Source organism: Glycomyces halotolerans, assembly GCF_054779575.1.
The window spans coordinates 57,672-160,465 of sequence record NZ_BAAGXZ010000008.1 but is presented as its reverse complement, the minus strand read 5'-3'; the positions used below and the strand labels follow the sequence as shown (position 1 = coordinate 160,465).

At 69.0% G+C, this 102,794-nt stretch carries 95 protein-coding genes, 1 tRNA gene, 1 other RNA gene and 5 pseudogenes (1 of these 102 only partly in view); 48 read left to right on the top strand and 54 right to left on the bottom strand.

The window, feature by feature from the left end; genetic code table 11:
* Positions 1–264: 264 nt before the first annotated feature.
* Positions 265–756, bottom strand: a complete 492-nt coding sequence (locus ACYVL2_RS09620; RefSeq protein ID WP_460542608.1) for a tetratricopeptide repeat protein — start codon at positions 754–756, stop codon at positions 265–267.
* 118 nt (positions 757–874) lie between these two features.
* Positions 875–1,714 carry a helix-turn-helix transcriptional regulator gene (locus ACYVL2_RS09615; RefSeq protein WP_460542606.1) on the bottom strand — a complete coding sequence of 280 codons (840 nt, stop codon included), beginning with the start codon at positions 1,712–1,714 and terminating at the stop codon, positions 875–877.
* A gap of 102 nt (positions 1,715–1,816) precedes the next feature.
* On the opposite strand from ACYVL2_RS09615, the gene ACYVL2_RS09610 reads away from it, so the two are divergent.
* Positions 1,817–2,566 (top strand): SDR family oxidoreductase, encoded by a 750-nt coding sequence (locus ACYVL2_RS09610; protein WP_460542604.1) that lies wholly within the window; start codon positions 1,817–1,819, stop codon positions 2,564–2,566.
* Positions 2,567–2,661: 95 nt separating this feature from the next.
* On the opposite strand, the gene ACYVL2_RS09605 is transcribed toward ACYVL2_RS09610, so the two are convergent.
* Positions 2,662–3,768 (bottom strand): epoxide hydrolase family protein, encoded by a 1,107-nt coding sequence (locus ACYVL2_RS09605; protein ID WP_460542602.1) that lies wholly within the window; start codon positions 3,766–3,768, stop codon positions 2,662–2,664.
* Between the two features lie 112 nt (positions 3,769–3,880).
* Here ACYVL2_RS09605 and ACYVL2_RS09600 point away from each other — a divergent pair, with 112 nt between their 5' ends.
* Entirely contained in the window at positions 3,881–4,327 is a 447-nt protein-coding gene (locus tag ACYVL2_RS09600) for a MarR family winged helix-turn-helix transcriptional regulator (RefSeq protein WP_460542600.1), read from the top strand.
* Positions 4,328–5,027: 700 nt separating this feature from the next.
* Entirely contained in the window at positions 5,028–5,570 is a 543-nt protein-coding gene (locus ACYVL2_RS09595) for a DoxX family protein (RefSeq protein WP_460542598.1), read from the top strand.
* A gap of 8 nt (positions 5,571–5,578) precedes the next feature.
* On the opposite strand, the gene ligD (ACYVL2_RS09590) is transcribed toward ACYVL2_RS09595, so the two are convergent.
* The 3 genes from ligD (ACYVL2_RS09590) to ACYVL2_RS09580 are packed head-to-tail and all read right to left on the bottom strand — an operon-like array spanning position 5,579 to position 8,011.
* Positions 5,579–6,493 (bottom strand): DNA polymerase domain-containing protein, encoded by a 915-nt coding sequence (gene ligD / locus ACYVL2_RS09590; RefSeq protein WP_460542596.1) that lies wholly within the window; start codon positions 6,491–6,493, stop codon positions 5,579–5,581.
* A gap of 1 nt (position 6,494) precedes the next feature.
* Positions 6,495–7,436: an ATP-dependent DNA ligase gene (gene ligD / locus ACYVL2_RS09585; RefSeq protein ID WP_460542594.1), complete on the bottom strand. Its 942-nt coding sequence runs from the start codon at positions 7,434–7,436 to the stop codon at positions 6,495–6,497.
* On the bottom strand, positions 7,433–8,011 hold the full coding sequence (locus ACYVL2_RS09580) for a DNA polymerase ligase N-terminal domain-containing protein (protein ID WP_460542592.1): 579 nt from the start codon (positions 8,009–8,011) through the stop codon (positions 7,433–7,435). Before ACYVL2_RS09580 ends, ligD (ACYVL2_RS09585) begins: the two co-directional genes overlap by 4 nt.
* 160 nt (positions 8,012–8,171) lie before the next feature.
* Between ACYVL2_RS09580 and ku the strand changes: the two genes are divergently transcribed.
* Both ku and ACYVL2_RS09570 read left to right on the top strand, forming a co-directional pair.
* Positions 8,172–9,068 carry a non-homologous end joining protein Ku gene (ku, locus tag ACYVL2_RS09575; RefSeq protein WP_460542590.1) on the top strand — a complete coding sequence of 299 codons (897 nt, stop codon included), beginning with the start codon at positions 8,172–8,174 and terminating at the stop codon, positions 9,066–9,068.
* 309 nt (positions 9,069–9,377) lie between these two features.
* Complete coding sequence (locus ACYVL2_RS09570) at positions 9,378–10,373, top strand: hypothetical protein (RefSeq protein ID WP_460542588.1); 996 nt, start codon at positions 9,378–9,380, stop codon at positions 10,371–10,373.
* Positions 10,374–10,389: 16 nt separating this feature from the next.
* Here ACYVL2_RS09570 and ACYVL2_RS09565 read toward each other — a convergent pair whose 3' ends face one another.
* The 3 genes from ACYVL2_RS09565 to ACYVL2_RS09555 all read right to left on the bottom strand — a co-directional run bounded on the left by ACYVL2_RS09565 (position 10,390) and on the right by ACYVL2_RS09555 (position 12,527).
* Positions 10,390–11,121 (bottom strand): hypothetical protein, encoded by a 732-nt coding sequence (locus ACYVL2_RS09565; protein ID WP_460542586.1) that lies wholly within the window; start codon positions 11,119–11,121, stop codon positions 10,390–10,392.
* A gap of 38 nt (positions 11,122–11,159) precedes the next feature.
* Entirely contained in the window at positions 11,160–11,804 is a 645-nt protein-coding gene (locus ACYVL2_RS09560) for a VOC family protein (RefSeq protein ID WP_460542584.1), read from the bottom strand.
* 243 nt (positions 11,805–12,047) lie between these two features.
* The gene (locus ACYVL2_RS09555) at positions 12,048–12,527 is read right to left on the bottom strand and encodes a MarR family winged helix-turn-helix transcriptional regulator (RefSeq protein WP_460542582.1); all 480 of its coding nucleotides are present in this window, start codon (positions 12,525–12,527) and stop codon (positions 12,048–12,050) included.
* 78 nt (positions 12,528–12,605) lie between these two features.
* On the opposite strand from ACYVL2_RS09555, the gene ACYVL2_RS09550 reads away from it, so the two are divergent.
* A complete protein-coding gene (locus ACYVL2_RS09550; RefSeq protein WP_460542580.1) occupies positions 12,606–13,073 on the top strand; it encodes a nuclear transport factor 2 family protein in 468 nt (155 codons plus the stop codon).
* A gap of 68 nt (positions 13,074–13,141) precedes the next feature.
* On the opposite strand, the gene ACYVL2_RS09545 is transcribed toward ACYVL2_RS09550, so the two are convergent.
* Positions 13,142–13,393 carry a hypothetical protein gene (locus ACYVL2_RS09545; RefSeq protein ID WP_460542578.1) on the bottom strand — a complete coding sequence of 84 codons (252 nt, stop codon included), beginning with the start codon at positions 13,391–13,393 and terminating at the stop codon, positions 13,142–13,144.
* 88 nt (positions 13,394–13,481) lie between these two features.
* On the bottom strand, positions 13,482–14,606 hold the full coding sequence (locus tag ACYVL2_RS09540) for a cysteine desulfurase family protein (RefSeq protein WP_460542617.1): 1,125 nt from the start codon (positions 14,604–14,606) through the stop codon (positions 13,482–13,484).
* 141 nt (positions 14,607–14,747) lie between these two features.
* Between ACYVL2_RS09540 and ctaC the strand changes: the two genes are divergently transcribed.
* Both ctaC and ACYVL2_RS09530 read left to right on the top strand, forming a co-directional pair.
* A complete protein-coding gene (ctaC, locus tag ACYVL2_RS09535; protein WP_460542576.1) occupies positions 14,748–15,686 on the top strand; it encodes a cytochrome c oxidase subunit II in 939 nt (312 codons plus the stop codon).
* Positions 15,687–15,698: 12 nt separating this feature from the next.
* Positions 15,699–16,145, top strand: coding sequence for a cytochrome c oxidase subunit 4 (locus tag ACYVL2_RS09530; protein ID WP_460542574.1), 447 nt, complete (start codon positions 15,699–15,701; stop codon positions 16,143–16,145).
* A gap of 45 nt (positions 16,146–16,190) precedes the next feature.
* Here ACYVL2_RS09530 and ACYVL2_RS09525 read toward each other — a convergent pair whose 3' ends face one another.
* From ACYVL2_RS09525 to rnpB, 3 genes are all read right to left on the bottom strand, one after another.
* Complete coding sequence (locus ACYVL2_RS09525) at positions 16,191–16,625, bottom strand: NUDIX domain-containing protein (RefSeq protein WP_460542615.1); 435 nt, start codon at positions 16,623–16,625, stop codon at positions 16,191–16,193.
* A 77-nt stretch (positions 16,626–16,702) separates the two neighbouring features.
* On the bottom strand, positions 16,703–16,957 hold the full coding sequence (locus tag ACYVL2_RS09520) for a hypothetical protein (protein WP_460542572.1): 255 nt from the start codon (positions 16,955–16,957) through the stop codon (positions 16,703–16,705).
* A gap of 292 nt (positions 16,958–17,249) precedes the next feature.
* An RNA gene (gene rnpB / locus ACYVL2_RS09515) (RNase P RNA component class A) lies at positions 17,250–17,637 on the bottom strand.
* Between the two features lie 31 nt (positions 17,638–17,668).
* Between rnpB and ACYVL2_RS09510 the strand changes: the two genes are divergently transcribed.
* The 4 genes from ACYVL2_RS09510 (at position 17,669) to ACYVL2_RS09495 (ending at position 21,926) form a co-directional block, all read left to right on the top strand.
* Complete coding sequence (locus tag ACYVL2_RS09510) at positions 17,669–18,421, top strand: sulfite exporter TauE/SafE family protein (protein ID WP_460542570.1); 753 nt, start codon at positions 17,669–17,671, stop codon at positions 18,419–18,421.
* 32 nt (positions 18,422–18,453) lie between these two features.
* Positions 18,454–20,187 carry an NAD(+) synthetase gene (locus ACYVL2_RS09505; protein WP_460542568.1) on the top strand — a complete coding sequence of 578 codons (1,734 nt, stop codon included), beginning with the start codon at positions 18,454–18,456 and terminating at the stop codon, positions 20,185–20,187.
* Between the two features lie 143 nt (positions 20,188–20,330).
* Complete coding sequence (panB, locus tag ACYVL2_RS09500; protein ID WP_460542566.1) at positions 20,331–21,182, top strand: 3-methyl-2-oxobutanoate hydroxymethyltransferase; 852 nt, start codon at positions 20,331–20,333, stop codon at positions 21,180–21,182.
* 54 nt (positions 21,183–21,236) lie between these two features.
* A complete protein-coding gene (locus tag ACYVL2_RS09495; RefSeq protein ID WP_460542563.1) occupies positions 21,237–21,926 on the top strand; it encodes an HAD family hydrolase in 690 nt (229 codons plus the stop codon).
* Positions 21,927–22,054: 128 nt separating this feature from the next.
* Here the strand turns inward: ACYVL2_RS09495 and ACYVL2_RS09490 are convergent, their stop codons facing one another.
* Positions 22,055–22,756 (bottom strand): MOSC domain-containing protein, encoded by a 702-nt coding sequence (locus ACYVL2_RS09490; RefSeq protein WP_460542561.1) that lies wholly within the window; start codon positions 22,754–22,756, stop codon positions 22,055–22,057.
* Between the two features lie 103 nt (positions 22,757–22,859).
* Here ACYVL2_RS09490 and glnA point away from each other — a divergent pair, with 103 nt between their 5' ends.
* From glnA to ACYVL2_RS09470, 4 genes are all read left to right on the top strand, one after another.
* Positions 22,860–24,209: a glutamine synthetase family protein gene (glnA, locus tag ACYVL2_RS09485; protein ID WP_460542559.1), complete on the top strand. Its 1,350-nt coding sequence runs from the start codon at positions 22,860–22,862 to the stop codon at positions 24,207–24,209.
* Between the two features lie 50 nt (positions 24,210–24,259).
* On the top strand, positions 24,260–24,943 hold the full coding sequence (locus tag ACYVL2_RS09480; RefSeq protein ID WP_460542557.1) for a type 1 glutamine amidotransferase: 684 nt from the start codon (positions 24,260–24,262) through the stop codon (positions 24,941–24,943).
* Positions 24,936–27,533 carry a bifunctional [glutamine synthetase] adenylyltransferase/[glutamine synthetase]-adenylyl-L-tyrosine phosphorylase gene (locus ACYVL2_RS09475; RefSeq protein ID WP_460542555.1) on the top strand — a complete coding sequence of 866 codons (2,598 nt, stop codon included), beginning with the start codon at positions 24,936–24,938 and terminating at the stop codon, positions 27,531–27,533. Before ACYVL2_RS09480 ends, ACYVL2_RS09475 begins: the two co-directional genes overlap by 8 nt.
* Before the next feature lie 233 nt (positions 27,534–27,766).
* The gene (locus ACYVL2_RS09470; protein WP_460542613.1) at positions 27,767–29,395 is read left to right on the top strand and encodes a glycosyl hydrolase family 18 protein; all 1,629 of its coding nucleotides are present in this window, start codon (positions 27,767–27,769) and stop codon (positions 29,393–29,395) included.
* A gap of 111 nt (positions 29,396–29,506) precedes the next feature.
* On the opposite strand, the gene ACYVL2_RS09465 is transcribed toward ACYVL2_RS09470, so the two are convergent.
* Both ACYVL2_RS09465 and ACYVL2_RS09460 read right to left on the bottom strand, forming a co-directional pair.
* Entirely contained in the window at positions 29,507–29,926 is a 420-nt protein-coding gene (locus ACYVL2_RS09465) for a PRC-barrel domain-containing protein (protein WP_460542553.1), read from the bottom strand.
* 69 nt (positions 29,927–29,995) lie between these two features.
* Positions 29,996–30,475 carry an anthrone oxygenase family protein gene (locus ACYVL2_RS09460; RefSeq protein WP_460542551.1) on the bottom strand — a complete coding sequence of 160 codons (480 nt, stop codon included), beginning with the start codon at positions 30,473–30,475 and terminating at the stop codon, positions 29,996–29,998.
* A 197-nt stretch (positions 30,476–30,672) separates the two neighbouring features.
* Between ACYVL2_RS09460 and ACYVL2_RS09455 the strand changes: the two genes are divergently transcribed.
* From ACYVL2_RS09455 to ACYVL2_RS09440, 4 genes are all read left to right on the top strand, one after another.
* Positions 30,673–31,116, top strand: coding sequence for an SRPBCC family protein (locus ACYVL2_RS09455; protein WP_460542549.1), 444 nt, complete (start codon positions 30,673–30,675; stop codon positions 31,114–31,116).
* Complete coding sequence (locus ACYVL2_RS09450; RefSeq protein WP_460542547.1) at positions 31,113–32,288, top strand: zinc-dependent alcohol dehydrogenase; 1,176 nt, start codon at positions 31,113–31,115, stop codon at positions 32,286–32,288. Before ACYVL2_RS09455 ends, ACYVL2_RS09450 begins: the two co-directional genes overlap by 4 nt.
* 191 nt (positions 32,289–32,479) lie before the next feature.
* Positions 32,480–33,691 carry a hypothetical protein gene (locus ACYVL2_RS09445; protein WP_460542545.1) on the top strand — a complete coding sequence of 404 codons (1,212 nt, stop codon included), beginning with the start codon at positions 32,480–32,482 and terminating at the stop codon, positions 33,689–33,691.
* Positions 33,692–33,708: 17 nt separating this feature from the next.
* Positions 33,709–34,278: a hemerythrin domain-containing protein gene (locus tag ACYVL2_RS09440; RefSeq protein ID WP_460542543.1), complete on the top strand. Its 570-nt coding sequence runs from the start codon at positions 33,709–33,711 to the stop codon at positions 34,276–34,278.
* Positions 34,279–34,338: 60 nt separating this feature from the next.
* On the opposite strand, the gene ACYVL2_RS09435 is transcribed toward ACYVL2_RS09440, so the two are convergent.
* Both ACYVL2_RS09435 and ACYVL2_RS09430 read right to left on the bottom strand, forming a co-directional pair.
* Complete coding sequence (locus tag ACYVL2_RS09435; RefSeq protein ID WP_460542541.1) at positions 34,339–35,235, bottom strand: carbohydrate ABC transporter permease; 897 nt, start codon at positions 35,233–35,235, stop codon at positions 34,339–34,341.
* On the bottom strand, positions 35,219–36,166 hold the full coding sequence (locus ACYVL2_RS09430; RefSeq protein WP_460542539.1) for a carbohydrate ABC transporter permease: 948 nt from the start codon (positions 36,164–36,166) through the stop codon (positions 35,219–35,221). The genes ACYVL2_RS09435 and ACYVL2_RS09430 overlap by 17 nt, the downstream gene beginning before the upstream one ends.
* Positions 36,167–36,522: 356 nt before the next feature.
* Here ACYVL2_RS09430 and ACYVL2_RS09425 point away from each other — a divergent pair, with 356 nt between their 5' ends.
* The gene (locus ACYVL2_RS09425; protein WP_460542537.1) at positions 36,523–37,833 is read left to right on the top strand and encodes an ABC transporter substrate-binding protein; all 1,311 of its coding nucleotides are present in this window, start codon (positions 36,523–36,525) and stop codon (positions 37,831–37,833) included.
* Positions 37,834–37,890: 57 nt separating this feature from the next.
* Complete coding sequence (locus ACYVL2_RS09420) at positions 37,891–39,549, top strand: glucosidase family protein (RefSeq protein WP_460542535.1); 1,659 nt, start codon at positions 37,891–37,893, stop codon at positions 39,547–39,549.
* Between the two features lie 8 nt (positions 39,550–39,557).
* Here the strand turns inward: ACYVL2_RS09420 and ACYVL2_RS09415 are convergent, their stop codons facing one another.
* From ACYVL2_RS09415 to ACYVL2_RS09400, 4 genes are all read right to left on the bottom strand, one after another.
* A complete protein-coding gene (locus tag ACYVL2_RS09415; RefSeq protein ID WP_460542533.1) occupies positions 39,558–40,430 on the bottom strand; it encodes a glycoside hydrolase family 43 protein in 873 nt (290 codons plus the stop codon).
* Between the two features lie 104 nt (positions 40,431–40,534).
* Positions 40,535–41,695 carry a pyridoxal phosphate-dependent aminotransferase gene (locus tag ACYVL2_RS09410; protein WP_460542531.1) on the bottom strand — a complete coding sequence of 387 codons (1,161 nt, stop codon included), beginning with the start codon at positions 41,693–41,695 and terminating at the stop codon, positions 40,535–40,537.
* Positions 41,696–41,887: 192 nt separating this feature from the next.
* Positions 41,888–42,931: a hypothetical protein gene (locus ACYVL2_RS09405; RefSeq protein ID WP_460542529.1), complete on the bottom strand. Its 1,044-nt coding sequence runs from the start codon at positions 42,929–42,931 to the stop codon at positions 41,888–41,890.
* A gap of 346 nt (positions 42,932–43,277) precedes the next feature.
* Positions 43,278–44,255: a DUF389 domain-containing protein gene (locus ACYVL2_RS09400; protein WP_460542527.1), complete on the bottom strand. Its 978-nt coding sequence runs from the start codon at positions 44,253–44,255 to the stop codon at positions 43,278–43,280.
* A 265-nt stretch (positions 44,256–44,520) separates the two neighbouring features.
* On the opposite strand from ACYVL2_RS09400, the gene ACYVL2_RS09395 reads away from it, so the two are divergent.
* Entirely contained in the window at positions 44,521–45,777 is a 1,257-nt protein-coding gene (locus ACYVL2_RS09395) for a CehA/McbA family metallohydrolase (protein WP_460542525.1), read from the top strand.
* Positions 45,778–45,851: 74 nt separating this feature from the next.
* On the opposite strand, the gene ACYVL2_RS09390 is transcribed toward ACYVL2_RS09395, so the two are convergent.
* The 4 genes and pseudogenes from ACYVL2_RS09390 to ACYVL2_RS09375 all read right to left on the bottom strand — a co-directional run.
* Positions 45,852–46,679, bottom strand: a complete 828-nt coding sequence (locus ACYVL2_RS09390) for a class I SAM-dependent methyltransferase (protein ID WP_460542522.1) — start codon at positions 46,677–46,679, stop codon at positions 45,852–45,854.
* Entirely contained in the window at positions 46,676–47,566 is an 891-nt protein-coding gene (locus tag ACYVL2_RS09385) for an alpha/beta fold hydrolase (RefSeq protein ID WP_460542520.1), read from the bottom strand. Before ACYVL2_RS09385 ends, ACYVL2_RS09390 begins: the two co-directional genes overlap by 4 nt.
* 125 nt (positions 47,567–47,691) lie before the next feature.
* Positions 47,692–49,326 carry a LuxR C-terminal-related transcriptional regulator gene (locus tag ACYVL2_RS09380; RefSeq protein WP_460542518.1) on the bottom strand — a complete coding sequence of 545 codons (1,635 nt, stop codon included), beginning with the start codon at positions 49,324–49,326 and terminating at the stop codon, positions 47,692–47,694.
* A gap of 209 nt (positions 49,327–49,535) precedes the next feature.
* Positions 49,536–49,652, bottom strand: a pseudogene (locus tag ACYVL2_RS09375) (epoxide hydrolase); the annotation flags it as partial.
* On the opposite strand from ACYVL2_RS09375, the gene ACYVL2_RS09370 reads away from it, so the two are divergent.
* Entirely contained in the window at positions 49,651–50,397 is a 747-nt protein-coding gene (locus ACYVL2_RS09370) for an NAD(P)-dependent alcohol dehydrogenase (protein ID WP_460542611.1), read from the top strand. The pseudogene ACYVL2_RS09375 and the gene ACYVL2_RS09370 overlap by 2 nt on opposite strands.
* A gap of 178 nt (positions 50,398–50,575) precedes the next feature.
* Here the strand turns inward: ACYVL2_RS09370 and ACYVL2_RS09365 are convergent, their stop codons facing one another.
* A complete protein-coding gene (locus ACYVL2_RS09365; RefSeq protein WP_460542610.1) occupies positions 50,576–50,974 on the bottom strand; it encodes an STAS domain-containing protein in 399 nt (132 codons plus the stop codon).
* A gap of 731 nt (positions 50,975–51,705) precedes the next feature.
* On the opposite strand from ACYVL2_RS09365, the gene ACYVL2_RS09360 reads away from it, so the two are divergent.
* A complete protein-coding gene (locus ACYVL2_RS09360) occupies positions 51,706–52,503 on the top strand; it encodes a SigB/SigF/SigG family RNA polymerase sigma factor (protein WP_460542516.1) in 798 nt (265 codons plus the stop codon).
* Between the two features lie 84 nt (positions 52,504–52,587).
* Entirely contained in the window at positions 52,588–53,550 is a 963-nt protein-coding gene (locus ACYVL2_RS09355) for an anti-sigma factor RsbA family regulatory protein (protein WP_460542514.1), read from the top strand.
* A 41-nt stretch (positions 53,551–53,591) separates the two neighbouring features.
* On the opposite strand, the gene ACYVL2_RS09350 is transcribed toward ACYVL2_RS09355, so the two are convergent.
* Entirely contained in the window at positions 53,592–53,921 is a 330-nt protein-coding gene (locus ACYVL2_RS09350) for an ArsR/SmtB family transcription factor (RefSeq protein ID WP_460542512.1), read from the bottom strand.
* Positions 53,922–53,998: 77 nt separating this feature from the next.
* Between ACYVL2_RS09350 and ACYVL2_RS09345 the strand changes: the two genes are divergently transcribed.
* The 6 genes from ACYVL2_RS09345 to ACYVL2_RS09320 all read left to right on the top strand — a co-directional run bounded on the left by ACYVL2_RS09345 (position 53,999) and on the right by ACYVL2_RS09320 (position 64,393).
* Positions 53,999–55,075, top strand: a complete 1,077-nt coding sequence (locus ACYVL2_RS09345) for a flavin-containing monooxygenase (RefSeq protein WP_460542510.1) — start codon at positions 53,999–54,001, stop codon at positions 55,073–55,075.
* A gap of 7 nt (positions 55,076–55,082) precedes the next feature.
* Positions 55,083–56,336, top strand: coding sequence for an MFS transporter (locus ACYVL2_RS09340; RefSeq protein WP_460542508.1), 1,254 nt, complete (start codon positions 55,083–55,085; stop codon positions 56,334–56,336).
* Positions 56,337–56,451: 115 nt separating this feature from the next.
* Positions 56,452–59,595, top strand: a complete 3,144-nt coding sequence (locus tag ACYVL2_RS09335) for an AbfB domain-containing protein (protein ID WP_460542506.1) — start codon at positions 56,452–56,454, stop codon at positions 59,593–59,595.
* An 83-nt stretch (positions 59,596–59,678) separates the two neighbouring features.
* A complete protein-coding gene (locus ACYVL2_RS09330) occupies positions 59,679–60,716 on the top strand; it encodes a LacI family DNA-binding transcriptional regulator (protein WP_460542504.1) in 1,038 nt (345 codons plus the stop codon).
* Positions 60,717–60,904: 188 nt separating this feature from the next.
* Positions 60,905–62,926: a glycoside hydrolase family 31 protein gene (locus ACYVL2_RS09325; RefSeq protein ID WP_460542502.1), complete on the top strand. Its 2,022-nt coding sequence runs from the start codon at positions 60,905–60,907 to the stop codon at positions 62,924–62,926.
* A gap of 315 nt (positions 62,927–63,241) precedes the next feature.
* Positions 63,242–64,393: a PhoX family protein gene (locus ACYVL2_RS09320; protein ID WP_460542500.1), complete on the top strand. Its 1,152-nt coding sequence runs from the start codon at positions 63,242–63,244 to the stop codon at positions 64,391–64,393.
* 204 nt (positions 64,394–64,597) lie between these two features.
* On the opposite strand, the gene ACYVL2_RS09315 is transcribed toward ACYVL2_RS09320, so the two are convergent.
* From ACYVL2_RS09315 to ACYVL2_RS09255, 13 genes are all read right to left on the bottom strand, one after another.
* Complete coding sequence (locus tag ACYVL2_RS09315) at positions 64,598–65,299, bottom strand: MBL fold metallo-hydrolase (RefSeq protein WP_460542498.1); 702 nt, start codon at positions 65,297–65,299, stop codon at positions 64,598–64,600.
* Positions 65,293–66,615: an ATP-grasp domain-containing protein gene (locus tag ACYVL2_RS09310; protein WP_460542496.1), complete on the bottom strand. Its 1,323-nt coding sequence runs from the start codon at positions 66,613–66,615 to the stop codon at positions 65,293–65,295. Before ACYVL2_RS09310 ends, ACYVL2_RS09315 begins: the two co-directional genes overlap by 7 nt.
* A gap of 10 nt (positions 66,616–66,625) precedes the next feature.
* Positions 66,626–67,912 (bottom strand): MFS transporter, encoded by a 1,287-nt coding sequence (locus ACYVL2_RS09305; RefSeq protein WP_460542494.1) that lies wholly within the window; start codon positions 67,910–67,912, stop codon positions 66,626–66,628.
* Entirely contained in the window at positions 67,909–69,384 is a 1,476-nt protein-coding gene (locus ACYVL2_RS09300; RefSeq protein WP_460542492.1) for an aromatic amino acid lyase, read from the bottom strand. The genes ACYVL2_RS09305 and ACYVL2_RS09300 overlap by 4 nt, the downstream gene beginning before the upstream one ends.
* Positions 69,385–69,386: 2 nt before the next feature.
* A complete protein-coding gene (locus ACYVL2_RS09295) occupies positions 69,387–70,367 on the bottom strand; it encodes a class I adenylate-forming enzyme family protein (RefSeq protein ID WP_460542490.1) in 981 nt (326 codons plus the stop codon).
* Positions 70,364–70,657 carry a phosphopantetheine-binding protein gene (locus ACYVL2_RS09290; RefSeq protein ID WP_460542488.1) on the bottom strand — a complete coding sequence of 98 codons (294 nt, stop codon included), beginning with the start codon at positions 70,655–70,657 and terminating at the stop codon, positions 70,364–70,366. Before ACYVL2_RS09290 ends, ACYVL2_RS09295 begins: the two co-directional genes overlap by 4 nt.
* A 5-nt stretch (positions 70,658–70,662) precedes the next feature.
* Entirely contained in the window at positions 70,663–71,079 is a 417-nt protein-coding gene (locus tag ACYVL2_RS09285) for a hypothetical protein (protein ID WP_460542486.1), read from the bottom strand.
* A 9-nt stretch (positions 71,080–71,088) separates the two neighbouring features.
* Entirely contained in the window at positions 71,089–72,783 is a 1,695-nt protein-coding gene (locus ACYVL2_RS09280; RefSeq protein WP_460542484.1) for a prenyltransferase/squalene oxidase repeat-containing protein, read from the bottom strand.
* Positions 72,783–74,090 (bottom strand): phenylacetate--CoA ligase family protein, encoded by a 1,308-nt coding sequence (locus ACYVL2_RS09275; protein ID WP_460542482.1) that lies wholly within the window; start codon positions 74,088–74,090, stop codon positions 72,783–72,785. The genes ACYVL2_RS09280 and ACYVL2_RS09275 overlap by 1 nt, the downstream gene beginning before the upstream one ends.
* An 11-nt stretch (positions 74,091–74,101) precedes the next feature.
* Positions 74,102–75,493 carry a hypothetical protein gene (locus ACYVL2_RS09270; RefSeq protein WP_460542480.1) on the bottom strand — a complete coding sequence of 464 codons (1,392 nt, stop codon included), beginning with the start codon at positions 75,491–75,493 and terminating at the stop codon, positions 74,102–74,104.
* On the bottom strand, positions 75,490–76,665 hold the full coding sequence (locus ACYVL2_RS09265) for a phenylacetate--CoA ligase family protein (RefSeq protein ID WP_460542478.1): 1,176 nt from the start codon (positions 76,663–76,665) through the stop codon (positions 75,490–75,492). Before ACYVL2_RS09265 ends, ACYVL2_RS09270 begins: the two co-directional genes overlap by 4 nt.
* Positions 76,666–76,684: 19 nt before the next feature.
* The gene (locus tag ACYVL2_RS09260) at positions 76,685–77,611 is read right to left on the bottom strand and encodes an ATP-grasp domain-containing protein (protein ID WP_460542476.1); all 927 of its coding nucleotides are present in this window, start codon (positions 77,609–77,611) and stop codon (positions 76,685–76,687) included.
* A 149-nt stretch (positions 77,612–77,760) separates the two neighbouring features.
* Positions 77,761–78,483: an SDR family NAD(P)-dependent oxidoreductase gene (locus tag ACYVL2_RS09255; RefSeq protein WP_460542474.1), complete on the bottom strand. Its 723-nt coding sequence runs from the start codon at positions 78,481–78,483 to the stop codon at positions 77,761–77,763.
* Between the two features lie 375 nt (positions 78,484–78,858).
* Here ACYVL2_RS09255 and ACYVL2_RS09250 point away from each other — a divergent pair, with 375 nt between their 5' ends.
* The 6 genes and pseudogenes from ACYVL2_RS09250 to ACYVL2_RS09225 all read left to right on the top strand — a co-directional run bounded on the left by ACYVL2_RS09250 (position 78,859) and on the right by ACYVL2_RS09225 (position 82,597).
* Positions 78,859–79,230: a helix-turn-helix transcriptional regulator gene (locus ACYVL2_RS09250; protein ID WP_460542472.1), complete on the top strand. Its 372-nt coding sequence runs from the start codon at positions 78,859–78,861 to the stop codon at positions 79,228–79,230.
* 329 nt (positions 79,231–79,559) lie between these two features.
* Positions 79,560–79,805: pseudogene (locus ACYVL2_RS09245) on the top strand (transposase); the annotation flags it as partial.
* Between the two features lie 18 nt (positions 79,806–79,823).
* Positions 79,824–79,922 (top strand): annotated as a pseudogene (locus ACYVL2_RS09240) (transposase); the annotation flags it as partial.
* Positions 79,923–80,102: 180 nt separating this feature from the next.
* Positions 80,103–82,223, top strand: a complete 2,121-nt coding sequence (locus tag ACYVL2_RS09235) for a ricin-type beta-trefoil lectin domain protein (RefSeq protein WP_460542470.1) — start codon at positions 80,103–80,105, stop codon at positions 82,221–82,223.
* Positions 82,208–82,357, top strand: coding sequence for a hypothetical protein (locus tag ACYVL2_RS09230; RefSeq protein ID WP_460542468.1), 150 nt, complete (start codon positions 82,208–82,210; stop codon positions 82,355–82,357). Before ACYVL2_RS09235 ends, ACYVL2_RS09230 begins: the two co-directional genes overlap by 16 nt.
* 96 nt (positions 82,358–82,453) lie before the next feature.
* A complete protein-coding gene (locus ACYVL2_RS09225) occupies positions 82,454–82,597 on the top strand; it encodes a hypothetical protein (protein ID WP_460542466.1) in 144 nt (47 codons plus the stop codon).
* Between the two features lie 37 nt (positions 82,598–82,634).
* On the opposite strand, the pseudogene ACYVL2_RS09220 reads toward ACYVL2_RS09225, so the two are convergent.
* Positions 82,635–82,952 (bottom strand): annotated as a pseudogene (locus ACYVL2_RS09220) (integrase core domain-containing protein); the annotation flags it as partial.
* Positions 82,953–83,549: 597 nt separating this feature from the next.
* The gene (locus ACYVL2_RS09215; RefSeq protein ID WP_460542464.1) at positions 83,550–84,062 is read right to left on the bottom strand and encodes a hypothetical protein; all 513 of its coding nucleotides are present in this window, start codon (positions 84,060–84,062) and stop codon (positions 83,550–83,552) included.
* Between the two features lie 298 nt (positions 84,063–84,360).
* Between ACYVL2_RS09215 and ACYVL2_RS09210 the strand changes: the two are divergent.
* Positions 84,361–84,456, top strand: a pseudogene (locus ACYVL2_RS09210) (ArsR family transcriptional regulator); the annotation flags it as partial.
* 271 nt (positions 84,457–84,727) lie between these two features.
* On the opposite strand, the gene ACYVL2_RS09205 reads toward ACYVL2_RS09210, so the two are convergent.
* Both ACYVL2_RS09205 and ACYVL2_RS09200 read right to left on the bottom strand, forming a co-directional pair.
* Positions 84,728–85,438, bottom strand: coding sequence for a type 1 glutamine amidotransferase family protein (locus ACYVL2_RS09205; RefSeq protein WP_460542462.1), 711 nt, complete (start codon positions 85,436–85,438; stop codon positions 84,728–84,730).
* Between the two features lie 47 nt (positions 85,439–85,485).
* Entirely contained in the window at positions 85,486–86,337 is an 852-nt protein-coding gene (locus ACYVL2_RS09200; protein ID WP_460542460.1) for an AraC family transcriptional regulator, read from the bottom strand.
* Positions 86,338–86,477: 140 nt separating this feature from the next.
* Between ACYVL2_RS09200 and ACYVL2_RS09195 the strand changes: the two genes are divergently transcribed.
* The 4 genes from ACYVL2_RS09195 (at position 86,478) to ACYVL2_RS09180 (ending at position 90,838) form a co-directional block, all read left to right on the top strand.
* Positions 86,478–87,023, top strand: coding sequence for a carboxymuconolactone decarboxylase family protein (locus tag ACYVL2_RS09195; protein ID WP_460542458.1), 546 nt, complete (start codon positions 86,478–86,480; stop codon positions 87,021–87,023).
* A 1,575-nt stretch (positions 87,024–88,598) separates the two neighbouring features.
* Positions 88,599–89,381, top strand: a complete 783-nt coding sequence (locus tag ACYVL2_RS09190) for a hypothetical protein (protein WP_460542456.1) — start codon at positions 88,599–88,601, stop codon at positions 89,379–89,381.
* 17 nt (positions 89,382–89,398) lie between these two features.
* The gene (locus tag ACYVL2_RS09185) at positions 89,399–90,070 is read left to right on the top strand and encodes a class F sortase (protein ID WP_460542454.1); all 672 of its coding nucleotides are present in this window, start codon (positions 89,399–89,401) and stop codon (positions 90,068–90,070) included.
* A 694-nt stretch (positions 90,071–90,764) separates the two neighbouring features.
* Positions 90,765–90,838, top strand: a tRNA-Pro gene (locus ACYVL2_RS09180).
* 163 nt (positions 90,839–91,001) lie between these two features.
* Here ACYVL2_RS09180 and ACYVL2_RS09175 read toward each other — a convergent pair.
* The 4 genes from ACYVL2_RS09175 to ACYVL2_RS09160 all read right to left on the bottom strand — a co-directional run bounded on the left by ACYVL2_RS09175 (position 91,002) and on the right by ACYVL2_RS09160 (position 94,671).
* A complete protein-coding gene (locus ACYVL2_RS09175) occupies positions 91,002–91,523 on the bottom strand; it encodes a site-specific integrase (RefSeq protein ID WP_460542452.1) in 522 nt (173 codons plus the stop codon).
* Between the two features lie 127 nt (positions 91,524–91,650).
* Entirely contained in the window at positions 91,651–92,469 is an 819-nt protein-coding gene (locus ACYVL2_RS09170; RefSeq protein WP_460542450.1) for a carbohydrate ABC transporter permease, read from the bottom strand.
* Positions 92,466–93,347, bottom strand: coding sequence for a carbohydrate ABC transporter permease (locus ACYVL2_RS09165; RefSeq protein ID WP_460542448.1), 882 nt, complete (start codon positions 93,345–93,347; stop codon positions 92,466–92,468). The genes ACYVL2_RS09170 and ACYVL2_RS09165 overlap by 4 nt, the downstream gene beginning before the upstream one ends.
* Positions 93,331–94,671 (bottom strand): ABC transporter substrate-binding protein, encoded by a 1,341-nt coding sequence (locus tag ACYVL2_RS09160; protein ID WP_460542446.1) that lies wholly within the window; start codon positions 94,669–94,671, stop codon positions 93,331–93,333. Before ACYVL2_RS09160 ends, ACYVL2_RS09165 begins: the two co-directional genes overlap by 17 nt.
* 153 nt (positions 94,672–94,824) lie before the next feature.
* On the opposite strand from ACYVL2_RS09160, the gene ACYVL2_RS09155 reads away from it, so the two are divergent.
* Complete coding sequence (locus tag ACYVL2_RS09155; protein WP_460542444.1) at positions 94,825–95,457, top strand: TetR/AcrR family transcriptional regulator; 633 nt, start codon at positions 94,825–94,827, stop codon at positions 95,455–95,457.
* Positions 95,458–95,460: 3 nt separating this feature from the next.
* On the opposite strand, the gene ACYVL2_RS09150 is transcribed toward ACYVL2_RS09155, so the two are convergent.
* On the bottom strand, positions 95,461–96,258 hold the full coding sequence (locus ACYVL2_RS09150) for an alpha/beta hydrolase (RefSeq protein ID WP_460542442.1): 798 nt from the start codon (positions 96,256–96,258) through the stop codon (positions 95,461–95,463).
* A 250-nt stretch (positions 96,259–96,508) separates the two neighbouring features.
* On the opposite strand from ACYVL2_RS09150, the gene ACYVL2_RS09145 reads away from it, so the two are divergent.
* Positions 96,509–97,366, top strand: coding sequence for a CPBP family intramembrane glutamic endopeptidase (locus ACYVL2_RS09145; protein ID WP_460542440.1), 858 nt, complete (start codon positions 96,509–96,511; stop codon positions 97,364–97,366).
* 135 nt (positions 97,367–97,501) lie between these two features.
* Here the strand turns inward: ACYVL2_RS09145 and ACYVL2_RS09140 are convergent, their stop codons facing one another.
* Complete coding sequence (locus ACYVL2_RS09140; protein WP_460542438.1) at positions 97,502–98,569, bottom strand: AraC family transcriptional regulator; 1,068 nt, start codon at positions 98,567–98,569, stop codon at positions 97,502–97,504.
* A 140-nt stretch (positions 98,570–98,709) separates the two neighbouring features.
* Here ACYVL2_RS09140 and ACYVL2_RS09135 point away from each other — a divergent pair, with 140 nt between their 5' ends.
* Entirely contained in the window at positions 98,710–99,525 is an 816-nt protein-coding gene (locus ACYVL2_RS09135; protein ID WP_460542436.1) for an IclR family transcriptional regulator, read from the top strand.
* A gap of 31 nt (positions 99,526–99,556) precedes the next feature.
* Here ACYVL2_RS09135 and ACYVL2_RS09130 read toward each other — a convergent pair whose 3' ends face one another.
* Complete coding sequence (locus ACYVL2_RS09130) at positions 99,557–99,679, bottom strand: hypothetical protein (protein ID WP_460542434.1); 123 nt, start codon at positions 99,677–99,679, stop codon at positions 99,557–99,559.
* A 233-nt stretch (positions 99,680–99,912) separates the two neighbouring features.
* On the opposite strand from ACYVL2_RS09130, the gene ACYVL2_RS09125 reads away from it, so the two are divergent.
* Together ACYVL2_RS09125 and ACYVL2_RS09120 are read left to right on the top strand one after the other, a co-directional pair.
* Positions 99,913–100,884 carry a glycosyltransferase family protein gene (locus ACYVL2_RS09125; protein ID WP_460542432.1) on the top strand — a complete coding sequence of 324 codons (972 nt, stop codon included), beginning with the start codon at positions 99,913–99,915 and terminating at the stop codon, positions 100,882–100,884.
* Between the two features lie 5 nt (positions 100,885–100,889).
* Positions 100,890–102,092 carry an MFS transporter gene (locus ACYVL2_RS09120; RefSeq protein ID WP_460542430.1) on the top strand — a complete coding sequence of 401 codons (1,203 nt, stop codon included), beginning with the start codon at positions 100,890–100,892 and terminating at the stop codon, positions 102,090–102,092.
* Positions 102,093–102,100: 8 nt separating this feature from the next.
* Here ACYVL2_RS09120 and ACYVL2_RS09115 read toward each other — a convergent pair whose 3' ends face one another.
* A protein-coding gene (locus tag ACYVL2_RS09115) for a helix-turn-helix transcriptional regulator (protein ID WP_460542428.1) crosses the window boundary here: on the bottom strand, positions 102,101–102,794 show its 3' portion. It continues 47 nt past the right edge of the window; 694 of the gene's 741 nt are visible here — the last part of the coding sequence; its start codon lies beyond the right edge, outside the window; the stop codon is at positions 102,101–102,103.

The following is a 102,794-nucleotide window of genomic DNA, read 5'->3' as shown; positions in this document are numbered from 1 at the left end:
CGCTGGTGGGCCCGGCACTGGTCGAGGACCGCGTCGACCATTTCGAACGGCACGATCCGGGTCAGCTCACCCAGATGCCCTGGCGTGAACACCCCACCGGCGGCACGCACGGTACGGGATATGACAACATGAGAGAACAAGGGGCTCCTTGATGTTGAACATGGTTGCAGCACAACCGTTCTGTCAAGAAGCCCCTTCTTCGTTCCCAGCGGCTAAGACCCTACTCGACACCCAAGCCCCAGCCCTAACCGAACGACATTGCCCCTAGACGGGGCCGAGGCCGACCAATGCCCGCGCGTAGTTCACCGTGGAGGCTCGGTAGCGCGGCAGGTGGGGCGCGAGCGCGACCAGCGCCACCGACAGGCCCTCGCGGTCGCGGCCCAGCTTGGCGAGGGTGAGTGCGGTGCACATGGCGACCGCGTCGTCCCATTCGTCCGACCGCCCGGCCTCGGCCTCGAGGATCTCGAGGGCCTCGTCTGCTCGGCCGGTCTCGCGCATCGACGAGGCCAGCTGGATGGTCGCCTGGCGGCGCCGCGAGGCGTCCAGGCCCGCTGCCAGCGCGCGCTCGTAGTAGCCGATCGCCTCGACCGGGCGCCCGGTCGAATCGTGCGCGCCGCCGACATTGAACGCCGCAAGCCCCTCGTCGGGGCACTCGGCCGCTAGGTCCTGCATCGCCTCGACGAACGCTCCGGGCTCGTAGTCGCCGATTCCCGCCCACAGGGCGGCCGCGCGCCGCTCCCAATCCTCAACCGTCACAGATGGAAATTTACTGCAGGAGCGGTGGAATCGCACAGCCTCGTCAAGGGGCGGCACCGCCGCCGTGAGGCGGGAGTCCGCAAGGTGAGCACCCGGCGTGATGTCCGTCGCGCGTAGGTTACGGTCCCGCCTCGACGGTTGCGGCCATCTGACGCAGCTTGGCAATGGCCGCGGCCGACGGTGATCCGGGCACCGGAACGTACATGATCAACCGCAGGTCGAAGCCGGTGACTTCGAAGACCTGGCAGTCGACCTCGATCGGGCCGGCGTCGGGGTGGTCGATCCGCTTGGTGGTCCGGTTCCGCACCCGCACCTCGTGATCGGCCCACATCGCCCCGAACTCCGGGCTGGCCCGCAGCAGCTGGTCGACCAGCGACCGCAGCGACGCATCGTTCGGATTGCGCGCCAGACCGGCCCGAACGTCCGCGACGCACTCGCGCAGGAACGCCTCGTGGTACGGGTCGGCGAGGTGCTCGGCGAAGTCCGGGGACGTGAAGCTTCTGCGAAGGATGTTGCGCTGCTCGGGTTCGAGCTCCTCCAGGAACGGCATGAACACCGCCGACAGGCGGTTCCAGGCGATCATGTCGTAGGCGGCGTTGACCACGAAGGCGGGAAAGTCTCCCAGGCCCCCCAGCAGGTTCAGGACGCTGTCGGGGACTTCCCGATCCGGCGGGATCGGATCGGGAGGGTCGCCGACGAGGTGGAACAGGTGGGCGCGCTCGTCGCGATCGAGCACCAGGGCACGGGCCAGCGCGCCCAGGACCTGAGCCGAGGGCTTGGGACTGCGCGCCTGTTCGAGGCGGATGTAGTACTCCACCGAAATGCCCGCCAACTGCGCGACCTCCTGGCGGCGGAGACCGGGGGTGCGGCGGCGAGAGCCCTCGGGGAGACCGACGTCGCCGGGCCGGATGGCGGCGCGGCGGACCCTCAGGAAGTCGGCGAGCTGCTGTCGATCCATACACGCAAGCCTGCCCCATCATGGCCGCTGCAACCAGGTACAACCGGTACCACGATAAACGGGGCTCTTTCCGCTCGGCCGAAACCGGCGGAGGCTCGACCCATGAACCAGAAGATCGCACTCATCACCGGCGCCAACAAAGGCATCGGATTCGCAACCGCCCGTGCGCTCGGCGAGCGTGGCGTGACCGTCCTGGTCGGCGCGCGTTCCGAGGAACGGGGCGAGAAGGCGGCCGCATCGCTTCGCGAGGAAGGGATCGAATCCGAATTCGTCCGGCTCGACGTGACCGACCAGGACTGCGTTGCCGCCGCGTCCGCCTCGGTGGGGCAGCGCCACGGCCGACTCGACATCCTCGTGAACAACGCCGGCATCGCCAAGGCGGACGGGAACTGGAACACCAGCGAGCTGACAGTCGCGACCGCCCGGGAGGTCTTCGAGGTCAACCTGTTCGGGGTCATCTCGGTGACCAACGCGTTCCTGCCGCTGCTCCGCAGGTCAGAGGCCGGCAGGATCGTGAACGTCTCCAGTGAGATCGGCTCGATCGCAACGATCCTGCGCCCAGGTCTGCCGTTCTCCGGAATGCAGCCGGGCGCTTACGGCACTTCCAAGACGGCCCTGAATATGCTGACCGTCTCCTACTCCGTCGAGCTGCGAGAGACCCCGATCAAGGTCAACGCGGTGACACCGGGCTACACGGCCACCGACTTGAACGGCAATCAAGGACTGCGAACGGTCGAGGAGGGCGCTCGGGCGGTGATCGACATGGCCCTGATCGGCGAGGACGGCCCGACGGGCTCGTTCCGCAGCGACGGCCGCATCGACTTTCTGGACGGAGAGGTCGTGCCCTGGTAGACCGGCCCGGGCCGAGCGCAGCGAGCACGATTTCGGACGGAGGCGTGGTGGGACGAATGGGCCGGATACCGCCCGGCTCGGGTCCGAAACCCGCCCTAGTGGACGGACTGCTGATGGTCGTCCTCGATGCGGTCGAGGAAGAATTCACGGATGTCCCCGGCAAGGAGTTCGGGGACCTCCATCGCGGCGAAGTGGCCGCCGCGGTCGAACTCTGACCAGTGCCGGATGTCGTAGATCCGCTCGGCCAGGGGCCGCACCGACTGGGTGATGTCATGCGGGAACACCGCGACGCCGAGCGGGACCGGGCACGGCTCGATCCGGCGCGGGGCGTCGTGGTGCAGCCGCGCCGAGGAAGCAGCGGTGGCGGTCAACCAGTACAGGGAGATGTCGGTGAGCATCCGGTCGTCGTCGACCGGCGTCGCGGGGTCGGTCCACTGCGCGAAGCGCTCGGCGATCCAGGCCAGTTGGCCCACCGGGGAGTCGGTCAGCGCGTAGCCGATCGTCTGCGGGGCCTGGGCCTGGAGTGCCTGGTAGGGCGGGCGGTTCGCCAGGAGCTGCCTGACCTTGTCCAACCGGGCCTCGTCCGTTTCCGACAGTTCGATGCCGGCCTCGGGGTCGGGCCGGGTCGGCAGGTAGTTGACGTGCACGCCGACGACGTTCTCTGGCGCCACCGCGCCGAGCGCGGTGGAGATGCCCGAGCCGAAGTCGCCGCCTTGCGCGCCGTAGCGCTCGTAGCCGAGGCGGCTCATGAGCTCGGCCCAGGCGCGGGCGATGCGGACGATGTCCCAGCCGCGCTCGTGGGTCGGCCCGGAGAAGCCGTAGCCGGGAATGGACGGGATCACCAGGTGGAAGTCGCGCGAGAGCGGCTCGATCAGGTCGAGGAACTCCAGGAACGAGCCGGGCCAGCCGTGGGTGAGGACCAGCGCGAGCGCGTCCGGGTTCGCCGATCGGACGTGGACGAAGTGGATGTTCTGGCCTTCGATCTCGGTGGTGTGGTGCGGCAGTTCGTTGAGTTCGGCCTCGTATGCGCGCCAGTCGTATTGGGTGCGCCAGTACTCGGCCAGGGCCTTGAGGCGCGCGAGCGGGAAGCCGTAGTCCCACCCGGCGTCGGCGACCTCGTTGGGCCAGCGGGTGCGGGCGAGACGGTCGTTCAGGTCGTCGAGGTCGGCTTGGGGAATGTCGATGCGGAAGGGCTCGATCATGGTCGCTGCTCCAGTGCGTTCATTGGGAGACAAAATATTTGGATTCCTAACGTTTGGGTGCCCAACGATAACATATTCATTGGTCTTCCCAACGATTCGATAGACTCGCTGGATGGAGCAATCCGAGGAGATGCCGGCCAGTTGGACGAGGCTGCCGAGTTGGCTGCTCAACAGGACGGCCGGCCACGCGCACCGCATCCTCGCGGACGGGTTCGCGTCGGTCGGCGCCAACGGCTACCACTACCGCCTGCTGGCCTCGCTGGAGGAGTTCGGACCGGCCAGCCAGGCTGCGCTGGGTCGCCGCAGCGGCATCCACGTCAGCGACCTGGTCGCGACGATCAACGAGCTCGCCGAACGCGGCCTGGTCGAACGAGCCCCCGACTCCGCCGACAGGCGGCGCAACATCATCTCCATGACCACCACGGGCGAACGTCACCTGCGTCGACTCGAGCGGCAACTGACCGACTCCCAGGAGAAGCTGCTGGCCCCGCTCTCACCCGAGGAGCGAAAGCGGCTGACAGAGCTCCTCTCCAAACTGCTCGACCACCACAACCGGTGAACCGGCACGCCTGCAGCGCCGCGCTGACCGGGAACGCTTCGACGACCGATCCGGTTCCGTCACGGCCGCCGGGTGCCCACCATCGTGGACAGGTCGGAAGCCAGGCGTACCTCGGCGGCCAGCAACGCCGGATGTTCGAGCCAGCTCAGCCGGGCACTGCCCGGTCGGCCATTCAGTCGTCGGAGTGAAGTCGTCGATGACGAGGCAACCCCCGGGACGCAGCAGCTTCTCGGGGTCGGCGGCAGCGCCACGCTTCCCGTTGCCGCCCCCGTCTGCGAGCGCAACCGCGGCCGAGACGTTTTCCGGCAGGTCCCGGAGGCCCGCATAGCTCTCTGTCCCCATGATGGACATCGGTACCACCTTTCCGGTCTCACGGCGTGGTTCAGCGCCGACGGCGCACGACGAACAGCGCTTCGAGCCATATTCTGTTCGGGCAAGAACATCGCCTGTTCGAAGGATTCTCGATCGCGCCCTTCCCGCAAATGTCGCCCAGTGCGGAACAGGACCTTGAATGAGTCTTGACGCTGACTGAATTGCCTCTATATGAGGGGTGATCGATTGAAATGGGCGTGTCCACATGCTATGTTCGGATCGCTTCTACGACATTGTCGACGATGGTTCCCCCTTGGCGGATCGGCACCACAGGGAGTGTCGTCCTGCCCGAGCCCTACCGTCGTCCCGCACCCCGATGGGATCGAGCATGGCCACCAACGTTTCGACCGACGCTTCGACTGCACCCCCGACTGACGAAGACGCGACTCCGCTCACCGCCGTCCGGCCGCCGCGCACGCTCGCGGTCGTCCGGATCGTCCTCGGCTGGGTCTTCCTGTGGTCGTTCCTCGACAAGACCTTCGGGCTCGGTTTCAACACTCCCGCAAACGAAGGCTGGATCGACGGCGGCAGTCCGACCGCCGGGTTCTTCTCCGGGATCGGCGGCGGCATGTACAGCGACATGTCAGGGCTGGTCTGGGCCGACTGGCTGTTCATGGCGGCTCAGGCCGGGCTCGGCCTCGCCCTCATCCTCGGCGTCCTGATGCGCCTGGCGGCCATCGGCGGCGCGATGCTCATGGCCGCCCTTTGGGTGTCGATGCTCCCGCTCGAGACGAACCCGATCGTCGACCCCCATTTCGTCTACGCGACCATGATGATCGCCTTCATATTCACCAACGCCGGCGACCGGTGGGGCCTCGGCCGCCGCTGGCAGCGCCTCGCTTTCGTCGAGCGTTTCCCCGTCCTCCGCTAGCGACAGGCCTAGCCGTCGACGGCGTCCAAGCGCTCTCGCGCGGTGGCGGGGGCGGCGGCGTGCCGGTTCATGTCCGCCCACGGGTCGGTCTTCTGCGCCAGGCGCCTGGCGATCGAAGCGGCGGTGAAGCCGTCGGGCGCAGACCGGCCCAGCTCGCTCCAGTCCAACGGGGTCGCCACCGAGGCGCCGGGCCGGGCGCGCAGCGAGTACGGCGCGATGAACGTCTGCCCGTGACCGTTGCGGTTGACATCGAGGAAGATCCGGTCGCCGCGGCGATTCTTGCGCTGCTGCGTCGTCAGCAGGTCGGGGTCGCCGTCGGCGAGGCGGGAGGCGATGTCGCCGGCCAGGCCGCGCACGAACGCGAAGTCGGCCGACCGGTCGAGCGGCGCGACTATGTGGTAGCCGCGCCCGCCGGTGGCCTGCAGGTACGGCGTGAGACCGATCTCGGTGTAGAGGTCCCGCGCCCGCCGGGCTACCGAGCGGAGCGTGCTCACCGGGACGCCTGAGGGCGGGTCGAGGTCCATCACCAATCGGTCGGGGTGGTCGAGCCTGTCCGCGGTCGCCGTCCAGATGTGGAACTCGATGGTGCCCAGGTTCGCCAAGTACATCAACGTCGCGGCGCTGTCGCACACGACGTACCGGACCGCGCCTTCACTGCGTCGGTGCGGCACCTCGACGGTGCTGATCCAGTCGGGGAAGTAGTCGGAGGCGTCCTTCTGGAAGAACCCCTCGGTTCCGATGCCGTCGGGGAAGCGGCGCAGCGTCAGCGGCCGTCCGGCCAGATGCGGGATCATCGCGTCGGCGACGGTGTCATAGTGGATGAACATGTCGCCCTTGGTGAAGTGATCCTCCGGGAACAGCTCTTTGTCGAGTTTGGAAATCTTGATGTCGTGTCCGGCCACGTGGACCGTCGGTGGCGCCATGTCAGACCGTCTCCCTCACTACGTCCTCGGCCGGTTTGTCCGGGCGCCGGCCGAGGTATCGCGGATGGCGGAGCATCCCGTCGCCGGTCCATTCGCTGAAACCCACCTGCACCACCATTTCCGGACGGATCCAGTGCGGGCCCCGCTCTCGCACCGGATCGGCGAACGGGCTCTCGTCCTGCGCCAGGGCCTCCATCCGCTCGCGCAACTCCCGCAGAGTCCGCCGGTTGTACCCGGTGCCGACCTTGCCGGCGTACCGCAGCCTGCCGCGGCCGTCGTGATACCCCACCAGCAGCGCCCCGAAGCCGGTGCGTGAACCCTGCGGGTCGGTGAAGCCGCCGACCACGAACTCCTGGCCGCGCACGCACTTGAACTTCAGCCAGTCCTTCGACCGGCCGCTCCGGTACCGCCCGTTCGCCCGCTTGGCGATCAAGCCCTCCCAGCCGCGCTCGCACGCCTGCCTGTAGAAGGCCTCGCCCTCGGTGTTGCGGTGAGTGGTGAACCGCAGCGGGTCGCGGAATTCGAACGCGTCCCGCAGGATCCGCTTGCGGTCCCGCAGCGGTAGGTCCGTCAGGTCCTTCCCGTCGTAGGACAACAGGTCGAACAGGTAGTAGTAGACGTCGACGCCGGTCGCGGCGATGCGGGCGGACCCGGTGAGGTGGATGCGCGCCTGGAGGCGGGCGAAGCTCGTCTGTCTGCCGTCGAAGGCGACGATCTCGCCGTCGGCCACGAACCTGGAGCCGCCGAGTTCACCGAGCGCGTCGACGACCTCCGGGAAGCTCTCGTCGATGCGCCGCTCGTTGCGCGACCACAGCTGCGGCCTGCCCCCGTCCCGGACCGATATCGCGCGCATGCCGTCGAGTTTCCGTTCGAAAAGCCAATCGGCGTTCGAGAACCGACGCTCGGTGAGCGTCGCGAGCATGGGCTCCCGGAAGCCGGTCATGCCCGGGCCAAATCCCGGTTGGTGAGCCCTGACAGCACCGATGCGAGCTGCGTCTTGGCCGGTTTGCGGCGCCGGTCGGCGCCCTCGTCGCTCATCTTGACCAGCAGCCAGTCCTTGCCTTCACCCATCCTCGTCAGCGCGAAGCCGCCGGTGAGCCTCTCACCGTCCAGCCACACCACGACGTGGCCGTGCTCGACCGCGTCGGCGATCGGGACCGGTTTGCGCCGCTTCTCGGTGAGGTTGCGGTAGGTGCCGGTGTCCCAGACGATCACCGTGCCGCCGCCGTACTCGCCGGACGGGATCCGACCCTCGAACTCGGCGTAGTCGAGGGGATGGTCCTCGGTCTGGACGGCGAGCCGCTTGTCCGCCGGGTCGAGCGACGGCCCCTTCGGCACGGCCCAGGACACGAGCACGTCCTCGACCTGCAACCGGAAGTCGAAGTGCAGCCGCGCGGCCTCGTGGCGCTGGATCACGAACCGGTCGCCCGCGCCCCGCTTGCGTCCGCCCGCAGGCTCGCCGGACTTCGACAGGTCCCGTTTCGCCCGGTATTTGGCCAGCTTATCCCCCCGATTCATGCGCCGGAGGTACCCGGCCCTCGGTCGCGACAAACCGCCGCACTGATCCGCCGCTCGCCTGTTCGGGACGTCTGACCAGGTGAAATGTGCGCGGGGCCGCTACGCGAGGATTGACTACATAAGGAACATGAACAGTGACCGTCTGTGTCATGCTGTTGGCATGGCAGCGGTCTGGAAAGGTGTGATCGCGTTCGGGCTGGTGAGCATCCCTGTCAGCCTGCGCGCCGCGACGGGGAGCCACGATCTCTCCCTGCATCAGTACCACGCGGCCGACTCGGGTCGGATCCGCTACCGGAAGATCTGCGAACTCGACGAGGAGCCCGTCGAGCCCGAGGAGATCGTCAAGGGCGTGGAGGACGACGAGACCGGCGAGGTGATCCTCCTCGACGACGATGACCTCGAGGACCTGCCGGTGAGCTCGTCGAAGACCATCGAAGTGGTGCAGTTCGTGGACGGCGAGCAGATCGACCCCGTTCACTATGAGAAGTCGTATTACGCGGAGCCGGGCAAGGGCGCGGCCAAGCCGTACCTGCTGCTGCGCGAGGCGCTGCTCGATTCGGGCAAGATCGCCATCGTGAGGGTCACGCTGCGTCGGCGAGAGAGCCTCGCCGCCCTGCGGCCTCGCGACGAGGTGCTGATGCTCCACACGATGCTGTGGCCCGACGAGATCCGCAAACCCGAGGTCAGCGGCCTCGAAGGTGAGGCACGGCGGCAGGAATTGGAAATGGCGGGCACGCTCATCGACACCATGTCAGGCGACTGGCACCCCGAGGATTACAGCGACACCTACCAGGAGGCCCTGGAAGAGCTCATCGAGGCGAAGAAGGAAGGGCGCACGGAGGTGGTCAAGGTGTCGAAGGAGGAGCCGAAGGCGAAGGTCATCGACCTGGTGGACGCGCTCAAGCAGAGCGTCGAGGCGAGGGAGGGCAAGCGCAGGCCGGCGAAGAAGGCGGCCAAGAAGACGACCACCCGCAAGAAGACGGCCAAGAAGGCCGAGAAGAAGTCGAGCAAGAAGGCCGCGAAGAAGTCGACGGCGCGCAAACGCAAGAGCGCCTGAAGCGGCTACCGCCGCCCGAGACAGCGATGCTCGCGGGCCATCCGCCGCCGGACTGTCCACCACACCGGGAAACCTCAGACAACCCCCTCACCGACATATGCCGAAACGCGAACGTCGGCGAAGATCTGACGCGATTGCGGTGGCCCGGCAGGGAAAGACCGGCCGGACCTGCTCATTCGACGAAGCAGGCGACGGACTTGTCGGGATCGATCTCCGCTGCTCCGATCTGCCACTCCGCATGGCCATGCGCCACAACGGGGACCGGTACCATCAAGGTACTCACGTCGCCTTCCTCCCGTTGGAGGTCCAATGACCGCCGCTCCTCCTCCGGACTGGTCACGTGTCCCCGGTGCGGGCCGCGCCCACATCCTCGACACCGACGCCCCCGCCGACCCGGAGCGGCCCCCGAAGCGACCGTCCCGAATCAAATCCCTCCTCGCCAAGCCGCTGGTCTGGGTCCTGGGCCTCCTACTCGCGGCCATCGCCGCGTTCCTCGGCGACTACCTCACCCAATTCCTGGGAGACCGAGTACGGGAGGCCACCACCGATCCGGTGTTCGTCTACGACGTCCAGCAGATCGACCCGCCCACTCGGGACCTCGCCGGTTACGTCGTCCCGGGCAGCCACACCGATCTCGACGCCGTCTCGTGGGGCGAGAACGGCACCGCGACCGACGGAGGCGCCCCCGACCCGGCATGGGTCCAAGAAAACGGCGGCGCAGCCGCAGGTTGGGGCGCTTGGGAAGTCGTCCTCGAAACGAAACGGGACACGATGATCACCATCGTCGACATACGCGCCCAGAACATCGAATGCACCGAACCGGCCGGAGGCACGCACTTCATCTTCGCCACCCAAGGCGAGGGCGAACCGACCAACCTCGGCATCAGCATCGACCGGCCCGCGCCGGAGTTCAAGATCCTCCCCGAAGACTGGTACCTCCTCTCCGACTCCGACCCGGACGCGGCCATGGCTTCGTTCGCCTCCTACGGAGACGGCGCGAACATCACTTTGGAGCCCGGCGAGCAGCACGTCATCCGGTTCTACGCCCACGCGGCCGAACGATCCTGCACATGGCAAGTGGCCCTCGAGTACGCGGCGGACGGCCAATACCGGACCGCCGTGCTCGAACCGAACGATGAACACCGGTTCGCGCTGGCGGCGCTGCTGCCGGTGGGGGAGTACGAGACGGTCGTCATCCCGTTCACGTACTGCGAGGACTATCTCGGTCGGGCGGTGACCGGTGCCGAGGCGGCCGAGATCGTGGCCGCGCGCAACGCCTCAGGCGGAACCGTGGACTGCACCTGACCGGGCTCGGGGCGGCTCATGCCCGGGTCCACAGCGAGATCTCGAAGACCGCGCGGAACCCGGTGGGGTCGTCCGGGTCGGAGGCGACGTCGGTGACCTCGCCGAGGACCACCTGGTCATCACTGGTCACCATGCACAGCACCGAGCCTTCGCGGAACCAGGTCTCATGCGGCGACGTCGGGTCGAACACCCACGACAGTGCCAGCGGGTACTCCAGTATGTCGGCGTGGCAATCCTCCGCATTGAGGACGGTGCCCTCCGCCCAGTGCGATCCCAGGCTCGTTTCGGTCGAGTACAAGGAGACTTCGTTCTCGGCGAAGCCGGTGCAGCCGTCCCAGACCAGGTCGGTGTGCTCGGTGCGGGTATCACTGCCCGGCTCATCGGGGGAGGAGAAGCGGTTTCCGTCCATGCTGTCGAAGTCGACCAGGAGCAGGTAGCAGGCATCGGTGTCGGCCATGAAGTTGTCCAGGTGCATCAGCTCGTGTTCGTAGAGCGGCACCCAGGCATCGCCCGCCGGCGCGGCGGTCGGTTCGGACGGTTCGGCGCCCGTCTTCCCGGCGGCGGGATCGGCGGTCGTGACGATCTCGGATGGCGAGGCGCCGACTGAGAGGCGATCGTCGCCTCGAGGATCGTTGAACGAGAGGATGCCGACGGCGTTCGCGATGAGGCCCAGCAGAATCAGACTCGCGGCGACGATGCCGCCGACGAGACCGGCCTGCTTCCAGTCCAAGCTCGAGGGAGCGGTCATCACCGGAGCATAGAGGGTCCCGACAACATCTTCCGAGTTCAGTCTCGTCCCAGTTCGGTGCAGATGCAGGCTTTGTTGCCGTCAGAGTCGGCCAGCACGATGAAGGCGGGGGCGTGGCCGTCGTCGATGACGCGTCCGCCAGCGGCGACCGCTGCGGCGACCCGCTGGTCGGCGACCTCCGGTGGGACGGTGACATCGAGGTGGAATCGCTGCCGGTCGGGTTCGGTCGACTCGGTCGCCTGAAACCACAATGCCGGGAGTTCCGCCGCCGGGTCGACGACATCGCCGTCCTCTTCGCCACCGCCGAGCACGGCCGCCCAGAACGGGAGGATCGTCTCCGAGTCGTGCGTGTCGAGAGCCAGTTCCAGCACCTGAATCCCCTCTGGTCGCGAGGCCAGGCCGTGGTCTGATGCGAGTGCGCTCAGGCGCTCGGCGAGCTCTACATCCCGCTGCGTCACCCCTCCGACGTCGCGACTGCGCAGCACGAGCTGCACATGCTGTGCACGCAGATCGACGTCGGGATGATGACCGAACGCATCGGAGAGCCGCCCCACCGCCGCGACGAAGGCGGCCCCGGCGGCGAACGAATCGGTCTCGAACCGAGCGCGCAGGGCGCCAAGCATCCACCGCCAATCCACCAGATCGACCTGCCGTACCCCGAGACGAGTAGTCTGCTGCGCCATGCCTTGACGATAAGACAGGATTCCGACACCGAGTCGATCTCATCCGCCCCGGATACGGGGCCGCCCGCCCGCGCTCCGACATGTCCTGGCGAAGAGTGAGCGTGTGCCGGGGCCGGTCCGTCGGTGGGGACTGACCGGCCCCTACTGCCCCCGGCCCTCAATGTACGCAAGCCGAAAGCCGAGCGTCCTTCCCATGGGGACTCGCCGAATCCGCCGGTCGGTGCGCTGGTTGGAGTCCGCGGGTCACACGTCGCCCTTGGCGAGGTGGTCGTGCACCTTCCACAGCAGCTCGTTCAGCCGTTCGCGTTCGTCCTCGTCGAGCGGGGCGAGGATCCGCTCCTGCAGCGCCGTCAGCGTCTCGTCCATCGCTTCGAGGTGCTTGAGGCCGGCGCTGGTGATGCTGATGAGGTTCCGCCGCTTGTCGGCGGGGTCGGTGCGGCGCTGCACGAAGCCGCGTTCGGAGAGCTCGTTGACCGCCGCCACGAGGTCGCTGGTGTAGATGCCGGTCCACCCGCTCAGCGCCGTCTGACTGGCCGGACCGTGCTCGTCGAGCGCCGCCAGCACCGCGAAGTGGTACTTGCGCGACCCCAGCGCGGACAGTTCCCGGTTCACCAGGCGCTGCGAATGCGCGGTGGTGAGCGAGAGCAACCGACCGAACTGGTTCCGCAGCCGGTCCGGGATCCATCCTACCTGGTGAGAGCCGGTCTCGACGCTGGGTTCCATGCGCCGATCCTAGCCCGGCTTGCCGAACGCCCCGGACGCTGCTAAATTCATTAGTGTAACTAGAAATTAGGAACACTAATGAAAGTAGGTGAGGCCGTGACCGTCACGACCACGCAGAACAGCGCCATCGAAGACCGCTTCGCGCTGACCGATCAGCTCACGCGCGTCTACGACTGGGTCGACGAGCGCCGATGGGACGAAGCCGACGCGCTCTTCACCGAGGACGTCGTCGCCATCACCCCCGGGGGAGAAGCGGTCGGCCTCGAGGCGGCGGTGCAGATGGTCGCGAAGCACCACGAGGTCTACGACCGGACCCTCCACACGACCACCGACGTCACGGTGGAGCTCGACGGCGACCGGGCCGTCCTCCGCTACCGGGTCGAGAGCGCGTTCGCCCTGGACGGCACCGAGCCGCCCTCGGTGACACTGAGCGGCGGCCGGGGCCGACTCGAAGCCCGCCGCACCGCCTCGGACTGGCGGTTCTGCCGCGTCGAGATCGACCCGGTCTGGGCCGCCGCGCCCCTCCCGCAACCCGCAGCCGACTGACGCCCTATCAGGAAACACGCCGGGGGCCGCGAGCGTCACCGCTCGCGGCCCCCGGCGTCTCAGCACCGTCAGATCGTGTTCATGTACTCCTCGAACGTGCTGTTGCCCGCCTGGATCGAGGTCATCGCCTCGCCCAGCCGCTCAACGGCCTGCTGCCACTGGCCCATCGCCTCGCCCGGCATCGAGCTCGAGGTGTCCTGCGTCGTCGCCGAACCGGTCTCGACCGCGCTCTCCAACTGACTCTGCGCCGCCCCCAACGAGGCCATCGCCTCGTTCGCCTGCTCCGTCGCCGCCTGGATCTGCGCCTTGATTTCGGCCATAGTCGCCATCGGACCGGTCTCCTTATCGCTGAAGGGATCAGTGAACGCCACCGTCACCCACAACGGTAGCGAACCGGCCGGTCACGCATCACGACGACAGACGCCGGATCCCCTCCACGATCCCCGGCAGCTCCTCCAGGAAACGCTCCACCTCCGCCTCGCTCGTCTCCCGATGCAGCGAGACCCGCACATTGCCGTGGCTGAGGACCCCCATCGCCTGCAGCACATGCGACGGCCGCAGCCGAGTCGAAGCGCACGCCGAACCCGACGAGACCGAGAAACCGGCCCGGTTCAGCTCGCCGAGCAGCACCTCCCCGTCCACGCCCAGACACGAGAACGTGACGATGTGCGGAAGCCGGTCCTCCGGATCGCCCGGCAGCTCCACCTCGGGGATCGTCTCGGCGATGTGCTCGCGGATCCGCTCGGTCAACGCCCGCGCCCGCTTCGCGAGCTCCTCGCGCTCGGCCGCCACCGCCCGCAGCGACGCCGCCGCCGCGACCGCCGCCGGCACGTCCACCTCACCGATCGCCTCCTGCAGCGAGGCGTCCTCGCCCGGGAACGGGTTCCTCCAGCGCGTGCCCTTGCGCACGACCAGGACGCCGCAGCCCGACAGGCCGCCCCACTTGCGGGCGCTGGCGGCCAGCACCGACCAGCCCTCGGGGACCGGCTCCCACGGCAGGCTCGCCGCCGCGTCGCAGACCAGCGGCACGCCGCCCGCGCCCTCGGCGATGCGAGTGATCGGCTGCCGGGTCCCGACCTCGTGGTTCGCGCTCTGGATCGCGAGCGCGCCGACGTCGTCGATCCCCGCGGTCGGGTCGGTGTCGACCCGGCCGAGGCGGTCCACCGGAGCTTCGGCGGTGCGCCCGCCGCCGCGCTCGTGCCATTGGGCGGCGTGCAGCACCGACGAATGTTCGACCGCTCCGTAGACCAGCGCGCCCGCATCGCGGCGCGCCGCGATCACGCCGAGTATTCCTGCCTGCACGGCTTGTGTCCCACTCGATGTGAAAGTGACCTCATCAGGGGCGACCGCGAGCGTCGCGGCCACCGACTGGCGGGCGGCCTCGAGCAGCATCCGCGACCGTCTGCCCAAGGTGTACAGTCGGCCCGGTCCCGCCCAGCCCTCCGACAAAGCCGCAGCATAGGCGTCCTGGGCGGCCGGGTGCGGCGGCTGCGCCGTAGCCCCGTCGAAGTAGGTCTGGTCCACGTTCCAAATGTAGAAGACATCGCACAACGAACCCAACCCCTTGCGGCCGGCACCTCGGACCGGGCAGTAGGCTCTGTGCCGTTAGATCTGCGCCTCGCCGCCGGCCCGGTGGCGACACGGCAGCCAAGAGCTCAGAAAGGCATGAGACAGGTGGTCGGAAAACCGTCCCGGGAATCTCGCGGCCGCGCCCGCCGCGCCATAAGTCTCGCCGGCATCGCCGCGCTGATCCCAGTCGTGCTCTCGGGGTGCAGCATCGAGGAGGCCTTCTACTTCGGGTGGCCTCGCACGAAGCCGACCAGCCAGTCCGAGCTGATGATGGACCTGTGGATCGGTTCGGTTATCGCCGCGGTCGGCGTCGGTCTGGTCGTCTGGGGGCTGACCTTCTGGTGCGTGGTCGCCTACAAGAAACGCGACCCGAAGCTGCCGCCGCAGGGTGGCATGGAAGAGCAGGTCCTGCCGGTCCAGACCAAGTACAACCTGCCGGCCGAGCTCACCTTCACGGGTCTGCCGTTCATCCTGATCTTCGTACTCTTCTACTTCACGGTGATCGTCCAGGACCAGGTCACCGAGATGAGCGAGGCCCCCGCCAGCTGCACCCATGTGACCGCCTTCAAGTGGAACTGGCAGTTCACCTACACCGACGAGAACTGCGAGCCGATCCAGGGCGCCGACGGGCAGCCGATCGTCGAGCGCGGCAGCTCCGACTACATCCCCATCATCGTCGTCCCGAACGAGGACGACGTTCGCTTCGAGCTGCGCAGCGAGGACGTCATCCACTCCTTCTGGGTCCCGGACCTGCTGTTCAAGCGCGACGTGATCCCCGGTTCGGAGGCGCAGACCCAGCGCTTCGAAGTCGACTTCAACTCCGAGGGCGCCTACGTGGGCCGCTGCGCCGAGCTGTGCGGCGCCTACCACGCCTTCATGAACTTCGAGATGCGCGTGGTCTCGCCCGACGACTATGAGACCTTCGTTCAGGAGAGGGTCGACGGCGCGACTACGCCGGAGGCGCTCGAGGCGATCGGCCAGGACCCGTACGCCAACACCACCGACGTGTTCCAGACCGACCCGAACTCGGGCGAAGCGAGCTAAGGGGAGCGAAACATGAAGACCGAGAACCGCCTCTTCCTGATCGTGATGATCACGCTGTTCGTGTTCGCCGCGGGCTACGGGTACTGGACGTACGTGAACGACAACCCGGCCTACGGCCGCGAGGGCGAGATCGAGTGGGTCGGGTTCATCGCGCTGATCATGTCCGGCTTCCTGGCCGGGATGATCTGGGCCTTCTTCTGGATGGTCTCGCGGCGCATCGAGCTGCGCCCGGAGGACCGGGCGGACGGCGAGATCTCCGACGTCTCCGGCGAGGTCGGCTTCTTCAGCCCCGGCTCGTACTGGCCGCTGGGCCTGGGCGCGGCCGCGGTGCTCGCGGGCATCGGCGTCGTGTACTGGCTGCCGTGGCTGATGGTGGCCAGCGGCGTGGCGCTGCTGGGCGCCACCGGGGGTCTGACGTTCGAGTACTACACCGGCACCAGGAGACTGGGACCGCAGTAGGCACGGCTTGTGCGAAGGCCCGGCGCTTCGGCGCCGGGCCTTTCGTCATTCGGCGAGCGGCCCGAGGCCGTAGTGGGAGAGGAGCCGGGCGGTCGCGCGGGTCATCTCCGGCAGGCGGTCGACCGGGTGCCAGGCGGCGTCCCACACCTCGTGGCCGTCGACGGTGATCTGGGTGGTCTCGGGGTCGCGGACGAGGCGGAAGACGTTGTCGACCCAGCGGCCGTTGGTGTGGACGACCGCGCAGGGGTCGGCGGGGACGAGCTCCTCGAGCCGGGCCTCGATGCCGGTCTCCTCGGCGAGTTCGCGCCGCCCGCCCTCGATGGGCTGCTCGCGGCGGTTGAGCAGGCCCGCCGGGAGGGTCCAGCGCTTACCGGGAGGCTGGCGGAGCATGAGCAGCTGTTCGCGGGCCTCGTCCATGACCAGGACGACCGAGCCGAGCGTGTAAGTGGGCGTGGCGATGCGGACGATCCTGCGCCGCATCGGGTGGGGGAGACTGTAGAAGACCAGCCCTACCGCCCTGCGGAGCAGTGGAGCCCGGCGTCGCTGCACAGAGGGAGTCACCGGCACACCCTATCGGGCGGTTCTCCGCCGTCCTGCCGCTCCTCTGAACTGGCCGGGGAGCGTCGCCGCTCGAGCTGCGGCCCGGGCGAGCGGAAGAACAGCGCCGCGGTGAAGACCGCCAGCGCCCGCAGAATGTCGGCCCGCTCCCCGGGCTTGCTGCCGCGGAGCGAGAGATAGGCGACGAACGCCACGGCGAGGACCGGTAGGGTCGCCGCCGCGCCGATCCAGACACCGAGGCTCAACGTGGGCATACCCAAGGGTAAGACGAATCTCCCCATGGTCTGCACGGAGCAAATGCACGTGCATTTGCATCTGCTTGATCGCATCGATTCTGAATGTTAGAATCCCAGCGGACCAATGCGGCTGCGCGGCAACGGTTGTGACGAAAGCGACGACAAGAGCCGTCTGTGAATCGAATGGTGGACAGCGGAACTACCCGCAGTCACGCTCTTGCGCAACCCCGACATCACGCCGCGATCCCCGGCCGAGCTGTCGGATTTCCGACGCGCCGATGCGCGCCTGCCGTCGCAACAGGCGGAAAAGGGGACGAGTCGGCCGATACGCCGGATTCTGTCGTGGGCGGCCATCCATCTAGGCGCACCGTCGCCGGTGCGCTCGAGCGGTCTACCCGCGAAGGATTCGGGCGGGCAGCCCTCGGACCTTCGCGCAGGGCCTCGCGGCCCCTCTTGACCTTGCTCCGGGTGGGGTTTACCGAGCCACCGCCGTCACCGGCGGTGCTGGTGGTCTCTTACACCACCGTTTCACCCTTACCGGCCGAAGCCGGCGGTCTGTTTTCTGTGGCACTGTCCCGCGGGTCACCCCGGGTTGCCGTTGGCAACCACCCTGCCCTCTGGAGTCCGGACGTTCCTCGGCAGTAACGGCCGCCACTCGAAAGCGACGCCGTCACTGACGCGACCGCCTGGCCGACTCGTCCCAGCACTCAAGCGTACGCTGTCGGCGCCATGATATTGCTCCAGGTCTCCGCGTTGCTGCTCGCGGGCCTCGCCGCCGGCGCGCTCAACGCCATCGCCGGAGGCGGCTCGCTGGTCACCTACCCGACGCTCATCGCCGTCGGAGTCCCGCCGCTGTACGCCAACGCGACCAACGGCATCGCCGTCGCCCCCGCCTACGCCGCCGCCGCGTACGGCTCCCGCAACCACCTCGCCGGCCAGCGCCGCCGCGCCCTCGGCCTGGTCCCCACCGCCGTGGTCGCCGCCATAGGCGGGACGATCCTGCTGCTCAACACCTCGCACGACTTCTTCGAGCGGATCGTCCCGTTCCTGGTGCTCCTGGCCACGCTGCTCATGGCCGTCGGGCCCTGGGTCAACCGCAAGGTCACCGCCCTCAACGGCGGACGGCCCCTCCACTCGATCGGCCTGCACATCGGCGTCGGGATCGGCTGCCTCTACGGGGCCTACTTCAACGCCGCGCTCGGCCTGGTCCTCATCGCCGTCATCGCCATGAGCCTGACCGAGAGCCTGACGCGGATCGGGGCCCTGAAGAACTTCTGCACCTTCATCGTCGGCGTGGTCACCACCGTGGTCTACGGGATCTTCGCCGACGTCGCGTGGTGGGCCATCGGCGTGCTCGTCCCGGCCACGTTCGTCGGCGGCTACCTCGGCGCCCGGCTGTTCCAGAAGATCCCCGAGCGGCCGCTGCGCCTGGCGATCATCGTCTACGGGTTGATCCTGAGCATCATTCTCATGGTCAGATGACGCACGCGCGGCGGGCGCGGAACAATGGGCACATGCCGACGCTCCGTATCGCACTCGCCCAGGACAACCCCGTGGTAGGCGACCTCGACGCCAACGCCGCCCAGATCCGCGAGGCCGCCTCGGCCGCCTCCGCCGCCGGGGCGCATCTGCTCGCGACCGGCGAGCAGTCGCTCACCGGCTACCCCGTCGAAGACCTCGCCCTGCGCCACTCCTTCGTCGAGGCCAGCCGCGCCCGCCTCGACCGCCTCGCCGGGGAGCTGGCGGCCGACGGCAACGGCGCCCTGGCGGTCGCCGTGGGCTACCTCGACGCCGACGGGCCCATCGGCAACCAGCAGGGGCAGGGAATCCGAAATGCGCTGGCGCTCCTCCAGGACGGCAAGGTCCTGTTCCGCTACTACAAGCACCACCTTCCGAACTACGGGGTGTTCGACGAGGACCGCTACTTCGTCGCCGGCCACGAACTGCACCTGGCCCGCATCCGCGGAGCCGACGTGGCCTTCACCGTCTGCGAAGACCTCTGGCAGGAGGGCGTGCCGTTCCAGGCCGCCTCCGAGGCCGGCGCCGGACTCGTCGTCAACATCAACGCCTCTCCCTATGAGCAGGGAAAACAGGAGCAGCGCCGTGAGCTGCTGTTCGGACGCGCCGCCGAGCACCGCACGCCGATCGCCTACCTCAACATCGTCGGCGGCCAAGACGAGCTCGTCTTCGACGGCGGTTCGATGATCGTCGACACCAATCGCGAGATCATCGCCTCGGCGCGCCGCTTCGCGCCCGAACTGCTCGTCGCCGACCTGGACCTGCCGCCCGGCCGCGAGGACGCCGACCACGTTTCGGCGCCGATGAGCGTGACCCGCCACGTCGTCTCCGAGGAGGGGCCCGCGCCCGAGCCGCCGGTCGAGCGCATCGTCGCCCCGCCGCTGGACCGCCGCCAGGAGGTCTGGGAGGCCCTGGCCCTCGGCCTGGGCGACTACGTGCGCAAGAACGGGTTCAAGTCGGTGGTCTTCGGCCTCTCCGGCGGCATCGACTCGGCCGTCACCGCCGTCCTCGCCGCCGACGCGATCGGCGCCGAGAACGTCCACACCGTCGCCATGCCCAGCCAGTTCTCCTCGCGGCACTCGGTCGACGACGCCGCCGACCTCGCCGAACGCTGCGGCGTCAACCACACCGTCGAGCCGATCCAGCGCATCGTCGACAGCTACCTGGCGGACCTGTCGATCTCCGGCCTGGCCCTGGAGAACCTCCAGGCCCGCGTGCGCGGGAACATCATCATGGCCCTGTCGAACCAGCACGGCCACCTGGTCCTGGCGCCGGGCAACAAGAGCGAGTACGCCGTAGGCTACTCGACGATCTACGGCGACTCGGTCGGCGGCTTCGCCCCGATCAAGGACGTGCCCAAGACACTGGTCTACGAGCTGGCCCGGTGGCGCAACGAGCACGCCCGCGCGCTCGGGCAGGTCGAGCCGATCCCCGAGAACGTGATCGTCAAGGCCCCGAGCGCCGAACTGCGGCCCGGCCAGGTCGACTCCGACTCGCTGCCCGAGTACGAGGTCCTCGACGCGATCCTGGCCGGCTACGTCGACAGCGACAAGGACCGCGAGGACCTGGTCGCGATGGGTTACGACGCCGAGGTCGTCCAGCGGGTGACCGCGCTGGTCGACGGCGCGGAGTACAAGCGCCGCCAGACCGCCCCGGGCACGAAGATCTCGCGGAAGTCGTTCGGCCGCGACCGCCGCCTGCCGATCACCAACCGGTTCCGCGGGAAGTAGCGGCGGAGCCGGGGTCGAGCGGAAAGGGACTTTGTCACAGTCGCCGCTCGTCCAGACTCTGGGACATCGACGAGCGTTAGTCTCGTTCGGGTAAGCCCGCGGACCGGCCCGGCCGGCCGCGAGGAACCACAAGGAGCACGATGATGTCTCAAGCGAAGTCCCCCGACGAGATCCCGAGCCTGTACGGGCCGGGCAAGACCGTCAAGCGAGTCAGGGCCCGCCACCTCGTCGAAGCCAAGGAGCGCGGCGAGAAGTGGGCGATGCTCACCTCCTACGACACCTACACCGCGTCGCTGTTCGACGAGGCCGGCATCCCGGCCCTTTTGATCGGCGACTCGGCCGCCAACAACGTCTACGGCTACGAGACGACCATCCCGGTCACCGTCGAGGAGCTGCTGCCGCTGGTCGCGGCCGTGGCCCGCTCGACCGAGCGGTGCCTGGTCGTCGCCGACCTGCCGTTCGGGTCCTATGAGGCCTCCACGGTCCAGGCCCTGGAGACGGCCGTGAAGTTCATGAAGGCCGGCGCGCACGCCGTCAAGCTCGAAGGCGGCCGCCGCATGGCCGCGCAGATCAGGGCGCTCGTGGACGCGGGCATCCCCGTGATCGGCCACGTCGGGTTCACCCCGCAGAGCGAGCACGTCGTCGGCGGCTACCGCGTCCAGGGCCGCGACGCCCAGGCCGCCGAGATCGAGGCCGACGCGCACGCCGTCGCCGAGGCCGGCGCGTTCGCGGTGGTGCTGGAGATGGTCACCGCCGCCGTCGCCGCCGAGATCACCAAGCAGGTGCCGATCCCGACCATCGGCATCGGCGCCGGCCCCGACACCGACGCCCAGGTCCTGGTCTGGCAGGACATGGCCGGGATGCGGCGCGGCAGGTCCCCGCGCTTCGTCAAGCGCTACGCCGACGTCGCGACCGTCATCCAGGACGCGGCCAAAGCCTACGCCGACGAGGTCCGCGGCGGTCAGTTCCCCGCCGCCGAGCACAGTTTCGAGTGACCCGGGTCGCCTTCCCCTATGGGGCAGGCGACCGCACCGGTAGGGTGGCCGCACGTGAACCACAAAGCCACCCTCCTGTTCGATTACGACGGCACCGTGCGACTCGGATGGGAGCACGCGAGCCACTACGCCCGCCTGGTCGCCGACGGCCTCGCCGACGACGACCGGCGGGCGTTCCTCGCCGCCCACACCGCCTTCTGCGAAGGCAAGCCCACCACCGCCTCCACTTTCGACGCCTACGACCCGGACAACGCCGTGCGCCGCCTCGCCGGCGACTACGGGATCGACGACAAGGTCCGCCAGGCCGCCTACGAGGCCACCCGCGCCAAGATGGCCGAAGGCGAATTCCAGATCTGGGCGCCCGCGGGGCTGCGCGAACTCATCTGGGGCCTGCCGCGCGGCATCGAGGTCGCCCTGGTGACCAACGCCCCGGCCGCCACGCTCGAGCCGGCGCTGCGCCGCCTGGGGCTGGAAGGCCTGTTCGACCGGGTCATCGGCGACGCCCACAAGCCGCACGGCATGCCGGCGATCCTCGAGGAGCTGCTCGACGGACGCGAGAGCGGAACGCTGCTGAGCATCGGCGACATTCCCCGCAACGACCTGGCCCCGGCCGCCGAACGCGGATGCGCCACCGCCTACATCGACCACTTCGGACGGCCGTGGCCGCGGGCGGACGTGTCCGTATCCGCCCCAGAGGAGTTGTGGCCCTTCCTTCACCGCTGGGCGAACGAGCAACTTGCATAACGACCGGCGGCGTTCGTGCATCAAAGTGATATGAAATCGCACTGAACGCTGTACCGAAACTGTCGCCGCGTCACCTTAAGCTAAATGTGCGCCCTGAGCCGACCGATCCCCGGCTCAGGGCGTCCGCCTCAACCCCGCACCGGATCGCCGACCGAGACCGAACCGACCCGGTCGGTGCGCAGGTAGACCCCGAAATGGTTGCCCAGCTCGGTGATGATGTGCCGGTGCAGTTCCATGTCCCGTTCGCGCCCACGCGGATCCCAGCTCGGCAGCACGCACCGCTCGCACGGTTTCTGGACCGTGAACTCGTGTTCGCCGAGGCGGATCGGCGCGCCCGGCTCCAAGTCGGTCTCGGCGAACGGCTCCAGATCGGCCTCGACGATGACGTTCGGGCGGAACCGCGCCGCCTCGATCTCGCGGCCCATCCGCTCTGAGAGGCGGTCGAGACTCGCCTTGAAGACCACCAGGATCCGCCCGTACTCGCGCCGCACCTTCCGCAGCTCGACATCGGTACCGAGATAGGCGCCCAGCGCGGCCGGCAGCCCCGGCTCGTCGGCCGACCAGGCCGCGCCGTCCGGGTCGTACACGACCGGCGCGTCGCCGACGCCGTCGGCGCAGCCGCACTGCGCCGGCCAGGCGGCCTCCCACTCCATCAAACGAGGATGGCCGCCGCCCCACACCTGCTTGCCGGACCCGGGCTCGAACAGTTCCAGCGGCCGGTCGCCCTCCATGCCGTCGTAATCGACCACGGCCGAGCGCACGGCCTCGCCGCGCAGCCCCTTGACCGGGTACCGCCACATCTCACCGACCGCTCCTGCGAACACGCTCACGAATGTACCGCTCTCGCGTTCCGGAGGGGACTTCGCCGGGTTAACGTCGAGGACATAAACAGGTGCGACAATGGCAGCCCCAGGACCGAGAGGAAACGCGCAAATGGAACGGCAGAAGGAGTTCGTGCTCCGCACGCTCGAAGAGCGTGACATCCGGTTCGTGCGGCTGTGGTTCACCGACGTGCTCGGCACGCTCAAATCCGTGAGCGTGGCGCCCGCGGAGCTCGAATCGGCCTTCGAGGAGGGCATCGGCTTCGACGGATCCGCCATCGAGGGCTTCGCCCGCGTCTACGAATCCGACATGGTCGCCATGCCCGACCCGACGACCTTCCAGGTCTTCCCGTTCGAAGGCCGCGGCATCGGCGAGTCCGCGCGCATGTTCTGCGACATCCTCACCCCCGAGGGCGCCCCCTCGTGGGCCGACCCGCGCCACGTCCTGCGCCGGTCCCTGTCCAAGGCCGCCGACCGGGGCTTCACCTTCTACGTGCACCCCGAGATCGAGTTCTTCCTGCTCTCGGACACGCCCGCCGACGGCTCCGACCCGACGCCGGTCGACGAAGGCGGCTACTTCGACCACACCACGCACTCGGTCGCCCGCGACTTCCGCCGCCAGGCGATCCTCGCGCTCGAACGCGTCGGCATCTCGGTCGAGTTCAGCCACCACGAGGTCGCCCCCGGCCAGCAGGAGATCGACCTGCGCTACGCCGACGCGCTGACCACCGCCGACAATATCATGACCTTCCGGCACATCGTCAAGGAGGTCGCGCTCTCCTCGGGCGTCACCGCCTCCTTCATGCCCAAGCCGTTCAGCACCCAGCCCGGCTCCGGCATGCACAGCCACCTGTCGCTGTTCGAAGGCGAGGACAACGCCTTCCACGACCCCGGCGACGAGCAGCGGCTCTCCAAGACCGCCAAGGCCTTCATCGCAGGGCTGCTCAAGCACGCCCCGGAGTTCACCGCCATCACCTGCCAGTGGGTCAACTCCTACAAGCGGCTCTACTCCAGCCCCCAGCCCGGCCAGATCTCCGAGGCGCCCTCGTACGTGTGCTGGGGCAAGGCCAACCGCTCCGCGCTGGTGCGCGTGCCCGCCTACGGCAAACCGAACTCCGCCCGCGTCGAGATCCGCTCGCTCGACTCGGCCGCGAATCCGTACCTGGCCTACGCGGTCATGCTCGGCGCCGGCCTCAAAGGCATCGAAGAGGGCTACGAGCTGGCCCCCGGCACCGAAGACGACGTCAGCGCCATGACCAACGCCGAACGCATCGCCGCCGGCTACCAGCCGCTGCCGTCCTCGCTCAACGAGGCCCTCGACGCGATGGAGGCCTCCGACCTGGTGCCCGAGGTCCTCGGCGAGCACGTCTTCGACTACTTCCTCAAGAACAAGCGCAGCGAGTGGGAGGACTACCGCACCCAGGTCACCGCCTTCGAACGCAAGCGGTACACGCACCTGTGAGCCGAAACCGGCATTGGTGCCCCGGGCCCCGCTCGGTTTAGGATGTTCCGGTGACCACTGCACTCGTCATCGAGAACGACCCCGCCCAAGGGCTCGGGCGCGTCGCCGACTGGCTCGCGGAAGCGGGCATGGGATTCGACGTGGTGCGCTCCCACGCCGGCGAGACCGTGCCCAGGAGCGCCGGCGGCCACGACGCGCTCATCGCGCTCGGCGGCGGCCGCGGCAAGGAGTGGGCCGACGAGCTCGCCGGCCTGCTCGAATGCGCCGTCGCCGACTCCACGCCCACCCTCGCCCTCTGCTCGTCCGCCAGGGCGCTCGCCGCCGTGTTCGGCGGCATCGTCGAACCCTCCGACGAGCCGGCCGGCCCCAGAATGCTCGCCAAACGCGACGAAGCCGGACGCGACATCCTCTTCGGCACCGCCCCCATGACCATCGACGTGATTCGCTGGCGCACCCAGGAGTTGACCGCCCTCCCCGAGGAGGCCACCCTGCTGGCCGCCTCCCCCTACGGCGCCCTGGAGGTCTTCCGCATCCGCGACGCCGCCTGGGGCGTCCAATCCCACTTCGAATTCACCCCCGACCGGCTGTCCGCGCTCGGCGCCTTCGACGACGACGCACTCGCCAAGGCCCGCGAGGTCGACGAGCACATCGTCGAGACCTGGCGCCCGATCGTGCAGCGGTTCGCGCGCGTGGCCGCCGGCGAGCGCCGCGAGCTGCCGGTGGTCGATGCCTGACGCCGACGAAGCGCGCCTCGCCGTCCTCGAGGCCAGCAACGCCCTCGGCGACTTCCTGCGCGCCCACCCCGAAGTCGCCACCGCCCTCACCGAAGACGAAGCGGCGGGCCTCGACCGCATCCGCTCCGCCGACCCCGCGAGCCTCGCCTACGCCTGGAAAGCGAACCTGCTGCGCATCAGCGCCGCCGACCTGACCGGCGAGACCGACCTGGCCGCGACCTCGGCCTCGCTCTCACGCCTGGCCGACACCGTCCTCGAACACGGCCTGGACCTGGCGCGCCGCGACATACCCGGCCCGACCCGCCTGGCCGTCATCGCCATGGGCAAGACCGGCGCCGAAGAGCTCAACTACGTCTCCGACGTCGACGTCGTCTTCGTCGCCGACGGCGACATCGACCTGGCCACCCGCCAGGCCGCCCGCATGATCCAGCTCCTCGGCCCCGCCACCTGGCCGGTCGACGCCGGCCTCCGCCCCGAAGGCCGCCACGGCGCGCTCGTGCGCACCGTCGACGCCTACCTGACCTACCTGAAGGACTGGGCCCGCACCTGGGAGTTCCAGGCCCTGCTCAAGGCCCGGCCCGCCGCCGGCGACCTCGAACTCGGCCTCGAATGGCTCGCCGCCGTCCAGCCGTTCATCTGGGGCGCCGCCAGCCGCCCCGGCGTCGTCGCCGACATCCGCGACATGCGCCGCAAGGTCGCCGACTCCGTGCCGCGCGCCGAACGAAAATGGGAGATCAAACTCGGCCCCGGGGGCCTGCGCGACATCGAGTTCGCCGTCCAACTGCTCCAACTCGTCCACGGCCGCGGCGACCCCGCCCTCAGGGTCCGCTCCACGCTCGAGGCGCTCGAGGTCCTGGTCGCCGGCGGCTACCTCGCCCGACGCGACGGCGAAGAGCTGACCGCCACCTACATCTTCCTGCGGACGGTCGAACACCGGCTCCAACTCCAGCGCCTCCTGCGGACCCACCGCGTCCCCGACGGCGGCGAGCCGCTCCACCACCTCGCCCGCGGCCTCGGCTACACCACCGACGAGGCCTTCCTCTCCGACTGGCGCGGCCACGCCTCCAACGCCCGGAGACTCCACGAGAAACTGCTCTACAAGCCGCTGCTCGACGCGGTCACCCGCGTGCCCACCGACGAGCTGCGGCTCTCCGAGTCCGAAGCCGCCGAGCGCCTCGCCGTCCTCGGCTTCGACGACCCCTCCGGCGCCCTCACCCACATCCGCAGACTCACCACCGGCGTCAGCCGCACCGCCACCGTCCAACGGGCCCTCCTGCCGGTCGTCCTCCACGAACTGGCCGACTCGCCCGAACCCGACCGCGGCCTCCTCGCCTACCGCCAGGTCTCCGACAAACTCGGCTCCACCCCCTGGTACCTGCGCCTCCTGCGCGACGGCGGGCCCGCCGCCGTCCGCCTCGCGCGGCTGCTGGGCACCTCCCGGTACTTCACGAGCCTCCTGCTCCACGTGCCCCAGTCGCTGCGGTTCCTCTCCGACAACGCCGACCTCGAACCCAAGAGCCGCGAGAGCCTGTCCGAGGGGATGCGCCAGGCCGCCGCCCGGCACACCGACGCCGCCGCCGCGGTCGGCGCCGTCCGCGCGATGCGGCGGCGCGAACTGATCCGCATCATCGCCGCCGACCTCCTCGGATTCCTCGACGACCAGGAGGTCGGCGTCGCGCTCTCGGACCTGACCGACGCGGTCCTCGACGCCGCGCTGGCCATCGCCTCCCGCGACGTGCCCGACGCTCCGGCGCTGGCGATCGTCGGGATGGGGCGCCTCGGCGGACGCGAGATGGGCTACGGTTCCGACGCGGACGTGGTGTTCGTGCACAACGGCGAGGGGGAGGACGCTCGCAAGGCCGCAGGCCGCATCGTCGAATCGGTGCGCGCGCTGCTGTCCGCGCCGACGGCGGACCCGCCGGTCGAGATCGACCTGGGGCTGCGCCCCGAAGGCAAGGGCGGGCCGATCGCGCCGAGCCTGGCGGCCTACCGGCGGTATTACGCCGATCGGGCCCGGCTGTGGGAGCGGCAGGCGCTGCTGCGCGCCCGTGCGGTGGCCGGAGACGAGTCCCTCTTGGACGAGTGGACGCTGCTGGCCGACTCGATCCGCTACCGGCCAGGAGGACTGAGCGAGTCCGAGCGCCTGGAGTTCCGCCGGGTCAAGGCCCGAGTCGACTCCGAGCGCCTCCCGCGCGGCGCCGATCCCAACGCGCACACCAAGCTCGGGCGCGGGGGACTGGTCGACATCGAGTGGGCCGCGCAGCTGCTGCAGCTCGAGCACGGCGAGGACCCCATGCTGCACACCACGCGGACCGTTCCGGCCCTGGAGGCCGCCGCCTCCGCCGGGCACATCGACGCACAGTCTCTTGAGGATCTGCGTTCGGCCTGGGAGTTCGTCACGCGCGTGCGCAACGACATGACCTTGGCCCGCGGCGTCTCGCGCGACGAGCTGCCGCGCTCGGGCCCCGAATTGACCGGGCTGGCGCAGACGCTGGGCTTCGGCGAGGACACCCAGGAGTTCCTGAACCACTACCGTCGCCTGACCAGGCGCGCGCACGAGGCGTCGCACCGGATCGTCTACGGGGAGTGAGCAGGGGCGGCCGCCGCGCGACCGCCCCCATGGCCCTGCCTGCCATTGACGACACTCTAACGAAGCCGCACCACGCCCCTGCATGGGAGGCATATCGGTAAATCGCTCCCATACGAAATTTTCCGTCCGAGAACCCTTGACTTCACCTGCGCCTCCCGTAAAGATAAAGATAATTATCAATTAAGTCTCTTTACTTTTGGGAGGATGCATTGAGAGGCCTCAAATCCCGGCGCATGGTCATCGCGCTGACCGCGGCGCTGGCCGTGGCGCTGACCGGCGCCATCTACGCCGTCGCCAACCCCTTCAGTGCCAGCGCCCAGCAGACCTGTTCGCCCGCATGGGACTCCTCGACCGCCTACACCGGCGGTGACCAGGTCGGCCACGGCGGCAACGAGTGGCGCGCCAAGTGGTGGACCCAGGGCGAGGAACCGGGCACCACGGGCCAGTGGGGCGTGTGGGAAGACCTCGGCGCCTGCGGCGACGGCGGCGACGAGCCGACCGACCCCGATCAGGACTGCTCGCCCGCATGGGACTCCTCGACCGCCTACACCGGCGGCGACACGGTCAGCTACGGCGGCGACGAGTGGCGCGCCAAGTGGTGGACCCAGGGCGAGCAGCCCGGCACCGCCGGCGTGTGGGAGGACCTCGGCCCGTGCGGCGACGGGGGCGAGCCCACCGACGACCCCACCTCCGACGACCCGACCGACGAGCCCACCGACGACCCGACCGATCCTCCGGTCGACCCGCCCACCGAGCAGTACAACGTCGCCTACTTCGCCGAATGGGGCGTCTACGGGCGCGACTACCACGTGAAGGACATCGTCACCTCCGGCTCGGCCGAGAAGCTCACCCACATCGTGTACGCCTTCGGCAACGTGCAGAACGGACAGTGCAAGCTCGACGACTCCTACGCGGCGATCGACAAGGCCTACACCGCGGCCGAATCGGTCGACGGCGTCGCCGACGCCTGGGACGACCCGCTGCGCGGCAACTTCAACCAGCTCAAGAAGCTCAAGGAGATGTACCCGCACATCCAGGTCGTCTGGTCCTTCGGCGGCTGGACCTACTCCGGCGGCTTCGGCGAGGCCGCGCAGAACCCGGCCGCGTTCGCCGACTCCTGCTACGACCTCATCCACGACCCCCGCTGGGACGGGGTCTTCGACGGCATCGACATCGACTGGGAGTACCCCAACGCCTGCGGCTTGACCTGCGACACCAGCGGCACCCAGGCCTACTCGGCGCTGATGCGGGCCCTGCGCGAACAGTTCGGGAACGAACTGGTCACCGCCGCGATCACCGGCGACGGCACCTCCGGCGGCAAGATCGACGCCGGCGGCTATGGGGAGGCGGCGCAGTACGTCGACTTCTACATGGTCATGACCTACGACTACTTCGGCGCCTGGGCCGACACCGGTCCGACCGCCCCGCACTCGCCGCTGCACGACTTCAACGGCATCCCGACCTCCGGGTTCTACGGCGCCAACGCGATCGAGAAACTGAAGTCACTCGGGGTCCCGGCCGACAAGATGCTCCTCGGCTTCGGCTTCTACGGCCGCGGCTGGACCGGCGTGACCCAGTCGAGCCCCGGCGGATCGGCGACCGGCGCGGCCCCCGGCACCTACGAGGCCGGCATCGAGGACTACAAGGTGCTGGTGAACAGCTGCCCGGCGACCGGCACCGTCGCCGGCACCGCTTACGCCCACTGCGGCAACGAGTGGTGGAGCTACGACACCCCCGAGACCATCGCCGGAAAGGTCGACTGGCTCAACGCCCAGGGCCTGCGCGGCGCCTTCTCCTGGGAGCTCTCGGGCGACACCGGTGACGGCGACCTCGTCGGCGCCATCCACAACGGACTGAGCTAGTCCGGTGCGGCGGGCGGACGCACGGCGCTGCTGCCCCGCCCGCCGCATTCCCATGCCCCCCACGAGCGGACGCCGTGGACCTCTCGGGTCCGCGGCGTCCGCGCTCTCGGTTCACCTGAACGGGTAACCGGGGTAGATGTACCCCGAGCCCCAGTGGGGCGTCAGTCCGTAGTGCCCGTAGACGTCCTCCAGATAGGGACGCTCCGGTTCGGGAGTGATCTCCGGGTCGTAGCCCGGGCCGGACGCGACGTGCTCGCGGCTGGTGTCGATGTAGACGTGGTCCTCGTCGATCCTGGTGACGGCGTCGACCGGCACGAGCACCTGCTTCTTGCCCATGCCGAGGAATCCGCCGGATCCCACTTCGAGGAACCGCACCTTCCGCTCCGACCTGTCGATGAGCAGGCTCTCGACCTCGCCGGTCTCCTCGCCGTCTCTGTCGATGACCTTGCGGCCGCGAACATCGTCGGCCTCGGTGGCGACCGTCAGGTCGGTGTCCCCGAGCCGGACGAGCTCCGCTGTCTCATCAGCCATGATGTTCCCTCCGTAGCGAGTCTCCGCAATGGGATACCCCTCGCAGGGACCGACAAACGGGCCCCGGGCTCAGCCCGCGGCGACCGCCAGGGCCAGGCAGCAGAACGCGGCGGTGGTCAGGGCGGCCCGGACGGTGTTCCACCGCGCCCACGCGCGCTCGTCGAACCGCTCGCGGACGGCCGCGGCCTCGGCTCCGTCGACGGCTCCCGCGGCCTTGATCGCGTCGTTGCGGGGAATGTGGACCCGCACGGTGATGGCGAAAACCGCCAGATACAGGACGAACGACGCGATGGTCCACCCGAACTCGGCGCCGCGGTTCAGATGCAGCAGCCCGGCGGCCCCGGTGATCAGCAGCGCGCCGAGGAACACCGACACGAACAGCGGATTCACGATGGCCCGGTCGACCGCCTGGAACGCGGCCACGAACGCCGTGTCGCCGATCCGCCTGAGTCCCGGCATGACCGCCACCGCGAACGCGAAGAACACCCCGGCCATGAGACCGGAGAGCACCAGCGCCGCCAGCAGCGCCACGATCCGAACGACATCCACAACCGACTCCTTCCGTCGAGACCATCATGCCGTCCCGGATCCGCCTCCGCGAAACGGCTTCGGGTTCCGAACGCTCAGCGGACGTTTCGCGCCGGGCTCGCGCGGGCACTGTACTCGGGAACGTGCGAAACCAATCGGGGGCGCGATACGAGCTTGCGATCGCGGCACGGACGGGGAGCTGCAAGATGAACAGGCTGATGGCAAGCGCAGCCGTAGCGGCCGGCGCCGGAGCCTGGTGGGGGCTCCGGCGCCGGTCCCGGCGGCGGCGGGACCGGGCCGGCGACCGCCGTCTGGCGGTCACCGTCAACGCCGCGCCCGAGGAGGCCGACGCCCGCGTGCGCGAGCGTCTCGCCGCCCTCGGCATGGACCTCAGGCTGCGCATCGCGCCGGCCGCCGGTGGACGGGGCACCGAGGTGGCCGTCCGGATGGTGGACCCGTCGTTCCAAGACGCGGGCATCGCGGCGCGGGTGGCCGGCAGCGACCCTCGCCAGCGAGTGCGCGAGGCCCTGCGGGACGCGAAATCACTCGTCGAGACCGGGGAAGTGCTCCGCGTGGAGGAGACCGGCCCGCGAGGCGGCGGCATCGGGACCAAGCTCGTCGAAGCGGCCGGCCGGCGCGCCGGCGGAGAGGGACGGCTGTGAAGGCGCTGTGCTGGCAAGGGATCAATGAGCTGTCGGTCGAAGAGGTGCCGGACCCGAGCATCCTCAACGACCAGGACGCCATCGTGAAGGTCACCGCCACGACCACGTGCGGCTCCGATCTCCACCTCATCGGCGGCTACGTCCCGGCGATGGAGGCGGGCGACGTCCTCGGCCACGAGTTCCTCGGCGAGGTCGTCGAGACCGGCTCCGAGGTCGGCCGCCTCAAGGTCGGCGACCGGGTCGTGGTCTGCTCGTTCATCGCCTGCGGCCGCTGCTGGTACTGCGAGAACGACCTGTGGTCCCTGTGCGACAACGGCAATCCCAAGCCCGGGTTCGGTGCGGCCCTGTGGGGCTACGAGACCGGCGGCGTCTTCGGCTTCTCGCACGCCATGGGCGGCTTCCGCGGCAGTCACGCCGAATACGTCCGCGTGCCCTACGCCGACTACGGCGCCTTCCGCGTCCCCGACGGCGTGGACGACCAGAGCGCGCTGTTCGCCTCCGACGCGGTGCCCACCGGATGGATGGGCGCCCACTTGGGAGGCGTCGGTCCCGGCGACGTCGTGGCCGTCTGGGGATGCGGCGCGGTCGGGCAGATGGCCGCCAGGGCCGCGACCCTCCTCGGCGCCGAGACCGTCTTCGCGATCGACCGGTTCGCCGACCGGCTCGCCATGGCCGAACGCCACAGCGGGGCCCAGTCCATCGACTACACCCGCACCGACGTCGGCGCGGAACTGCGCGAGCAGACCGGCGGTCGCGGGCCCGACGTCTGCATCGAAGCGGTCGGCTTGGAGGCCCACTCCGGCGGGCCGCGCGGCTTCTACGACGGCTTCAAACACCGGATGCGGATGCAGACCGACCGGCCCGACGCGGTCCGAGAGGCCATCCAGGCCTGCCGCAAAGGCGGCACCGTGTTCACCCTCGGCGTGTTCGTCGGCATGGTCGACAAGTTCCCGCTGGGGGCGGTCATGAACAAGGGGCTGACATTGCGCGGCGCCCAGCAGCACGGCCAGCGCTACATCCCGATGCTGCTGGACCGCATCGCCCGCGGCGAGCTGGAGACCCGCCACCTGGCGACGCACGAGATGCCGCTGACCGAGGGGCCGCGAGGCTACGACCTGTTCAAACGCAAGCGCGACGGGTGCGTGCGCGCGGTGTTCCACCCGACCTGGTAGGCGCCGACCGGAAACGGAGGGCGGCTCCGTGTTTACCGAGAGTCACACGGGGCACCTGAAGCGCGGTGGGGTCTCCTGATGCCGACGCGCCGTTCGGGCCGCGTCGCGGGAGGCAAGTCAAAGGGGCGCCGGAGGCGTCGCGTCGTCACGCGTGCCCGAATCGGCGAATCGCGCACAGGAAAGAGAACCGAATGGCATTCAATCCGCTGGAGCATCAGGGCATCCCGCTCGACGAACAGGTGCGGAACTGGCGAGAACTCAATGTGGAGCCGATCGACCCCGATCGGGCCGATCCGTACACACGGTGCCGGATCATCGCGATGAACGGCATCGAGGTCGAGGCCCTGATGTTCAGCCATCAGCTCGCCCGCCACTGCCCGTCCATGGAGGTCAAGCAGCAGCTCGCCGAGGTCCGGTACCTCGAACAGCAGCAGCAGAAGACCGTCAACTGGCTGCTGCCGGGCATCTCCTCGGCACTGGAGACGACGATCGCCTACGAGCAGGTCGCGGTCGACCTGACCGCCTGGGTCGCCCGAATGGAGCCCGACCCCGAGCTCAAGCAGGCCTACCAGTTCGGGGTGCTGGAGGACTTCGACCACCTCTACCGATACTCGAACCTCTATGAGATGGTCCAGCACCGCAAGGCCGAGAAGATCGTCGACGGCCTGACCGAGGTGATCCCCGGCCGGCCGACGAAGTACCACCACCGCCACGGGGCCGACAACGTGCGCGAGCCCTACGACCGCAGGACCGCCGACCCGCGCTCGAAGCTGCACGCGCTGACCATCATGGCCGCCGAGCAGCAGACGATGAACTTCTACATGAACGTGGGCCCGGAGTACATGGAGCCGATCGCCCGGCAGCTCTACCAGGAGATCGGGCTGATCGAGGAGGAGCACGTCACCCACTACGAATCGCTGGTCGACCCGGGCGAGACCTGGTGGGAGCGGCTGCTCAACCACGAGTACAACGAGTGCTACCTGTACTACTCGTTCATGGAGACCGAGACCGACCCGAGGATCAAGGCGATCTGGGAGCTGCACCTGAACATGGAGCTCGAGCACCTGCGGGTCGCCTGCGACCTGCTGCGGGAGCACGACGGGCGCGAACCGGAGGAGATCCTCGCGCCCGAACTGCCGCAGCCGGTCACGTTCGAGCCGAACAAGGCCTACGTGCGCGAGCTGCTGGACACCCAGATCGACCTCAACACGCTCGGCGCCGGCTACGTCCGCGAGGCCCACGAGCGCTTCGAGCGGATGCAGGAGCAGATCCACGGCGGCGAGGCCCCGCCCAGCGAGCGGGTCGTCGACATGCACCGCGAGCAGTTCGGCACCGACTACCGGCTCTCCACCGAGGGCGAGCATCCGGTGCGGGAGCTGCGCGAAGAGGCCGTCGCACGGTGATGAGCGAGGAGACGCAGATGCCTGTCGAAGACCGCCCCGAGCACGTCGAGGACGTCATCGAACTGCTCTTGGGCCAGCACATGCTCATTCGCGAGCTGTTCGTCGAGGTCCAGTCGAACACCGGTGAGCGGCGGAGCGAGGCGTTCGGGCGCCTGGTGCGCCTGCTAGCGGTGCACGAGACCGCCGAAGAGGAGATCGTGCATCCGCTGGCGCGCCGCAACATCGATGGCGGCGAGCAGGTGGTCGAGGACCGACTCAACGAGGAGCGCGAGGCCAAGGAGGTCCTGGAACGGCTGGAGTCGATGGACCACGACTCCGAGGAGTTCGAGACCACCTTGGCGCAGCTGCGGGACTCGGTGCTCGAGCACGCCCACCATGAAGAGGTCTACGAGTTCCGGTACCTGCGCGGGGACTGCGAACCCGAGCAGCTGCAGTCACTCGCCAAGCAGGTTCGCGCCGCCGAGAAGACCGCGCCGACGCACCCGCATCCGGGGGCGGAGTCGGCCGCGAAGAATCTGACGGCCGGGCCCGTTCTGGCCGTGTTCGACCGGGCCAAGGACGCGGTACGCGGCGCCATGTCGAAGTGAGCGGCCGACCCGGCCGATCGGCCGGGCGCGGAACCGGCACCCGTTCCGCGCCCGGCCGTCTCACTTGATACCGGTCGTGGCGACGCCCTTGATGAGGAAGCGCTGGCCGAAGACGAACACCAGGAACATCGGCAGGAGCGAGACGACGCTCATGGCGAACATCGAGCCGTAGTCCGAGCTCGACTGCGCGTCCAGGAAGCCCTTCAGCGCCACCGAGACCGGCCACGACTCGGGCAGGCGCAGGTAGACCAGCGGCCCGAAGAAGTCGCCCCAGGTCCAGATGAAGGTGAAGATCGCGGTGGTCGCCAGCGCCGGCACGATGAGCGGCAGGGTGATCTGGAGGTAGGAGCGGAAGTGGCCCGCGCCGTCGATGCGTGCGGCCTCGAAGATCTCCTTCGGCAGTCCGCGGATGAACTGGACCATCAGGAACACGAAGAACGCCTCGGTGGCGAGGAACTTCGGCGCGATGAGCGGCAGGAACGTGTTGAGCCAGCCGAGTTCCTTGAAGATCAGGAACTGCGGCACCATCATCACCTGGAACGGGAGCATGATCGAGGCGAGCATGATCGCGAAGAACACGTTGCGGCCGCGGAACCGGAGCCTGGCGAAGGCGTACGCCGCCAGGGAGCAGGAGAACAGGTTCCCGAGGATCGCGCCGAAGGCGATGATCGAGGAGTTGAGGATGAACACTCCGAAGGGGAACTGGAGGTCGTTCCAGCCGTTCACGTAGTTCTCGGCCGTGAGGTCGAGCGTGAAGATGCTGAGGTTGCGGAAGATCTCGCTGTTGGGTTTGAAGCTCGAGACGAGCAGCCAGATCAGCGGGTAGATCATCACCACCGACATCACGGCGAGCATGACGTGGCGGCCGAACGATCGCAGTGCCCGCCATGCGGGCCGACGCCGCCGCCGCGCCGGCGGGTCCTGGGGGCGGACGAGGGTCTCAGTCTTTGTCGTCATAGAACACCCAGTACTTCGAGAGCCAGAAGTTGAACGCGGTGAAGGCGGCGACCACGATCACGAGGAACCATGCCATGGCGGACGCGTAGCCCATGTCGAGCTCGTTGAACGCTTCCTTGTAGAGCAGGAGCGTGAAGAACATCGTCGAGTCGGCCGGTCCGCCGGTGCCGCCGGAGACGACGTAGGCCTGCGTGAACGCCTGGAACGCGAAGATGACCTGCAGGACGATGTTGAAGAAGATGATCGGCGTCAGCAGCGGCAGCGTGATCGAGAGGAACTTCCGGACCGGGCCGGCCCCGTCGATGGAGGCGGCCTCGTAGAACGCCTCGGGTATCTGTCGGAGGCCGGCCAGGAAGATCACCATGGGGGAGCCGAAGGTCCACACGTTCAGGACGATGAGCGTGCCGAGCGCGAAGTCGGGGTGGCCGATCCAGCCCGGTCCGTCGACGCCGAACCAGGCGAGCACGCCGTTGACGAGGCCGTCCTTGCCGAAGACCTGGCGCCACAGGATCGCGATCGCGACCGATCCGCCCATGAGGCTCGGCAGGTAGAACACCGAGCGGTAGAACGGCAGGCCTTTCATGCCCTTGTCGAGCAGCAGCGCCAGCGCCAGGGCCAGGGCGAGCAGGATCGGGACGCCGCCGAGCACGTAGATGACGGTGACGCGGAAGGAGTTCCAGAACCGCCCGTCGCCGAACATGGCGGTGAAGTTGTCCAGGCCGATCCATTCGGGAGGCTGGAGCAGGTTGTACTCGGTGAACGAGAGGTAGAGCGAGGCGATCATCGGGCCGATCGTGAGTCCGAACAGGCCGATGATCCAGGGGAGCAGGAAGAGGTAGGCCGCCTTGTTGTCGGGGTATTTCTCCTTGACGCGGGCGCGGCCCTTGCGTCTGCTCACTGCGATGTTCCGCAGCTCGCCGAGACTGCTCATGGGATCTCCTAGCCTCTCGCGACCGCGCGCGGGATCGGGGGAAAGCGGTTGCACGACTGCGTCGATTATGACGGCTTGCAAACGCTTCGTCAATCGGGGGCGGACCGAAAAATTCAGGGGGGATCGGAAAGTTCCGAAAGGTCGCATATGACCCTCCACCTGGGACGATGGGAGCGCTTCGCTGATCGCTGGGCATTGACAACCGGCGAGCTCGATGCTAATTTTCCGGAAAGCGGTTGCAATTTTCGGCTGTCCCGGCCCAGTCCCCGGCGACCGCTCTCGGACGGCCCCTCACTCGTCCGCATCAGTGGCAACACGGTGGCCCTCGCCACCGACGACACACGAAACGAGGCGCAATGACGCGTAGGACACGTTCGCGTGCCGCCATCGGATCCGTCGCCGCCGCGACCCTCCTCCTCTCCGGATGCTTCGGCTCGGACGACGGATCGGCAGGGGAGTACGACCCCGACGAGGAGATCGAACTCGAGATCTCCTGGTGGGGCGACGACGATCGCGCACGCCTCTTCGCCGAGGTCATCGACCTCTTCGAAGCGGAACACCCCAACATCACCGTCGTCGAGACGCCCGTGGGCGCCCCCGACGACCTCTTCAACCGCCTCGCCACCGACTTCGCCGGCGGCGGCGACACCGCCCCCGACGTCTTCGCGCTCGGCGGCGCCAAGCCGCAGGAGTACGGCGAACTCGGCGCCCTCCTCGACCTGTCCACTGTGAGCGACCAGCTCGACTCCTCGAAGTACCCCGACTTCTCGCTCACCAACGCCATCGTCGACGACACCCTCTACGGACTGCCGACCGGCGGGAACTCGATCGCCGCGTTCATCAACGTCGGCGTCTTCGAGCAGGCCGGAGTGCCCGTCCCCGAAGCAGGATGGAACTGGGACGACCTGGTGGAGGTCGCCGGCCAGATCGGCAACGCCGGACTCACCAACGAGGCCGGCAACCCCGTCTACGGCATCGACCTGCGCATCCAGGACATCATGGGCACCTACGCCGCCCAAGTCAGCGAAGTCGGCATGTACGACTGGGACGGCAAACTCGGCGTCGACGCCGGCCAGATCGCCGGCTGGTACGAACTCGAGCAGGAACTCCTCGACAGCGGAGCCCTGCCCGACCCGTCCATCGTCACCTCGAACTGGCAGCTCCCGCCCGACCAGCAGCCCTTCACCATCGGCCAGGCCGCCATCACCTTCGGGTACACCAACCTCATGTCCGCCTACAGCGCCGCCGGCGACGTGCAGATGATGCTCCCGCCGACCGACACCGACCGGTCGGGCATCGCGCTGCTGCCCTCGGCCTTCTGGTCGATCAACGCCTCCAGCGCGCACCCGGAGGCGGCGGCCATGCTCGTCGACTGGTTCCTCCACGAGCCCGCCGCGGCCGAACTCATCCTCGACACCCGCGGGGTGCCGTTCAATCCCGACACCCTCGAAGTCGTCGCGCCCCTGCTGGAGGGACCCTCCAAGACCGCAGCCGACTACGTGAACATCGTCCTCGAAGAAGGCGTAGTCGCCCCGCCCCAACCGGCGGGCGGTCAGATCATGAACGAACTCTCCCAGCGGATGGAGGCCGAAGTCCTCTTCGGCCGAATGACACCCGAAGAAGCGGCGGACCAATGGATCGCCGAACTCGGGGCCGCACTCGAATAGACACCGTGGAGGCGGGCCGGCACCGGCCCGCCTCCCGCTACACCACCACGGGGAACCATGACCGACGCGATCGGCCGCGCCCTGGCCCGGCTCCGCACCAGCGACCCGGCCTCGCGCGCCGGCATCGAAGGGACAGGCCTCGCCGACGAACTCGCCGGCAACGGCATCGGTTTCGCGGCGGTCGGCGGCCCGCTCACCGAGCGCTGGCACCAGGCGATCGCCGAACTCGCCCAGTGCGTCCGGTCCCTCGCCGGCAGCGCCCCGGTCCTCAACGAAGGCGGCGTCTACGCCGGCTCGTGGATCGAGAGCACCGGCACGATCAACGCCGAAGTCCTCGCCCGCTTCGCGCCCCGCATCGCGCGCGACACGCACCTGCTGTTCGCCGAGCACCAGCGCGACGACGGCATGATCCCCTACAAGCTCACCGACGCCGGTCCCGGCTTCAGCCAGATCCAGATCGTCACGCCGCTGGCGCGCACCGTGTGGAACCACCACCGCCTCACCGGAGGCGACCGGGACCTCCTGGAGACCATGTACGGCGCGATGGCGCGGTACGACGACTGGCTCGCGCGCTACCGCGACACCCGCGGCACCGGCGGCGTGGAGGCGTTCTGCACCTTCGACACCGGCCACGACCTCTCGCCGCGGTTCTGGTTCGCGCCCGACCGCGCCTTCCGCGGCGACGCCCGATGGTGCGACCCCGACTCGCCGATCCTGCCCTATGTGGCGCCCGACCTGACCGCCAACGTCGCCTGCCAGCGCGCCTACCTGGCCCGGATCGCCGAGGAGCTCGGCGAGGACGGCGAGGCGTGGCGGCGCAAGGCCCGCGCCTCGGTCGAAGCGCTGTACGCCCAGTGCTTCGACGAGGCCGACGAATGCTTCTACGACAGCGACCGGTCCGGTGAGCCGGTCCGCGTCCAGTCCGATGTGCTGCTGCGGGTCCTGGCCTGCGAGATCGGCGATGAGGAGCGCTTCGCGGCGGCGCTGCGCGGCTACCTGATGAACACGCGGAAGTTCCTCTCGCACTACGGTTTCACGTCGCTGGCCTTGGACGACCCGCGGTTCGACGCCGACGCCTCCCGCAACTCCTGGGGCGGTCCGGTCAACTTCCTGGCGCTGCTGCGCGCGCCGCACGCGTTCGAGCATCACGGCCACGTCGCCGAGCTGGCCGTGGCGACCGCGCCGGTGCTGGCGGCGTTGGCGATCGCCGACCGCTTCCCGCAGTGCCTGGACCCGTGGTCCGGCGCGGCGGGCTTCACCTCGGTGTACTCGCCGTCGATCCTGTGGCTGCTCGACGCGGTGGAACGCTGCTGCGGGATCCTGCCGCGCCCCGACGGCGAGGTGTGGTTCACCGGCATGGCCCCGACGCGACTGGACCACGGCGCCGCCGCCGAGGCGACGGCCTACGCGCGTCGCGTGGACGGCGCCCGGTATGAGCTCGCGGCCGACGACGAGCGAGTCGAAGTCCGCCGCGACGGGAGGCTGCGGTACGTCTTCCCGCGCGGATGGCGGCTCGTCACGGACGCCGAGGGGCGGGCGCGGGCCGTGGTCGGCATGAGCCCGGCGACGGTCAGCGGTGTCCTCGAGTTCCACGGCGCCGCGACGCCTCCACTTGAACTGTCGGTCGTCGCCAACGAACGGGTCGAGTTCGACATGGACGGACGCGTCGCCGGCAGGTCGGCGGTCGTGTTCGTGCCGCCGACCACCGGCCGCTGACCGACCGGTCAGCGCAGCGCGAGACCGCCGGGGACCTCTTCGATCTCGATGAACTTCGCCCGCTCGTCGGGGGTCCGGTTCGGCTGATGCAGGGTGAGCAGCAGTCGTCCGGAGGCGTCGGTGAAGACCATGCCGTGGCCGCCGTCGGTGGGCCACAGCGCTTCGTCCGTCTGCCGCCACGGCCCGAGGATCCCGCCGGTCTCGGAGGCCGCGACGCCGAGCGCGTAGCCGCCCTCGCCCATGCTCGACCACACCATCAGCAGGGTGCCGTCGGCGTTGCGGTGCAGGAACGGCCCGTCGGTCACGTAGGCGGCCGGCCCGGGCCGGCCGAGCGGCCGGGTCCACGGCGCCTCGGAGGCGGTGAACAGCAGCGCCGGTTCGCCGACCGTGCCACGCAGGTCCGGCGTCAGCCGGAGGGCCTGGATCTCGCCGTCGCCGACGTCCTTCCACTCGTGGCAGAACACCATGTACGGCGTGCCGTCCTCGATGTGGAGGGTGCCGTCGAGGCATTCCCAGTCGCTCGGTGTGAGCGGGCCGTCGGACCAGGGCGCGTACGGGCCTTCGGCGCGTTCGGCGCGCAGCACCTGGGTGCCGCGGCGTCGTCCCTCGGCGGCGAAGGTCGCGAACATGTAGAAGGCGCCGTCGTAGCGGTGCACCTCGGGCGCCCAGTACTGCGTGTGCGACCAGAAGTCCGTGTCGGGCCGGAAGGCCGGGATCGGGCCGTGCCAGTCCTCGAGGTCGGTGCTCCAGTACGTGTCGAAGCCGGTCGCCGGGCCGCGCCAGATGTTCTCGTCGGTGCTGCCGAACAGGTGGAACCGGTCCTCCTCGGGCACGTGGAGCACGAACGGATCGCGGATCTGGATATCGTCCAAGCGGGGCATGGGTCTCCTCCATCGGCTCTCTGCGCTCCGCGACCGGGGCGTTCGCCCATCACGGTAAACCTTTGCCTCGCCGTGGCACGGCACCGGGGGCGCGGAGTCGAGGCTCAGAGCCCGCCGAGGCGGTCGACCGCCTCCTCCAGGACTTCCTTTCGCTTGCAGAAGGCGAAGCGGACTTGCGCGCGGCCGGCGTCGGGGGTGTCGTAGAAGACGGCGTTGGGCACCGCGACCACGCCGCAGCGCTCGGGCAGGGAACGGCAGAACGCGACGCCGTCGGTCTCGCCCAGCGGCGTGACGTCGGTGGTGACGAAGTAGGTGCCCTGGGGCCGGTAGACCTCGAATCCGGCCGCCTCCAGTCCGGCCGACAGGAGGTCCCGCTTGGCGTGCAGGTCTTGGCGGAAGTCGTCGTAGTAGGCGTCGGGCAGGCGCAGGGCCTCGGCGATGGCGTGCTGGAGCGGGCCGGAGGTGACGTAGGTCAGGAACTGCTTGGCCGTGCGCACGGCGTCCACGAGGTCGGCGGAGGCGGTGATCCAGCCGACCTTCCAGCCGGTGAAGGAGAACGTCTTGCCGGCCGAGGAGATCGAGACCGTGCGCTCGCGCATGCCCGGCATGGAGCCGAGTGGAACATGCTCGCCGTCGAAGACCAGGTGCTCGTAGACCTCGTCGGTGACGACCAGGAGGTCGCGGGCGACGGCGAGGTCGGCGATCGCGGCCAGCTCGCCGCGGGTGAGGACCGTGCCGGTGGGGTTGTGCGGGGAGTTGAGCAGCAGCAGGCGGGTTCGAGGCGTGACCGCGTCGGCGAGGGCGTCGAGGTCCGGCCGGAAGTCGGGGGCGCGGAGGGTGACCGGGACGCGCTTGGCGCCGGCCATGGCGATGCAGGCGGCGTAGGAGTCGTAGAACGGTTCGAACGCGATGACCTCGTCGCCGGGCTCGAGGAGCGCGAGCATGGAGGCGGCGATCGCCTCGGTGGCGCCGGCGGTGACCATGACTTCGCGGTCGGGGTCGAACGACGGGCCGTAGCGGCGCTCTTGGTGGTCGGCGATGGCCTGGCGCAGTTCGGGGACGCCGGGGCCGGGCGGGTACTGGTTGCCTCGGCCGTCGCGGATTGCGCGCACGGCTGCCTCGACGATCTCGGCCGGGCCGTCGGTGTCGGGAAAGCCCTGGCCGAGGTTGATGGCGCCGGTGCGTCCGGCCAGCGCCGACATCTCCGCGAAGACGGTGGTGCCGAAGCCCTCCAGCCTCCGGTTCAGCAGTGGCCTGTCCTCCATGTGCGCACCGTGCTCTCTACGTCGGGGCCGTGTCTCTGGCGATTGTCTACGGCTCACAGCCATATGTAACCCCTCCAGGGACGCGGAACGGCGCGGGGCGCGGCCGGGCCCACGGGTTGGAACCGGGCGACGGACTTCGGCGGAATGAGGGCTCGGCCGCGCGGCGTCGATTCGCTGCCGGCCGAGCGGACCTCAGAACCACTGGGTGACCCTCACCGGCGCGAAGCCGCCGTTGTCACTGAGGACCGGGTCGTTGAAGCTCAGTTGGAACCGCTGGCCGCCGCCGCTTCTCGATTCGTACAGCAGGCACGGTGACGGCGACGGTGCGCCGGTGTTCTCCGTGCCGACCACCGGGAACCACTCGTTCGCCTCGTACCAGCCTCGGCCGAGGACGTACACCGAGCCGGACGTGACTCGGCCGATGAGCGCGTACGGCGGTTCCCCGGGAGCCGGGTAGTCGGTCCCGGCGTGGCTCCACGAGTACCCGAACACCGACTCCCGGTGTCCCCAGTAGTCGGTCCTGATCACGCTGTCGGGATCCGCGTCGACTCGGAGCGTGTCACCGTCGATCAGGCTCAGCGGTGCGGCCCAGTCGTTCACCTGGTCGCCGTGCGCGTTCCATTCCGGGTCGTCCCGGTGGTCGTGCGCCGAGCGGTCGACGCACCGTTGCAGCGACGAGTCGTCCGGAGGCAGCAAATAGCCCTCGTTGCGGTGTTGCGACCAGCCGGACGGCACCGTGTCACTGTAGCGCCAGGTGGCGATCGCGGCGTTGTCCGCGACCGTGGGATTCCAATGGCTGCGGAGTCGGACGGTCCCGGCCGACCACGTGGTCGGGACGTAGCCTTCGATTCGGAAGAGCACGTATTCGCCGCCGGAACTGCGGCGGTCGCCTACGTCTCCGGACCAGCGCGGGTCAGTGGTGAGCATGTTGTCGCCGCGGTCGGAGCTCCACCAGTGGTAGAGCGGCACGGTGTTCGCCGGCTGCGGGTCCGCCGGATCGTAGACGAATCCCTGCAGGCCGACGATCTCGTGACTCGGATCGGCCGCGCAGGTGCGGAAGTACTGGCACGTCCATACGGACTGCGTGGTGGTGAAATGGTCGCCTCGGGACGGGTTGAAGAACGATACGAGCGGCACCAGATCGTGTCCGCTCGCCGAGGCGGGGGCGGCCACGACCGCGGTCGATCCGGCCGACGTCGCCACCATTGCGGCGGCGACGGTGAGCGCACGTCTCACCCGGGTCCATGACTTTCCGGCCACAGCTGACCTCCTTCGGCACTGCCTTGATCGACCTGTTCACGGCGAAGGGAAAGCCGTTGGACGATCGACCGGAAAGTACCAAGGAAATCACTGGGAGTACACAAGTCTGACATGATACTGACAATTGGACAGTGCTGCTGTCACGACCTGTTCGGTCTCATGTCAGTTTGCAATGAAATGTCAGTCCACCATCTCGAGTGTGGATCTGATATGGCGGACTTTGAATGAGCCGAGGGTACGTTGCGGGAATTCCCGGACGCCGTGTGGGCGCCCTCCTCGGTGATGCGCAGCCCGCCCGGGCGAACGGCCGACCGAACGGGGCCTAGGTCGAGCCGTGGAGGCGCTCGCCGACCGTGTGCACCACCGTCAGCCGCGGGTCGGTCGGCAGCAGAGCGTCGACCGATCGCTGGAGTTCGGCCACCTCGGGCAGGTCCGCGGGGCTGCGGACTTCGACCACCAGCCCGTGCCCGTGCCAGGAGACGCTTTCGACCTCGGCCTCCGGCACCTCGGTGAGCCAGTCCTGGGCCAGCGTGCGGACCTGTCCGGCCCACAGCGAAGTGGCCGTGTTGATCGCCATCGGGACGACCACGAACAGGAGCACCGCCGACAGCGCCGCGTAGGCGCGTCCGCGCCAAGGGGCGGCTGTGCCTTCGGCCGATTCGCGCGCGTATCCGGCGGCCATCAGCACCACGACCGCGGCGATGACGAGCACGACCGTGTTGGAGGCGAACAGCACCAGCGCCCCCATCGCCAAGGCGACCTTGCCCGAACCGAGGCACACGCCCGCCACGCCCAGGGGCGGGACCAGCGAGATGGCGATCGCCACGCCCGGGAGCACGTCGCCCACATCGCGCCGGGCGATCGCGATGGCCCCGGCGAGACCGGTGGCCACGGCCGCGACCAGATCCGTCAAGTTCGGCGAGGCGCGGCCCAGGACCTGCGAGTTCGACAAGACGCTGTCCGGATTGGGCAGCGCCTGCGAGTACACGAAGCCGATGGCCACCACGATCAGCACGCTCGCCGCGACGTACAGGAGCGAACGCCGGACGAGCGAGACTCGGCCGGTGACGATGCCCAGCCCGACGGCGAGGATCGGTGTCGCCAACGGCGCGATGATCATCGCGCCGATGACGGCGGCGGTGGAGTCGTCGACGATCCCGGCGGTCGCGATGAGACCCGAGAGCACGAGCATGATCCAGAACGCCGATCGCTTTGCCCGCAGGTCGCCTTCGCCGAGGTCGACCTTCTCGCGCAGCTCGTCGAGGCTCCGCCGCTGACCGGCGGGAATGAGCACGCCCATCGTCCACCTCCCGCGGACAGTATCCGCGATCGGACGCTGCCGCGCCGGGAGTTCGGCGCCCGGCCTCCACCGGTCCCGCAGAGCCGGGAACACGGGTGCGGCGGCGTCGTCCCGCGAGCTGAGGCGGTGCTCCGAGCGCTTCGCTTCCTCCGCGTCACGTTCGTCGTTCCGTGCCGAGGTCCGAGTGCGCCTGTTGGTCGGGAATTCGCCTTCGCGTTCGATGGTCGTCGACCCGTGTTGAGCAACGAAGTATGTACTCATGTTCATGAGTGAATATCACCCGGAATCCCGGCACGATCATCACCATCCTCACCACGACCACCCGTCCGTTCCCCGACGCGCACTGCTGGCCGGAGCCGGCGGCCTGCTCATGCTCGCCACGACCCCCGGCACCGCCGCGGCCTCCACCGTGCCCACGGCGGCATCACCGAGCCCGACTCCGCAGATCGGCGCCGCACGGAGCTCCAGGATCAGCCAGGGCACGCGGCTCGTCCACGCCGACATGCACAACCACACCGTCATGTCCGACGGCGACGGCGACCCCGAACTCGCCTACGAGTCGATGCGCTCGGCCGGGCTCGACGTCGCCGCGCTCACCGACCACACCACCCTGTTCGCCATCGAGGGACTCTCCTCAGGGGAGTGGCGCCGCATCGGCGAGCTCGCCGACGCGGCCGACGACCCGGGCCGGTTCACCGCCATCCGCGGCTTCGAGTGGTCGCACCCGCTGCTCGGCCACGTCAACGTGTACGGCACCGGCGACTTCGCCGACCTGCTCCGAGCAAGCAGCATGGGCCGCCTCTACGACTGGCTCGACGCCCGGGACGCCATCGCCACGTTCAACCACCCGGGCCGCGAGGCGGCCAGGTTCGACGAGTTCGACCCCGACTCGCCGGCGATCGACCAGATGGTCGGCCTCGAGATGTTCAACCGCCGTGACGACTACCTGTTCGAAGGATGGTCCTCCGGAATGAACTCGCCGCTGGTCGCCTGCCTCAACGCCGGATGGCGCACCGGACTGACCGGAGTCACCGACGAGCACGGCACCGACTGGGGCTACCCCGAAGGCAAGGGCCGCAGCGGACTGTGGGTCACCGAGAACACCCGCGCGGGCGTGTACGAGGCGATGCGGGCCCGCCGGTTCTTCGCCACCAGAGTCTCGGGCCTGCGGCTCGACGCGGTCGCCAACGGCGTCCAGATGGGAGGGACGATCCCCCTCACCGCCGGGGACGTCACGTTCACGGTCGACCTCGACCGAGGACCGGAGTGGACGGGCAAACCGCTGCGCGTCCAGGTGCTGCGGCCCGACACCGATGCCCCGCTCGTCGCCGAGGTCATCGAGTTCGAGGCGGGCGACCTGGTCGAATTCACCGTCCCCATGGACGTCGAGGACGGCGACTGGGTCGTGCTGCGCATCTCCGACCCGGCCGCCGCCAACGACCAGCCCGGCCCGGACGGCCACCCGTGCAACGACCTCGGCGTGGCGTACTCGAGCCCCTGGTGGCTCGAACCCACGGCCTGACCGGCTGCGAAGGAGCGGCCCTAGGACGGTGGCGCTCCTTCGCAGCGGCCCGAGGTCTCATCTCCAGTAGGCGGTCACTTGGTGCCGGTGGCGATGTTGACCTCAGTGCCGAGCACGGCCCGCGGCCCGCCGCCGGAGCGTTCGCGGAACATGCCGTCGAGCACCTGCCGCACCTCGTCGCGGTGCTCCTCGCCCAGGGCGGCGACCATCTGCCTGAACACCGGGTTCGCCGAGGTGAACGTCGCCAGGAAGTCGGCGGCCGACGCGAACGGCATCTCCCAGGTGAACCCGTCGATCGACACGCCACCGAGTTCGGCCTCGTGCATCTTGCGGCGCAGGACTTCCGGGTCGGCGACTTGGAACGGCAGCGGCGGCGACGCCGGCGGTTCGAAGCCCGGCACAACGGCCTTCATCGCCCCGGCGAGGAAGCCGAACGGCTCGGCCCGGCGGAACGGCCCGAACGCCGCGAGGGCGACCCGGCCGCCGGGCTTGACCACGCGGACCATTTCAGACAGTCCACGGTCGAAGTCCGGGAACAGCGAGACGCCCTGGTTCGAGACCGCGACGTCGAACGCGTCGTCCGGCAGCTCCAGCGCCTGGCCGTCCATCACCCTGCCGTCCAGGTTCGACAGTCCCGCTGCGCGGGCGTTCGCCAGCAGGCGTTCGATCATCTTGGGCGAGTGGTCGACGGCGACGACCTCGGCGCCGGTCCTCGCGGCCCGGACGGCCACCGCGCCGGTCCCGGCCGCCACGTCCACACATCGCACGCCGGGGCCCAGCTCGGCGCGGCCGAGCAGCTCGTCGGCGAGATCCCCGGTCAACGGTGCAACGTGCTCCTCGTACTCCTCGGCGAGCGCGTCCCAGGCGCCGCGGATCTGCGCCGCAGTCGGTGCGGTGGTCATGATGCCTTCCTCTCATCGGCGGTCCCGAGCGCGGTCTGCATCGCGTCCAGGAGGGCTTCGGGCTGTTCGACCGCCGGATCGTCCCGGCAGTCCTCGACAACGTGCAGCGGCCAGCCGTGCCTGGCGGCGGCCGCTTCGGCGGTCCGCAGGCCGACCTGCAGGTCGTGGCGGCCGTGGACCAAGGTCGTCGGGACCCCGATCCGCTCGAGGTCGCGGGCCGGGATCGGCGGTACTCCCAGGCGCGGCATGAGCTGGCGCAGGGCCCGCTGCCCCTTCGGGTCCCGTGCCCGGTCCAAGGCGTAGTCGAGCAGCGGGCCCCACTGGTCTCCGGCGCCGTCGCCGACGCGCTCCATGTCGTGGAAGCAGCGGTCGAACAAGCGGTCGCGGCTGCGCGGCGTCGGCTTGGCGACGAACCGCACCATCGGGATCGCGAAGCTCGGCTTCGGACGGAACCAGCCCAGCCCCATGGTGTCGACCAGCACCAGGTGCGCGAGCCCGTCGCTGTGGCCGGCGGCGTAGCGGGCGGCGATCGCGCCGCCGAGCAGGTGGCCGGCCACGACCGGCCTCGAGGCGCACGTCCGCTCGATCAGCGCGCCGAGCCACGCCAGGACCGTGTCCGCGTCGAGCCGCGCCTCCGTGGTGGAGGCGCCGTGCCCGGGCAGGTCCGGGACGATGACCCGGTGACGCCTGGCGAGTTCGGGAATCACGCGGAGCCAGACGCCGGCGAACTCGCCCTGGCCGTGCAGGAGGACGACCGGCGGGCCCTCACCACCCTCCCAGACGGCAGTGGACACCGCGCCGAGCCGGAGCCGCCGCTCGGTGATCGGCAGCGCCGCGACCAGGCGCTCGCGGGCCTCCGGCCCGCTGATGCTCTCTGAACGCTTCATCGCGTCCCCCTTCCTCAAAGTTCTTGAGGCAAGGGTCCGCCTCGGACGGCAGCGTCCGCATCGGGCGGATCGACCATCTTGCGGCGGCCCGGCCGCGTGGGTAATTCTGTGCAGGCGCGGAACCGCTAGACCAGGTCGTGCTCGTAGGCGTACGCGGTGGCCGCGGCCCGCGAGGAGAGACCGAGCTTGGTGAACATGTTGCTCAAGTGTCGAGCGACGGTCTTGTCGCTGATCACGAGCGTATCGGCGATCTCTCGGTTCGTCGCGCCCGTAGCGACCAGGCGCAGCACCTCGACCTCGCGGGGCGTCAGCCGCCCTCCGCCCGTCGGCGACAGCCGCTCCTTGAGCGCCCGCACCCGGTCGAGCGCCGGCACGGCGCCGAGCTGCTCGAAGACGCGGCGCGCGGCGTCCAGCTCCATCTCGGCCGAATCGTGGTCGCCCACCAGCCGGCACGCCCGCGCCATTCGCAGCCGCACCAATGCGGCCTCATACGGCGCTTCGAGGCGATGCCACGCGATCCAGGCCCGCCGCAGCACCGCCGAAGCGGCCTCGGCCTCGCCGGCGGCCAGCAGCACCGAACCGCGCGTGTACGCGACCACGCCGTCGAGATACGGCGACGCGAACTGCGCGGCGATGCCTTCCAGCTCCTCCACCGCCGCGCGGGCGCGGTCGACGTCGTCGACGGCGAGTTCGATTTCGGCATAGGCGGCCAGGACTCTCGACCGTTCCACCGCGCCCTCCGCCTCGGCGACCGCGCGCTGGACGGCGGCGCTGGCGTCGTCCAAGCGGCCCTGTGCGAGCCGGAGCAGCGCCAGGCCCGGTTGCGTCGGGTGCCCCCACGCGCTGGCCTCCCGGTAGCACCGCTCGGCCTCGGCGAACTCGCCGCGAAGGCGGAGGAGCTCGGCCTGTTGGTACAACGCCATCCCGACGACCGGATCGCCCGGCGGCCCCTCCAGGTGCTCGCGCGCCCGTCGCACCTCGTCCATCGCGTCGGTCCACTCACCGCGCAACTGCATGATCTCCGAGCGGTGCACCAGGCACTGGCCCCGGTACGGCTTGAGGTCCTGCTGTGTCGCGCACCAGCGGCTCAGCGCCGCCGTCCACTCTTGCGCGCGGTGCACGTCGAAGATGTCGCGGCAGGCGAGCACCGTGGCGCAGTAAACGATCCCGGCCACGAGCGCCGAGACTTCGCCGGTCGTGATCGCCACCATCGCCTCGTCGAGCATGACCACGCCCTCGGGCGCGCGGCCCTGGGCGATGAGCGCTTGGCCCTGACCGAGTCTGCCGAACGCGACGAGATCGCGATCGCCGAACCGCTCGGCGGTCTCGGCGACGTCGACGAAACCGCGGTGCGCGGCCTCGGGGTCGTCGCCGAGCGCTCGCACCGCGGCCGGCACCCGCAGATAGCCGTGCTCCACACAGTCCAGTGACGACGCTTCGAGGATTCGCCCGGCCCGGCCCGTCCAGCCGCCGCCGCGCGCGTGTTCGCCGCGCAGGAACAGCGTCAGGCCGAGCCAGAACGCGCACCGCACCGCGCGACGCGCGTCACCGGCATCGAGAAACGACAGATGCGCCCGCTCCCAAGCGCCGTCGGCCTCCTCGAACCGTCCGATGAGATACGCGGCCTCGGCGAGCTCGACCAGGTCGTCGGCGCTCAGTGGTTCCCGACGGTCGGCCTCGGCGAAATGCTCGTACGCATCCCGCCAGGCCAGGCGTTCGAAAGCTTCGCGACCGGACGAGAGCGCGTCATCGGCGGGCATCGTTGCTCCTCCAGGCCGGGGACCGCGTCGGGCGCATTCTAACCCCGCCTGCGGCCGCGCGGCGGTCTCCAGTCCGTGAGGGCGAGGCGGCCGAACACCACTGGAACCACTCCTGGTCACGCCGACGGGGTGCCGGGCCCCTCGCCGCGCAGAGCATTCGGCGCGCGGCTCGGATCCCCGGACACGTGCCGAGCCCCGGCGCCCATCGTTCACCGATGAGCGGCCAGCACTGCCGCGAGGCCTTCTTGCAGGTCCTTGACGAAATACTCGGGGACCTCCAGCGACGGGACATGCCCTCCGGTTTCGGGCGAACTCCATCGGACGATCGACGTCGGCGACGAAGTGTTCGGCTTCTCGGGTTTCGGCATGGGTGCGTGCGCCGAGTACAAGCGCGTGTCCGCGACCGGCTCGCTGACGCACAAGCCCCGCAACGCCACGCACCAGGAGGCCGCCGCGGCGGTCGACGGCGCCACGACCGCCTGGTTCTTCCTGCGGGAGCGGGCCGAACTCGTCGCCGGGGAGAACGTCCTCGTCATCGGCGCCTCCGGCAGCATCGGGGCCTATGCGGTGCAGCTCGCCAAGATCCTCGGGGCGAGGGTGACGGCGGTGTGCAGTGGCAGGAACGCGGAACTGGTCGCGTCGCTCGGCGCGGACAAGGTCGTCGACTACACCAGCGAGGACTTCACCGAAAACGGCGAGACCTACGACGTCGTCTTCGACACCGTCGGCAAGAGCTCCTTCAGGGCCTGCAAGGCGTCGCTGTCCGAGAACGGGCGCTACCTCTCCACCATCGGCCTGTGGAACTACATCCTGGCGCTGTGGACCGGTCCGTCCAGTCGAAAGAGAGTCGTGACCGGGATGTCGTCCGACAAGCGGACGGCGCTGCCGTTCATCAGGGACCTCATCGAGTCGGGCCGGCTCGCGATCATCATGGACGGGCAGTACGACCTCGCGGAGATCGAAGAGGCCCACCGCTATGTCGAGACCGGGCGCAAGCGGGGGAACGTGGTCGTGGTGGTCGAGCGCGATTCCGGCGAGGAGACCGATTCCTCGGTGGAGGACCCGGGTTGAGCGAACCCGCGCAGTGAAACCCGGTGGCCGTGCGCGGGAACGGTCGGCCGGCGACAGGTCGGTTCGAGGCGAACCAGGTCGTGCGGTGTCACCGTTTCGCGCGGGCGGTACTGGCTGAAGGCCGGTGACCGGCTCCACGCCCACTTTCGCCGTCCCGGCGAGCGCTCCTTCGCGCCGTTCAAGGGCCGACGGGTTCGATCATGATGGTGGGTATTCCCTCAGGCCACAGGGCCTGCATGACTCGGCGGAAACAGTGAGGGGCGCGGTGTACCACGATGCGGTGTCCGCCGTTGAGGCGGTTCGCGGTCTCTACGAGTATGGCGGCGCCCCTGGAGTCGATGAACTCGAGATCGGTCAGATCCAGGTGGACTTCCTCGCCATGGCCGGCGGCCTGCCGCAGTGCGTGGTCCCAGGCAATGTGGCTGCCCAGGTCGATGCCTCCAGTGGCGCGCAGGCCCACGAGCTGGGGGCTTCCGTATTCGGTGATCTCCAGTGAACTGTCGAGTTGGCCCTCCTTGGCCGGTGGCGGGGAGGGGCCGGGCCGAGATACGGTATCGGCTCTGGTGTGCTGTCGCATCATTCCACCTTTATATGGCCACGAAGCCCGGTGGTACTCCTGGGAGCTGCGGCTCCTGTGGTGCCTTCACGGCTGATCCAACAAATGCTACTCCCCGCGGCGCATAAAAGCGAATGGGAAATTCGCAGAGCAGCCGGATGCGGGGTGTCCGGCCCGAATATCCCAGGCGGGCAAGAGTCTCGGCCAGATTATTGGAATCTCTTCCTCAATTACGCGGGAGCATGAACGTCTCCGCAGCGATCGCTATTTCGAATCCGCCGCCATTTGCCCATCCACCTGCGGATACAGCTCGTTCATGCTCGTATTCGCGAGGCTCGGGGGGTCGATTTGGAGCGGATCTCTCGCAGGTTGCCGGAAATTGTGAGAAGAGGCACCGGGATTTTTCGTCGAGCATTTCTTTTATTTGGCGCTGTTTTGACGTTTAGCAATATCTCTGGCCTCCGGTCGAATGCCGGCATCATCATATCGTGATAGTGTCGAACTAATGATGGGAGTCGATGCGAATTTCTCACGAGCCAGCTCCCGCACCTGTGGTGACTCGCAAGCGGAGTGGTGACGGAAAGACCTGCCATCTCGTAGGGAGATGCGCACCGACGCAGCCCGGTACCGATACTCTCGCCACCGGTGGAGAGCCCCGCTTCCCGGACACGCCCGGCCGCCAAGGCGGTCAGTCCCAGCAAAGTCGACGATGCCGCCGGCGACCAGCAGTCAATCCGGCAGGACGGTAATCCATGATGAACAAGCGAACACAGGCACCACGTTCCGCTCCGAGCGAATACAGTCATCTCACGCCGCTCTTCGAAGAGTTCCGGCGACTCGACTCCGACGACCCGCGACGCTCCCGGCTCCGGGACCGTCTGGTCACCGGGTACCTGCCGCTGGCCCAGCACATCGCCCAGCGGTACTCAGGCAAAGGCATAGCCAAGGACGACCTGGTCCAAGTCGCCTCGATCGGACTCATCCACGCGGTCAACCGGTTCGACCCCCGTCGTGGCGCCGACTTCCTGTCATACGCCATCCCCACGGTCATGGGAGAGGTGCGCCGCCACTTCCGCGACACCAGCTGGCCGATGCGCGTCCCCCGCCGACTCCAAGAGCTGCGGGCGTCGATCAATCGGGCCAATGCCGAACTGGCCCAGCACCTCGACAGGCCCGCCACCGATGCCGAGCTGGCCTGCCACCTCGGCATCACCGAAAGCGAAGTGGCCGAGGGCTACGAGGCCGCCCAAGCTTACCGGGCGGTCTCGCTCGACGAGTCGCCGTTCGCGGACGAGGAGCGGGCGCCCCTGGCCGAGTCCCTGGGGGAAGAAGACGTCGCCCTCCAGCTGGTCGACAACCACGAATCGCTGGTGCCGCTCCTGCAGGAACTCCCTGACCGAGAGCGCACGATCCTCGGACTGCGTTACTTCGGCGACATGACCCAAACCCAGATAGCCCAAGAGGTCGGCATCTCGCAGATGCACGTTTCCAGGCTGCTCCACCGCACACTCACCGACCTCCGGGAGGGCCTGAACAGCGCCGCGTCCTGACCACCTGTCGCACTAGGCGCTGCGGCCACGTACGGTCGTGTGGGCCGGCGGCGTGGCCACGATCTTGATCGAAGGAGCCGCGCCATGACCGAAGCACATCTACCCGAGACGGCGACCCTTTTCCAGCACCCCGCGATGTTCTACTCCGGTGCCGACTCCTATCTGGCGGGCACGATTCCGTACATCGACGCGGGCCTCAGCGCCGGCGAGCCGGTCGCGGTCGCCGTGCCCGCTCCCAATCTGGCGTCCGTGCGGGACGCGCTCGGCGCCTGCGCCGATCACGTCCTGCTGATCGACATGGCCGAGGCCGGCGCCAATCCGGGGAGGATCATCCCCGGTGTGCTGCACGCCTTCGCCGACGCCCATTTCGACCACCGGGTGCGGATCATCACCGAGTCGATCTGGCCCGCCCGCACCGAGGCCGAATACCCGGCCTGCGCCCAACACGAAGCACTGATCAACCTCGCGTTCACCGGCCGCGACGCCACCATCCTGTGCCCCTTCGACACCGCGGGACTCGACCGGCACATGACCGCCGACGCTCGCGCCACGCATCCGGTCCTCATCGACCACACCGGACGCCACCACAGCGACCAGTACGACCCCGGCCGGGTCTTCACCGACCACAACCGGCAGCTCCCGAGGCCGCCCCGGTCGGCGATCGAACGCGCCGTCGACCCCGCCACCCTCAACAACGCCCGCTGGTTCCTCACCTCGTACGGCCGGAACGCCGGCCTATCGGTCGACCAGCTCATCGACCTTGAGATCGCCGTCACCGAACTGCTCACCAACAGCATCAAGCACGGGGGCGGCAGCGGCACCCTCCGCGTCTGGGCCGACGACCGCCACCTGATCTGCGATGTCAGCGACGCCGGGCACCTCACCGATCCGCTCGCCGGACGCCGCCCCGCCGACGGCGATGAACGCCACGGCCGCGGACTACTGCTGGTCAACCACATCGTCGACCTCGTCCGCATGCACACCAGCAGCTGGGGCACCACCGTGCGGATCCACCTCCGCCTGCCCACCCCGCACCGCCGAAGGTGATGAGACCCGCCACCAGACGCCGTCCGGGCGATGAACGCCGTTCAGCCGCAAGGCCGGCCGTAGTCGGCCGGTGGGCAGCAGGAGAGCAGGTAGTCCCGCAAGCCGTCGAGTCCCTTGAGGATGCCGTCGGGGTCGGCCCGGTAGTAGACGGTCTTCCACTCGCGCCGGGAGACCAGGATGCCCGCTTCGCGCAGCGTCGCCAGGTGGGTAGAGGCCGCTGAGGGCGCGAGTGAGAGCCGGTCGGCGACCTCGCCGACGGTGAGCTCGGCGTCGCCGTTGAACAGGAACATGACCTCTTGCCGGGTGGTGCTGGCCAGGGCTCTGAGGAAGTCCTGCACGTCGCTGTCGAGCGGCCCGGTTCCGGTCGTCATAAGTCAAGTATGCCCGGTGGCCGAGACCATCGCCCTATCAACTCGTCATTTCTTGATATGACGATATGATGACTCCCATGACCGAACAGAGCAGACCCATCGCCATTATCGGCGCAGGCCAGTCCGGCCTCACCGCCGCGCGCGCCGCCCGCGACGCCGGCCTCGTCCCCCTCGTACTCGAAGCAGGGCCCCGCGCGGCCGGCTCCTGGCCGCACTACTACGACAGCCTGCGGGCCTTCTCCCCGGCCCGGTTCAGCGCCATTCCCGGCCACCGGCCCCTCGACGCCGACCCCGACGACTACCCCGCTCGCGACGAGATCGCCGCCTACCTCGAAGGCTTCGCCTCCAGCCTCGGCGTCGACATCCGCACCGGCACCAGGGTCGAGGAAGTGACCACCGACGGCGGCGGCTTCCTGGTGCGCACCACGACCGGTGAGCGGATCGAGGCCGCGGGCGTGGTCGCCGCCACCGGGTCGTTCGGCAACCCGCACCTGCCCGGCCTGCCCGGCCGGAACGAGTTCGGCGGCGAGGTGCTGCACGCGGCCGACTACCGCCACCCCGGCCCGTACGCGGGCCGACGCGTGGTCGTCGTCGGCGGCGGGAACTCGGCCGTCCAGATCGGCTACGAACTGGCCCAAGTCGCCACGGTCACCCTCGCCACCCGGCAGCCGATCAACCTCATCGAGCAGCGGCCGGAAGGCCGCGACATCCACCACCTGCTCGCCGCCGGGTATGACCACCTGCCCGTCGAATGGTTCGCCCCGTTCGTGTCCGCCGGATTGACGTTGGACATCGGCGGCTACCGCAAGGCGTTCGAAGCCGGGCTGCTGGACCGGCGTCCCATGTTCACTTCCTTCAACGAGGACGGCCTGGTCTGGTCCGACGGCACCCGAGAGCAGGTCGACGTGGTCCTGTTCGCCACCGGCTACCGACCGAATCTCGGGTACCTGACCGGGCTCGGAGCTCTGGACGAGGCGGGCATGCCCCGGCACACCGGCGGGGTCTCCACCACACACCCGGGTCTGGCCTATGTCGGGCTGGAGTTCCAGCGGTCCTTCGCCTCGAACACGTTGAGGGGCGCGGCCCGCGATGCCGAGCACGTCATGGACCCGATGGCCGCGTTCGCCGCCGGCCTGCACACGAGCTTCAGCTGAACCGCCGATGACCGAGACCGCCGCCGAAACCCGGACGCACCTCGGCAAGACGCCCCGGCGCGCGCTGATCACCCTGTGCGCCACCCAGATCACCAGCTGGGGCGTCCTGTTCTACGCCTTCCCGGTCCTCAGCGGCCGCATCAGCGTCGACACCGGATGGTCGACCGCGGCGGTCACCGGCGCGTTCTCGGCCGGACTGGCGGTCTCGGCCGCCGCGGGCGTGCCGGTCGGGCACCTGCTCGACCGGCACGGCCCCCGCTCGGTCATGACCGCCGGATCGGTCCTCGCCGTCGCCGCCGTCGCCGCGATCGCGTGGGCGCCGAATCCGGCCTGGTTCCTGGCCGCCTGGGCGCTCGCCGGGATCGCGCAGGCGGCCGTGTTCTACAAGCCCGCCTTCGCCGCGCTCACCGTCTGGTACGGGGACCGGCGAGTCCGGGCCCTCACGGTCCTGACCCTCGTCGCCGGCCTGTCGAGCACCGTCTTCGCCCCACTCGCCGCCGCCCTGGCCGACCACCTCACCTGGCGCGAGACGTACCTGGTCCTCGGCCTTGTACTGGCCGCGATCACCATCCCGGCGCACGCGGTCGGCCTCAGTCCCCCTTGGCCGAGCAAGCGGTCCGAGTCCGAATCCGCACAGCCGACGGTCGCCGAAGCCGCCGCCGACCAGAACTTGATCCGGACGGCCGCCTTCGGATTCCTGGCCGCCGCCATGGCACTGGCGACCTTCACGCTGTTCGCCGCCACCTTCTTCCTCGTGCCGCTGCTGAACGCACGCGGCGCCGATACCGCCACCGCCGCCTGGGCGCTCGGACTGTGCGGTGCGGGGCAGTTGTTCGGTCGCATCGGCTACGGCCCCCTGACCCGACGAACCACCGCCACCGCCCGAACCGTCTTCATCCTCACCCTCGGCGCGGCCACGATCGCCGCGACCGTCGTTCTCGCGACCCCGATCAGCGTCGTGTTCGCCGTGGTCATCGTCCTCGGCGCCGCGCGCGGCGCCTTCACCCTCCTGGAGGCCACCGCCGTATCCGACCGATGGGGCACGGCCGCGTTCGGCCACCGCTACGGCGTCTTCAGCGCCCCCTCGACCATCGCCATCGCCGTCGCCCCCGCCGCCGGGGCCCTGATCGCCGACCGGCTCGGCTCCTACCCGGCGATGTTCGCGCTGCTGGCCGCGCTCATGCTCGCCGCCGCGGCCCTCGCCGTGATCGGCCAGCCCCGTCGATCACAGCACCCGGCGGATTACGAACCGGTTCGCTGAGGTCTTGCCAGTGATGCCGGCAGGCGATACGGTATGCAGCGAACCGGTTCGCTCGCATGCGCCGCCCCTAGCGTCGGTCAGCGGACGGACCTCTCAACGATGAGAGCGAGTCGAAATGAACGTACGAGCACGGCCGATCGCGCGCATATGCGGCGCGGCCGCGGCCGCGGCCGCCGTGATCATTCCGTGGGCCGCCGCACCCGCCTCCGGCCAGGAGGCGGAGGTCATCAGGGTCGACCTCGGCCAGACCACCGGCGAATTCCTCGGAGGGGCATCGGGAACGCTGTACGGCCTCTATGACGAGGGTCTGCCCTCGGAGAACCTGGTCGACGGCATCGACCTGGCCACGGTCTCCACCAAGGCTCAGGACGGCCCGCAGCATCCCGGCGCCGACGCGCTCGAAGTCCTTCCCGGACTGGTGGAGGCCTCCAACGGCGACGTCTACGTCTACATGACCGATATTCACCGCGGGTTCCCCTACCAGTGGCCCGGTGACACCCCCGAGGAGAAGCTCGGCACCTACCTGGAGAAGATCAGGATGCAGGCCGAGCAGGTCGCCACGCTGCCTGCGGAGCAGCGGGACAACATCGTGTTCATGCCGTTCAACGAGCCCGCGGGCAATATGTTCGGCACCGGCGAGTGGAGCTACAACGGCGTCAGCTGGCTGGACGACCCGCAGTACTTCTTCGACGCCTGGGACCGGGCCCACGAGACCATCCGTTCGGTGCTGCCCGGGGCGCGGATCGGCGGCCCGAACTCCATTCACCTTTACGACCAGGTGCGCGGGTTCATGGAGCACACGATCCAGTCCGGAACGGTCCCCGACGCGGTGGTGTGGCACGAGCTGTCGGACCCGGCCACCATTCGCGACAGCGTCGACCGGTACCGCGGCTGGGAGGCCGAGTTCTTCGCCGGCACCGCCTACGAGGGCACCGAACTGCCGATCAACATCAGCGAGTACGCCTACAACTACCACACCTCGGTGCCGGGTCAGATGATCCAGTGGGTCTCCGCCCTCGAGGACTCCAAAGTGTACGGCGACATCGCCTACTGGAACATCGACGGCAACCTGTCCGACTCGGCCGTGCAGGCCAACCGAGCCAACGGACAGTGGTGGCTCCTGCACGCCTACAGCCAGATGAGCGGGCAGACCGTCGAGGTCACGCCGCCCCGGCCCGGCGTCAGCTACACGCTGCAGGGCGTTGCCGCACTGGATGCCGGCAAGCGGCAGGCCCGCGTCCTGCTCGGCGGCGCCGACGGGCCGTACACGCTCGCGCTCGACAACGTCCCGTCCGAGGTCTTCGACCAGAACGTGCACGCGGTCGTGCGCGAGATCGGCTGGAGCGGACAGATCGGCGACTCGGACCGGCCGGACACCGTCGCCGAGCTCGATCTGACCGTCAGCGGCGGTACCGCCGAACTCGCGTTCGGCTCCGGCGGACTGCCGGAACTCGACGCGGAGTCGGCCTACGAGGTCATCGTGACCCCGAGCGTCTCGCCCGGCGAGCCGGCGGTGCCGCGAACGACATGGGAGGCGACCTACGAGGCCGAGGACGCCGCCTGGATCGGCGAGGGCCTGCACCGCAACGGACCCGAAGGCTCCCCGTCGAACGTGTCGAAGTTCTACACTTCCGGCGGCTACAACGTCGGCGGGATGCGCACCGGCAGCGACAACGCGATCGAGTTCAACGTCAGCGTTCCCCAAGACGGCGTCTACGACCTGCGGGTCTTCGCCAGCTCCCTCAACACCGACGCCGAAGTGCTGCACGACCAGGGACCGACGAACATGTTCCTGCGCGTCGACGGCGAGGCCGCCACCGAGCGGGAGCTCTTCTTGAGCCTCGGCTACAAGTGGGTGGTCTGGGACCACACCGACACGACCGTCGAACTGACCGCCGGGGACCACGTCATCACCCTGGCCACCCGCAGTCTCGACGGGAGCGGCGCGATCACCGGCGACGTCATCCTCGACAAGATCGACCTGTCGCTGCCCCACCCCGACTACACCGACGACGTGTACGAAGCCGAGTTCGCCGAGCTCACCGGCGGGGCGGCGCCCACCTACCCGAACGGACACCACGGCTCCGGCCCGGGAGCGGCGGCCGTGCCGGCCGGCGGCGAGGCGACCTTCTGGGTCTACTCGCCCGACGATGCGTCCGCCCGCCTCGACGTCGCCTCGCGCGGCGACCGACAGGTGGAACTCGAAGTCAACGGCGAGACCGTGACCACCGGCCACGGCGGCATCGTCGACGCCTTCCTGCTCGGCGGCGTCAACCAGGTCACCGTCCGAGGCGCCCAAGGGCTCGAAGTCGACCGACTCGTCGTCACGCCCTCGGGCGGAGCCTCCACCACCGCCCTCTACGAGGCCGAGAACGGCGAAGTCGCCGGAAGCGCCGCGGTGGCGAGCCTGTCCCTCGCCTCCGGAGGAGCCGCGGTCACGGGCATCGGCGGCGATCCCGGAAACGGCAACACCCTGACCTTCGATGACGTCGAGGTCGCCGAGTCGGGCCGGTACGCACTGACCTTCCGGTACTCCAACGAAGAGCAGTCGCCCGCCACCCACTACAACCCCGACCCGGTGGCACGGTACGCGCTCGTGTCGGTCAACGGCGCCGACGCGATCCGCGTGATCTTCCCGCACTCGTTCCACGAGAACAACTTCTGGGAGCTCACCGTGCAGGTCGACCTCCAAGCCGGGGTGAACGAGATCGTCGTACGCGGCGAGGAGAAACCGCAGTTCGACGGCACGAGCTACGCCTCCGACACCTGGCCCGACGTGCTGCTGCGCTCACGCTTCGCGCCCAATCTCGACCGGATCGCGGTCACCCCGCTGTTCGGCGACGTCGACTGGCGCAGCCTGCGATCGTTCAACTATCCGGACATGCGAGTGCGGCACACTGACTCCAATGTCCGGTTGGAAGCGGACCCCGACCCTGAGGAGGACGCGAGGTTTCGGATGGCGCCGGGCCTGGCCGACGGTTCGGCCGGGTACGTCTCATTCGAATCCGTGAACCACCCGGGCCGGTACCTACGGCACTCGTTCTTCGAGCTGGTGCTGGCCCTGGACGACGGGACGGCGCTGTTCGCCGAGGACGCGACGTTCCGGATGGTCGAGGGACCGGCCGATGAGTGGTGCACGTCGTTCCGGTCGTACAACTTTCCGGACCAGCACCTCCGCCACTCCGGCTTCGAACTGCGGCTCGATCCGATAGAGGATGCGCTCGACCGAGCCGACGCCACCTTCTGCATCACCGTCTGAGGTCCCGTCCGGGCGGCCGCCGGCCCTGCCGGCGGCCGCCTCTCGTGCGGCGGAACCCTCGTGGCGAACCGGTACACTCGTTCGTGACCACGGCGCAGACGAAAGGGACCGGCGTGACGACGATCGGCGATGTGGCGCGAGAGGCCGGCGTATCGCGCAGTACCGTCTCCTCGGTCCTGACCGGCCGCAAATACGTCAGTCCCGAAACGAAGGCCAAGGTCGAAGCGGCGGTCGCCAAGCTCCAGTTCTCGGTCAACGCCGGGGCGCGGGCGCTGGCGACCTCTCGGACCATGACTCTCGGCGTCGTCGTCCGCTTCCACGCCGCCGAGTTCAGCCCGGCGCTGGCCGCGTACCTCATCGCGCTGTCCGACGCGGCGCGGGACCTGGACTACTCGGTGGTGCTGCTGACCGAGCCCGATGGGACCGAGGCGGTGCGGCGGGCGATCTCCGGCCGCCAGGTCGACGGGTTCATTCTGCTCAATGTGGTCGAAGACGATCCGCGACTGGAACCGATCGAACAGGCCGGCTACCCCGCGGTCCTGGTCGGGATGCCCCAGGACACCCGCGGCATCGACGCGGTGGACCTCGACTTCGCCGCGGGAGCTTCGATGCTGGTCGACCACCTCGCCGACGCGGGGCACCGGGAAGCGCTGTTCGTCCGGTGGCCCGAGGAGCTGTACGCCTCGGGCAGCACCTATGCGACCCGGTTCGAACGCTCGGCCCACGAGCGGGCCGACCGGCGCGGCCTGCGGCTCTTCCCGTTCTCCGTGCCGGTGGGGCCCGAGCAGGTCCGCGCGACCCTCCACGAGGCCCTCCAGGATCCCGAGCACCCGCGCGCGATGCTGGTGCACAACGACGCCGCGGTCGCGATGCTCCCGTTCGTGCTCCACGAGCTCGGGCTCGAAGTCCCGACCGACCGGAGCGTCGTCTCACTGCACGCGGCCGAGCTCGCCCGCCTCTACGTCCTGTCGTTCACCTCGGTCGAGTCCGAACCGGTCGCCGTCGCCCAGACCGCGGTCGAGATGCTCGGCAAACGGATCGCCTCACCCGACGGACCCGCCCGGCAGCGGCTCATCGTGCCTCATCTCGAGGTCAGGGACAGCGTGGAAGCCCGCTGCTGAAACCGCTCTAGGGACATCTCCACGGTTCGGAAAGCAGCGAACCGGTTCGCCTTGACAATGTGAAGCCGGCTCTGACAAGATCATCAGCGAACCGGTTCGCTGGCTCTGCTGGTCGTAGCGCAGAAGTACGTCGCCGCCGGCGTGACCGCCGGCGCGGTCAAGCACTGACAGAAACGAGTGACGAGCAGATGAACATATTCGAGGCGGCCGAGGACTCCATCACCTGGCGTGGCGACGGCGAGACCGTGGTCGTCCAGGCCTGGGGACGCGACTCGCTGCGCGTGCGCAGCTCACCTTCGGGCGAGGTGATCGACACCGACTTCGCGCTCCTCGAACCCCAGCGGGTCGAGGTCGACATCGAGGTGGACGGTGAGGTCGCGACGCTCGTCAACGGCGAGATCACGGCCGTGCTGCGGGCCTGGGGCGGGTTCGACGAGCAGCGGGGCTACGACTCGTTCGGATGCGCGCTGGAGTTCCGCGACGCGACCGGCCGGACCGTGCTGCGCGAGCTCGGCGCCGGCGGCTCGCTCAAGCTGGCGGCGCGCGAGTTCCGGCCCCTGAACGGAGGCGCGCACCGGCTGCGGGCCGCGTTCGAGGCGAACCCGGGGGAGAAGCTCTACGGGATGGGCCAGTACCAGCAGGACCTCCTCGACGTCAAGGGCGCGACGTTCGAACTGGCGCACCGCAACTCGCAGGCGAGCATCCCGTTCGTCCTCTCCAGCGCCGGATACGGGTTCCTGTGGCACAACCCGGCGATCGGGACGGCCACCTTCGCGGCCAACCGCACCGAATGGGTCGCCGAGTCCACCGGCCAGCTCGACTACTGGATCACCGTCGGGTCCACCCCGGCGCGGATCAGTGCCGCATACGCCGACGCGACCGGCCACGCGCCGATGATGCCCGAGTACGGCCTCGGGTACTGGCAGTGCAAGCTGCGGTACTGGAACCAGGAGCAGCTGCTCGAGGTGGCGCGTGAGCACCGGCGGCGCGGTCTGCCGCTCGACGTCATCGTCGCGGACTTCTTCCACTGGCCCGAGATGGGCGACTTCCGCTTCGAGGACGAATTCTGGCCCGACCCCGAGGCCATGGTGAGGGAGCTGAGGGAGATGGGCGTCGAGCTGATGGTCTCGATCTGGCCGCAGGTCTCGGTCGAATCCGAGAACTTCGCCATGTTCAAGAAGGACAACCTGCTGGTCCGCACCGAACGCGGCATGGAGGTCCAGATGGGATTCCAGGGGCCGAGCGTGTTCCTCGACCCCACGAACCCCCGTACCCGCGAAGCGGTGTGGGCGCTCTGCAAGCGCAACTACCACGACCTGGGGATCCGGGTGTTCTGGCTCGACGAGGCCGAACCCGAGTACGGCGTCTACGACTTCGACAACTACCGCTACGACGCCGGCCCGAACGTGCAGGTCGGCAACCTCTATCCCCAGGCGTTCTCGCGCATGTTCCACGAGGGCCAGCGCGCGGCCGGGCAGGACCAGGTGGTGAACCTGGTCCGCTGCGCCTGGGCCGGGTCCCAGCGCTACGGGGCGCTGGTCTGGTCCGGCGACATCCATTCGACCTTCGCCGACTTCCGCAGTCAGATCACCGCCGGCATCCACATGGGCGTCGCGGGCATCCCGTGGTTCACCACCGACATCGGGGGGTTCCACGGCGGGCGGATCGACGACCCGGACTTCCGCGACCTGCTCGTCCGCTGGTTCCAGTTCGGCGCGTTCTGCCCGGTCATGCGCATGCACGGTCACCGGCAGCCGTCCGAGTCGATCCGGGCCGCCGACGGCTCCGCGCGGCAGGAGACCGGTGCGGCCAACGAGTTGTGGAGCTTCGGGGAGGAGGTATACGAGATCCTCGCCCGGTACGTCCGCCTCCGCGAGGCGATGCGGCCCTACACCCGCCGGCTCATGAGGGAGGCGCACGAGGCCGGGCGGCCGGTCATGCGCGGCATGTTCTACGAATTCCCCGGCGACCGAGCCTGCGAGGATCTGGCCGACCAGTACATGTTCGGTCCCGACGTCTTGGTCGCGCCCGTGGTCGAGCCGCATGCGACCGCCCGACGTCTCTACCTGCCCGAGAGCGCGAGGTGGACCGACCTGCACACCGCGACCGAGCACGAAGGAGGCCGGTGGCTCGCGGTGGACGCCCCGTTGGAGCGCATTCCCGTCTTCCTCCGCGACGGCCGCCCGGCCGAACTCATCGACGCGATCTGAACATCGCGCGGGCGGAGGGTCGGCCGCGAGAGCGGCTGACCCTCCGGGCGGACCCGAACCCGGGGCGGTGACGCTCACCGTGCAATCCTGGACGGCTCGAACCCCGGGCCTCCCGGCCGAAACGCGACCCGAAGAACCGCCGTTTCGAGGCACCCCGCGCGGTGGGATCGCGCTCGCTGCGATCGCATCGAGTTTTGTTCGCTTACAAGTCGTTCACTGCTCATCTGAGCGTTTCGCGCAATTGGGCCTCTGAACTGCGATTGTTCCTATGCTGTAGCGCGGACAGTGTCCATCCTCGTGCTCAGGGAGCTCTCTATGGAACGTCGCAACGTCATGCGTGCCGCCGTCGTCGGTGCCGCCTCGATCGCCTTCGGCTTCACCATGACCCGTCCGTCCTTCGCCTACCCCGCCCAGACCGGCACGGGCCCCTATGGGGCACTCCAGGCCGCCGACGCCAACGGTGTACGACTGCCCGCCGGCTTCACCTCCCGCATCGTCGCCCGCTCCTCCAACACCGTCGCCGGCACCGGCTACACCTGGCACGGCGCGCCCGACGGCGGCGCCTGCTTCGCCGACGGCAGTGGCTGGATCTATGTCTCCAACGCCGAGCTGTCCGGCACCTCCGGCGGCGCTAGCGCCCTGAAGTTCAACTCCTCCGGGCAGGTCACTGACGCCTACCGCATCCTCTCGGGCACCCGCCGGAACTGCGCGGGCGGCGCGACGCCGTGGAACACCTGGCTGTCGTGCGAGGAGGTCGACCGCGGCTACGTCTACGAGACGTACCCGTCCGGCGGAACGGCCCGGCGCCGCGATGCCATGGGCCGGTTCAAACACGAGGCCGCCGCGTGTGACCCGGACCGGCAGGTCGTCTATCTGACCGAGGACGTCTCCGACGGCGCTTTCTACCGCTTCAAGCCCACCACTTGGGGCGACCTCTCCTCGGGAACCCTCCAGGTGCTCACCGAGAGCGGCTCGCAGTTGCGCTGGAAGAACGTGCCCGACCCGTCGGGCTCGGGTACCGCCACCCGCAACCAGGTCGCGGGCACCAAGCGGTTCAACGGCGGGGAAGGCTGCTACTACGCCGCGGGCACCTGCTTCTTCACCACCAAGGGCGACAACCGGGTCTGGGCCTACGACGCCGTCCAGAACCAGCTCCACATCGCCTACGACGACAACCTCACCGCCAACCCGCCGCTGTCCGGCGTCGACAACATCACCGGCAGCACCGGCAGCGGCGACCTGTTCGTCGCCGAGGACGGCGACAACCAGGAGATCTGCATCATCACGCCCGACGACGTCGTCGCCCCATTCCTGCGCCTGGTCGGCCACGGCAGCTCCGAGATCACCGGCCCGGCGTTCAACCCGGCCGGGAACCGCCTGTACTTCTCTTCGCAGCGCGGCACCACCGGCTCGAGCTCGGGCGGCATCACCTTCGAGATCACCGGCCCCTTCCGCACCGCCGCCTGACCGCCATGCCGTTGAGGCAGCAGATGTTGCTCGGATCCGCTCGCTAACCGCCACCACCGAAAGTGCGGCAGAGCCAAGGAACCGACACACCCTTACCCGCATTGCTGAGCGCGAGGTGGGTGCCGCGGCCGAATCCGCGGCGCCCACCTCACCGTGCTCGCGGCGGAGCACCTGCCGCAGACGCCGCCTGTGCGCCCGACGCTGCTACCGGCCGTCGCCGTTCTGCCATTCGAGGGCCTGCCGCACGAAGGGGTTGACCTCACGTTCGGCGCCGACGGTGGTGTCGCGCCCGTGAGCGGTCAGCAGGACCGTGTCGTCGGGTTTGGTCAGGATCTTCGTTTTCAGCGAGCGGAGGGTCTGCTCGCGGCTGCCGCCGGGCATGCCGGTCGTGCCGATCGTCCCGGCGTAGATGACGTCGCCGACCAGGCAGTACGCGTCGGCCTCGTCGTCGCCGGGGAGGCTGATGAGGATCGAGCCGGGGGTGTGGCCGGGTGCGTGCTCTATCCGCATCGGGACTCCGGCCAGCTCCAGGTCGGTCCCGTCCTCGAGGAGACGCACATCGTCGGGTGCGGTCCACTCCCAGTCGTCGCCGAGTTCCTTCCTGAACTGCGGCAGGAAGTCCCCGAGCCCGGAGAGCGGGTCGGCCAGGAACGGCCGGTCTCCCGGATGAATGAAGGCGGGAATGTCCCGCGAACCGCAGACCGGCGCCACCGAGCACGTGTGGTCGAGGTGGCCGTGGGTGATCATGACAGCGGCCGGCCGCAGCCGGTGCTCGGCCAGGAGGTCCTCCAGGCCGGGTGTGACGCGGATGCCGGGGTCCACCACGACGCATTCGGCGCCCTTCCCGGTCGCAAGGACGTAGCACTTGGTGCCGAAGGCGTCGGCGACGACCGACTCGATCAGCACGGCCGCTCCTCGAAGTCGCTGGTGACCACTGTGATCGCCGCCCGGACCCGCCGCTCGATCGCGTCGAGTTCGGATTCGGTGTCCGCGTCGATGAAGAAGGTCACCGCCCGGTCGTCCGAGGATCGGAGCTCGGCCAGCGGCGAGCCCTTCGACTTCAGCACCAGCACCGCCTTCAGGGCCGGGCCGTCACCGGCCTCGCCGGGCCGCATCTGGGGCCACAGCTCCGATTCGCCGAGCCACGTCGGGTGGATCCCCGGCCAGTCGACGACGACGTCTTGGAGCACGCCCGGCCGGTGCTCGAGGTAGACCTGCCGGGCGACGCGCCTCGGCCGCGGATAGCCCGCCCGCTCGCCCAGCGCGATCTTGATGATCTGTGATTCCAGGGCCTCGCCGCAGGCCAGCCGGTACAGCAAGGTGATGCCGTCGCCAGGGGTGCGCGAGGCGACCTCCATCAACACCGGGTTCCCGCTCTGGTCCACGCGCCATTCGGAGTGGGTGATCCCGTCGCGGTAGGCGAGCGCCGCGAGGGTGCGGCGGTTCGCCTCGGTGACGGCCGCTGTAGTGCCGGGCGATTCGACGCGGCCGGGGACGGTGTGCGCGAGTTCCACGAACGTCCGCCCGAGGTCTTCATTGGTGCGCTTGGCGGTGACCGAGTCGAACAGGACCTCGCCGTCTTGTACCAGCGACTCCACCGAGTATTCCCGGCCGGTGACCTGCTGTTCCACCAGGACGGTCTCGTGCTCGGGGTAGTCCGCGAGCGCGGCGGCCAGTTCGGCGGCGTCACGGCAGCGGACCACTCCGGAGCTGGCGTGCCTCCCGGCGGGTTTGGCGACTACAGGGAAGCGCGGCGCGTTGTCGCCGCGTTCGCCGGGCGGCAGGGTCCGCGACTCGGGGCTGAACGTTCCCAGGTAGAAGCGCTGGAGGTATTTGCTGCGGCAGGCGCGGCTGGCGCGCAGGCCCGGCGAGGGCAGGCCGAAGCGGTCGCAGATGATCCCGGCCGGTTCGACGAGCATCTCCTCCATCGCGTACGCGCCGACGATGTCATAGCGGCGCGACCAGTCTTCGGCGGCGGCGACGGCGCCGGCGTTGAAGGAGGACTCCCGGTCGAGGCTGCCGTCGACGTAGGCGATCTCGGTGATGAGCGTGAAGGCCGGGTCGGCGCTTTGGAAGGCGGCCTCGGCCTGCGCGCGGGTCTCCTCGGGGGTGATGATGAGGATCGAAAGATCGCGTTCGGCGAGTTCGACCAGGTAACGGGGGTTGCGGCAGACGACGCGGAAGGCGCCGGCGAGGATGAACGCCCTGGGCTTCGCTTGCATGATGTTCCCTTCAGTCTTCGGGAGGGTCGGGCATCCGGTGCATCCGGGCGAGCGGGGAGACCGCGATCCACAGTGCCGAGAGGCAGAACCCCACGGCGGTGACGACCAGGGCGGTCCGGATGCTGAAGACGGACCCCAAGAGCCCGCCGAACAGAGCGCCGACCGGCATGGACCCCCAGGTGACGGTGCGCATGCCGGCGACGGTGCGGCCGAGGAGGCGACGCGGGATGAGGACCTGTTGGAGCGTGGCGACGTTGGTGTTGCCGATGGTCATGAAGCATCCTGAGATGAAGAACATCGTGGCCACGATCGACAACGCGAGCGCGGGGGGCCCGGCGGCCAGCGGCAGGAGCACCTGCACGGCCGAGGCGATGCCGAAGCCGGCGACGATGGTCCGTCCCGGCCCGATCCGCTCGGCCAACGGTTTGGCGATGAGCGTGCCCAGGAAGGCGCCGACGGCGCCGACACCGAGAACGAGGCCCAGGACGGTGCCGCCGAAGCCGAGGGTCTGGAGGACGAACAGCGGCAGCAGCGTGTTCCTGGCGATGAAGAACAGGTTGTTCACGCCGGAGCGGATGGTGAGGAATCGCAGGTAGCGGTCGTGGGCGATGAAGCGCAGCGATTCGCCGATCTCGGCGAGGATGTTCCGCTTGCCCTCGGGGCGTTCGGGTTCGGGTTCGGGTTTGCGGATGGCGAGCAGTGAGGCGACCGAGACGAGGCTGGTGGCGGCGCCGGCAACGAGAGTGAGCGGCGCGGTGATGAGCTCGACCAGGACGCCGCCGATGGAGGGCCCGCCGGATTTGGAGAAGACGATGGTGGCTTGGAGCTTGCCGTTGCCGTCGAGGAGTCGGTCGCGGCCGATGAGGCTGGGCAGGTAGGCGGTTCCGGCGACGTCGAACAGCACCGCGCACACGCCCATGGCGAACGCGATGAGGTAGAGGTGGTGGACCTCCAGCAGCCCGGCCAGGCCGAATCCGGCGGTGACGACGAGCGCTAGGACCCTCCCCGCGTCCGCGGCGATGAGCATGGGCCGCTTCTTGCTGCGGTCGATCCACACCCCGGCGGGGAGCGACATGATCAGGTAGGGGGCGAACAGGGCGGCGTTGAGGACGCCGAGCTGGGCCGCGGAGGCGTCGAACATGAGGATCGCCGCCAGCGGGAGGGCCAGTCCGGCGACTTGGACGCCGACTCGCGAGACGGCCTGGCTGAGCCAGTACTTGAGGAAGTCGGCGTCCCGCCACAGGCTCGGCGCCGGCGTCTCGGTGCCGGATGCGGTCTCGGCCTTGACAGGGTTCACGGCTGCGCCTCCTGTTCGGTGTCGGTGAAGTGCCGCTCCAAGTCGGTGGCGAGCGCGGCGATCTCGTCGGCGAGCGGCCGGTCGTCGCGCAGTCGCGGGTGCCGGTCGGCGAGCCGCCCCCACAGGCCGGGGGCGGGCAGTTCGCACAGGTGGTAGTGCATCTGCACCAGGGCGGCGTACATCGAGGCGGCGATGAGCCAGGCCCGGTCGAGCATGACGGCGACGGTGTTGGCGCCGTTGAGCGCCAAGGGGACGTGGTCCTGGTTGTCCAGGTTCGTCGGCACGGGCGTGCAGGAGGCGGGGTAGGCGGCCTGCCGGATCGCGCCGAGGTGGGAGGTGGCGGCGATCTGGACGCCGGCCATGCCGGAGCGGCGGCCGGGCTCGTGGGCGAGCAGTGCGGGCAGACCGCCGTTGCGGCGCGGGTCCACTGCCAGCGCGAGTTGGCGTTCGAGGAGGTAGGCGAGCTGGTGGGTGCAGACGGCGTGCTGTTCACCGGCGAGGGCTATCGGGGCGGCGTGGAAGTTGCCGCCGTGGAGGAGGCGGTCGTCGGTGACGACGGGGTTGTCGGTGCAGCCGTCGGCCTCGGTCGCCAGGACGGTCTGCTGGAGCCGGAGCTGGTCGAGGACCGCGCCGATGACCTGCGGGGCGCAGCGGATGGAGTAGGGCTCTTGGAGGGGGCGGCGCGGGTCCGGATCGGTGCGGCCTCCGGCTTCGCGGCGGATGAGCGCGGCGGCGGCGCGGTGTCCCGGGTGGCCTCGGACTTCGGCGAGTGCGGCGGCGAAGGGTTCGCGGTCGCAGCGCAGGAGGGTGGCGAGGCGGCCGGTGGCCGCGGCCGCGGCGCGGCTGAGCGCTTCGAGGCGCCGGTGGTTGGTCATGGCGCGGGCGAGGGCGGCGGTGGTGCCGTTGACGAAGGCGAGTGCCGACCTGGCCTCCCATCGGACGGGTTCGAGCTCGAGTCGGCTCAGCGCCGCTTCGGCGGGTTCGACGGCCCAGCCGTTGCCGTCGTGCCGCCATGCACGGCCGTTTCCGGCGGCGGATTGCGCGGCATGGGCGAGGGGTATGAGGTCGCCTGAGGCGCTGAGGCTGCCGTCTTGGGGGACGACCGGGATGAATCCGGCGTTCCATTGCGCGGCGAGCCGGTCCCAGATGTCGGGGTGGACGGCGGAGTGGCCGGAGGTCATGCCGCGCAGGCGGAGCCACACCATGAGGCGGGTGGTTTCGGGTGGCAGCGCGGGTCCTTGGCCGACGGTGAGGTGGTCGATCAGGCCGGTGCCGTGCGCGGTGGCGTCGGGGTCGGCGGCGTGGTCGGCCAGGGGGCCGAATCCGCGGTTGAGGCCGTAGACGGGCCGCTCTGCGGCGATCTGGTCGAGGCGGGCGCGGCTGAGCAGCATGGCTTTGCGTTCGTCGGCGGTGAGGGTCAGTCCGCCGGGCGCGTCGGCGCGGCCGATGAGGACGGCGATGCTGTCGTTCACGGTCACAGTCGTCCTTTGCGGATCTTTCCGGCGCTGCTGCGCGGTAGGTCTTCGACGTGGTGGATCGAGCGCGGCTGCGGAACGCCGGGGACGCTGCGGGCCAGGCTCTCGGTGAGGGCGGCGTGGTCGATGGCCGGGTCGGTGCAGTAGAGCCGGTAGTGCTGGCCGCGAACGTCGTCCGAGGTGAGCACGCAGGCGAATTCGGTGTCGGGGAAGTCGCGGCCGAGGGCGGCTTCGATCCGTTCGAGCTGGAAGCGGCGGCCGTTGACCTTGATCAGACCCGATGCGCGGCCGACCAGTTCGAACGAACGCGGGCCGACGGGCCGCACGAGGTCGTCGAGCGTCACCGCCTCGGGGGAGGCGGCCGCGTCGGAGCGACGCGCCAGGCGGGGCCCGCGCACCCGCAGCCGCTGCTCGCCGCCGGGACCGAAGTCGACTTCGACGTCGTCGAACAGCCGCCAAGGCGGCAGGTCGTCGTCCGCGCCGGTGAGTTCGCGGTAGGCGACCGCCCCGGTCTCGGTGGCCCCGAACAGCTCTATGAGCCGGAACGGGCTGCCGCGCATCGCCTCCGCTGCGGCGAAGGTGGCCGGTACGGGCGGGCCGGCGCTGTGGACGGCGACCGCTGACGGCAACCGCCGCAGGCGCGGAGCCAGGCTGCGCAGCATCACCCAGGTCGAGGGCAGGCACACCAGCAGGGTTCGCCTGTCCTCGGCCATCTCGGGGGCTTCCAGCGGCAGGTCCCAGCGGTGGTCGACGGGCACGCCGAACCGGCGGGGCAGTTCGACGCCGAGGAGTCGGCCGTACAGGTGCTCGGGCGGAGCGAAGTTGACCACCTGATCGAACTCGCCGACGATGGTGCGGGCCAGTAGGTCGACCTCGGCGAGCAGTTGCGCGCGGGTGCGGATCCAGACGACGGGCTCCCCGGTGTGGCCGGAGGTGGCGAACGCGGCCTCCCCGGTCCGGCGCTGCTCGAGCACGGTCACGCCCGGCCCTCCAGGAGCGCCCGGTCCTCCAGCTCGTTGCCGACGAACACGGCGATCCGCTCGATGGTGGAGAACCAATGGCGCACGTCGTGGGCGACGAAGTCGACCTCTATGTCGAAGGCGGCCTCGATCTCGGTGATGCATTCGAGCGCCGCGAGGCTGTCGTAGCGTTCGCCGAGGGCGTCGGCGAGGTCGGCGTCGGCCGCGACGCCCTGGACCGGTTCGCCGAGGCGGCCGTGCAGGAGCGCGCGGACCTGGTCTTGGAGCATTTTGGGATCTGGCTGGTTCATTTCGGTCACTTCCCTTCGGAGGAGGCGGCGCGGGGCCGGTCGGCCCGGGTCGTCGTCCCGCCGGAGACGAGGTGGACCAGGCTCGGCGGGGTCGGGCGGAATTCGATGTAGCACAAGGTGGTTCGCTCGGACACGCCGAGCGCGGCGGTGATCTGCTCGGCGAGGGCGGCGCGGAAGGCTTCGTCGCGGTCGGGGGCGATGCAGCAGGTCACCCACGCGAAGGGGCGCTCCGCCGCGGCGTCGGCGAGGGCGTCGAGCGGCATGGCGCCGCTGTGGATCAGTGCCGGATCGGCTTCGGCGAAGCGGACGATCGCCCGCTCGGGCGCGACGCCGTTCTCGGCGAGCCAGCGCGTCAGCCGCACGGCGATGGCGCGGCGTCGCGCGGCCTTGAGCGGGCCGGTCTCGATGGTGATGGTCGGCATCGTGGCTCCTCAGGACAGGGTCAGCGCGGGCAGCCGCCGGGCGGGGTCGGCGGCGCGTCCGCGAAGCAGCGTGTGCAGGCAGTCGGCGAGGGGGTCGCCGCCGATGGGGGCGAGCGGGCTCCAGGCCGCGCCGCCGTCGCCGGCGGTGCGGTCGAGGAAGGCCGTCAGATGCGGGCGATCGACGGGGACGCCGAACCGGTCGGCGGTCGCGACCGCTTCGTAGGTCGAGAGCAGATCGGGCATGCGGCGGCCGGTGTCGGCCCAGCCGCCGCCGCGCACCCGGTGCCGTTCGAGGAGGGTCTTCGCGGCCGCGGGGTCGTGGCGGCCGAGTGCGCGCAGGATCCGCTGGGCCTGGAGCCCTGCCCGCAGGCCGGGTTCGGCATCTGGGACGTTGCTCCATTCGAAGCCGTCGGCCTGGCAGGAGCCCACGAACCGTTCCAGGGACCGCTGGTCGATCACGGAAGCGGCGGGGCGGTCGAGCAGGTCGAGCGCCTCGATCGCGGCGGCGGTGGAGACCATGTCGGAGCCGCGGCCCTCCCAGAACCCGAAGCCGCCGTCGGGGTTCTGGAGCGCTCGCAGCCATTGTGCGATCCGCTCGCGGCCGCTCGGCGAGCCCTGAAACGCTCCGGCGGCCAGTGCCCATGCGGTGCAGCGGATCTCGGCGCCGCGACCGGGCATGTACATCACGCCGCCCTCATTGGGCAGCTGGCAGTCTTCGAGCCAGCGGCGCAGCTGCGCGAGTTCGGTCTCGTCGGTCTCGGTCAGGGCCCGCGACGCGACGGTGAGAGCGTCGCGGGCGAGGTGGGGCTCACGGTAGGTGTAGCCACCGTCGTGGCAGGACATGGACGCCAGGGCGCGAAGGACGTCGTCGGCGACCGGTTCGGTCTGCTCCCCGAGGGCGGTGAGCGCGCCGACGGCGCAGAACGCGGCCCACACGTCGGCGATCCGGTGGTCGGGCCAGCGGACGAACGCGCCGTCGCCGTCGCGCTGACGCAGGATCCATTCGGTGCACGGCCGGGCGGGGCCGGCGTCGAGCATCCGCAGCGCGCCGACGGCCCGGAAGGTCGCCCACATGCACGGGGTGTCCGATTCGCCGTTGAAGACGAATCCTCCGTCCCCGGCCTGCATGGAACGCAGCCAGCGCGTCAGCGCGGCGACATTCCACGGCGGATCGGCTTCTGACTGCGAGTTGAGGGCCCGCCAGGCGGCGACGCCGTAGTAGCAGGCGCGGACGTCGACCGCGCCGGCGCCGGCGTGTTCGGGCGACCAGGCCAAGCCGCCGTCGGCGCTCTGGAGGGAACCGAGCCAGTTGAGCAGGCGGTTCCTGTCGGGCACGTCGCCGCCGAGGATCTCGATGACGGTGCGGGTGGAGAAGTGCGTCGCCCACACCTCGGGGGCCTGCGCGGGCATCATGGCGTACGCCTCGCCCGACCAGGTGGACTCGAGCCAGTCGAGGGTCGTCTCCGGCTTCGGTGCGGCATTGCCGAGGTCGCTGAGTGCGGCGGTGCAGTAGAAGGTCGCCCATGCGTCCGACGGCATGCCCTTGGACCAGGCGTAGCCGCCGTCGCTGTTGCGGTGCGCCAGCAGGTATTCGGCGGTCTGGACCGGTCGCCGCACGGTGTCGGTCCGGCCCAGCCAGGCATGGGTGCGCACCGCGGCGTAGGTGCACCACAAGTCGGCCGCGGTGGTCGTCGTCTCGGCCATCACCCCTCCGTGACCCGCACGTTCGAGCGCTTCCAGCTCTTCTGGGAGCCGCCGCTCTTGGTGACGGCGGGCAGTGTGTTGACGAACAGGACCCGCTCCCAGGAGATGCCGAGCCGGTCGACCGAGGCGCGTTGGACCGCTTCGGCCATTGCCGCTTCGCGGGCCCGGTCGGCGTCGACGTCGCGTTCGAGCAGGAGCCGGGCCCGCTGTCCGGCGGGGTCGGTCTCCATGAGGTAGCCGGTGGCGGTGGTGGAGCCGTAGACGATCTCCTCGACCCGGCGCGGCGAGAGCGTCGCGCCGCCGATGCGCAGCCCGTCGGCTTCGCGGCCGACCGGTTCGATGACCGGCGACCGGTTGCCGCAGTCGCAGCCGTCCAGGACCTCGACCCGGTCGCCGGTGTCGTAGCGCAGCAGCGGCCGGGCGTGGAGGTTCAGCGGGGTGACCACGAGCCGTCCTCTCGTGCCCGGAGCGGTCGGGGCCATGTCGTCGCCGACGGCGATCTCGAAGTGGTTGGCGGCGGTGAGCAGGTGGAGGCGGTCGCGTTCGCAGGCCGCGGCGAGGGTGCCGGTTTCGGTGCTGCCGTAGCTCGCATCGTAGGCGCGGGCTCCCCACCACTGGCCGACGCGCCTCCGCATCGGCGCGACGCTGACCTCCCCGAGCAGCATGAGGGTCGTGACCGGTTCGCTGAGGCGGCCGAGCACGCCGCGCTGTTTGAACAGGCGGCTGGCCTGAAGGAGCACACCGGGGGCGAGGAACACGGCCGTGGGCTGGAAGGTCGACCACAGCGAGGCCAGCCGGTCCCAGTCGGAGACGCCGGCGGCGAACGGGTAGGCGCGCGCGAAGGGCGCTTCGAGGAAGGCGCTGACGTCGGCGGTGAGGTCCCCGACGGGCACTACATCGGACGGAAGCAGGCTCAGCACCCGGTCGTCGGGGCCGAGGAGGCGCGACCAGGCGGTCGCGACCGACACCGTGTTCCACACGATGTCGCCGACCAGTCGGGGTGTGGGGGTGACTTTGCCGGTCGTGCCGGTGGTCTCGTAGTACTTGGCGCTGTCGCCGATCTCGGCGGTGATGAAGTCCCAGGGGTCGTCCTTGAGCCGCCGCTTGGGGGTGGCCGGTAGCGCCCAGAACGCCTCGGGGGAGTATTCGCCCAGGTGGGAGTAGGCCGCCGAGGATCGCGCCCGGTCCCAGACCTGCGCGAGTTTGCGCCGGTAGAACGCTTCGGGGATGTCACGGCCGTGGTGGGATTCGAGCTCGGTGCGGGCATCGAGGAGGGTCTCGAGCCGTTCCTTGGAGTTGATGAGCATCTGCGGTGTCCTTACCCTTCGACAGGCGCATTGGGGCGTTGGTGGAAGACGCAGCCGACGTGCGATCCGTCGCCGAGAAAGCGCACGTCCTGGCCGCGGTCGGGCAGTCCTTTCACGAAGCCGCCGCTGAATCCCGCTCCGGTGACGAACAGTCCCCAGTGGAGCAGGTAGTGGGCGGGCGTGTCCGGGTCGGCGGGACTGTAGAACCGTTCGGCGACCGACCGCGCCCGGCGCTGCACGACGTGGTCGCCGGCCGCGGCCGCGGCGCGGATGTCGGCCTCCCATTGGTCCCGGTCGGTCAGCCAGCCGGCGACGACGCCCTGTCCGGCGTGCCCGATGCTCGGTTTGAGCACCAGCTCCGTCCGGTTCGCCGCGACGTGGTCGAGTAGCGGCTCGGCTTCACCGTCGACGTCGGCGACCGCGTCGGCCAGTCGCCTGGTCCACGGCAGCGTCCGGTCGATGGCCTCGCGCTCGGCCGCGGTGAAGACGTCCCGGTGGCGGGGGTCGCTGAGCATCGCCAGGCAGGACTTGGTCCCGTACAGGTCGGCGTCGAGCGGCGAGAAGAGGTCGATCGCGCCGTCGGCGACGGCGCGGGAGACCGGTTCGAGGATCTGGGCGGCTCGGGGGTCGGCGGCGGCGGTCTTGAGCAGGAACGCGCGGTAGAGCACGTCGATGCGCCGCCCGCCGCACCGCAGCGCGCCGCCGCGGTACTCCAGTTGGTCCACACGGCACGTCACCAGGTCGAAGCCCAGGTCGGCCATGAGGTCGACGAACAGCGACGGGTCGACCGCGACCGGCGAGGTCACCCATTTGACCAGCGCGATCACCGGTCGGTCGGAGGGTCGCCGCCCGCCGGCCTCCAGCAGTGTGTCGACCATCGAGCGCAGCGGGTCGAGGTAGTCGAGGCCGGCGCGCTCGCTGAACTCGGCGAAATCGGGGTCTTGAAGGGTCGCTCGGCACAGTTCCCCGAATTCGAAGGAGCCCAGGGAGCTGGAGGTGTTGAACTCGACGGTCTTGAACCCGTCCGGGCTGCGGACGAGGTCGGCGCGGCCCAGCGGCACGGCCGGCCCCGAGAGCCGCCGCAGCAGCTCGGGCAGGGCCGGACCGGTCCAGCCGAGGTGCTCGGCGAACGCCGCCCGATCACCGTCGAACAGTCGTTCCGGCAGGGACTGAAGCGCGCTCAGCAGCAGTGGCAGATCGTGGTCGAGCCGCCGGACCTCGTCGGCCTCGAGCAGTGCGGGGCGGCCGAGGAGGGGCCTGGTGAACCAGGACCGGAACCGGTCGAAGGGGGGCCGGTTCGAGTCGACGGCCCTGGCCGGGCCCCGCGATTCGTCCAGGAACTCCCGCGTGAGCGGGTTCTCCCAGCGCAGTGGCGCCAGGTCGGCGCCGGTGCCGGTGTTCACGCTCTCGTCGCCTTTCGATCGGGGGCCTGCGACCAGACCGCGGGCAGGACCTTGTTGGTCTGGGGGCTGCGTTCGAGGTCGTCGGCGCGTTCGGCGCTCACGGCCTCGGGGGTGTGGCCGGCGACGAAGCCGAGACCGTAGATCGCCGCGGTCAGCGCCGCTTCGACGCGGGCGGGGTCGGCTTCGGGGCCGGTGTAGCGCAGGCGCATCGCAGTGACGGCGCTCGGCTCGTCCGGGTCGCGCTCCAGCAGCACCTGCGCCTCCTCGACACCGGGGATCGACGCGGCCTGGGCGAGGACGTCGCCGATCCGGAATCGGCTGCCGTAGAGCTTGAAGCCGTCGTCGGCGCGGCCCGCGACGTTGAACGCGTCGGCTCGCCCGCACGCGCACCGGGCCTCGCGCAGCCGGTCTCCGAGCCGGTAGCGGATCACCGGAACGGGCCAGCCCGGTCCGGCTCGCGTCAGCAGCGCGCCCTCCGCTTCGAGTTCGAGGATCTGGTCGGCCAGCAGGTGGAGGGTGTCGGGCGCGCACGCGGGCCAGTTGACGCCGATGACGAACGTCTCGATCGACCCGTAGTTGGCCCACGCGCCCGCATTCGGGAACGCGGAGCGGATAGCGGCCATGCGGGCGGGGGTCATCGGTTCGCCGGACCAGATCACCGTCCGCACCGGCAACGAGATCCTGGAGGCGGCGGCCTTGCGGGCGATGCGTGCCAGCACGTTCGGCGCGCCCGCTATCGCGGTCACCCGCAGGTCCGCCAGAGCCTGCGCCCACTGGTCCACGTCGTCGTCGCTCAAAGCCCCCATCGGCGCGACCACGGCGGAGCTGTGGAGGGCGAGCGCGTTGTAGAAGTGGTGGGCGCCCCACATCCGCCCGGCCGAGAAGAGGTTGAGCAGCACGTCGCCGGGGCCCAGCGGGTCCCAGGTCTCGCGCAGCCGCGGAATCCCCATGTCGGGAGCGATCACCGTCAGCTTGGGTTCACCGGTGGTGCCGCCGCTGGAGACGACCAGGCCGCCGTGACGCCGGGCCCGCTCGGTGGCGGCGGCCCGCAGGTGCTCGGGCCCCCAGGGATCGACGCCGGTCAGGCCCGTCCCGTTCGGAGGCATGGTCTCGGGCCGCCAGCGCGCCAGCTCGTCGAGCACCGCGCGGTCGGAGAGCGTTCCCATCTTCATCGCCGCAACTCCTGCCGTCTCACGAGGCCGAGCCGCAGGGGCCGGGCGGGGCGGCGACAAGGTGCCGCTCATGGCGTCTCGCATAGGCGCGAAAGCGCTCCCCGATGACGCGTATCGCCTCGTCGGGTCGGTCGAACAGGGCCGTGACCGCGCCGTCGGGCTCTAGTTCGGACAGCCAGACGCGGCCGTCACGCGTACGGAGCAGGTCGATGCAGACGTACGGAAGGTCGAGCGCGCGCTGGACGGTCGCGACCAGCTCGGCGACCGGCTCCTCGAGCTCCGTTCGCGGCCGGACCCGGCCGCCGCGGCTGACGTTGGAGGCGTGCGACGCCCCTTCGGGCACGCGGTCGTACATCGCCACGACCGCCCCTTCGACCACGACCACTCGGGTGTCGGCGGCAACGTCGCCGACCGACGGCTGGACCACCATCGTCGTGTCGCCCCCGGAGGCCAGGCCGAGCAAGGAGTCCAAGGTGGCCGGGTCGGGGCAGTGCACGCAGCCGAGCCCGCGCCCCCACGAGGCGGGTTTGACGAACACCGGATACCAGGAGTCCGGGACGAACCGGTGGTAGTCGAGTCTGTGGACGTCCCGACCGGCCGTGATCCGCACCGAGGGGACCAGCGGGACGGGCGAGTCGCGCAGCGCCTCGGCGGTGGCGAACTTGTCGTTGAGCGCGATGCCCGCGTCGAGCGGGACGGCGAGCCAGAATCCCAGGGCCTCCAGCGACCTGGCGGTCGTAATGCCCGACCAGAGGTCGACCCTGTGCCGGGGATTCGCACGAGGACTGTAGACGATGATGTCGCGCGCCGGAAACAGCCGCTCGCTGCGCCAGTGGGCCTGGCCGTCGGCCATCAGGAGGTGCTCGGGCGCGGCCACGTCGAAATCCATGCCGACCGCCTCTGCGGCCTTGCGATACTCGGGCCAGAACACTTCCCGCTCCCACATTGAATCCAAAGTGGATCCACGATCGGGAAAGAGGTAGAGTATCCGTTTCTTCACGGCGTGTCCAATTCTCGAAGAGGGGCATGACTCGGACGCACCGCGTCGGCGGTGCCGGGGGACGGATTCGGTTGTGGAGGCGGTCGGGCGGCGTCTCAGCCCATCAGGGCGCCGCCGTTCACGCTCAGGACCTGCCCGGTGATCCAGGAAGCGTCCTCGGAAGCCAGGAAGTGGACGGCGCCTGCGATGTCGGCGGGACGCCCGGCCCTGCCGAGCGGCACCTCCGACACCAGCTGGTCATGGCGCGGTGAGCGGCCTTCGGCGTTGAAGAATTCGGTGTCCTGGACGTATCCGGGCGAGACCGTGTTGACGGTGATGCCGTCAGCCCCGCCCTTCTTGGCGAGCCCGAACGCCCAGCCGAACAGACCGGACTTGGCGGCCGCGTAGGCGTCGCCCCCGCCGCGCTGGGCGGCGATGGAGCTGATATTGACGACGCGCCCGCCGGGCCTGGCGAGGTTCGACCAGAGCGCCTCGGTGAGGGCCATGGCGGTCAGCAGATTGGACTCGATGGTGCGCCGGTAGTGCGCGACGGTCCCCCCGAGCCCGGCGTCGCGTCCTTTCAGGATTCCTCCAGCGTTGTTGACCAGGACGTCGACTGGCGCTTCGGACAGCGTGTCGACGACCTGCTGAAGGTCCTCGATCGAGGTCAGGTCCGCGACCAGGGGATGTATCCGGCCTTCTTCGGCGGAGGCGGCTGCGCGATCGAGCACGTCCTTCCTGCGTCCGATGATGTGGACTTCGGCATCGGAGGCGGCGAACCGCTGCGCGATGGCCAGTCCGATGCCTGTTCCGCCGCCGGTTACCACGACTCTCCGCATTCGGGTTTCCTTCCGATCTCCGTGTTCGGGCTCTTGCACGAGGCCGGTCCCGGCGCATGCCGCGCTGGCGGCCTGGAGCTCACCGCGATGACCTCCTCGTCATCGCCGCATGCGATGCGGCGCGCTCTGCGCACGAGCGGGCAGCGGGCTCAGTCCGCTTCCTCTAATCGGGTCCGCGAAGGATGCAATTCGTGGTTTCCGCCGAGTCTCCTCGTTGTCAGACCACGGTGTCGACGCTCTGTCAGAGCGGCCGACAATGGACCGACCGAATCCCGGTTGGAGTATCCTTCGCGGCACCCATTGTGATTGCTCATCGTAATTCTGTTATGGCTGCAGAGGGACTGTCAAGCCCGGATGTCCGGATTAGGACATCCCTTGCATTTCCAAGCTTCCACGCACGGTCATCACTCGCTCGCACTGGTTGTTATGATTCCGGCGGCATTGCCGGTGCCAAGCGCCACCCTCAAGCCCGGGAGCTACTGGACAGTGAGCATATCAGGTGAGATTTCGAGTAATACCGACATTTCCGCCCGAGACCGCGAAATACTCACGTATCTCGTCGCCGCCCCCGACCAGCAGACGGCGGCCGAGTGGTTGGGAATGACCGTTCGGCACCTCCGGCGCCGGATCGGCGTCATAATGGACCGCCTCGGTGCCGAGAACGCGTACCAGATGGTCGCTCTCGCCGCTCTTCGAGGACTCATTGACCCAAAGGCACTACCCGCCGGAACCATGCAAGTGGACTGAGACGGCGTCCTCTCGGAGGCGACCGTCCGTTACCTGCGCTCTCCGCTTCCCGCGTCAGCGGAGAGCAATGAGGACCCGCACGGAAGGACCGGAACCGAACCAACCGCAAGCGCGCGCCGGGCCGGGATTGCAGGGGCCGGACGGCGTCTTCGCGAACGTGCTCGACCTACGTGCCCAAGTTCACCGCCGAACCAACATGGACTTTCGTGCCGGGCCCTGAAACGGCTCTTCGTAGTGATGTGTGGTTGTTCGCTGGGGGATATAGCAAGGGCACGTCGTCTGCTGCATAGGTTCCGGGTTGCGAAGTGTTGCGTCTCGGCGCCGAAGGCGGCATCGAAGCGCTCGACGGGTGGCTGGGCTGGGCGGCCCGCTGCCGCATCCCCGGGTTCGTCCGCCTCGGCCGGCGCATCAAGGACCAACGCGAGGCCATCGAAGCGGCACTACGGCACGGGATGTCCAACGGGCTGATCGAGTCGGTCAACACCAAGGTCCGCATCCTGACCCGGATGGCCTACGGCTTCAAATCACCCGAAGCGCTCATCGCCCTGGCCATGCTCGCGCTCGGCGGCCACTGACCCGACCTGCCCGGCCGACCCTCCGGCGTGCTCGTGGTCGACGAGACAGGTTTCATCAAGAAAGGGCGCAGGTCGGCCGGAGTGCAGCGGCAGTACTCAGAAACCGCGGGCGGGGTGACGTTCGAACCGGTTCGAAGAACAGTTTGCAGTCCCGGAGACCGAAAGTTCGGTTTGCAAGAGTTTCACCAGTTGAGTGGGGTAATGATATCGAAGATCTTGCATCGAACGGCGTTCGAAGCTAACGTCCCGAGTGAATCGGATCATCGAACCGGTTCATAATCTCATCGAGGAGACGCTATGCATCTCACCTTCAAACGGACGCTCGCGCGCCTGAGCGTCCTGATACTCACCCTGGGCATGGCGGTGATCGGGTCCTCCGCCCCGGCCAGCGCCGCCGACAACACCCTCACCGTCAACGTCGGCGACACCGTCAGGCCCGTCACGCACGTCGCGTCCGGAGGCCTCTACGGCGTGGACACCGGGTCGCCCTCGCTCGAACAGCTCCGCGCACTGCGGCCCACGGCGTTCGTGCAGCCGGCGCCCGACACGCCGCACCTCGGCAACGGCGCGACCGAGCCGTGCTGCGATTCGCTCGAGGTCGCCGACGGCATCACGAACGCCGGCGCCAAGCAGTACATCCGCATGCCCGACATCTACCCGTCGTTCCCCTACCCGTGGGACGGCTGGGCGGACTGGGAGGCGAAGGTCCGCGACATGGTGCAGGACCGCCTCGACGCGACCGGCACCACGAACATCGCCGGCTGGGAGCTGTGGAACGAGCCCGAGCTCAACTGGGACGACAACCGCGGCATGACGTTCAACCAGTTCTGGACGCGGACTCACGACGTCATTCGCAGCCTGGACTCGACGACGCCGATCGCCGGACCGAGCTGGGCCTGGTACGAGAGCGGCAAGATGCGGGACTTCCTGGTCCACGCGCGCGACACCGGCACTCTGCCGGACGTCATCGTCTGGCACAGTCTGGGCGAGCACTCGTACAACGACCTCGGTTCCGAGGTCGACGACTACCGCGCCCTGGAGAACGAACTGGGCATCAGCCCGCGGCCGATCTCGATCAACGAGTACGCCTCGTCCGATCAGGTCGACATCCCCAGCATCGCCGTGCACTACCTGTCCGTCCTCGAGCGGCACGGTGTGCAGGACGCGATGCGGCCTTACTGGTTCGAGGCCGGGACGTTCAACGGCCTGTTCCACGACGGCCAGCCGACCGCGTCCTACTGGGTCTACCGCTGGTACGCCGACATGTCGGGCCGGATCGTGCAGACCGTCCCCGAGTCCTGGCTCGACGGCGTCGCCTCCTACGACGCCAGCAGGGAACGGGTCAACGTCGTATTCGGCGGCGACAGCGGGACCAACAACGTCCGCGTCAACGGCCTGGGTGATCTCGGCGGCCAAGTGAGCGTGCAACTTTCGCGCACGAACGACACCGGCCGGCACACCAACCAGCCGAACAACATCGTGGTGTCGACCCGGGACTACACCGTTTCGGGCGGCAGCATCGACGTGGCCGTGCCGGACATGGACGCGGAGATGGCCTACCAACTGCTCATCACGCCCGCCTCCGGTGCGCCCGCCTGGCAGCGGACGTACGAGGCGGAGAACGCGAACGTGAACTTCGCGGAGACGCTCTCCTCGGGCAGTGCCTCGAACGGCTACTACGTCGGTCGGATCGACAACGACACCGACATGCGGACGCACAGCTTCGTCGACTTCCTCGTCGAAGTCCCCAGCTCCGGCAGCTACACCATGGCCATCCGCTACGCGAACGGCACCGGGTCGGACTCGACGCACGGGCTCGCCTACAACGGCGGCGCATGGCAGTCGGTCACGTATCCGCCCACCGGCGACTGGGGCCAGTTCGACACGGTCGAGGTGTCGGTGGACCTCGACGCCGGCCACAACGCGATCCGGCTCGCCAAGGGATCGCCCAACTTTGACGGCGGCGTCGGCTACGCCGAGCTGGACAGCATCACGCTGTCGGGCGGCGGCACGACACCGCCCCCGGACGACGACCCGAGCGGCGACACCGTGCTGCTCCAGAGCGTCTCGGCCGAGAAGTGTATCGACGTCCCCGGCGGTGACACCACCGACGGCACGGAGGTCCAGCTCTACTCCTGCTACGAAGGCGAGAACCAGCAGTTCACCGAGACCTCCGGACAGGAGCTGCAGGTCCTCGGCAAGTGCCTGGACGCGCCCTCGGGCAGCAACGGCGACCTGGTGCAGATCTACACCTGCCACGGCGGCGACAACCAGAAGTGGACCTTCAACTCCGACGGCACGATCTCCAACGTCGAATACAGCAACGTGTGCCTGGACGTCTACAGCTCCAACAACGGCGCGCCCGTACAGCTCTATTCCTGCTGGGGAGGCGATAACCAGCAATGGAATCGCATCTAGCCGCTGACCGGATCCCCCGGCACGGCGGCAAGTGCCCGGACGTCTGCAACCGGTCGACCGACAACGGCGGCGACCTGGTGCAGCGGCCGTGCACCGGTGGCGCGAACCAGCACTCGTCGCGCGCGGCCGCCTGAGCGTGCGGTGGCACCGGCCGGCCCGGAGGCGAACGCCTCCGGGCCGGCCTCGCCCGTAGATGGGGGCGCACAACCTACGTGAACAGGGAGGCGCCCGTGAAGCTCCGCAGCGGCCACTGGTACGCCGGGCGGGACTGCAACGCCTACATCCACCGGGCCTGGAGGCGCCGCGGCGTCCCCGGCGACGCCTTCGACGGGCGAGCGTCCACCCTGGAAGGGGACACCGTTTCAAACGGTTGATTGGACTGTCTTCAGTTCGTTTTCCAAATCGACCGGGGGACCGGTACCCGAGTGACGAGTGTCGCCGCTTGAGGTTGAACCAGTTCAGGTAGGAGAAGGCCTCCATCCTGGCGGTAGCGGCGTTGGCGAACTTGCCGCCCGAGCCGAGCAGCTCGCGCTTGAGCGAGGCGTGGAAGCTCTCGGCCAGGGCGTTGTCGGCGCTGGCGCCCACCTTCCCACGCGATTGCAGGATTCCGTGCCGCTCACAGTACTGTCGAAACAGGAGTGACGTGTACAGGCTTCCGTTGTCCGAGTGCGCAATTTCACCGCGTCCACCATCCGGCGAATGTCCCCGCCACCACCGACGAATCGCCACGCGTACGGGAAGCCGACCACGAATCACCGTTTGCGGACGGTGAGCGGAAGGTATCGGGCCACCGCCAACGTGTCCCGCTCGACGGGCGGCTGGAATGCCAGCGTCGGATGATGGCTCCGGGCGCTTGACCAATTCATGGGTCGGGACAGCTCTGCTGTACCCTGGCTACGGCTGCCTGCCGGCAGTTGTTCGGGACGTGGCGCAGCTTGGTAGCGCACCCCGTTTGGGTCCTGAGCCGACCACCCAGCCAACACCCTTCCAACCTGCGAAAAACCGATCTACCTGCGGTTATGAATTCACCCGAACTATCCGATGCGGCCCGGTTAGGTCCGGCTAACTTCGGCAGTTCTCGGCAGGTTCGTGCCGAATACGTGCCCAAGTTCGCCGCCAAACCAACATGGACCCTCATATCAGGCCCCAAAACCCGCCCCGCCGTTTTCTGATGGTTCGGAGGAACGAGTCGGTACGGCTCGATGTCGCAGGACAGGACAACAGCGAATGGCCACGCGCCCATGATGCCATTCAATTGACGATTGCCAATATTTTGGTCTGGACTGCCCGGGAGGCGCGTTTTCGGCGCGCCGCCCGGGAGGCCGCTCAGTCGAAGTTCCCGCAGAGGACGCGGTCGGAGGCTATGTGCTCGTGTCCCTCGACATCCATGTTCTCGACGTGGACGACGATGGCCTCGATCCGGTCGTCGGCGACCAGATCGCTGTCGACGGCCGTTGAGCCGTTCCCGTCGGCGTCGGTCACGAAGTGGAGGTGGATCTCGTTGGACTCCGACATGCCCTCGTCGGGGTCGGCCAGCCAGTGCTCGCCGCCGGGCGGGTCGGTCTCGCAGGTCGCATCGTGCAGGTGCGAGACGTATGTGGTCTCGGACATCAGGCCGGAGACGGTGAGCTCGACGCTCGTGCCGCCGTCGGCGACGGTGACGGATGCTTCACCCGAGGCGTCGGGGTACATATCCTCGGCGCTGGCAATGACCGCCAAGGCGGCCTCACGGGTCTGGCTTTCGGTGGCGTCGGCTGGTTCGTCGGACGAGCAGGCGGCCGTCGCGATCAGCGCGGCGAGGCTCGCGCCGGCGGACATGCTTGGTGGGCTGAAAGGCATTGATACTCCTTATGGTTCGGAAACGAGCAGGTCTGAGGAGCCCGGTCCGTCCGGATCGGACGGAAGCTTTGGGCGGTCCGCGCGACGGATGTGCCGTGAGCCGGTCCGCCGACATGTCCGGGACCGGCCGGGCATGTGGGTGCCCGGCTCGATCCGGCTCTTTCCGGCTGGTCAATCCGATCAGGGTCCGGACTTGATGGCGGTTTCGACCGCGGCGGTGAACTGGGCGCTGTCGACGACCTCGCCGTTCAATTTCGCAGTCGGGGTGCCCTCGGCGCCCTGGTCCGCGGTGGCGCTCGGCGAGGCCGATGTGGCCTCCCTCGCTGAGCAGACCGGCGCCGCCCGCACCGCCGTCAGCCAGCACCTCGCGAAGCCCCGCTTCGCCGGGCTCGTCCGCGCTTGCGATCAAGATGCTCGCCCACCCTGTGCATCGGCCCGATCGCCACGGCCTTGGGCGAGCGGATCTAGCGCCGCGCGCTCATGGTCGCGATGGATCTCGCCAGGCGCTATTGAAAATGGTTGTCGGTTAGGCTCGGGTCGTGAGCGACTAGCCGCGGCGCCCACTGTCACGGAGAAGGCCGTCAGCAAGCACATCAAGCGACCTTCAGCAAGCTCGACCTGCCGCCGACCGACCGAGAGCACCGCCGGGTCCGCGCCATCGTGTCCTACCTGGATGTCTGAGGGTTCTCGTTGAGCCACCGCTCGAATACGCGCACCGCGGCCTCGGCGAGCCGGGGTCCGTGCACGGCGGCGTCCGCGCGGACGCGGCCGGGGTTGATGCCTGCGGTCGCGAGTTCGTGTGCGTGCCCGACCAGCCACTGCTCGATCCGCGCGTGGTCGGCCTCCAGGTGGAACTGGAGCCCCAGCACGTGCGGCCCCGCGCCGAACGCCTGGTTCGGGAACCCGGGCGTCTGCGCGAGACGGTCGGCGCCTTCGGGCACGGCGAACTCGTCTCCGTGCCAGTGCAGCACCGGGACACCGTCCAGGGGCGCCAGCACGGAGCGTCGCCCCTCGTCGGTCAGCGTCAGCGGCGCGTAGCCGATCTCCTTGCGCCCGGTGGAGACGACGTCCGCCCCGAGGGCTGTGGCCACGAGCTGTGCGCCCAGGCACACGCCGAGGGTGGGCAGGCCCGCGCGCACCCTCGCCCTGACTGCGTCCTTCTCGGCGCGCAGGAACGGGTAGGCGTCGTCCTCGTACGTCCCGATGGGGCCGCCGAGCACGACCAGGAGGTCGGGCTGCAGCGCTGCCTCCGGCGTGATCGGCTCGATCGTGACGTCCAGGTATGACGTCCGGTAGCCCCGGGCGCCCAGCAGAGGCGCGAGGAGCCCGAGATCCTCGAAAGGCACGTGTCGGAGTGCCAGCACGTCGCGTGTCATGGGTGTTGCTGCTCCTCGGCGGATTTCAGGTGGGGGACAGGACAGGGTCAGCGGGCGCCGGCCAGCCAGGCGCGGGGCGACTGCCCCAGCTCGCGGGCGAACGCGCGGGAGAAGGCCGGCGGGTTGCTGTAGCCGAGTTCGGTCGCGGTCCGGGCGATGGACGCCCCGCCCCGCAGCCGCTCCTGGGCGACGGTGAGCCGCCACCCCGTCACGTACTCGGCCGGTGATTGCCCGACGGCCGACTTGAACCGGGCGGCGAACGCGCTGCGCGACATGTGCGCCTCCTGCGCCATCGTGGCGAGCGTCCACGGCCCGCCGGGGGTCTCGTGGACCGCCACCAGAGTGCGGGCGAGGCGCTCGTCGGCGAGGCCCGTCAGCAAACCGGCGGGCAGGGCGAGCTCGTCGGTGTGGTCGAGGAGCCATCGGAAGAGGTGGACGAGCACCACTTCGAACAACCGGTCGGCCAGCACCCGGCGGCCGCAGCGCACGTTGTCGATCTCGGCGAACAGCAGGTCGAGCGACGGCTCCAGGCTGTCGACCGCCGCCACGGGCAGGACGATCGCGGCCGGGAGGGTGCGCACGAGCGGGTGCGTGGCCCCGCCGTCGAAGTCGAGTGTCGCGCACGCGAAGTCGGAGTCCTCGGTCGGCGCGTTGTGGAAGGAGTGCTCCAGGGGCCTCGGGTAGAAGAGCAGGCTCGGCTGATCGATCGCCCGGCGCTCCAAGCGCCCGTCCGCGCCGCGGTGGGTCACCTCCATCTCCCCGCGCCGCAGGATGTGGAGGAAGCCCCGGCCCGGTTGCGCGGCGAACTTCGTGACGCCGCACAGCGGTCCGGTGTGGAAGAGGCGCGTGCGCACCCGGAACCGGTCCAGGAGGGGCGAGAGCCGGTCGATGGAGGCCATGAGCCCAATGTATCAGACGATCTGGTAAGAACTACGGACGATTTCATGCTGTTAGTCCACGATTCGCGGCTAGTTTGTGAGTACGCCCCTCGGGGACTCCCACGAGGGGCGATTCCGTCACGACCGAAGGAGTACCTCCCATGCCCACCGTCCACCTCGTCGAGCACGAGTCGGCCACCGGCAGCGTCAAGAACCAGCTCGACCAGATCCACGCCACGTTCGGCACCGTCCCCGCGATGTTCCGGGCCGTCGCGAACTCGCCCGCCGCGCTCACCAGCATGTGGTCGTCGTTCGGGGCGTTCGCCGGCGGGGTCCTCGGTCCCGCGCTCGGCGAGCAGGTCGCCGTCGCCGTCGCCAACCGCAACGCGTGCGAGTACTGCCTGGCCGCGCACACCACCCTGGGCCGCAAGGCCGGCGTCAGCCCGGATGCCCTGACGGCCGCGCAGGACGGCACCTCCGAGGACCCCCGCACCGCAGCGCTCCTCCGCTTCGCCCTGCAGCTCGTGGAGCACCGCGGACAGGTGACCCCCGAGGACGTGCAGGCCGTCCGTGACCAGGGCTGGGACGACGAGCACATCGTCGAGGTGATCGCCCAGGTGGCCCTGAACCTGTTCACCAACTACATCAACATCGCGCTCGACGTTCCGGTCGACTTCCCCGGGGTGCGGCTGCGGCCCGCGAGCTGACGCCGACCGGCGGGGCCGTGCGGATCAGTGCTGCCGAGCGAACCGTGCGGTCCCGCCGGGCCGCCCATCACGCACACCGACCGGGCCCGTCCCGCGGGCGACCTCCGGCCGACACCGTGGCAACGGCTCGAGTTCGGCATAGCCGTCGCCGCACTCCCTCGCGCAGCCGAAGCGGTCACCGCCGAGGCACTCATAGACCACGTCCAGGCACTCGTACTACAGCCGTTGACCTGCGGTGACATTGGACGTGAGGCGGCCACCGCCGGGATGCTTCGTTGCTTGTGTGGACAAGAATTCCGTGGCGTTGGAAGCGGCCAATAGTGTAGACCCTCAAGCGTGGCGTACCGAGTTCGAGGCGGCGTTCAGGCAGGTCGCGGGCAGGTTCGCTCGTCGCGGTGCTCGGTCGTCGGCGCGGGGCCTGCCGGCGGTACTGGTCGCTCCGTTGGAGAGAAAGAACTGCTGGACGATCACCGAGCGTGGCCGGCCACGACTCCCCGCACGGACTCCAGCACCTGCTCGGGCGGGCGGGCGGTCTGGGACGCTGACGGGGCGCGTGACGACGTGCGCACCTACGCGCTCGAACAAACTTTCAACTGAGACGACTTTGCTTATGCCCTGCTCCTGAACCGAACAGCGAATCCTTGAATGTGGTCGAGGGGCTACGCGAGCGTTGCCGCCGGTTCGCCGTATGACGGGGCCATGCGCCGGATTGTCGCGGTCGTGCTCCCGCGGTTACCAGCGACCCATGATCCTCGGGTAGCTCTCCTGCCTGTCGGGTACGTGAAGCATGGACGAGGCACGGATGTCTTCGAGATCTGACAGCAACCGGAGCTCCGGGTCTTTCAGGCAGAAGTAGCATTCGTTGATGCTTCTATGGAGGTCAAGTCGCGCGACTCGTGTTGTGCTGCGTCGCTTTGAGCGTTAATAGATCTCCCTTGTCAGGTATCGTTCCAGGCAGCGGATGATCTCACCTTTTGTCTTTCGCTCAGCAGTGCGTCGTTCTACTTAGGCACGCGAGAGAGCGTAATGGCGTACGCGGCGAGAATGACCCGGTGAAGAGCGGCGTTGAGGGCGCGGTTGCCTCCGCGGTTGAGGCGGTGGCGGACGTCGGTCCGGCCTGAACCGGACGGGATCACTCGGTCGCCCTGCGCTCGAACTGCTGAGCGATTCGCGTCAGCACTGCGCACTTGGTAACAGCCATCCGTCCTCTTAAACACGGGGTTGACCCCGCTCCCATATGTGCGCGGTTGCGTGGCCAGAGCAGGGAGCATCCCTGTCAAGTGGTTTGGAGAACGCCCTCATAGAGTTTTCGGATGATCAAAGGTCATTCTGGTGAAACTGGTCGGTATCGCCCCTCGGACAGGTTTCCGTGGAATCAAATCTTTACTCCTTAATAGGTAGATGTCCTGCATTCGATCTGTTCTCCACCTGTGTCCCGGTATCGCCAATGAGCCGTCGAGCCAATTCCCGAAACCTGGAGAGCCGGTTCTGGAACCGGGTTACGGTCAAGCCTGATTGCCCAAGAGACCAGCGCATGGAAGGCGCGGTCTGTCTTTCGAATCCTGAGGGGGAAAGGTGCAGAAGGCGAATATCATCAAGTCGCTGGCGGCGGCGAGCGTGATCAGCATGGTCGCGTTCACTCCGGCGGCAGCGACGGCGCAGGAAGACCACGAGAACGGCACGTTCAGCACCATGCTGGATCCGTTGAACAACACGCCGGGTTCTGGCCACGCCACGGTCGATTTCCACGGAGACGAAGCGACGATCACCGTCAGCTACTCGGGACTGGCCGAGACGTTCCAGGACGGTCCCTTCCCGCACGCCCAGCACATTCACATCGACGGTCAGGGCCGGTGCCCCGACATGTCCAGAGACGAGAACGGCGACGGGGTCGTCTCCACACCCGAAGGGCAACCCGACTACGGGGGGATCGGGACGTCGCTGACGACCGAGGGCGATACCAGCCCAGATTCGGCCCTGGCGGTCGAACGCTTCCCCGGGGGGCCGGCCAACGACTACTCGCGGACGTTCACCCTGGATAAGGCTTCGGCCGAGTCGGTGCGGAACGGGACCGGGGTCATCGTCGTGCACGGCGTCGACCCGGCGACGATGAGCGATGAGGCCGCCGAAGCCAAGAGCCCGCTGGACGACTCACTGCCACTGGCCGCGACCGCTCCGGCGCTCTGCGGCGCCCTGGCGAGCGGCATGCCGGACGGCGGCGCCGACACCGGAGGCGGCTACCTCGCCGGGTCTGACGGGTCGGTGACGACGATCGGGGCTGTTCTGGCAGCAGCCGGTGCACTTATCGCGGCCGCCTACGCGTGGCGTAGACGTAAGACGGCTCCGGCGGCCAGCTGATCTGGCCGCGCATCGCCATGGGTTCTGCAACCGTCGACACCGAGGGGCGCCGTCACGCGATCCGCGTGACGGTGGCCCTCGTGCTGGCGCTCATCGCGATCGCACTGGCCTCGAATTCCATCCTTTCTGGTTCCGGGGCCGGTGCCGATCACGTGCCAGCGGCCGAACCCCGAGCAGTGGCGACCGGCGACGATAGGCGGTCGAGCCCGTCTGAGCCCTACGACCGGCGCGGCCTCAGCGCTTCCGCACCGGAGTCCATTGACATCCCCTCGCTCGGCGTGGATACCGAGGTGATCCGCCTGGGACTTGGTGAGGACGGTGCCGTCGAAGTGCCGCAGTTCGACGAAGCGTCGAAAGTCGGCTGGTACGAGCATTCGGTCACCCCTGGACAGGTCGGAGCGTCGGTCCTCCTCGGACACGTGGACACGCTCGACGGGCCGGCCGTCTTCGCGGGACTCGCCGAACTCGCGCCCGGTGACCGCATAACCGTCACCCGTGCCGATGGCGGCTCCGCGGTTTTCAGCGTCGACCGTCTCGAATGGCATTCCAAAGCCGACTTCCCCACCCGAGCGGTATATGGTGCCGTCGACCACCCTGGTCTTCGCCTCATCACCTGTGGCGGCAGCTTCAATGCCGACGAGGGGGCCTACACCGACAACCTCGTCGTCTTCGCCACGCTCGCTCGCTGACGACCGTCGGTTCTCCACGATGTTCGGTTCGGAGTTCGAGGACCGGTGTGATGTCAACCTGCATCTGTTCGGGAATCGGTGATCGATGGCGCAGTCGTCGCGGGCGAAGCAGGCCGTGTTCACGACCGGGATCGATTGAGACGAGCGCGAGGGGGTCCAGACGGAGACCTGCCGATCCGGTCCGGACCCGCCAGGCAATGCCGTTGACCAGGCTTCGGCGGCTGCATCGGCCGGCCGAGCCGGGAAGGCTCGGGCAGCCACCGGCGCAGCCGTTCCCACTGGTTGTCGGTCAGGTCCCTGCGTGCTGTTACGCTCGACAATTGGAACCACCGGGTGAAGCTTGTTGCGGGGCAACAGATTCAACAGGAGGCTTCCTCAATTCTCAAACACGGCCCAGCGCAGGAGTTTGACTCTTATGGCAATGCTCCGACTTGACCAGCCGGGGCATTGTTCGTGGTGGACCTTGCGTGAATCGAACCAGTGGCTCTTGTCAGAAAGTCGCTGGGGCACGGTGGCCTCGTATCCGCGGTGCTACTTTCCGTAGGCGGCTGTCTCTTGGGGCCTGTTGCGGGATCGGTTGCCGAGTAGCTGCCGGAATCGTGGCGTCAGGTGGTGGTCGGGGGCACGCTCGACCAGCTCATGGTTCAGGACGGTCCTGCTGTACCCTGGCTACGGCTGTCTGCTGGCAGGCAACCGGGACGTGGCGCAGCTTGGTAGCGCACCCCGTTTGGGGCGGGGGGGTCGCAGGTTCAAATCCTGTCGTCCCGACATTTTCCCAGGTCGGAGCCTATGTCTCCGGCCTGGCTTTGTCTTATTAGGACCTCTGATGTGGAGCGGTTTGGGTTGTGCTGCGACAGCTTCGGCCCAAGGGTTGAAATTATGTCATCTTTTGGTGTATCTGTCTGATTGATCAGTATGTGCCCTGAAGGGTCTATGCTGTCTCGGCTTTGAGGGCTGTCGAGGTTGGTTGGTGTTGTTCGGCGGCGGTGATCTTCTGTTGGTTGTCGGCCAGTTGCCCGGCGACGCAGTTGTAGTAGTGGCGGTGGAGGACTTCGACGGAGTTGCCGGCCCAGGCGGCGACGTCGGGTGCGGGGACGCCGGCGTTGAGCCAGCTGGTGGGGCAAGCGTGGCGCAGGTCGTAGATGCGGCTGGCCAGCGCGGAGGCGGCCTCGGCCTGGGTGAAGACGACCGCGACCTTCGTCTGCGGCAGCTTCGCGAGCGTGCGCAGCGCCGAGACCGACTCCGGAATCGGCTGCGCCTGGGAGGGATCGGTCACGATGGGGGCGAGCGTGCCGTCGTAGTCGCAGGCGATGAGCAATTGCGGAACGCGAGCGAGTCTGGTCAGGGCCGAGCGAAGCTCCTCGGACCAGACTCGGGCCGAAGCCGACACCCGCTTCGGTGCCTGGTTGTCCTTGGAGCTACGGCTGCTCTGCGCCGCTTCGGGAGTGGGCATCTTTACCACGACGACTTGGTCGTTGCCTGCTGCGGTCAGTGGAGGGTCCTTCCCTATTTGCCGGCTTCGGCGGTGAGGCCGGCGCACACCTGACGCTGGAGAATGATGGCGTCATCCAGATTTCGGCTCACCCCTTGGTGGCACCGGCGAGCATTGCGGACACGAATCGGCGCTGCAAGAGCAGGAAGAGGATCACGGTGGGGAGCATGATCGTCACGGCCCCCGCGCACAGCAGGACGACGTCGGTGCGGTGCTCGCCCTGGAAAGCGCCGAGCGCGCCGGCCATGGTGCGCTGGCCGGGGTCGTCGACGAGTACGGTCGCGATGAGGAATTGATTCCACGTGCTGATGAACTGCAGCAGTGCCAGAGTGCTGATCGCGGGGAGGGCCAGCGGCAGGTGGATGTGGAGGAACATCCGTGTGGTGCCGGCTCCGTCGATGCGTGCCGCTTCGGCGATTTCTGAGGGCATTCCGTGGAAGTGGACGGACATCCAGAACACTCCGAATGGTGCCAGGAGTCCGATCATCGGCAGGATGATGGCCCAGCGGGTGTTCAGGATGCCCATCGTCTCCGCCTGGTAGTACAGCGGGACGATCGCCGACTCGAACGGGATCGCGAGACCGGCGAGGAACAAGGCGGCGATCAGATTCCGGCCGGGTGTGCGTAGGTGCCCGAGGGCGAACCCCGCCGTGGTGCACACGAGCACGCCGACCGGCACGACGACGAGGACGATGAGCGAGCTCGACCAGAGCAGCTGGCCAATGTCGCCGACCCTCCATGCGTCGAGGTAGTTCTGCCACTGCGGCTCTGTGGGCCAGGAGAGGCCTTCGGGCACGGTGCCTTGCCGGTGCAACGACGTGAAGAGGACGCCGAGGAACGGTATGATCGAGATCGCCATCATCGCGGCGAGGATCGCGCGTTCACGCAAATGGAGGCCGCGGATCATGTGTGCGCCCTTCGGTTGAAGACCTGCATCGGGACGATGACGGCGAGCACCAGGAGCAGCAGCACGATCGCGAGCGCCGAACTGAGGCCGACTTCTCGGACGGTGAACGCGAGCCGGACGATCTGCACCCCGGGCACCATGGTCGAGAATCCCGGGCCTCCGCCGGTGGACACGTAGACGATGTCGAACGCGGACAGGGCCGCTATCGTGGTGATCGTGCCGGCCACGGCGATCTCGTTGCGGAGTCCCGGCAGCGTGATGTGCCAGAACTCCTGTGCGGCGTTGGAACCGTCCATCTTCGCGGCTTCGTACAGGGCCGGATTGATCTTCCCGGCGCCGACGATGAGCAGGACGATGCAGAATCCGGTCGAGACCCAGCTTCCGATGAGCCCGACCGCGGGCAGCGCGGTGCCGAAGTCGGCCAGCCACGGCCGCGCGAGCCCCGAGAGGCCGACAGTGCGGAGGACCTGGTTGACCGCTCCCTGGTCGGAGTACATCCACGTCCAGATGATCGCCGCGCCGACCAGTGGGATGATTTGCGGCAGGAAGAGCACGGTGCGGGCCGCGCTGACGAACGCACCGGTGCGCAGTCTCCCCATCGTCGCGACCGCCACCAGCGCGATCGAGACGGGAATGAAGGCGAAGAAAACGATGAGGATCAACGCGTGCACCACCGAGTCGCGCAGCTCGGGGTCGGTGAGGACGGTGAGGTAGTTCTCCAGTCCCACCCACCTGGCCTCGCCGATGCCGTTCCAGTCGTACAGGGAGTACCGGGCCGTCTGGGTCAGCGGGTAGAGCACGAACAAGGCGTAGAAAACCAGTGCGGGAAAGACCCAGAGCAGGCCTACCCGATCGCGACGTCTATTGCGATCGCTCACGTTCGACCCCCTCCTGAAGCCTCGACAAGAAGGTCGCTGGATCGCTCTGACCGTCGAGGAGCAGGTCGAGCTGGGGCTGCAAGGTCCCCGTCAGCATCCCCGCGCTGGCGTTGGCGAGGAAGTCGATGAACCGGTCCGCCTCGGAGACCTCGGTGAAGGCCGCGGCAGCGTCCGCCAGCGCCCCGTCGTCCGACAGCGTCGGCTCCGGCTCCAGCGGGCCGCCCGGGAACAGGCCGGCTTCGGCGATGAGCGTCTCGCGCGCTACGGGATCGGTCGAGGCCCAGTTCAGGAACGCCGCCGCGACGTCGGGGTGCTCGGCCTTCGCGGGGATCACGAAGCTGTTGGGGGCCGAGGTCGCGGTCGGAGCGCTGTCGGGTCCCGTTCCGGGGACGATCGTGAAGCTCACGTCGATGTCGGTGGCCGTCTGGTCTACCGCGGCGGCCATCCATGATCCCTGGATGTAGAAAAGGCCCTCGCCGCTGGTGAAGGCGGACAGCGCGTCCGCATCGTTGACGGCCAGGACGTCGTCGGGCAGGTACCCGCTTTCCTTCCATTCCAGGAAAGTGCGGGTGGCCTCCTCGGTCTCACGGCCTTCGATCGTCGCGCCGGGCTTGCCCAGGACCCAGTCCGATACCTGTTCGGCGGCGGTGGCCTGCATGAGGTTCTGCAGGATGTAGGACAGGCCCGCCTGGCTCGAGACGAGCGGCGTCAAACCCGCGTCCTTCGCTGCCTCCATCGCCTCGGCCATCGCTTCGAGCGACTCGGGCTGGGCGAGCCCGAGCTCGTCGAGCGCTGTCGTATTGGTGTAGAGGCCGACGAGCGCGAACCCGACGCCCAGGCCGTACAGGTCGCCTTCGCCGCGGGTGTAGCCGTCCGCGGAGATCCGCCATTGGTTCAACTGAGTCTCCGGGAAGTCCTCCCACCCGTAGGCCTCGGCGTACGACTGCAGACCGAGGAGCAGTCCGTCGGCGACCGCGTCGCCGGGCGAGGGGAACCGGAGAAGATCGGGGGCGTCCTGCGAGGCCAGGTACCGCGGGCCGTTCTGCTGGAGCGACGCGAAGTCCTCGGTGACGACCTCGACGGTCACCTGCGAGTGCTCGCTCTCGAACCCTTCCCCCAGCGCTTCCCAGAGCGGGGCCTGGTCGGCGTTGGCCCGCATCGTCAGGGTGGTCGGTTCGCTGGGCAGCTCCGTGCTGGCAGGACGTGGGGTGCTCGGGGCGGGTCCGGAGCCCGGGGCACTGCACGCGGGCAGCGCACTGGCGGCAGGGACCGCGAGCAGTACTCCGAGTGCTGTTCGGCGGGGGATGTTCGGCGACGTTGCCATGAGATCGAATCCTTCCATACTGACTACTCAGTCAGTATACTTGAATTGATCTTACTGACTACTCAGTTAGAATTCAAGGATGAGCTACTTCAACGTTCACTGCCCGAACTCCGCACCACTGCTGACCTGCGCTGGGACGGTGGTGCGGAGCCGGTGACGACCAAGGGGAGCGGCCGGCTCGGGCAGGGAGCGGCGGCGCGGGGCCACGCGCGGCGCGAGCGCATACTCGAGGCGGCTACGTACTTCATCGCGAGGCACGGGGCGCGGGGCACCTCGCTCGCGCAGATCGCGAAGGAGGCCGGGGTGTCGCAGCCGGGTCTCATCTACCACTACAACACCAAAGAGCTGCTGCTCCACGCCGTGCTGGACCGGCGCGACGAAAGCGAGCAGTACTTCACGTGGGGCGACGAGGACAGGCCGGGGCTCGAGGTCTTCACGATGGTGGTCGATGCCGTGGAGCGATGGCCGGAGGCGCCTGACATGGTGGGGATGCACACCGTCCTGGTCGCCGAGAACGCGAGCGAGGACAACTCGATCAGCAAGCGCCTCCGCAAGGCCTACGAGGCGGGGGTGGACAAGGTCTCATTGGCCCTCTCGCGCGCCCAGGAGGACGGCGTGCTGCGAGAGGACGTCGACCCGCGACGCAAGGCGATGGAGATCCTCGCCTTCATCCACGGCCTCGAGACCGCCTGGCTCGCGAACCGCTCGGTTCCGGCCGAGGAGATCGCCGCGCAGTGGGCGCAGGACCAGGCGCGCGCGCTTCGGTGCGATCCCCGAACCGCTTGAGCCTCATGCGCCGGCGAGCCCCGGCCTGTCGCCGGTCCATACCTCGGGAAGCCATGCGAGAAGGCCCTGGACCTGCGCATCCCAGTAGTCCCACGTATGCGCACCGGGGCCCAGGTCCACCGCCAGATCCAGCCCCAGCCCCCGCGCGGACGCGATGAACCGCTCGTTCTCCGGCAGCAACGGGTCGTCCGTCCCGCAGGCGACGCGCAGCGGCGGCAAGGCGGCCGCCACCTCGGACATGGAGTCCAGCAGCCAAAGCAAGTCGTGCTCGGTGTCGGTGACGTCCTGACCGTCGAAGATGGTGTCCCACAGGCGGCCGTCGAGGGCTCCGCTAGCGCGGGGGTCGACGGTCCGCTGGGCCAGGCCCAGCGCGCCCGAGAAGCTCGCCGCCGCGCCGAAGCGCTCCGGCTCGCGCAGTGCCCACTTCATCGCCCCGTACCCGCCCATGGACAACCCCGCCACGAACGTGTCCCCACGCTCGGAGCTGACCCGGAAGGTACGCGAGACGACCGCCGGGACCTCTGTCGTAAGGTGCGTCCAGTGATCGATGCCGTGGACCTCGTCGGTGTAGTACGAGCGGTGGGCCTGCGGCATGATCACCAACAGCGGCAGCGCGCACGCCTGCAGATGCTGCTCCAGCGCCGTCTTCCTCGCCCACATCGTGGCGTCGTCGCTCAGTCCGTGCAGGAGGTAGAGCACGGGGAAGCCCGCGGCCGGCGGGGCCTGGTCGGGGACGCAGGCCACCAGTGACGTGCTCAGCTCGAGCACTTCCGAACGGTAGTCGTAACGGATCATCGCCATGTCACACGCACGCTTTCTATACTGACTGAATAGTCAGTAGGTTACAGTAGGCAGTCGTCACTGACCAACCGCCGGTGGACGGCGCTGGCGTGAGATCGGCGGCGTCTCCCGCGCACGGCTGCCAGAAACCAACTGAGGCCAGCTTTAGCGTTCGATCTGCAGTCGATGCTCGCTAGGGCCTGTGGGGCGGCGGGAGGCTGGGGGGACTCGTTCCCCCTCGCCGGGCCGAGCCCTGTTTAGACTGGGCGGCGTGCCCCCTCGCGAACACACCTCACGCACCCGCTCGCTGCTCCTCGCCGCCGGCCTGACCCTGCTATGGCACGTCGCGCTCTTCGGGGCCGCCGAGCTCATCCCCGATCAATCGCGGCCGCACCTCGGCGCCGCCCTCGTCACACTGTGCACACTGCCGGTCCTCGTCCTGGCGGCGCTGGTCATGGGGAACTGGCGCTACAGCGGCCTCGCTCCCGTCGGCCCGCGCCCGCCAGCGTCCCGCACCACCCGGCTCCTCTCGCCGCTGTTCCTGGTCAGCCTCGTCTACGTCGTGCCGGGTATCGAGGGCGGCGCAGAAGTCCTCCTCTACCTGGCCTTCTACTGCCTTGTCGTGGGCCTGATCGAGGAGAGTCTGTCGCGGGGCCTGGTCCAGCGCCTCCTCGCTCCGCTCGGGCACGTGCCCGCGGCCGTCTGGGTCGGCATTCTCTTCGGACTCGGCCACGCGCTGTCGGGTCTGTGGTTCGGCAGGGAACTGGGCGACACGCTGTTCCAGGTAGTCAGCACCGCGGCGTTCGGGTTCGGTTACGCGGCCGCGCGGTTCCACCTGGCCACGGTCTGGCCATTGGTGGCCGCGCACGCGGTCTACAACTTCTCGCAGTTCGCCAGCCCCGGCGCGGCGCCTTGGCAGGTCCAGGCGGCGGTCGCGGTCGGCTTCGTCGCCTACGGGATCTGGCTGCTGCGGCTGCTCGGCCGAGACGGCGAGCCGAGCGTGGGCTCGGGTTCGCACCTGACTACCGGTTCGAATTCAGCGGTCAGGAAGGCTGGCGTTCCGAGCTGCTGTGCCAGCCGCCCGGCGGCCCCACCGGATGCCGAAGATGCTGCGCGGCAGGGTCGATGATCAGGTGACCGATCCAGTACCGGCCCATTTCGGCCGCGAATGCGGCAAGCGCGTCGGCCGAGCCCGGGTGCCCGATGTCCCGGGGCGGAGACGGCGGGTGACCCTGGTGGTCGAGGCTCCCGCCGCGATGAGTTGTCAGGGGCCCTCGGAGCCTCTCTTCTGCAGCGTCGCCGACGGGGGTTCGCCGAAACGTTGTCGATACTCGGCGGCGAAGCGCCCGTGGTTGGTGAACCCGAGCTGCGAGGCGACCGCGGTGACCGTGGCGCCCGTAGCGGGGTCGGCGCTTCGCAGTTCGGTCCAGGCTCGCCGCAGCCTGACCTGTCGCAGATACTCCATGGGCGTGGTTCCCAGCCATCGGCGGAAGCCGTCGTAGAGCGCTCGAGTGCTCGCATTGGACGCTCGCGCCAGGTCGGGAACGGTCCAGAGGCGATGCGGGGAGCGTTCGATCAGGTCGATCGCGCGTTGCAGCCATGCGGGGCCGATCGGTGGCGGTTGCTCCCACATACGGTTGGAGTAGTTGTGCCGCATAGCGAGCAGCAGCCCGACGATCAATCCGCGTTCGGCCGCGGAAGCCGCGGCCGGATGGCGAAGCAATGGCTGCGAAGAGTCGAGGTCCTCGACCAGGTTGTCGACGGCGGACCACCAGCTGGCCGCCGGCAGGTCCCAGGCGTTGACGGCAGGCTCGAATGCCAGTGGATCGCCCGGTTTGGCGTCCATCCATGCTTCGAGCTCCGCCTCTAGCGCGGCGCGGTCGATGCAGATGATCATCATGACGCTCCCGCACGCCCATCTGATGCGGATGGGATTGCCGGGCGTGGACACCGCTGCAGTCCCCGGTTTCACGGTGACTGACTGCGCGCCGAAGTCGACGGCGGCCCATCCGACGAGCGAGTGGGCGATGATGAAGGACGAGGCATCGGCTCGCTCGGCGATCAGTTCTGCGTCGACTCCGTAGGCGAGCACGTTGAGGCTCACCGCCCGAAGTCGCACGCTGCGGAGCGAAGCCTCGAATCCGCGACCGTCGTCTTCGAGACGCAGGTCGTGTGGAAAGAGAAGCCGAGACACCTCTTCACGGGCCAGCTCGGGATCGGCGGTTCTGAAGACCTGGTGTTCGGCGAGCGGGATGGGATATTCGGTGAGGATCTCTTCGAGTTCGCCCTCGTGCCCATGGGATTCCCTACCTGACATAGGATCTGTAGCCACGGAACAACTATCAGTCGCACCGCCGATCGTGGCAACCTTGTCGTGAGCGGCAAAACCAAGATAGTGAGAATTGTGCGGGTTCTTGCCGCGATAGCCGAATAGTCACAACCCTCGATGTCATCGAACATCCGGTGCTTGGAGTGACCTCCTTGTCTGCCCCCGATCCGACCGACGACGTCCCCGCGCTCCGCAGTCCAGACCGGGTGCTCCGGCTGGTCGAGCATCTGAGCCGCAACCCACAGGGCCTCACCGCGAAGCAGCTCGCGCGCCGGTCGGGAATCCCGGTGAAGACGGTCTACCACCACCTGCGGACCATCATCGGCCGCGGATGGGCCTGGCGCGGCGACGACGGACGCCACCACTTCCTGCCGGACCTCCTCGGTCCCGTTGCCGACATGACCGCCCGACTCGACCGCGTCCAACCGATTCTCGACCAGCTCGCGACCGATTCCGAATGCGGCGTATTCCTGGCCGCCTTCCGCGATGAGCAGCTGACGGTGATCGCCCACAGCGAGACCACCGGCGCCCCGCGTTTGGACGACATCGCAGAGGGCCTGCCCCAAGCGGCCCATGCCACCGCCCTCGGACGGGCGCTGCTCGCAGCCATGCCGCTTCATCGTCGCCACCGCTACCTCAAAGAATCCGGGATGCGGCCTTTCACCAGTCGGACCGTCCGCAGTCCGGACGAGCTCGAGAACGGGCTCCGCAGGGCGGCCGAAACGGGCGTCTTCACCGAATTCGGCCAGTGCCGCAGCGATGTCGCATGCTCGGGGGTGATCGTGCAGACCGGACCGCGCGCCACTGACAATCTCGCGTTGGCCACCGCGATGCGCATCGACCTTCCCGAGCGAATGCGGAGCGAGGCTGAGCGGCATCTGCGACTGGCCCTGGCCGACCTGGTCCCGATCCTGGGGCCGGCGATCACGCTCGAAGAGCCGCCGCGCGCTGGAAACTGAACGCGGCGTCCGGTCCTGGTTTCCACCTTCGTCACGCCGCCGCCATCTCGAATTCAAAAACCTGCACATGCATATTGCCACCGCAATTATCGGCCGACAGGTCGGCGCGCAGCGTACAGACGGGCACAGGCATCGCCAATACCGTCGTAGTCATACCGGTTCGCCTTTGTCATCCCGCCTCAGTTCGACATCGTGGTCCTGCGGGAGGGAGGTGGATGGTTCCCAGGGGCCGACGCCCCGCTTCCGAATCGACGGCCCGACTCGATCGGGTCCGGCTTGCCATGGAGGAAAACAGCCATGCACATGAAGCGCAGCAGCAGGAATTCCGAGACATCGTCTCGCAGCGACAACGCAGAGGGGGCGATGGCGTCGAGGACGCCCGCTTCGATGCGAACCACCGGAGAGCTCACCGAACTGCTCAGGGACTCGTCCGTTGTCGCGGTGTGCGAGAGCAACAACATGCGCAACGTCGGCGACCACTGGTCGGCGGTGGGGCGATCGGTCCAGTGGGTCGAACGTCTCGGCCGGACGATCAGCCTGTATGAAGCGGCGTCGCTGCAAGACTTGGGCAAGCACTCCCCCCTCCAGGGGAAGCTCGTCATCATCGGCGGCAGCGGCCTGGTCGGACCGGGAAGGTTCGAGTCCTGCGTGGAGTCGATCTTCGCCCAGCGGCCCGCGTCGGTGGCGCTGTGGGGCATCGGCCACAACTTCCAGGCCGGAGTGCACCTCGACCCGACCACCGGATGGCGCAAGCGCGTGCTGAAAGACGGCGTGACCAGGCTCTGGCCCGAATGGCTCGCGCAGGCCGATGCCGTGGGCGTCCGCGACTGGAACGCGGGAATGCCGTGGGTGCCGTGCGCCAGTTGCATGCTGCCGGCATTCGATGTGCTCCGCGAGCGCGAACCGGAGCGCGAGTTCGTCGTCCTCAACCACTACGAGCGGGGCATCGACACGACGCAGGCACTGGCCGAGGGAATCGAGTTCGAGCACATCACCAACAACACCGAAGACCTCCTGGAAACGCTGACCCGGCTCGCGTCGGCGAAGGTCGTGGTGTCGAACTCCTACCACGCCCTGTACTGGGCGATAATGCTCGGCCGGGGCGCGGTGGCGGTCGCGCCGAACTCCACGCGGTTCCACGGCTTCCGGTGGCCGATCTCGTATGCGAGCCAGGCCGACTGGCTCGTCGCCGTCGAGAACGCGCGACCGTCGCCGGATGCGCTCGACCAAGCACGAGAGGCGAATGTCGAGTTCTCGCAGCGAGTGCTCCAAACCGGTCGCAGCCTCGGCCTCATCGACCCCAGGGAGACGATCGATCCGGCCGCGGGCGTTCGACTCCACGCGCTGGCCGCTGCCTGACCTCCATGTCGGAATGGGTCCGGCTGCTTGGCGACCGGGCGCTGCGGTGGTACTGGCTGGGACGAGTGCTGTCCCTGACCGCCGCGTCCGTGGTCCTGGTCGCCACGCCGATGGCCGTTTTCCAGCTGACTTCGTCGCCCCTTTGGGTCTCGGCACTGGTGGCCGTCCAGGGCGTTCCGTATCTGACGCTCGGGTCGGTGGCTGGAGCCGTCGCGGATCGGACGGACCGGGCACTCGTACTCCGGTCCTGTGAGCTGATCACCGCGTTGGCGGTGGGGACGGTTCCGATCGCCGCGTTGCTCGATCGGCTCGCACCGCTGCACATCGTCGCTGCGGTGACCGTCGCGCGTACGGCGTTCGTCTTCGCGGACGCGGCCAACTTCGGCCTGGTGCCCGCCTTGGCGCCTCCCGGCCGACTGGCCGCGGTGACGGCGCTGCTGTTCGCCACGAGCAGCATCGTGGAAATGGTGGGACCCGGCCTCGTCGGCGCGATGTCGGCGCTTTTGCCGCCCTCGTCCACCGTGGCCATCGGCGCCGCCGCTTCGGCCTTGGCATACTGCTGCTTCCGCGCGGGGCGCCTGCCGCGCGGAAGCCCCGAACCGGGGACTCCTCAGGGCCTTCATCGCGACATACTCGACGGCGCACGCTGGCTGGTGGCGTCTCCAAGCGCGCGATCGACCATCCTGCTCGGCGTCGCGGTCACGGTCAGCCAAGGGGTGTTCGTGTCCCAGGTGGTCCCCTGGGCGGTCCGACGGCTCGATGCTCCGGTGGACGGCGGCACCGCGGGATTGCTCTTCATGGCTTGGGCGGTCGGGGGCCTGTCGGCCACCGTCCTCGTCCCCGCAGCGACCCGCAGGACGAGCGATCGTTCGGTCGCGTTCGCGGCCATGTGGTTCGCCGCGATCGGCGCACTCGCGTGCGCGTTCACGACGGCCGTTCCGGTGGCGCTCGCCGCGACCGCGATCTGGGGTTTCGGTTATCTCTCGGTCGTGCTGGCGACGGTGGTGTGGCGGCAGCTCACCACTCCCGATCGGCTCAGATCGCGAGTGAACACGGCCGCCCGCATGGCCGCCTACGGTGTCGGCTACCCGCTGGGGGGCGTGCTCGGCGGGTGGGCATCGACCGTCTCCGGTCCGCATGTGGCGATGGGCGGCGCAGGGATCGTCGTCGCCGGTGTCGCACTGCTCGGGCTCAAGAGGCGCGGGTGAGCGGCGGGTCAGGCGCGCGAAGTGGACGTCCGCAGCTCCGTGGGAGAGAGGCCGGTGGCTTCCTTGATCTTCCTGGCGAAGTGGAAACTCGTCTTGAAACCGCAGCGGGTGGCGATGGAGCCGACCGGGAGCCCCGTCGAGGTCAGCAGTTCGACACCGAGGGAGATGCGGCGGTCCCAGAGATATCGGATCGGCGTGGTGTCCATGTGGGCGCGGAACATCCGGACCAGGTGGGCCGGGGTAACCGACGCGGATCGGGCGATGTCGTGGAGGGTGATCGGCTGTTCGAGGTGCGTGTGGATGAACAGGCGGGCGTCCTCGATCGACCCGGGCAGTGCGGCGGGCAGGTTCTTGAACTCCGCGATGAATCTCCACAGCAGCGCCGTGGCGAGCGCATCCACCAGCGCTCCGTCGGCGGTGAGTCTGGTCTGCTCGGTGGTGACGGCTTCACGAGCCAGGTAGGTCAGGGCGGACGAAAGCGTTCTGGTGGGCCGGAGCGATTCGAGCCAGGCGCGCATCTGCTCGGTCGAGTGCTCCATCCGGCCCCGGACCAGCGTTTCACTGGTGTCGGTGTGCTCGTCGAACCTGATCTCCTCGGTGTGGCCGGGCAGGAGGAGGCATATCTGGCCTGCGGAGACATGGCGGGGGGCACCGTCATCGACGCGCAGGCTCATTGACCCCGAATGGATCAGCATGAGCTGG

Bases quoted from the DNA above. Each gene is read 5' to 3' on its own strand.
- ACYVL2_RS09505 (WP_460542568.1), top strand. From the start codon at position 18,454: ATGCCGACGCTCCGTATCGCACTCGCCCAGGACAACCCCGTGGTAGGC.
- ACYVL2_RS09570 (WP_460542588.1), top strand. From the start codon at position 9,378: ATGACCGCCGCTCCTCCTCCGGACTGGTCACGTGTCCCCGGTGCGGGC.
- ACYVL2_RS09205 (WP_460542462.1), bottom strand. From the start codon at position 85,438: ATGACACGCGACGTGCTGGCACTCCGACACGTGCCTTTCGAGGATCTC.
- ACYVL2_RS09415 (WP_460542533.1), bottom strand. From the start codon at position 40,430: ATGCCCCGCTTGGACGATATCCAGATCCGCGATCCGTTCGTGCTCCAC.
- ACYVL2_RS09550 (WP_460542580.1), top strand. From the start codon at position 12,606: ATGAAAGTAGGTGAGGCCGTGACCGTCACGACCACGCAGAACAGCGCC.
- ACYVL2_RS09425 (WP_460542537.1), top strand. From the start codon at position 36,523: ATGACGCGTAGGACACGTTCGCGTGCCGCCATCGGATCCGTCGCCGCC.
- panB (WP_460542566.1), top strand. From the start codon at position 20,331: ATGTCTCAAGCGAAGTCCCCCGACGAGATCCCGAGCCTGTACGGGCCG.
- ACYVL2_RS09230 (WP_460542468.1), top strand. From the start codon at position 82,208: ATGGAATCGCATCTAGCCGCTGACCGGATCCCCCGGCACGGCGGCAAG.
- ACYVL2_RS09440 (WP_460542543.1), top strand. From the start codon at position 33,709: ATGCCTGTCGAAGACCGCCCCGAGCACGTCGAGGACGTCATCGAACTG.
- ACYVL2_RS09150 (WP_460542442.1), bottom strand. From the start codon at position 96,258: ATGGCGATGATCCGTTACGACTACCGTTCGGAAGTGCTCGAGCTGAGC.
- ACYVL2_RS09555 (WP_460542582.1), bottom strand. From the start codon at position 12,527: ATGGAACCCAGCGTCGAGACCGGCTCTCACCAGGTAGGATGGATCCCG.
- ACYVL2_RS09265 (WP_460542478.1), bottom strand. From the start codon at position 76,665: ATGAAGATGGGAACGCTCTCCGACCGCGCGGTGCTCGACGAGCTGGCG.
- ACYVL2_RS09360 (WP_460542516.1), top strand. From the start codon at position 51,706: ATGATGAACAAGCGAACACAGGCACCACGTTCCGCTCCGAGCGAATAC.
- ACYVL2_RS09195 (WP_460542458.1), top strand. From the start codon at position 86,478: ATGCCCACCGTCCACCTCGTCGAGCACGAGTCGGCCACCGGCAGCGTC.
- ACYVL2_RS09595 (WP_460542598.1), top strand. From the start codon at position 5,028: ATGGCCACCAACGTTTCGACCGACGCTTCGACTGCACCCCCGACTGAC.
- ACYVL2_RS09380 (WP_460542518.1), bottom strand. From the start codon at position 49,326: ATGCCCGCCGATGACGCGCTCTCGTCCGGTCGCGAAGCTTTCGAACGC.
- ACYVL2_RS09560 (WP_460542584.1), bottom strand. From the start codon at position 11,804: ATGGCGCAGCAGACTACTCGTCTCGGGGTACGGCAGGTCGATCTGGTG.
- ACYVL2_RS09400 (WP_460542527.1), bottom strand. From the start codon at position 44,255: ATGGGCGTGCTCATTCCCGCCGGTCAGCGGCGGAGCCTCGACGAGCTG.
- ACYVL2_RS09410 (WP_460542531.1), bottom strand. From the start codon at position 41,695: ATGGAGGACAGGCCACTGCTGAACCGGAGGCTGGAGGGCTTCGGCACC.
- ACYVL2_RS09185 (WP_460542454.1), top strand. From the start codon at position 89,399: ATGGGTTCTGCAACCGTCGACACCGAGGGGCGCCGTCACGCGATCCGC.
- ACYVL2_RS09290 (WP_460542488.1), bottom strand. From the start codon at position 70,657: ATGAACCAGCCAGATCCCAAAATGCTCCAAGACCAGGTCCGCGCGCTC.
- ACYVL2_RS09335 (WP_460542506.1), top strand. From the start codon at position 56,452: ATGAACGTACGAGCACGGCCGATCGCGCGCATATGCGGCGCGGCCGCG.
- ACYVL2_RS09160 (WP_460542446.1), bottom strand. From the start codon at position 94,671: ATGGCAACGTCGCCGAACATCCCCCGCCGAACAGCACTCGGAGTACTG.
- ACYVL2_RS09325 (WP_460542502.1), top strand. From the start codon at position 60,905: ATGAACATATTCGAGGCGGCCGAGGACTCCATCACCTGGCGTGGCGAC.
- ACYVL2_RS09475 (WP_460542555.1), top strand. From the start codon at position 24,936: ATGCCTGACGCCGACGAAGCGCGCCTCGCCGTCCTCGAGGCCAGCAAC.
- ligD (WP_460542596.1), bottom strand. From the start codon at position 6,493: ATGGCGCCACCGACGGTCCACGTGGCCGGACACGACATCAAGATTTCC.
- ACYVL2_RS09200 (WP_460542460.1), bottom strand. From the start codon at position 86,337: ATGGCCTCCATCGACCGGCTCTCGCCCCTCCTGGACCGGTTCCGGGTG.
- ACYVL2_RS09520 (WP_460542572.1), bottom strand. From the start codon at position 16,957: ATGCCCACGTTGAGCCTCGGTGTCTGGATCGGCGCGGCGGCGACCCTA.
- ACYVL2_RS09435 (WP_460542541.1), bottom strand. From the start codon at position 35,235: ATGACGACAAAGACTGAGACCCTCGTCCGCCCCCAGGACCCGCCGGCG.
- ACYVL2_RS09320 (WP_460542500.1), top strand. From the start codon at position 63,242: ATGGAACGTCGCAACGTCATGCGTGCCGCCGTCGTCGGTGCCGCCTCG.
- ACYVL2_RS09395 (WP_460542525.1), top strand. From the start codon at position 44,521: ATGAGTGAATATCACCCGGAATCCCGGCACGATCATCACCATCCTCAC.
- ACYVL2_RS09285 (WP_460542486.1), bottom strand. From the start codon at position 71,079: ATGCCGACCATCACCATCGAGACCGGCCCGCTCAAGGCCGCGCGACGC.
- ACYVL2_RS09130 (WP_460542434.1), bottom strand. From the start codon at position 99,679: ATGACTACGACGGTATTGGCGATGCCTGTGCCCGTCTGTACGCTGCGC.
- glnA (WP_460542559.1), top strand. From the start codon at position 22,860: ATGGAACGGCAGAAGGAGTTCGTGCTCCGCACGCTCGAAGAGCGTGAC.
- ACYVL2_RS09280 (WP_460542484.1), bottom strand. From the start codon at position 72,783: ATGGCCGAGACGACGACCACCGCGGCCGACTTGTGGTGCACCTACGCC.
- ACYVL2_RS09530 (WP_460542574.1), top strand. From the start codon at position 15,699: ATGAAGACCGAGAACCGCCTCTTCCTGATCGTGATGATCACGCTGTTC.
- ACYVL2_RS09170 (WP_460542450.1), bottom strand. From the start codon at position 92,469: ATGATCCGCGGCCTCCATTTGCGTGAACGCGCGATCCTCGCCGCGATG.
- ligD (WP_460542594.1), bottom strand. From the start codon at position 7,436: ATGACCGGCTTCCGGGAGCCCATGCTCGCGACGCTCACCGAGCGTCGG.
- ACYVL2_RS09235 (WP_460542470.1), top strand. From the start codon at position 80,103: ATGCATCTCACCTTCAAACGGACGCTCGCGCGCCTGAGCGTCCTGATA.
- ACYVL2_RS09420 (WP_460542535.1), top strand. From the start codon at position 37,891: ATGACCGACGCGATCGGCCGCGCCCTGGCCCGGCTCCGCACCAGCGAC.
- ACYVL2_RS09120 (WP_460542430.1), top strand. From the start codon at position 100,890: ATGTCGGAATGGGTCCGGCTGCTTGGCGACCGGGCGCTGCGGTGGTAC.
- ACYVL2_RS09465 (WP_460542553.1), bottom strand. From the start codon at position 29,926: ATGGCTGATGAGACAGCGGAGCTCGTCCGGCTCGGGGACACCGACCTG.
- ACYVL2_RS09310 (WP_460542496.1), bottom strand. From the start codon at position 66,615: ATGCAAGCGAAGCCCAGGGCGTTCATCCTCGCCGGCGCCTTCCGCGTC.
- ACYVL2_RS09365 (WP_460542610.1), bottom strand. From the start codon at position 50,974: ATGCGACAGCACACCAGAGCCGATACCGTATCTCGGCCCGGCCCCTCC.
- ACYVL2_RS09455 (WP_460542549.1), top strand. From the start codon at position 30,673: ATGGCAAGCGCAGCCGTAGCGGCCGGCGCCGGAGCCTGGTGGGGGCTC.
- ACYVL2_RS09175 (WP_460542452.1), bottom strand. From the start codon at position 91,523: ATGCCCACTCCCGAAGCGGCGCAGAGCAGCCGTAGCTCCAAGGACAAC.
- ACYVL2_RS09565 (WP_460542586.1), bottom strand. From the start codon at position 11,121: ATGACCGCTCCCTCGAGCTTGGACTGGAAGCAGGCCGGTCTCGTCGGC.
- ACYVL2_RS09525 (WP_460542615.1), bottom strand. From the start codon at position 16,625: ATGCGGCGCAGGATCGTCCGCATCGCCACGCCCACTTACACGCTCGGC.
- ACYVL2_RS09385 (WP_460542520.1), bottom strand. From the start codon at position 47,566: ATGAAGCGTTCAGAGAGCATCAGCGGGCCGGAGGCCCGCGAGCGCCTG.
- ACYVL2_RS09260 (WP_460542476.1), bottom strand. From the start codon at position 77,611: ATGTGGGAGCGGGAAGTGTTCTGGCCCGAGTATCGCAAGGCCGCAGAG.
- ACYVL2_RS09610 (WP_460542604.1), top strand. From the start codon at position 1,817: ATGAACCAGAAGATCGCACTCATCACCGGCGCCAACAAAGGCATCGGA.
- ACYVL2_RS09605 (WP_460542602.1), bottom strand. From the start codon at position 3,768: ATGATCGAGCCCTTCCGCATCGACATTCCCCAAGCCGACCTCGACGAC.
- ku (WP_460542590.1), top strand. From the start codon at position 8,172: ATGGCAGCGGTCTGGAAAGGTGTGATCGCGTTCGGGCTGGTGAGCATC.
- ACYVL2_RS09390 (WP_460542522.1), bottom strand. From the start codon at position 46,679: ATGACCACCGCACCGACTGCGGCGCAGATCCGCGGCGCCTGGGACGCG.
- ACYVL2_RS09430 (WP_460542539.1), bottom strand. From the start codon at position 36,166: ATGAGCAGTCTCGGCGAGCTGCGGAACATCGCAGTGAGCAGACGCAAG.
- ACYVL2_RS09545 (WP_460542578.1), bottom strand. From the start codon at position 13,393: ATGGCCGAAATCAAGGCGCAGATCCAGGCGGCGACGGAGCAGGCGAAC.
- ACYVL2_RS09255 (WP_460542474.1), bottom strand. From the start codon at position 78,483: ATGCGGAGAGTCGTGGTAACCGGCGGCGGAACAGGCATCGGACTGGCC.
- ACYVL2_RS09470 (WP_460542613.1), top strand. From the start codon at position 27,767: ATGGTCATCGCGCTGACCGCGGCGCTGGCCGTGGCGCTGACCGGCGCC.
- ACYVL2_RS09510 (WP_460542570.1), top strand. From the start codon at position 17,669: ATGATATTGCTCCAGGTCTCCGCGTTGCTGCTCGCGGGCCTCGCCGCC.
- ACYVL2_RS09445 (WP_460542545.1), top strand. From the start codon at position 32,480: ATGGCATTCAATCCGCTGGAGCATCAGGGCATCCCGCTCGACGAACAG.
- ACYVL2_RS09215 (WP_460542464.1), bottom strand. From the start codon at position 84,062: ATGCCTTTCAGCCCACCAAGCATGTCCGCCGGCGCGAGCCTCGCCGCG.
- ACYVL2_RS09340 (WP_460542508.1), top strand. From the start codon at position 55,083: ATGACCGAGACCGCCGCCGAAACCCGGACGCACCTCGGCAAGACGCCC.
- ACYVL2_RS09125 (WP_460542432.1), top strand. From the start codon at position 99,913: ATGCGAACCACCGGAGAGCTCACCGAACTGCTCAGGGACTCGTCCGTT.
- ACYVL2_RS09350 (WP_460542512.1), bottom strand. From the start codon at position 53,921: ATGACGACCGGAACCGGGCCGCTCGACAGCGACGTGCAGGACTTCCTC.
- ACYVL2_RS09615 (WP_460542606.1), bottom strand. From the start codon at position 1,714: ATGGATCGACAGCAGCTCGCCGACTTCCTGAGGGTCCGCCGCGCCGCC.
- ACYVL2_RS09345 (WP_460542510.1), top strand. From the start codon at position 53,999: ATGACCGAACAGAGCAGACCCATCGCCATTATCGGCGCAGGCCAGTCC.
- ACYVL2_RS09600 (WP_460542600.1), top strand. From the start codon at position 3,881: ATGGAGCAATCCGAGGAGATGCCGGCCAGTTGGACGAGGCTGCCGAGT.
- ACYVL2_RS09580 (WP_460542592.1), bottom strand. From the start codon at position 8,011: ATGAATCGGGGGGATAAGCTGGCCAAATACCGGGCGAAACGGGACCTG.
- ACYVL2_RS09355 (WP_460542514.1), top strand. From the start codon at position 52,588: ATGACCGAAGCACATCTACCCGAGACGGCGACCCTTTTCCAGCACCCC.
- ACYVL2_RS09275 (WP_460542482.1), bottom strand. From the start codon at position 74,090: ATGCTCATCAACTCCAAGGAACGGCTCGAGACCCTCCTCGATGCCCGC.